Source organism: Arthrobacter sp. NicSoilB8 (assembly GCF_019977355.1).
Classification (GTDB): Bacteria; Actinomycetota; Actinomycetes; order Actinomycetales; family Micrococcaceae; genus Arthrobacter.
This window is the reverse complement of sequence record NZ_AP024655.1, coordinates 1,082,668-1,198,010: the sequence shown is the minus strand read 5'-3', so window position 1 is coordinate 1,198,010 and position 115,343 is coordinate 1,082,668. Positions and strand designations below refer to the sequence as shown.

At 64.7% G+C, this 115,343-nt stretch carries 97 protein-coding genes, 2 tRNA genes, 3 rRNA genes and 2 pseudogenes (2 of these 104 only partly in view); 55 read left to right on the top strand and 49 right to left on the bottom strand.

Going from position 1 to position 115,343, the window contains the following annotated elements; translation table 11 throughout:
* Positions 1–1,293, bottom strand: partial view of a phenylacetate--CoA ligase family protein gene (locus tag LDO15_RS05405; protein WP_223984789.1) — the 5' portion only. The gene continues 129 nt to the left of window position 1, outside the view; only the first 1,293 of its 1,422 coding nucleotides appear in the window; it begins with the start codon at positions 1,291–1,293; the stop codon falls past the left edge of the window.
* A gap of 297 nt (positions 1,294–1,590) precedes the next feature.
* On the opposite strand from LDO15_RS05405, the gene LDO15_RS05400 reads away from it, so the two are divergent.
* From LDO15_RS05400 to LDO15_RS05380, 5 genes are all read left to right on the top strand, one after another.
* Positions 1,591–3,027, top strand: coding sequence for a flotillin family protein (locus tag LDO15_RS05400; protein WP_223984786.1), 1,437 nt, complete (start codon positions 1,591–1,593; stop codon positions 3,025–3,027).
* Between the two features lie 65 nt (positions 3,028–3,092).
* Complete coding sequence (locus LDO15_RS05395) at positions 3,093–3,332, top strand: hypothetical protein (RefSeq protein ID WP_223987098.1); 240 nt, start codon at positions 3,093–3,095, stop codon at positions 3,330–3,332.
* Positions 3,333–3,761: 429 nt separating this feature from the next.
* Positions 3,762–4,940, top strand: a complete 1,179-nt coding sequence (locus tag LDO15_RS05390; protein WP_223984783.1) for a glycosyltransferase family 1 protein — start codon at positions 3,762–3,764, stop codon at positions 4,938–4,940.
* Between the two features lie 263 nt (positions 4,941–5,203).
* Positions 5,204–7,405 (top strand): EAL domain-containing protein, encoded by a 2,202-nt coding sequence (locus tag LDO15_RS05385; protein WP_263428375.1) that lies wholly within the window; start codon positions 5,204–5,206, stop codon positions 7,403–7,405.
* A 207-nt stretch (positions 7,406–7,612) separates the two neighbouring features.
* On the top strand, positions 7,613–9,544 hold the full coding sequence (locus LDO15_RS05380) for a bifunctional diguanylate cyclase/phosphodiesterase (RefSeq protein WP_223984777.1): 1,932 nt from the start codon (positions 7,613–7,615) through the stop codon (positions 9,542–9,544).
* A 211-nt stretch (positions 9,545–9,755) separates the two neighbouring features.
* On the opposite strand, the gene LDO15_RS05375 is transcribed toward LDO15_RS05380, so the two are convergent.
* The 11 genes from LDO15_RS05375 to LDO15_RS05325 form a co-directional block, all read right to left on the bottom strand.
* Positions 9,756–10,055 (bottom strand): excalibur calcium-binding domain-containing protein, encoded by a 300-nt coding sequence (locus LDO15_RS05375; RefSeq protein ID WP_223984775.1) that lies wholly within the window; start codon positions 10,053–10,055, stop codon positions 9,756–9,758.
* Between the two features lie 158 nt (positions 10,056–10,213).
* Complete coding sequence (locus LDO15_RS05370; RefSeq protein ID WP_223984773.1) at positions 10,214–11,062, bottom strand: SDR family NAD(P)-dependent oxidoreductase; 849 nt, start codon at positions 11,060–11,062, stop codon at positions 10,214–10,216.
* Positions 11,063–11,282: 220 nt separating this feature from the next.
* A 5S ribosomal RNA gene (gene rrf / locus LDO15_RS05365) occupies positions 11,283–11,399 on the bottom strand.
* Positions 11,400–11,617: 218 nt separating this feature from the next.
* Positions 11,618–14,763, bottom strand: a 23S ribosomal RNA gene (locus tag LDO15_RS05360).
* A 555-nt stretch (positions 14,764–15,318) separates the two neighbouring features.
* A 16S ribosomal RNA gene (locus LDO15_RS05355) occupies positions 15,319–16,845 on the bottom strand.
* Together the 16S, 23S and 5S rRNA genes form the textbook arrangement of a ribosomal RNA operon.
* A gap of 615 nt (positions 16,846–17,460) precedes the next feature.
* On the bottom strand, positions 17,461–17,637 hold the full coding sequence (locus tag LDO15_RS05350; RefSeq protein WP_223984770.1) for a hypothetical protein: 177 nt from the start codon (positions 17,635–17,637) through the stop codon (positions 17,461–17,463).
* Between the two features lie 142 nt (positions 17,638–17,779).
* A complete protein-coding gene (gene atzF / locus LDO15_RS05345; protein WP_223984767.1) occupies positions 17,780–19,690 on the bottom strand; it encodes an allophanate hydrolase in 1,911 nt (636 codons plus the stop codon).
* A complete protein-coding gene (gene uca, locus LDO15_RS05340; protein WP_223984764.1) occupies positions 19,687–23,556 on the bottom strand; it encodes an urea carboxylase in 3,870 nt (1,289 codons plus the stop codon). The genes atzF and uca overlap by 4 nt, the downstream gene beginning before the upstream one ends.
* Entirely contained in the window at positions 23,553–24,248 is a 696-nt protein-coding gene (locus tag LDO15_RS05335) for an urea amidolyase associated protein UAAP2 (protein ID WP_223984761.1), read from the bottom strand. The genes uca and LDO15_RS05335 overlap by 4 nt, the downstream gene beginning before the upstream one ends.
* Positions 24,245–25,126, bottom strand: coding sequence for an urea amidolyase associated protein UAAP1 (locus LDO15_RS05330; protein ID WP_223984758.1), 882 nt, complete (start codon positions 25,124–25,126; stop codon positions 24,245–24,247). The genes LDO15_RS05335 and LDO15_RS05330 overlap by 4 nt, the downstream gene beginning before the upstream one ends.
* A gap of 55 nt (positions 25,127–25,181) precedes the next feature.
* A complete protein-coding gene (locus LDO15_RS05325) occupies positions 25,182–26,699 on the bottom strand; it encodes an amino acid permease (protein ID WP_223984756.1) in 1,518 nt (505 codons plus the stop codon).
* A 254-nt stretch (positions 26,700–26,953) separates the two neighbouring features.
* On the opposite strand from LDO15_RS05325, the gene LDO15_RS05320 reads away from it, so the two are divergent.
* The 5 genes from LDO15_RS05320 to LDO15_RS05300 all read left to right on the top strand — a co-directional run bounded on the left by LDO15_RS05320 (position 26,954) and on the right by LDO15_RS05300 (position 30,408).
* Positions 26,954–27,631, top strand: coding sequence for a TetR/AcrR family transcriptional regulator (locus LDO15_RS05320; RefSeq protein ID WP_223984754.1), 678 nt, complete (start codon positions 26,954–26,956; stop codon positions 27,629–27,631).
* A gap of 235 nt (positions 27,632–27,866) precedes the next feature.
* On the top strand, positions 27,867–29,072 hold the full coding sequence (locus LDO15_RS05315; protein WP_223984752.1) for a glycosyltransferase: 1,206 nt from the start codon (positions 27,867–27,869) through the stop codon (positions 29,070–29,072).
* Positions 29,073–29,189: 117 nt separating this feature from the next.
* Positions 29,190–29,537 (top strand): DUF6176 family protein, encoded by a 348-nt coding sequence (locus LDO15_RS05310; protein WP_223984750.1) that lies wholly within the window; start codon positions 29,190–29,192, stop codon positions 29,535–29,537.
* 110 nt (positions 29,538–29,647) lie between these two features.
* Positions 29,648–30,013, top strand: a complete 366-nt coding sequence (locus LDO15_RS05305; RefSeq protein ID WP_223984747.1) for a type II toxin-antitoxin system Phd/YefM family antitoxin — start codon at positions 29,648–29,650, stop codon at positions 30,011–30,013.
* Between the two features lie 8 nt (positions 30,014–30,021).
* Positions 30,022–30,408 (top strand): type II toxin-antitoxin system VapC family toxin, encoded by a 387-nt coding sequence (locus tag LDO15_RS05300; RefSeq protein ID WP_223984744.1) that lies wholly within the window; start codon positions 30,022–30,024, stop codon positions 30,406–30,408.
* A gap of 6 nt (positions 30,409–30,414) precedes the next feature.
* Here the strand turns inward: LDO15_RS05300 and LDO15_RS05295 are convergent, their stop codons facing one another.
* A complete protein-coding gene (locus tag LDO15_RS05295; RefSeq protein WP_223984742.1) occupies positions 30,415–30,882 on the bottom strand; it encodes a hypothetical protein in 468 nt (155 codons plus the stop codon).
* Positions 30,883–31,282: 400 nt separating this feature from the next.
* On the opposite strand from LDO15_RS05295, the gene LDO15_RS05290 reads away from it, so the two are divergent.
* Positions 31,283–31,720 carry a VOC family protein gene (locus LDO15_RS05290; protein WP_223984739.1) on the top strand — a complete coding sequence of 146 codons (438 nt, stop codon included), beginning with the start codon at positions 31,283–31,285 and terminating at the stop codon, positions 31,718–31,720.
* Between the two features lie 276 nt (positions 31,721–31,996).
* On the opposite strand, the gene LDO15_RS05285 is transcribed toward LDO15_RS05290, so the two are convergent.
* Positions 31,997–32,170 (bottom strand): hypothetical protein, encoded by a 174-nt coding sequence (locus tag LDO15_RS05285; protein WP_223984737.1) that lies wholly within the window; start codon positions 32,168–32,170, stop codon positions 31,997–31,999.
* A 295-nt stretch (positions 32,171–32,465) separates the two neighbouring features.
* Here LDO15_RS05285 and LDO15_RS05280 point away from each other — a divergent pair, with 295 nt between their 5' ends.
* Both LDO15_RS05280 and LDO15_RS05275 read left to right on the top strand, forming a co-directional pair.
* Positions 32,466–32,648: a PspC domain-containing protein gene (locus tag LDO15_RS05280; protein WP_120955306.1), complete on the top strand. Its 183-nt coding sequence runs from the start codon at positions 32,466–32,468 to the stop codon at positions 32,646–32,648.
* Between the two features lie 195 nt (positions 32,649–32,843).
* Positions 32,844–33,320 carry a hypothetical protein gene (locus tag LDO15_RS05275; protein ID WP_223984734.1) on the top strand — a complete coding sequence of 159 codons (477 nt, stop codon included), beginning with the start codon at positions 32,844–32,846 and terminating at the stop codon, positions 33,318–33,320.
* Between the two features lie 58 nt (positions 33,321–33,378).
* Here LDO15_RS05275 and LDO15_RS05270 read toward each other — a convergent pair whose 3' ends face one another.
* Complete coding sequence (locus LDO15_RS05270; protein ID WP_223984731.1) at positions 33,379–33,906, bottom strand: SRPBCC domain-containing protein; 528 nt, start codon at positions 33,904–33,906, stop codon at positions 33,379–33,381.
* Positions 33,907–34,015: 109 nt separating this feature from the next.
* On the opposite strand from LDO15_RS05270, the gene LDO15_RS05265 reads away from it, so the two are divergent.
* The 3 genes from LDO15_RS05265 to LDO15_RS05255 all read left to right on the top strand — a co-directional run bounded on the left by LDO15_RS05265 (position 34,016) and on the right by LDO15_RS05255 (position 36,679).
* Positions 34,016–34,492 carry a helix-turn-helix domain-containing protein gene (locus LDO15_RS05265; RefSeq protein WP_223984729.1) on the top strand — a complete coding sequence of 159 codons (477 nt, stop codon included), beginning with the start codon at positions 34,016–34,018 and terminating at the stop codon, positions 34,490–34,492.
* Positions 34,493–34,647: 155 nt separating this feature from the next.
* Positions 34,648–36,357, top strand: a complete 1,710-nt coding sequence (locus LDO15_RS05260; RefSeq protein ID WP_223984726.1) for a BTAD domain-containing putative transcriptional regulator — start codon at positions 34,648–34,650, stop codon at positions 36,355–36,357.
* 16 nt (positions 36,358–36,373) lie between these two features.
* On the top strand, positions 36,374–36,679 hold the full coding sequence (locus LDO15_RS05255) for a DUF1905 domain-containing protein (protein ID WP_223984725.1): 306 nt from the start codon (positions 36,374–36,376) through the stop codon (positions 36,677–36,679).
* Between the two features lie 96 nt (positions 36,680–36,775).
* Here LDO15_RS05255 and LDO15_RS05250 read toward each other — a convergent pair whose 3' ends face one another.
* A complete protein-coding gene (locus LDO15_RS05250; protein WP_011690916.1) occupies positions 36,776–36,979 on the bottom strand; it encodes a cold-shock protein in 204 nt (67 codons plus the stop codon).
* A gap of 649 nt (positions 36,980–37,628) precedes the next feature.
* Here LDO15_RS05250 and LDO15_RS05245 point away from each other — a divergent pair.
* Positions 37,629–37,823, top strand: a complete 195-nt coding sequence (locus LDO15_RS05245; protein WP_223984724.1) for a hypothetical protein — start codon at positions 37,629–37,631, stop codon at positions 37,821–37,823.
* Between the two features lie 170 nt (positions 37,824–37,993).
* A complete protein-coding gene (locus tag LDO15_RS05240; RefSeq protein WP_223984723.1) occupies positions 37,994–38,386 on the top strand; it encodes a TfoX/Sxy family protein in 393 nt (130 codons plus the stop codon).
* Here LDO15_RS05240 and LDO15_RS05235 read toward each other — a convergent pair.
* Positions 38,383–39,183, bottom strand: a complete 801-nt coding sequence (locus tag LDO15_RS05235; protein WP_223984722.1) for a hypothetical protein — start codon at positions 39,181–39,183, stop codon at positions 38,383–38,385. The two genes, LDO15_RS05240 and LDO15_RS05235, sit on opposite strands and share 4 nt — an antisense overlap.
* Before the next feature lie 165 nt (positions 39,184–39,348).
* On the opposite strand from LDO15_RS05235, the gene LDO15_RS05230 reads away from it, so the two are divergent.
* Complete coding sequence (locus LDO15_RS05230; RefSeq protein ID WP_223984721.1) at positions 39,349–39,930, top strand: HNH endonuclease signature motif containing protein; 582 nt, start codon at positions 39,349–39,351, stop codon at positions 39,928–39,930.
* A gap of 1,365 nt (positions 39,931–41,295) precedes the next feature.
* On the opposite strand, the gene LDO15_RS05225 is transcribed toward LDO15_RS05230, so the two are convergent.
* The gene (locus LDO15_RS05225; RefSeq protein ID WP_223984720.1) at positions 41,296–42,063 is read right to left on the bottom strand and encodes a hypothetical protein; all 768 of its coding nucleotides are present in this window, start codon (positions 42,061–42,063) and stop codon (positions 41,296–41,298) included.
* Positions 42,064–42,299: 236 nt separating this feature from the next.
* On the opposite strand from LDO15_RS05225, the gene LDO15_RS05220 reads away from it, so the two are divergent.
* Complete coding sequence (locus tag LDO15_RS05220) at positions 42,300–43,076, top strand: GntR family transcriptional regulator (protein ID WP_223984719.1); 777 nt, start codon at positions 42,300–42,302, stop codon at positions 43,074–43,076.
* Between the two features lie 2 nt (positions 43,077–43,078).
* On the opposite strand, the gene LDO15_RS05215 is transcribed toward LDO15_RS05220, so the two are convergent.
* The 3 genes and pseudogenes from LDO15_RS05215 to LDO15_RS05205 all read right to left on the bottom strand — a co-directional run bounded on the left by LDO15_RS05215 (position 43,079) and on the right by LDO15_RS05205 (position 45,304).
* On the bottom strand, positions 43,079–44,320 hold the full coding sequence (locus LDO15_RS05215) for a S8 family serine peptidase (RefSeq protein WP_223984717.1): 1,242 nt from the start codon (positions 44,318–44,320) through the stop codon (positions 43,079–43,081).
* Positions 44,321–44,469: 149 nt separating this feature from the next.
* Positions 44,470–44,826: pseudogene (locus LDO15_RS05210) on the bottom strand (nucleoside hydrolase); the annotation flags it as partial.
* Positions 44,827–45,127: 301 nt separating this feature from the next.
* A complete protein-coding gene (locus LDO15_RS05205) occupies positions 45,128–45,304 on the bottom strand; it encodes a hypothetical protein (protein ID WP_223984715.1) in 177 nt (58 codons plus the stop codon).
* A 71-nt stretch (positions 45,305–45,375) separates the two neighbouring features.
* On the opposite strand from LDO15_RS05205, the gene LDO15_RS05200 reads away from it, so the two are divergent.
* Complete coding sequence (locus LDO15_RS05200) at positions 45,376–46,737, top strand: DUF2252 domain-containing protein (protein ID WP_223984714.1); 1,362 nt, start codon at positions 45,376–45,378, stop codon at positions 46,735–46,737.
* A gap of 108 nt (positions 46,738–46,845) precedes the next feature.
* On the opposite strand, the gene LDO15_RS05195 is transcribed toward LDO15_RS05200, so the two are convergent.
* Positions 46,846–47,118, bottom strand: coding sequence for a DNA gyrase subunit A (locus LDO15_RS05195; protein ID WP_223984713.1), 273 nt, complete (start codon positions 47,116–47,118; stop codon positions 46,846–46,848).
* 224 nt (positions 47,119–47,342) lie between these two features.
* Here LDO15_RS05195 and LDO15_RS05190 point away from each other — a divergent pair, with 224 nt between their 5' ends.
* Positions 47,343–47,906, top strand: coding sequence for a dihydrofolate reductase family protein (locus tag LDO15_RS05190; RefSeq protein WP_223984712.1), 564 nt, complete (start codon positions 47,343–47,345; stop codon positions 47,904–47,906).
* Between the two features lie 219 nt (positions 47,907–48,125).
* Here the strand turns inward: LDO15_RS05190 and LDO15_RS05185 are convergent, their stop codons facing one another.
* Both LDO15_RS05185 and LDO15_RS05180 read right to left on the bottom strand, forming a co-directional pair.
* Positions 48,126–49,145: a nucleoside hydrolase gene (locus LDO15_RS05185; RefSeq protein WP_223984711.1), complete on the bottom strand. Its 1,020-nt coding sequence runs from the start codon at positions 49,143–49,145 to the stop codon at positions 48,126–48,128.
* 32 nt (positions 49,146–49,177) lie between these two features.
* Positions 49,178–50,614: an MFS transporter gene (locus LDO15_RS05180; RefSeq protein ID WP_223984709.1), complete on the bottom strand. Its 1,437-nt coding sequence runs from the start codon at positions 50,612–50,614 to the stop codon at positions 49,178–49,180.
* A 141-nt stretch (positions 50,615–50,755) separates the two neighbouring features.
* On the opposite strand from LDO15_RS05180, the gene LDO15_RS05175 reads away from it, so the two are divergent.
* The 3 genes from LDO15_RS05175 (at position 50,756) to LDO15_RS05165 (ending at position 53,501) form a co-directional block, all read left to right on the top strand.
* Complete coding sequence (locus LDO15_RS05175) at positions 50,756–51,628, top strand: ribokinase (protein WP_223984707.1); 873 nt, start codon at positions 50,756–50,758, stop codon at positions 51,626–51,628.
* Positions 51,625–52,119: a GNAT family N-acetyltransferase gene (locus LDO15_RS05170; protein ID WP_223984705.1), complete on the top strand. Its 495-nt coding sequence runs from the start codon at positions 51,625–51,627 to the stop codon at positions 52,117–52,119. The genes LDO15_RS05175 and LDO15_RS05170 overlap by 4 nt, the downstream gene beginning before the upstream one ends.
* Positions 52,120–52,214: 95 nt before the next feature.
* Positions 52,215–53,501: an NAD(P)/FAD-dependent oxidoreductase gene (locus LDO15_RS05165; protein ID WP_223984703.1), complete on the top strand. Its 1,287-nt coding sequence runs from the start codon at positions 52,215–52,217 to the stop codon at positions 53,499–53,501.
* Between the two features lie 20 nt (positions 53,502–53,521).
* Here the strand turns inward: LDO15_RS05165 and LDO15_RS05160 are convergent, their stop codons facing one another.
* Positions 53,522–54,289: a hypothetical protein gene (locus LDO15_RS05160; protein WP_223984701.1), complete on the bottom strand. Its 768-nt coding sequence runs from the start codon at positions 54,287–54,289 to the stop codon at positions 53,522–53,524.
* 654 nt (positions 54,290–54,943) lie between these two features.
* The gene (locus LDO15_RS05155; RefSeq protein ID WP_223984699.1) at positions 54,944–55,123 is read right to left on the bottom strand and encodes a hypothetical protein; all 180 of its coding nucleotides are present in this window, start codon (positions 55,121–55,123) and stop codon (positions 54,944–54,946) included.
* Positions 55,124–55,195: 72 nt separating this feature from the next.
* On the opposite strand from LDO15_RS05155, the gene LDO15_RS05150 reads away from it, so the two are divergent.
* Together LDO15_RS05150 and LDO15_RS05145 are read left to right on the top strand one after the other, a co-directional pair.
* Positions 55,196–56,995: an ATP-binding domain-containing protein gene (locus LDO15_RS05150; protein WP_223984697.1), complete on the top strand. Its 1,800-nt coding sequence runs from the start codon at positions 55,196–55,198 to the stop codon at positions 56,993–56,995.
* Positions 56,988–57,674: a DUF2290 domain-containing protein gene (locus LDO15_RS05145; protein WP_223984696.1), complete on the top strand. Its 687-nt coding sequence runs from the start codon at positions 56,988–56,990 to the stop codon at positions 57,672–57,674. The genes LDO15_RS05150 and LDO15_RS05145 overlap by 8 nt, the downstream gene beginning before the upstream one ends.
* A 395-nt stretch (positions 57,675–58,069) precedes the next feature.
* On the opposite strand, the gene LDO15_RS05140 is transcribed toward LDO15_RS05145, so the two are convergent.
* Positions 58,070–58,555: a GNAT family N-acetyltransferase gene (locus LDO15_RS05140; RefSeq protein ID WP_223984695.1), complete on the bottom strand. Its 486-nt coding sequence runs from the start codon at positions 58,553–58,555 to the stop codon at positions 58,070–58,072.
* Between the two features lie 764 nt (positions 58,556–59,319).
* Positions 59,320–61,236 (bottom strand): DUF4209 domain-containing protein, encoded by a 1,917-nt coding sequence (locus LDO15_RS05135; RefSeq protein ID WP_223984693.1) that lies wholly within the window; start codon positions 61,234–61,236, stop codon positions 59,320–59,322.
* Positions 61,237–62,106: 870 nt separating this feature from the next.
* Between LDO15_RS05135 and LDO15_RS05130 the strand changes: the two genes are divergently transcribed.
* The 3 genes from LDO15_RS05130 to LDO15_RS05115 all read left to right on the top strand — a co-directional run bounded on the left by LDO15_RS05130 (position 62,107) and on the right by LDO15_RS05115 (position 65,721).
* A protein-coding gene (locus LDO15_RS05130) for an IS3 family transposase (protein WP_223979232.1) occupies positions 62,107–63,251 on the top strand; the annotation gives its coding sequence in 2 pieces (ribosomal slippage) (positions 62,107–62,380 and positions 62,380–63,251; 1,146 coding nt in all).
* 586 nt (positions 63,252–63,837) lie between these two features.
* Complete coding sequence (locus LDO15_RS05120) at positions 63,838–64,488, top strand: helicase associated domain-containing protein (protein WP_223984689.1); 651 nt, start codon at positions 63,838–63,840, stop codon at positions 64,486–64,488.
* Positions 64,489–65,331: 843 nt separating this feature from the next.
* Positions 65,332–65,721 (top strand): hypothetical protein, encoded by a 390-nt coding sequence (locus LDO15_RS05115; RefSeq protein WP_223984687.1) that lies wholly within the window; start codon positions 65,332–65,334, stop codon positions 65,719–65,721.
* A gap of 114 nt (positions 65,722–65,835) precedes the next feature.
* Here the strand turns inward: LDO15_RS05115 and LDO15_RS05110 are convergent, their stop codons facing one another.
* The 5 genes from LDO15_RS05110 to LDO15_RS05090 form a co-directional block, all read right to left on the bottom strand.
* The gene (locus LDO15_RS05110) at positions 65,836–66,105 is read right to left on the bottom strand and encodes a hypothetical protein (protein WP_223984684.1); all 270 of its coding nucleotides are present in this window, start codon (positions 66,103–66,105) and stop codon (positions 65,836–65,838) included.
* Between the two features lie 976 nt (positions 66,106–67,081).
* The gene (locus tag LDO15_RS05105) at positions 67,082–67,333 is read right to left on the bottom strand and encodes a hypothetical protein (protein WP_223984681.1); all 252 of its coding nucleotides are present in this window, start codon (positions 67,331–67,333) and stop codon (positions 67,082–67,084) included.
* A gap of 36 nt (positions 67,334–67,369) precedes the next feature.
* Positions 67,370–67,624 (bottom strand): helix-turn-helix domain-containing protein, encoded by a 255-nt coding sequence (locus LDO15_RS05100; protein ID WP_223984678.1) that lies wholly within the window; start codon positions 67,622–67,624, stop codon positions 67,370–67,372.
* 142 nt (positions 67,625–67,766) lie between these two features.
* Positions 67,767–68,096 carry a hypothetical protein gene (locus LDO15_RS05095; protein WP_223984675.1) on the bottom strand — a complete coding sequence of 110 codons (330 nt, stop codon included), beginning with the start codon at positions 68,094–68,096 and terminating at the stop codon, positions 67,767–67,769.
* Positions 68,097–69,083: 987 nt separating this feature from the next.
* Positions 69,084–69,497, bottom strand: a complete 414-nt coding sequence (locus LDO15_RS05090; protein ID WP_223984673.1) for a hypothetical protein — start codon at positions 69,495–69,497, stop codon at positions 69,084–69,086.
* A gap of 332 nt (positions 69,498–69,829) precedes the next feature.
* Here LDO15_RS05090 and LDO15_RS05085 point away from each other — a divergent pair, with 332 nt between their 5' ends.
* From LDO15_RS05085 to LDO15_RS05060, 6 genes are all read left to right on the top strand, one after another.
* Positions 69,830–70,042: a hypothetical protein gene (locus LDO15_RS05085; protein WP_223984670.1), complete on the top strand. Its 213-nt coding sequence runs from the start codon at positions 69,830–69,832 to the stop codon at positions 70,040–70,042.
* A gap of 95 nt (positions 70,043–70,137) precedes the next feature.
* Positions 70,138–70,653, top strand: a complete 516-nt coding sequence (locus tag LDO15_RS05080; RefSeq protein WP_223984667.1) for a hypothetical protein — start codon at positions 70,138–70,140, stop codon at positions 70,651–70,653.
* An 895-nt stretch (positions 70,654–71,548) separates the two neighbouring features.
* Positions 71,549–75,058 (top strand): helicase-related protein, encoded by a 3,510-nt coding sequence (locus LDO15_RS05075; RefSeq protein ID WP_223984664.1) that lies wholly within the window; start codon positions 71,549–71,551, stop codon positions 75,056–75,058.
* A 90-nt stretch (positions 75,059–75,148) separates the two neighbouring features.
* Positions 75,149–77,971 carry a DUF1156 domain-containing protein gene (locus LDO15_RS05070; protein ID WP_223984662.1) on the top strand — a complete coding sequence of 941 codons (2,823 nt, stop codon included), beginning with the start codon at positions 75,149–75,151 and terminating at the stop codon, positions 77,969–77,971.
* A 1-nt stretch (position 77,972) separates the two neighbouring features.
* Positions 77,973–81,392 carry a Swt1 family HEPN domain-containing protein gene (locus LDO15_RS05065; protein ID WP_223984660.1) on the top strand — a complete coding sequence of 1,140 codons (3,420 nt, stop codon included), beginning with the start codon at positions 77,973–77,975 and terminating at the stop codon, positions 81,390–81,392.
* Between the two features lie 393 nt (positions 81,393–81,785).
* Positions 81,786–82,157 (top strand): hypothetical protein, encoded by a 372-nt coding sequence (locus LDO15_RS05060; RefSeq protein WP_223984657.1) that lies wholly within the window; start codon positions 81,786–81,788, stop codon positions 82,155–82,157.
* A 789-nt stretch (positions 82,158–82,946) separates the two neighbouring features.
* On the opposite strand, the gene LDO15_RS05055 is transcribed toward LDO15_RS05060, so the two are convergent.
* Both LDO15_RS05055 and LDO15_RS05050 read right to left on the bottom strand, forming a co-directional pair.
* Entirely contained in the window at positions 82,947–83,606 is a 660-nt protein-coding gene (locus tag LDO15_RS05055; protein WP_223984653.1) for a hypothetical protein, read from the bottom strand.
* A 63-nt stretch (positions 83,607–83,669) separates the two neighbouring features.
* Positions 83,670–86,825: a DEAD/DEAH box helicase gene (locus tag LDO15_RS05050; RefSeq protein ID WP_223984652.1), complete on the bottom strand. Its 3,156-nt coding sequence runs from the start codon at positions 86,823–86,825 to the stop codon at positions 83,670–83,672.
* A gap of 74 nt (positions 86,826–86,899) precedes the next feature.
* On the opposite strand from LDO15_RS05050, the gene LDO15_RS05045 reads away from it, so the two are divergent.
* A complete protein-coding gene (locus tag LDO15_RS05045) occupies positions 86,900–87,898 on the top strand; it encodes a hypothetical protein (RefSeq protein WP_223984651.1) in 999 nt (332 codons plus the stop codon).
* A gap of 52 nt (positions 87,899–87,950) precedes the next feature.
* Here the strand turns inward: LDO15_RS05045 and LDO15_RS05040 are convergent, their stop codons facing one another.
* Positions 87,951–89,042 carry an endonuclease NucS domain-containing protein gene (locus tag LDO15_RS05040; protein ID WP_223984650.1) on the bottom strand — a complete coding sequence of 364 codons (1,092 nt, stop codon included), beginning with the start codon at positions 89,040–89,042 and terminating at the stop codon, positions 87,951–87,953.
* Between the two features lie 250 nt (positions 89,043–89,292).
* Here LDO15_RS05040 and LDO15_RS05035 point away from each other — a divergent pair, with 250 nt between their 5' ends.
* The 6 genes from LDO15_RS05035 (at position 89,293) to LDO15_RS05005 (ending at position 96,069) form a co-directional block, all read left to right on the top strand.
* The gene (locus LDO15_RS05035) at positions 89,293–90,300 is read left to right on the top strand and encodes a substrate-binding domain-containing protein (RefSeq protein ID WP_223984649.1); all 1,008 of its coding nucleotides are present in this window, start codon (positions 89,293–89,295) and stop codon (positions 90,298–90,300) included.
* A 137-nt stretch (positions 90,301–90,437) separates the two neighbouring features.
* The gene (locus LDO15_RS05030; RefSeq protein WP_223984648.1) at positions 90,438–91,757 is read left to right on the top strand and encodes an ABC transporter substrate-binding protein; all 1,320 of its coding nucleotides are present in this window, start codon (positions 90,438–90,440) and stop codon (positions 91,755–91,757) included.
* 79 nt (positions 91,758–91,836) lie between these two features.
* A complete protein-coding gene (locus tag LDO15_RS05025; protein ID WP_223984646.1) occupies positions 91,837–92,874 on the top strand; it encodes a sugar ABC transporter permease in 1,038 nt (345 codons plus the stop codon).
* The gene (locus LDO15_RS05020) at positions 92,871–93,809 is read left to right on the top strand and encodes a carbohydrate ABC transporter permease (protein WP_223984643.1); all 939 of its coding nucleotides are present in this window, start codon (positions 92,871–92,873) and stop codon (positions 93,807–93,809) included. Before LDO15_RS05025 ends, LDO15_RS05020 begins: the two co-directional genes overlap by 4 nt.
* Positions 93,806–95,506, top strand: a complete 1,701-nt coding sequence (locus tag LDO15_RS05015) for an alpha-amylase family glycosyl hydrolase (RefSeq protein ID WP_223984640.1) — start codon at positions 93,806–93,808, stop codon at positions 95,504–95,506. Before LDO15_RS05020 ends, LDO15_RS05015 begins: the two co-directional genes overlap by 4 nt.
* Positions 95,507–95,847: 341 nt before the next feature.
* Positions 95,848–96,069 carry a hypothetical protein gene (locus tag LDO15_RS05005; protein WP_223984637.1) on the top strand — a complete coding sequence of 74 codons (222 nt, stop codon included), beginning with the start codon at positions 95,848–95,850 and terminating at the stop codon, positions 96,067–96,069.
* 76 nt (positions 96,070–96,145) lie between these two features.
* Here LDO15_RS05005 and LDO15_RS05000 read toward each other — a convergent pair whose 3' ends face one another.
* On the bottom strand, positions 96,146–97,558 hold the full coding sequence (locus LDO15_RS05000; protein ID WP_223984634.1) for an amino acid permease: 1,413 nt from the start codon (positions 97,556–97,558) through the stop codon (positions 96,146–96,148).
* A 43-nt stretch (positions 97,559–97,601) separates the two neighbouring features.
* Positions 97,602–98,699 (bottom strand): histidinol-phosphate transaminase, encoded by a 1,098-nt coding sequence (gene hisC, locus LDO15_RS04995; RefSeq protein WP_223984632.1) that lies wholly within the window; start codon positions 98,697–98,699, stop codon positions 97,602–97,604.
* A gap of 93 nt (positions 98,700–98,792) precedes the next feature.
* Between hisC and LDO15_RS04990 the strand changes: the two genes are divergently transcribed.
* On the top strand, positions 98,793–99,296 hold the full coding sequence (locus LDO15_RS04990; RefSeq protein ID WP_223984630.1) for an Lrp/AsnC family transcriptional regulator: 504 nt from the start codon (positions 98,793–98,795) through the stop codon (positions 99,294–99,296).
* 120 nt (positions 99,297–99,416) lie between these two features.
* Complete coding sequence (locus tag LDO15_RS04985) at positions 99,417–101,090, top strand: thiamine pyrophosphate-binding protein (protein WP_223984628.1); 1,674 nt, start codon at positions 99,417–99,419, stop codon at positions 101,088–101,090.
* A gap of 363 nt (positions 101,091–101,453) precedes the next feature.
* Here LDO15_RS04985 and LDO15_RS04980 read toward each other — a convergent pair whose 3' ends face one another.
* Positions 101,454–101,603 carry a hypothetical protein gene (locus LDO15_RS04980; RefSeq protein ID WP_223984626.1) on the bottom strand — a complete coding sequence of 50 codons (150 nt, stop codon included), beginning with the start codon at positions 101,601–101,603 and terminating at the stop codon, positions 101,454–101,456.
* A 434-nt stretch (positions 101,604–102,037) separates the two neighbouring features.
* Between LDO15_RS04980 and LDO15_RS04975 the strand changes: the two genes are divergently transcribed.
* A complete protein-coding gene (locus LDO15_RS04975) occupies positions 102,038–103,270 on the top strand; it encodes an IS110 family transposase (RefSeq protein ID WP_223984624.1) in 1,233 nt (410 codons plus the stop codon).
* Between the two features lie 548 nt (positions 103,271–103,818).
* Here LDO15_RS04975 and LDO15_RS04970 read toward each other — a convergent pair.
* The 5 genes from LDO15_RS04970 to LDO15_RS04950 all read right to left on the bottom strand — a co-directional run bounded on the left by LDO15_RS04970 (position 103,819) and on the right by LDO15_RS04950 (position 106,040).
* Positions 103,819–103,891, bottom strand: a tRNA-Lys gene (locus LDO15_RS04970).
* A gap of 275 nt (positions 103,892–104,166) precedes the next feature.
* Positions 104,167–104,487: a hypothetical protein gene (locus tag LDO15_RS04965; RefSeq protein ID WP_223984622.1), complete on the bottom strand. Its 321-nt coding sequence runs from the start codon at positions 104,485–104,487 to the stop codon at positions 104,167–104,169.
* Between the two features lie 56 nt (positions 104,488–104,543).
* Positions 104,544–104,921 (bottom strand): hypothetical protein, encoded by a 378-nt coding sequence (locus LDO15_RS04960; RefSeq protein WP_223984617.1) that lies wholly within the window; start codon positions 104,919–104,921, stop codon positions 104,544–104,546.
* Positions 104,922–104,972: 51 nt separating this feature from the next.
* Positions 104,973–105,185: a hypothetical protein gene (locus LDO15_RS04955; RefSeq protein WP_223984614.1), complete on the bottom strand. Its 213-nt coding sequence runs from the start codon at positions 105,183–105,185 to the stop codon at positions 104,973–104,975.
* Between the two features lie 429 nt (positions 105,186–105,614).
* Positions 105,615–106,040 (bottom strand): Hsp20 family protein, encoded by a 426-nt coding sequence (locus LDO15_RS04950; protein ID WP_223984611.1) that lies wholly within the window; start codon positions 106,038–106,040, stop codon positions 105,615–105,617.
* 173 nt (positions 106,041–106,213) lie between these two features.
* Here LDO15_RS04950 and LDO15_RS04945 point away from each other — a divergent pair.
* The 7 genes and pseudogenes from LDO15_RS04945 to LDO15_RS04915 form a co-directional block, all read left to right on the top strand.
* A pseudogene (locus tag LDO15_RS04945) lies at positions 106,214–106,318 on the top strand (Hsp20/alpha crystallin family protein); the annotation flags it as partial.
* 578 nt (positions 106,319–106,896) lie between these two features.
* Positions 106,897–107,151, top strand: a complete 255-nt coding sequence (locus LDO15_RS04940) for a PRC-barrel domain-containing protein (protein ID WP_223984609.1) — start codon at positions 106,897–106,899, stop codon at positions 107,149–107,151.
* A gap of 415 nt (positions 107,152–107,566) precedes the next feature.
* Positions 107,567–107,836 (top strand): DUF3040 domain-containing protein, encoded by a 270-nt coding sequence (locus LDO15_RS04935; RefSeq protein WP_223984607.1) that lies wholly within the window; start codon positions 107,567–107,569, stop codon positions 107,834–107,836.
* A 255-nt stretch (positions 107,837–108,091) separates the two neighbouring features.
* On the top strand, positions 108,092–108,454 hold the full coding sequence (locus LDO15_RS04930; RefSeq protein ID WP_223984605.1) for an SPW repeat protein: 363 nt from the start codon (positions 108,092–108,094) through the stop codon (positions 108,452–108,454).
* 283 nt (positions 108,455–108,737) lie between these two features.
* Positions 108,738–109,388 carry a DUF1345 domain-containing protein gene (locus LDO15_RS04925; protein ID WP_223984603.1) on the top strand — a complete coding sequence of 217 codons (651 nt, stop codon included), beginning with the start codon at positions 108,738–108,740 and terminating at the stop codon, positions 109,386–109,388.
* Positions 109,389–109,658: 270 nt separating this feature from the next.
* Complete coding sequence (locus LDO15_RS04920; protein ID WP_223984601.1) at positions 109,659–110,000, top strand: hypothetical protein; 342 nt, start codon at positions 109,659–109,661, stop codon at positions 109,998–110,000.
* 12 nt (positions 110,001–110,012) lie between these two features.
* On the top strand, positions 110,013–110,393 hold the full coding sequence (locus LDO15_RS04915; RefSeq protein WP_223984598.1) for an ANTAR domain-containing protein: 381 nt from the start codon (positions 110,013–110,015) through the stop codon (positions 110,391–110,393).
* A 75-nt stretch (positions 110,394–110,468) separates the two neighbouring features.
* Here the strand turns inward: LDO15_RS04915 and LDO15_RS04910 are convergent, their stop codons facing one another.
* The 3 genes from LDO15_RS04910 to LDO15_RS04900 all read right to left on the bottom strand — a co-directional run bounded on the left by LDO15_RS04910 (position 110,469) and on the right by LDO15_RS04900 (position 112,648).
* Positions 110,469–111,719, bottom strand: coding sequence for a transposase family protein (locus tag LDO15_RS04910; RefSeq protein ID WP_223979217.1), 1,251 nt, complete (start codon positions 111,717–111,719; stop codon positions 110,469–110,471).
* Positions 111,720–111,924: 205 nt separating this feature from the next.
* Positions 111,925–112,012: transfer RNA gene (locus LDO15_RS04905), tRNA-OTHER, on the bottom strand.
* A gap of 303 nt (positions 112,013–112,315) precedes the next feature.
* Positions 112,316–112,648: a hypothetical protein gene (locus LDO15_RS04900; RefSeq protein ID WP_223984596.1), complete on the bottom strand. Its 333-nt coding sequence runs from the start codon at positions 112,646–112,648 to the stop codon at positions 112,316–112,318.
* Positions 112,649–112,993: 345 nt separating this feature from the next.
* Here LDO15_RS04900 and LDO15_RS04895 point away from each other — a divergent pair, with 345 nt between their 5' ends.
* Positions 112,994–113,479 carry an Hsp20/alpha crystallin family protein gene (locus tag LDO15_RS04895; protein ID WP_223984595.1) on the top strand — a complete coding sequence of 162 codons (486 nt, stop codon included), beginning with the start codon at positions 112,994–112,996 and terminating at the stop codon, positions 113,477–113,479.
* Positions 113,480–113,916: 437 nt separating this feature from the next.
* Here the strand turns inward: LDO15_RS04895 and LDO15_RS04890 are convergent, their stop codons facing one another.
* Entirely contained in the window at positions 113,917–114,378 is a 462-nt protein-coding gene (locus tag LDO15_RS04890; RefSeq protein ID WP_223984594.1) for a DapH/DapD/GlmU-related protein, read from the bottom strand.
* 164 nt (positions 114,379–114,542) lie between these two features.
* Positions 114,543–115,220, bottom strand: a complete 678-nt coding sequence (locus LDO15_RS04885) for a cupin domain-containing protein (protein WP_223984593.1) — start codon at positions 115,218–115,220, stop codon at positions 114,543–114,545.
* 106 nt (positions 115,221–115,326) lie between these two features.
* On the opposite strand from LDO15_RS04885, the gene LDO15_RS04880 reads away from it, so the two are divergent.
* Positions 115,327–115,343, top strand: the 5' portion of a protein-coding gene (locus LDO15_RS04880; protein WP_223984592.1) for a hypothetical protein. It continues 2,674 nt past the right edge of the window; 17 of the gene's 2,691 nt are visible here — the first part of the coding sequence; its start codon is at positions 115,327–115,329; its stop codon lies beyond the right edge, outside the window.

Genomic DNA, 115,343 nt, shown 5'->3' with positions numbered 1-115,343 from the left:
CCGCACGTCCGCCGCCGCGGCTTCCGGTCCCAGTTCGAGCCGCACGGTGAGCGACCCCGGCCCGGTCCGGATCGCCTGGAACCGGCGGACGCCGGCGGTTTCCTCGATCACCGTACCCAGCGCCAGCGGCAACACCGTCACCACTCCCCCGGCCGCGCCGGCGGCCGCGAACGTCACCACGTCGCCGCTGCGCCCCTCGACCCGCAGCGCCGCAAAGACGCTGCCGCAAGCGCACGGGCCGGGAACCGTCTGCACGCGGTCGCCGAGGTTGTAGCGGATGAGGGGCTGGACCCGGTTGGCCAGGTTGGTGACCAGCACCGTGGCGGAGAGTTGTCCGGCCGGGACGGGCTGGTAGTTCCCGTCCACGGGCTCCACGATGTACCAGTCCGCGTTGACGTGGAACAGCCCCTCACTGCACCGGCTGGTCAGGGCCAGGGCCTCCGAGGCAAGATACCGCTCAGTGGCACGGCAGCCCAGGGCGGACTCGATGTCCGCCGCGCCCTTCGCCGTCAAGCTTTCCCCGGACGCGATTGCCAGGACTGGGTGGATCCTGAGCCGTCCCGCCTTCTGTTCGGCGGCCAGTTGCAGCATGGCGCTCGGATAGCCGTAGAGCATGGTCGGCTGGAAGTCGTTGAGTTCCGCCACGAGTTCCGTCAGCGGGCGGAGAACGGAAAAAACGCGGACCCGGCGGGCGATGTGCGCACTGCGGCGCCGCGCGTTTTCCGTCAGCACGACGCCGGCAAAGTGGTCCCCGGCCGCGATCAGCGCCGCGGCCCGCAGCCCCCGGCGCAGGAAGGCCCGGGCCTCTGCAGCCGTCACCAGGGTCCGCCGTTCGCGGATCCGGGCGAGGAGGTTCGCCACCAGCCACGCGTTCCGGTCCTGGACCAGGACCGCCGGTTCCCCGGTGGATCCCGACGTCGTCATGACGAGGTACTTCCCGCGGTAGAAGCCGCCGATGCGCGAGGGGTCGCCGAGGAGCTCTTCCTTCAGGCCGGCGAGCGTGACGTGGGGGTCGGTCACCCAGTCATCGAAGTTTTCCATGAGTTCGCGCTTGCCCACTGGAGGCAGCTCCCGCAGGTTCGTGACCAGATCCGTGCCGGTGCCCGTGACTGTGTCCGGCACGTCCCGGTACAGCCGGCGGTAGAAGGGCGAGGCGGACCGCGCGTATTCGACCAGCACGGCGAGCCGGTCCCGCTGCCGGCGGGCGATCGCGTCCTGGCCGGCCCGCTCGGCCCGCCAGATGTCCCACGCGGTCCCGGCCAACTGCATCATCCCGCGAGGAGAGCTGTGCATCACCCATCACCCTTTCGCGGGTGCGGCGGCCCGGCCCCGCTCTTTCGACGCCTGCGCGCTCTCTCCACGCTGGCACGGCAGCGGCCGGCCCGACAGGGGCTTTCGTCACCGGGGGACCTCAGGTGCACGCCGGGATCGCCGATTTGCTGGACTTCCCGGCAGCGAGGACCCCAGACTGTGTACAACGGCTGGCTGGGCGGCGCCGCAATTCGTGCCGCCGGGCCGGCCGGGGACTACCAGCAGCAACGTTTGGGGCTTTGCGTTAGACCTTTTCCACCGCCGTGAAGGGACCTGGTTATGCCGGACTTGTCAGCTTTCTACCCGCTCATTTCGATCATCGTGGGGGCGGCCGTCGTCGTCGGCGTCATCTGGGTGGCAACAAAACTGATGTGGAAGGTGGCTGAACCGAACGAGGCCCTCATCATCTCCGGGCTGACCCGCGGCACGCTGGAGACCCGGGAGGGAATGGACTTCAAGATCGTCACGGGCAAGGGCGCCCTGGTGCTGCCCGGCCTCCAGACCGTGCGGGCGTTGTCCCTGACGCTGAATGAAACCGAACTCAAGGTTTCCTGCGTGACCTCCCAGGGCATCCAGGTGATCGTTGAAGGCGTGGTCATCTACAAGATCGGGGACGCCCCGCCGTTCATTGCCAATGCCGCCCGGCGGTTTCTGGGCCAGCAGCCCAAGATGGAGAGCCAGGTGTACAACGTCTTCGAGGGCCACCTCCGCTCGATCATCGGCAGTATGACGGTGGAGGAGATCATCCGCGAGCGGGACAAGCTGGCTTCCCTGGTCCGCAGCGCCAGCGGCGTCGAAATGGAGAAGCTTGGGCTGGTGGTCGATTCGCTGCAGATCAAGGATCTCCAGGATCCCACGGGCTACATCCAGAACATCGCCATGCCGCACATTGCCCTGGTCAAGATGGAGGCCCGCATCGCGGAGGCCACCCGGAACCGCGAGGCGGCAGAAAAGGAGGCGGAAGCCGAGGCCTTGATCGCGGACGCCCGGAGCGTGTCCGCGATCCGGCAGTCCGAGGCGCAGGCCAATGCCGAGCGCGCCAAGGCGAACGCGGCCCAGGCCGGCCCGCTGGCCGACGCGACGGCACGCCAGCAGGTGGTGGTCCAGGAAACCGAGGTGGCCAAGCTCGAGGCCGACCGGGAGGAGCAGAAGCTGCAAACCACCGTCCGCAAACCCGCCGACGCGCGGGCCTATGCCAAGCGCACCGACGCCGAGGGCCAGAAATCCGCGGACATCAGCGCCGCCGAGGCGCTGGCCCGGCGCACGGAGCTCGAAGCCCAGGTCAACGCCCGCAGGACCGAGCTGCAGGCGCAGGCGAATGCGAACGCGGCAGCGGCGGCGGCCGGGGCCACCAGGGTGACCGGCGAGGCCGAGGCTGCCGCCACGAAGGCGCGCGGCGACGCCGCCGCCTCCGCCATCAAGGCCAAGGCACTGGCCGAGGCAGAGGGCATCAAGGCCCGTGCCGAGGCGCTCGCAACCAATCAGGACGCCGTCATCTCCCAGCAGCTCGCCGAGAACATGCCGGCCATCGTCGCGGCGGCGGCCGAGCCGTTTGCGCACGTCGGCCAAATGACCGTCCTCAACGGCGGAGAAGGGGTCAACCAGATGATCGGCGGGATTATGGCACAGGTGGGCAACTACCTCCCGGCGCTCTCCAACGCGCTCAAGGACGGCAGGGACGCCGCCAAACGGAACCCGAAAACTCCGGATGCGTAGGGCTGCCGTGCGAGCCGAAGTCCCGGGATCCTGATTAACTGGGGTTCTGATGTACTGGGGTTGTGATGCATAAGGATGTTGACCGGAGCCTGACCGGAAAGATCGGGCGCGTCACCGGACGGATCGGCCCGGGAACCATCGGCGAGGTCATGCTCCCCGTCCGCGGCGGAACCAGCGCGTTCCATGCGCACCCGTTCGACAAGAGCAGCGTCTTCGCCGTGGGCGAGAAGGTCCTGGTCATCTATTTCGAACCGCCCCAGACCGTGTTCGTGGACGAACTCCCCGACGTGCTCAAGGACGATTGACCCCCTCTGGACGCTACGGGGCGACGGGCGTATTCTGAAGTCCCGTCGCCTCTGGAGGTATTTCAGATGGAAGGCAATATGCGCGAGCGTGGCCCGGCAGTGAGGTTACCGATGGTTTCCGGCATGCTGGCCCGCCTCCCGGTCGGCAATTGGCCCGATCCGCTGTAGCCCGTCCTTTCGTCATGCCGTCCGGCACCGCCATTCCGTCGGGGTGCGCCTTGGACTCATGGCACCAATCGTTCACGCCCTCCTAGAGGCCTCCCGCCCAACTGCGCCCGGCCTGACCCGGTCCGTGTGCGCCCTCCTGACCCGGTCCGCGTGTGCCCCCTAAAGCCGCCAGCCTGACAGCGCCCGCCTGTTAACCCACTCTTCCCCTGACGGCCACGCCCGCTCCCCCGGACCGCAAACCGCCGCACGCACCGTGGAGGAGTGAGGATCGCAATCGTCGCCGAATCATTCCTGCCGCTCATGAACGGGGTCACCCACTCCATCCTGCGCGTGCTGGAGCATCTGCAGGAGCGCGGGGACGAGGTCCTCGTGATCGCGCCGTCCACGCAGGACACGGATGTCCCGGACGAGGTCTCCGGCGCCCACGTCCACCGGCTCCCCTCGGTCCCGCTGGCCGGCTATGCGAATGTGCGGGTGGCGTTGGGCGGTGTGTATCGGGTCAAGCGAATCCTTGCCGACTACGCGCCCGACGTCGTCCACCTCGCGTCCCCGTTCGTGCTCGGCTGGCGGGCGGCGCAGGCCGCCCACCAGCTCGGCATCCCCACGGTCGCCATCTACCAGACCGAGGTCCCCGGCTACGCGGCGCGGTACGGCGTCCCGTTCTTGGAGAACTGGGCCTGGAACCGGGTGGAACAGATCCATCTGCTGGCCTCGCGCACCCTCGTCCCCTCCACCTTCGCGCTCAACCAGCTCCGCGGCCGCGGCATTCCGCGCGTGGACATGTGGCGGCGCGGCGTGGATACCCGGCGGTTCAACCCGGACAAGCGCGACGCCGGCTGGCGGGCCTCCGTGGCGCCCGGCGGCGAGCGCCTGATCGGCTACGTGGGCCGGCTGGCGGCCGAGAAGCAGGTGGAGGATCTGGCGGTCCTGGCGGATGTTCCGGGGACCCGGCTCGTGATCGTCGGCGACGGTCCGCAGCGGCCGGCCCTGGAAGCTGCCCTGCCGGAGGCGGTTTTCACGGGGTTCCTCGGCGGCGCCGACCTCGCCCGGGCGGTGGCGTCCTTCGATCTCTTCGTGCACCCCGGCGAGTTCGAAACCTTCTGCCAGACCATCCAGGAGGCCATGGCGTCCGGGGTTCCGGTGGTGGCCACGGGCCGCGGCGGCCCGCTGGACCTCGTGGAGAATTCGCGGACCGGCTGGCTGTACGAGCCCGGCGACCTCGCCGCGCTCCGGGCCCGCGTGATGGACCTGATGGGCGACGACGCCAAGCGCCGCGCGTTCGCAGCGGCCGCGCACGCCTCGGTCCAGGGCCGGACGTGGTCCGTCCTCGGCGCCGAACTCGTGGGCCATTACAAGGCCGTGACCCGGGAACCTCCCGTTGGCCGGTCCCTTCTCGCTCCCGCTGCCCTCGCGCCAACGGCCGCCAAGCAGGAATTCTAGGCACCGTGGGTGACGGCGCCCGCGGGTGATGGCGCAGCGGGGTGTTCGTTCTCCCCCGGGCCCGGAGACGCCCCGCCCTCGTATTGACACCCACGGCAGCCCCGGGAAGCCTATGATTTCCCGATGGAAGGGTTTTACATGGTTGCTTGGACTCAGGTTCGCCCGGCGGCAGTCGGGTGACGGCGCCGTCGTCGTACCCGGAGGAAACCTCGGGAGCGGTTCCCGGCTACGGGGAGCTGGTGGAATCCAGCCCCGATGCCTTGATGGTGGTGGCCGAGGACGGCACCATCACCATGGTCAACACCGCCGCGGAGCGCATGTTCGGCTACTCCCGCGGGGAGCTCGTGGGCTCGGACCACCGCATGCTTCTGGCCGAGGGATTCCGGGACGGACTTCAGCGGCTGTTCTTCAGCCTCCGCCGCGAGGCCCACGGCGGTGCCGGCGCCGGTGCCGTTGCCCAGGACGTTGCCGCCAACGCCGACCTTGTTCCCGTGGAGGCCTACGGCCTGCGGGCGGACGGCACTGAGTTCCCGGCCGAAGTGGCCGGATCCGTCCTGGTTACCGCTGAAGGGACCGCGAGCATGATCGCCGCCGTCCGGGACACGTCGCACCGGCCGGAGAGCGACGACAGCCTCCGCGAAGCCATGTCGCTGCTGACCGCGACACTCGAATCCACCGCCGACGGCATCCTGGTGGTCAGCAGCGCGGGCGAGATCGCCGGCGTCAACAACCAGTTCGTCTCCATGTGGGGCATCCCGCGGGAGTTGCTGGCCACCCGGGACGACGAAGCCGTCATGGCCTTCGTCCTGGACCAACTGCAGGATCCGGCCCAGTTCGTCGGGAAGGTCGTTGCCCTCTACGCCGATCCCGCTGCGGAAAGCCACGACGTCCTGAATTTCCGGGACGGCAGGACGATCGAACGCTACTCCCGCCCGCAGAAGGTCGCGGACCAGGTGGTCGGACGCGTGTGGAGCTTCCGCGATGTGACCGCGGCCAAGGTCGCCCAGGACCGCATCACCCGGGCGATGGCGGACCTCGCCGAGCAGTCTGCCCAGCTCACGGCGCTGGCGTTCCGGGACGGGCTGACCGGGCTGTCCAACCGCCAGCACTTCAACGACCGCCTCGCCGGCGCCCTCGCGGGCCCGCTCGTCACCGCCGTCGACGTCCTGCTCCTGGACCTGGACGACTTCAAGGAAGTCAACGACATCCTGGGCCACCATGCCGGGGACCAGATGCTCATTGAGGTCGGCCGGCGGCTGCGCACATGCGTCCGGCCGGACGACGTCGTGGCCCGGCTGGGCGGCGACGAATTCGTGGTGCTCCTGGTCGGCTCGCAGGAGCCCGGGGCCATCGCCGCCAGGATCGTCGACTCGCTGCGCGTTCCGGTGTGGATCGACGGCACCATGCTGCGGCCCAGCCTGAGCCTGGGGCTCGCCTCGATCGGCGGGAACACCGAGAACATCGGGAACACCGGGAACACCGGGGCCACCGACGGGGCCGGCGAGTCCGCGACGGGCGGGGCCGCCGAAGCAGGCGGGACCGCGGTGGACGCCTCCGAACTCCTGCGCCGCGCCGACGTCGCGATGTATGCCGCCAAGGCCGCCGGCAAGAACCGGTACATGCGCTTCCGGCCCGAGATGATGAAGGCTCTCGTGGACCGCAACGACCTCGAGGCCGGCCTGCGCCTGGCCGTGGACAACGGGCAGATCGCCGTGCACTACCAGCCGATCGTATCCGCGGGCCGAGGGACGGTGACCAAGGTCGAGGCCCTGGCCCGCTGGGTGCGTGAGGGTACGCTCGTTCCGCCCAAACAGTTCATTCCGGCCGCCGAACGCAGCGGCCTCATCGTCGAGATCGGCACCGAGGTTCTGCTGCGCGGCTGCACCGAGCTCAAGCCCTGGCTGCTGGAGGACCGCTCCCGGTCGCTGGCCGTGAACGTCTCCGGTGTCCAGCTGCAGCACGGGGACTTCGCGGAGCTGGTCCTGGCAGTGACGGAATCCTGCGGCGTGGACCCGCACCAGCTCGTCGTGGAGGTCACGGAGAGCGTCTTCTTCGAGGACGACTGCCACGTGATCCAGCAGCTCGTGAGCCTGCGCAGGGCCGGCGTCCGCGTGGCGCTGGATGATTTCGGCACCGGCTTCTCGTCCCTCGGGCGCCTCCAGGGCCTGCCGGTGGACACGCTGAAGATCGACCAGTCGTTCGTGTCCATGATCCACGACGGCACCGAACAGCTGCCTATCCTAAATGCCATGATCAGCATGGCCCACGGGCTGGGGCTGACGGTCACAGCCGAAGGCGTGGAATCGGCCGCGCAGGCCGGCTACCTGATGAACCTGGACTGCGATTCCTTGCAGGGCTTCCTGTTTTCGGGGCCCCAGCCGCAGGCCGAGCTCCGGCCGGCACTGGATCAGGCGGCCCGCGCCATCACGGCGCTGCGGGGCGCACGGGTGCCCGGCAGCCGGTGACCGGTGGCCCGCAAAGTCCCCGGCCCGGGCCCCCGGGCGCGCTTCCTTATGGACACGGCTGCATGGACGCGGCTGCGACGCCCCGCGGGGCCTCCGCTTCTCCCGTCCGGGGAGCCCGCACCGCATATGATGCACTCAGCGCAGTGCGCCTTGTTCTCCGCAGGGTGCCCGCTATCCGCATCCGTCGCCTGGGGGGCTGTCAACATCGTGGAAGCCGGTTTCGCACAACACCTGCTCGAATACAGCCCCGACGCCCTGCTGCTGGTCGGCCCGGACGGATCCATTTCCTTCCTTAACGCGGCCGCGGAGCGGCTCTTCGGCTACCCCCGGGCGCAGCTCCTGGGCGCTGACCACAACCTGCTCCTGGCTGAGGCCTCCCGCGAGGTTTTCCACGGCGTCCTGGCCGGGCTCGGCGCGTCCGCGGGCTCCCGTACTACGTTCGCCGGATCGGGCCGCCGGGCCGACGGCACCGACCTCCCGGTCGAAATCACCTGCTCGCTTGTCCCGGCCCCGGCAGGAGCGGCCGACGCCGGCACGTCCGTGGCCCTCTCGGTCCGCGGCGCCGGCCACCGGAACGCGGATGCGAACGTAAATGCTAACGCAAATGCGAATGCACAGCCCGATGCGCAACGGCATGCAGACCACCCCGGCGACCGGCAGGTCCGGCCTTCGGGTGCCGGTCCCGACGCCGGGGCTCACCCCGGCGGTAGCGCCGGCCGTTCCCTCAGCGGCGACTTTCTTCGCCGTCGTGCCCCGGGTTTTACGGGAGTTGCGGGTGCGCCGGGCGCCGCGGGTGCGCCCGGTGCCGCTCCCGCGGCGTTCGCCGGGCACGACGACGAGCTCAAGGCCGGGTCCCTCCGCGATCCCCTGACGGCGCTGCCCAACGGTCCCTTCTTCAATGAGCGGCTGGCCGCGGCCCTGCGCCGCCCGGATCCGGTGGACATCCTGCTGCTGGACATCGACGACTTCGGGCATCTCAATGGCGTGCTGGGTCGCGCTGCGGCCGATGGGCTGTTGGTGGAGGTGGCGAGCAGGCTGCGCAACTGCGTCCGCCCGCATGACACCGTGGCCCGGCTCGGCGGCGACGAATTCGCGGTGCTGCTGACCGAGTGCCTCAACGCGGACGCCGTGGCCACGCGGATCGCCCAGGCGCTCTACGCGCCCCTGCGGGTCGGCGGCTCCATGGTCCGGCCCGGCGTGAGCATGGGCCTGGCGTCGAAGTCGGCGCAGACCCTGGACGGGGCGGAACTGCTGCGGCAGGCCGACGCCGCCATGACCGCGGCGAAGGCTGCCGGGAAGAACAACTGGCAGCGGTTCCGGCCGGAGATGCTCAACACCCAGGCCCACAAGGCCGACGGCGAGACCGGCCTCCGGCGCGCCGTCGAGCTCGGCCAGATTTCGGTGCACTACCAGCCCGTGGTGTCGCCGGGCATCGGCTCGGTGATGCAGTTCGAGGCATTCGCCCGGTGGGAGCGGCACGGCCGGCCCGTCCCGCCCAACCAGTTCCTGCCTGTCGCGGAACAGAGCGGCCTCATCCGCGAGATCGGCGACGAAGTCCTACGCCGCACTTGCGCCGAGATCCGGCCGTGGCTCGCCCGCGACGCCGCGTACGGCGTTGCCGTCAATGTCTCGGGACTGCAGTTCCAGCACCGGGACTTCGCCGCGGACGTGCTCGCTATTGCGGCGTCCACCGGCGTGGAGCCGCGCCAGCTCACGCTGGAACTGACGGAAAGCGTGTTCTTCGACGCGTCCTCGGATGTGCTGACCCAGTTGCGACAGCTGCGGGAGGCCGGGGTCCGGATTGCCATGGACGACTTCGGCACCGGGTATTCGACGCTCGGCCGGCTCCGGGAGCTGCCCCTGGACGGGGTCAAGATCGACCGCACCCTTGTGGCCATGATCAGGACCGGCCAGGAACAGCTCCCGTTCTTCGCCACCATGATCAACGCCGCACATGCCCTTGGCCTGGGGGTCACGGCGGAAGGCGTCGAGACCCCGGCGCAGGCCAAGTACCTGATGGAGCGCGGCTGTGACTCCCTGCAGGGCTACCTTTTCGCGAAGCCGGCCCCGGCCAGCGACCTCGCCGGAACCATGGAGAGCGCCCTGGCCGCCCTGGACAAGGTCGACGTCGGGCGGTAGCGGCTTGGCCGGCGCGGTAGCAGGCTTCGCCACGTCGCGACCACTGCCTCCGTGCCCCTGCTGTCGGGGCGTCGCCGGGGCCGACGCATCGACGCCGCCGAACTCCACCATTGGGCGCAAACGGCCGCTAAGCAGCGTGGCTTAGCGGCCGTTCGTGGCACTTCATTTCATGTACCGCCCTGGAAGTCCGGGGCCAGCCCGGCTTCCGGGCCTAGCGCTTTTCGCAGGCGATGCCGTCGTTGTCACGGTCGAGGTCGTACTCGCCCCAGTGCCGCGCACCGCCGTCGTTGTAGCTGTACACGGTGCTGTTGACGCGGAAGGTCGTGACCGGCGTTCCGCTGGTCTTGTCCCGCGCCCCGGCACGGCCGACGCCGTGCGGGTAGACCTTGTTGAGCTCCGTGCAGTTCTTGTACGATTTCGGCGCGGGCGCGGCGGATGCCGGCACGGCCGTGGCGCTCAGGACGACGGCGGCACCCGCCAGTGATGCAATGACAATTTTCTTCAGGCGCACGTTTAAGAGCACTCCCCCAGGTAGAAGCCCTCAGCCGCGTATCGGAGAGGGGCAGGAGAATGCTAACCCACGATTACGCCGCAGGCGGGCAAGCTCAGGCGGTCAGGCTGACGGTGCCGGTGGGGCTGACGGGGCCGATGGGGTGCAGCCCGGGTGATTTATTGCCGGTGGTCCAGCTTGTCGAGGTCCTGGGCCACCATCGCCTCGCTGCGCTGCCACAGCGCCTTGGCCAGGCCGGCGTCGTAGGCCTGCTTGTTGGCCTTGGAGAGCGTCCGCTTGGCGTAGTACGTGCCGGAGATCCAGTCATGGCCCGGGGTGGCGTTGGCGAGCCACACGAGGGTGTCCGCGCCTTGGTCGGGGGTGAGCATAAAGCGCTTGAGGAACGACTTGTAGGCCAGACGCATGGGGCTCGTGGAGTCGGCCGCGAAGTTGGTGGCGACGCCGCCGGGGTGGAAGGCTGCCGTCGAGATCCCCTCGGCGTTGTAGCGGGTGTGGAGCTCGGTGGTGAAGAGGATGTTGGCGAGCTTGGCGTTGCCGTAGGCGCGGTTGGTGGAGTAGCTCCGGGCCGCGTCGAGGTCGTCGATGTCCAGCCTGCCGAAGAGTGAATTCGCCACGCTCGAAGTGTTGATGACCGTGGCCTGGCTGGCGGTGAGCACGTCAATGAGCTGGGTGGTGAGCAGGAACGGGGCCAGATGGTTGACCTGGAAGGTCTTCTCGTGGCCGTCCACGGTGAGCTCGCGGGGACCCATGATGCCGCCGGCGTTGTTCGCCAGGACGTCGATCCGCGGGTACTTCTCCTTCAGCTGCGCGGCCAGGCTGCGCACCTGGGCGAGCTCGGCGAAGTCACTGACGAAGAAGTCGGCGCCGATTTCATTCGCGATCGCCTCGGTCTTCTGCGCGGAACGCCCGACGACGACCACCTGTTCCCCCTGACGGGCGAACGTCCGTGCGGCGGAGGCACCGATGCCGTCGCTGGCTCCGGTGATGACGATAGTGCGCTCGGGCATGCAAGTGTCCTTAGAACGAAACGTTGGGCTGATCTTTTTGGAATCCAGCCCCGTCGCATTCTAACGAGCCTAACCGGGAGAACGTTCCGACGAAGCCGGTGCTTCGCCCGGAATCTGCTGGGAGTTTCCGGGATCAATATTGCACACGAGGCCAAACAGCAAAGATCGTTAAATGCGGGAGGACCCCCAACGTGGTTGGGGGTCCTCGACCTTAATGATGTTCCGGCGGTGACCTACTCTCCCACACCCTCCCGGGTGCAGTACCATCGGCGCTGTGGGTCTTAGCTTCCGGGTTCGGAATGGGACCGGGCGTTTCCCCCACGCTATGACCGCCGTAACCCTTGCTCCGCCGCTTCGACCCTGTGGGGGTGTGGCGGGGAAATCTTGTGGTTACAACACGCTGCATGTTGTGCAGTTGTGGTGTTATTTAGTTGTTGGTTCTCAAGCAACGGGTTTGTTGGTTGGGAACCACATAGTGGACGCAAGCAGTCTTGTTTCTTTGTACCCTCTCCCGTGGTGCGAACCCCTTTTGAAACGGGTTCGCGGGAGGGGTGTGTGGTGTAAGTTATCGGCCTATTAGTACCGGTCAGCTTCACGAGTCGTTAGTCCTCGCTTCCACATCCGGCCTATCAACCCAGTGGTCTGGCTGGGGGCCTCTCACACACAAGGTGTATGGAAATCTCATCTCGAAGCGAGCTTCCCGCTTAGATGCTTTCAGCGGTTATCCCATCCGAACGTAGCTAATCAGCGGTGCACTTGGCAGTACAACTGACACACCAGAGGTTCGTCCGTCCCGGTCCTCTCGTACTAAGGACAGCCCTTCTCAAATTTCCTGCGCGCGCAGCGGATAGGGACCGAACTGTCTCACGACGTTCTAAACCCAGCTCGCGTACCGCTTTAATGGGCGAACAGCCCAACCCTTGGGACCTACTCCAGCCCCAGGATGCGACGAGCCGACATCGAGGTGCCAAACCATGCCGTCGATATGGACTCTTGGGCAAGATCAGCCTGTTATCCCCGAGGTACCTTTTATCCGTTGAGCGACGGCCATTCCACAATGTACCGCCGGATCACTAGTCCCGACTTTCGTCCCTGCTCGAGATGTCTCTCTCACAGTCAAGCTCCCTTGTGCACTTACACTCGACACCTGATTGCCAACCAGGCTGAGGGAACCTTTGGGCGCCTCCGTTACTTTTTAGGAGGCAACCGCCCCAGTTAAACTACCCATCAGGCACTGTCCCTGACCCGGATTACGGGCCGAAGTTAGATGTCCAAAGTGACCAGAGTGGTATTTCAACGATGACTCCACCCGAACTGGCGTCCGGGCTTCAACGTCTCCCACCTATCCTACACAAGCCACTCCGAACACCAATACCAAACTATAGTAAAGGTCTCGGGGTCTTTCCGTCCTGCTGCGCGTAACGAGCATCTTTACTCGTACTGCAATTTCGCCGAGTTTATGGTTGAGACAGCGGGGAAGTCGTTACTCCATTCGTGCAGGTCGGAACTTACCCGACAAGGAATTTCGCTACCTTAGGATGGTTATAGTTACCACCGCCGTTTACTGGGGCTTAAATTCTCAGCTTCGCCTTGCGGCTAACCGGTCCTCTTAACCTTCCAGCACCGGGCAGGAGTCAGTCCGTATACATCGTCTTGCGACTTCGCACGGACCTGTGTTTTTAGTAAACAGTCGCTTCCCCCTGGTCTCTGCGGCCCCGATCCCCTCCCACCAGCAAGTGGTGTTCAAGGTTGGGGCCCCCCTTCTCCCGAAGTTACGGGGGCATTTTGCCGAGTTCCTTAACCATAATTCTCTCGATCGCCTTAGTATTCTCTACCTGATCACCTGTGTCGGTTTGGGGTACGGGCGGCTAAAACCTCGCGTCGATGCTTTTCTCGGCAGCATAGGATCACCGAATCCCCCCCTACGGGGGTCCCGTCAGATCTCAGGCATCATGAACGGCGGATTTGCCTACCGTTCGCCCTACATCCTTAGACCGGGACAACCATCGCCCGGCTCGGCTACCTTCCTGCGTCACACCTGTTAATACGCTTGCCTCCCAGGATCAGGTCCCGCGCTCCACCAAAACCCTTCCGTCCCGAAGGACGGTCAGGCAGGTTTCGGGCGGTTAGTATCCCCTGTTCAGCATGGGCGGTTTTTCGCCGGTACGGGAATATCAACCCGTTGTCCATCGACTACGCCTGTCGGCCTCGCCTTAGGTCCCGACTTACCCAGGGCAGATTAGCTTGACCCTGGAACCCTTGATCATTCGGCGGACGGGTTTCTCACCCGTCTTTCGCTACTCATGCCTGCATTCTCACTCGTGTAGGCTCCACCGCTGGTTTACACCGCGACTTCACCGCCCACACGACGCTCCCCTACCACTCCAGACGCCTGAACCAACCCCACAAGGGAGCGGCTTGGCTACTATCTGAAATCCACAACTTCGGCGGTGTACTTGAGCCCCGCTACATTGTCGGCGCGGAATCACTTGACCAGTGAGCTATTACGCACTCTTTTAAGGATGGCTGCTTCTAAGCCAACCTCCTGGTTGTCTTCGCAACTCCACATCCTTTCCCACTTAGCACACGCTTAGGGGCCTTAGTTGGTGGTCTGGGCTGTTTCCCTCTCGACTATGAAGCTTATCCCCCACAGTCTCACTGCTGCGCTCTCACTTACCGGCATTCGGAGTTTGGCTGACGTCAGTAACCTTGTAGGGCCCATTAGCCATCCAGTAGCTCTACCTCCGGTAAGAAACACGCAACGCTGCACCTAAATGCATTTCGGGGAGAACCAGCTATCACGAAGTTTGATTGGCCTTTCACCCCTACCCACAGCTCATCCCCTCCATTTTCAACTGAAGTGGGTTCGGTCCTCCACGACGTCTTACCGTCGCTTCAACCTGGCCATGGGTAGATCACTTCGCTTCGGGTCTAGATCACGCCACTGCAACGCCCTATTCAGACTCGCTTTCGCTACGGCTTCCCCACACGGGTTAACCTCGCGACGTAACACTAACTCGCAGGCTCATTCTTCAAAAGGCACGCCGTCACCACAACACAGCAAGCTGCGATGGCTCCGACGGATTGTAAGCACACGGTTTCAGGTACTGTTTCACTCCCCTCCCGGGGTACTTTTCACCTTTCCCTCACGGTACTGGTCCGCTATCGGTCATTAGGGAGTATTTAGGCTTATCAGGTGGTCCTGACAGATTCGCACGGGATTTCTCGGGCCCCGTGCTACTTGGGATACTCTCCAGGCGGTGCACAACATTTCGGTTACGGGGCTCACACCCTCTACGGCCGGCCTTTCAAGACCGTTCACCTATGCCTGCACTCTCACCTCACCAGCCCGGCAGAGCTGGAACGGACAGTCCCACAACCCCGACCATGCAACGCCCGCCGGCTATCACACATGGAACGGTTTAGCCTGATCCGCGTTCGCTCGCCACTACTAACGGAATCACTATTGTTTTCTCTTCCTGCGGGTACTGAGATGTTTCACTTCCCCGCGTTCCCTCCACGCACCCTATGTGTTCAGATGCGGGTCACCAGGCAGCTCGCGCCCCTGGCGGGGTTTCCCCATTCGGACACCCTGGGATCACAGTCCGGTTATCGACTCCCCCAGGCTTATCGCAGATTCCTACGTCCTTCTTCGGCTCCTAATGCCAAGGCATCCACCGTGTGCTCTTAAAAACTTGACCACAAAAGATCAAGGAGTAATTTTCGAGAGAACCACAGAAACCACCCCCACACCCCAAAGGATGCAAGGACAGATCCAGGTTCATATTCTTGGAAATTGCTTCTTATAAAAGATGCTCGCGTCCACTATGTAGTTCTCAAACAACAACCCCGTACCACACACCCCACACACCGGCCCTCCCACCAAAGGAAGAACCACCATGCATGCTCGGTGCAGCCAGGAAACCAGAAACAAACCAGCCCCACACCCCGCAAGCCCGCGCACCCCCCACAAAAAAGGGGAACCACGCGGCCCGCAGGCCGTGGTCCTGTTGCCTCAGGACCCAACAGTGTGCCAAACACTAAACCGCTGATCACCCACCCGCACCGTTCCAGGACCTCCCGCCCCGAGGGGTGAGTGTCCGTACTGGGTGCCGGCGAAGAACCGGCGGCCGCTATTTGCTGATATTCCACCCGTGAGCACCCGCCGCAGAACTAGCGTCTGCGCAACGGGCGTACTCCTGACAACCCCTCCACACCCGCATACACGGGGCAAGGTGACTGTAGGCGCTCCTTAGAAAGGAGGTGATCCAGCCGCACCTTCCGGTACGGCTACCTTGTTACGACTTAGTCCCAATCGCCAGTCCCACCTTCGACAGCTCCCTCCCACAAGGGGTTAGGCCACCGGCTTCGGGTGTTACCAACTTTCGTGACTTGACGGGCGGTGTGTACAAGGCCCGGGAACGTATTCACCGCAGCGTTGCTGATCTGCGATTACTAGCGACTCCGACTTCATGGGGTCGAGTTGCAGACCCCAATCCGAACTGAGACCGGCTTTTTGGGATTAGCTCCACCTCACAGTATCGCAACCCTTTGTACCGGCCATTGTAGCATGCGTGAAGCCCAAGACATAAGGGGCATGATGATTTGACGTCGTCCCCACCTTCCTCCGAGTTGACCCCGGCAGTCTCCCATGAGTCCCCGCCATTACGCGCTGGCAACATGGAACGAGGGTTGCGCTCGTTGCGGGACTTAACCCAACATCTCACGACACGAGCTGACGACAACCATGCACCACCTGTGAACCGGCCCCAAAGGGGAAGGACTGTTTCCAGCCCGGTCCGGCCCATGTCAAGCCTTGGTAAGGTTCTTCGCGTTGCATCGAATTAATCCGCATGCTCCGCCGCTTGTGCGGGCCCCCGTCAATTCCTTTGAGTTTTAGCCTTGCGGCCGTACTCCCCAGGCGGGGCACTTAATGCGTTAGCTACGGCGCGGAAAACGTGGAATGTCCCCCACACCTAGTGCCCAACGTTTACGGCATGGACTACCAGGGTATCTAATCCTGTTCGCTCCCCATGCTTTCGCTCCTCAGCGTCAGTTAATGCCCAGAGACCTGCCTTCGCCATCGGTGTTCCTCCTGATATCTGCGCATTTCACCGCTACACCAGGAATTCCAGTCTCCCCTACATCACTCTAGTCTGCCCGTACCCACCGCAGATCCGGAGTTGAGCCCCGGACTTTCACGGCAGACGCGACAAACCGCCTACGAGCTCTTTACGCCCAATAATTCCGGATAACGCTTGCGCCCTACGTATTACCGCGGCTGCTGGCACGTAGTTAGCCGGCGCTTCTTCTGCAGGTACCGTCACTTTCGCTTCTTCCCTACTGAAAGAGGTTTACAACCCGAAGGCCGTCATCCCTCACGCGGCGTCGCTGCATCAGGCTTGCGCCCATTGTGCAATATTCCCCACTGCTGCCTCCCGTAGGAGTCTGGGCCGTGTCTCAGTCCCAGTGTGGCCGGTCACCCTCTCAGGCCGGCTACCCGTCGTCGCCTTGGTGAGCCATTACCTCACCAACAAGCTGATAGGCCGCGAGTCCATCCAAAACCACAATAAAGCTTTCCACCCCCCACCATGCGATGAGGAGTCATATCCGGTATTAGACCCAGTTTCCCAGGCTTATCCCAGAGTTAAGGGCAGGTTACTCACGTGTTACTCACCCGTTCGCCACTAATCCCCGGTGCAAGCACCGGATCATCGTTCGACTTGCATGTGTTAAGCACGCCGCCAGCGTTCATCCTGAGCCAGGATCAAACTCTCCGTTGAAGAAAAACAGACACACCATGCGCCCCCGGGAAAACGGGAAACACACAATGCACAAAATTTGAAACCAGCCAAAAACACCAGACCACACCACGGGGTGGCGCAACCTGGCACATTCAACCAATTCAATACAATAAATTGGTATCAACAAACTTGGCACACTATTGAGTTCTCAAACAACAGACACACCCGGCACCACCACAACCACACGGTCAAGGATCGCTCCGGAGCAACTTTTCAAACTTACCCGATCTCGGGAGTGTTTGCAAATTCGCATTTCTGCGATTTACATTCTCTCAAGAAGGTCCCCACCCTTATTTGGCTCGCTAATCTGCGAACCATTTTCAGGCTGTTTAGAAGGGGGTCGGTCGCTTTCTTTCCGCATCAGCGGCGGCGACTCGAATTACTTTACACGCCGGGATGACCAGGCACAAATCGGCCCTCCGAGGGGCCCCTTGGCGTCATATTCCCCGGATCGGCGCGGAATCTGACCTCGTCCCGGACCTTCCGCAGCGCCCCGCAGGCAAACGTAGTTCCTGTGGGCTGCATCACCCAATCAGGACAGGACGCTCCGTACGCGTCTGGTACACCCTGTCTGGTACACCGTTTGCCCACCCATCATTCCCCTGCAGCGTCGGGATCAGGCGCTGCCGCAGTTGGGGCATACGTGAGATCGCCCGGGAGCAGCCAGCAATACTGCAGTTCCGAGTCCCTGGCCGTAGCTGACACGCCTCCCCCGGGCCGCGGGACCACCGTGGAGTGGATCACGGCCCACCATGTCTTGACGTTCAGCATTGCCGTTCCTTTCGATCGTTGCTCCGCCGCGATGGGGACCGGAGGCCCCGGGCCAGTCGGCCAGGTAGCTTTCCTCGCCTCCCCGGGCTCCCCCGGTTCGGCCGGCTCGTCGATAGGCAGGCCGGGAAGCCGGGTTGCGTAGCTACTTCCGAGTGGTGCCTGCCTGCATTCCTCGTGTGAACCCGGTCAGAAGCACGTCACCGAGGGTGCCGCGGGACTCCTGCCTGTGGGAGTCCTGCCCACGTGATCCCCCGGCATGCGCTTCCTGGTCCGGATCCGCCTGCCCGGCCGGGGACGCGGCCAACGCAGCCAGCCAGTCACCGTACCGGGTGATGTCCGTGCCTGTCGTGGCGGCGACAGCGTCGCAGGCAAAGCCGACGGCGGTGGATCCGTCGCTGAGGCGCACCGAGCCAAGGAGCATCGGCTCCGGCAAGGCCGCCAGGAACTGCCCCAGAGCCGCTTGGGAGAGAAGCCACTGCTCGGCCACTAGTTCCGCCCCATCCTCCGATCGGTACACCCCCGGTTTGGGCGGCTGGGTGTCCAGTGCGACCATGCGGTAACGGGCCGCCGTTCGGACGTGCCCGTCCCAGGAGGCTCCCAGGGATTCGAGTTGGTGCGCCAGCGGCTGGCCCTTGCGGTGCGCCCCCACCACAACCAAAGGCACCGAGGGCGCGCCGGCCCGGACGGGCCACGGCTCTCCCAAGGGCAACGGCCTGGAAGGAGCGGCCCCGGCCGCGAACAGCTCCGGCGCCGGCGGCGCGGTTTCAATCCTGCGGGCGATGTCGGCCACCACAGCATCATCGAACGTGCGCCCTACAACGGTGAGCCCGAACTGGGACCCCTCCACCTCTCCTGCGGGGACGGCAACGGCACAGAGGTCGAACAGGTTGCAGAAGTTCGTGTAGGTGCCCATGCGCGAGTTCACGCCGACGGGGTCCGCCGCGACATCCGCCAGGGTCGGGTGGAACGGCGCGGTGGGGACCACCAACGCGTCGAACCCCTCCAGCAGCGCCATCGCCCGGTCCTTCAGTCCGTCCAGCCGGGCGGTGTCCGCAACATACGTGTGTGCCGGCACCTGGCCGGCACGGCGGACGATCCCGGCGACCGTCGGGTCCAGCCCCGCAGGATTTTCCAAGCTGTCGCCCGCGGCGTCTACGAATGCCCCGACGGCCGCGTAGCGCTCGGCGACCAGTCCGCCGTCGTACAGCAACCGCGCGGCCTGCAGGAACACGTCGAACTCGATCGGCTCCGCGTCCACGCCCGCGGCCTGAAGCCTGGCGATCTGGCGGCCGAATTCGGCCGCCCACGCCTGCGGAAGCTCAGGAAGGCTGGACGGATAGGCGACGCGCGGCCGGCTGGGCGCCGCGAGCCGGACATCGGCGGGCCACGGGCGCGCCCCGCCGGCCATCGTCCCCATGGCCAGCTCCGCCGTGCCCAGGTCCCGCGCGAATATGGTCACGGCGTCCCAGGAACGGCACGCCGGCACTACCCCGGCGGTGGACACTACGTTCAGGGTGGCCTTGATGCCAACGATGCCCTGCAGCCCGGCCGGGACACGCCCCGATCCGGCGGTGTCCGTGCCGATGGCAATGTCCACCAGCCCCAGGGCCACGGCCACGGCGGAGCCGGAGCTGGAGCCGCCGGAGATACGGTCCGGGCGGCGCGCATCGCGGACCGTGCCGTGCGGGCTGCGGGTTCCCACGAGCCCGGTGGCAAACTGGTCCAGGTTAGTGGCCCCCACAACCACCGCGCCCGCCGCCCGCAGCCGGTCCACCGCCTCCGCGTCCCGTTCCGGTGTGTAAGCGAAGCCGGGGCACGCCGCCGTGGTGTCGATCCCTGCCACGTCGACGTTGTTCTTCACGGCCAGAAGCAGCCCGGCCAGGGGAAGGTCCGTACCCGCGGCCACCGCGTCATCAACAGCCGCTGCCTCGGCCAGGAGTTCGTCCGCGCCCCGCACAGCGATCCAGATTTCCGGCCGGCCGGAGGTTTCGATGGCGGCCAGCGCCGCCCGCACCCGGGCGGTTGCGCTCTGTCCTGCAGTCGTCGTGCTCATGCGGTGGCCTCTTCCAGTTCCTTGGTGTCCAGTTCTGTGTTGTCCCGTTCTGTGTTGTCCAGGTCCGTGATCCGTTCCTCCGCGGGCGGGTGCGCGGTGGAGCTTTCCACGGGCAGCCCGAGGACCACCAGGGCTTCGCCGCCCACCACTTGGGACCCGGCCGCCGGCAGCACCTGCTGGACCACGCCGTCGCACGGGGCGGTCAGCACGGTCTCCATCTTCATCGCCTCCAGGGACACGAGTGGCTGGCCTTTCACCACGTGCTCCCCCGCCGTGACGTCTACTTTCCACACGCTGGCGGCGAAGGGTGCGGCCACCAGGGTGGCGCCGTCGGGCACCACCAGTTCTTCGGGGTCCGGGACGACGGCGGCGGCGGCATCTGCGCGGTCAAACTCGCCCGCGTCGGCCCAGGCCTGACGTTCGACGGCGAAAGCCGCCGCCTGCTGCTTGCGGAACACCGCGATGGACTCGCTGTTCCGGGCCAGGAAGTCCTCATGTTCGGCAAGCGAGAAGGTGCCGTCTTCGATGTCGACGCCGCGTCCCCGGCCTGCGGCCATGTCCGCCCGCAGGTCCAGGAGCTCTTCCGGGCTGACGGGATACCAGGAGATGCGGTCGAAGAACCGCAGGAGCCAGGGTGAGCCCGGTTCGAACGGCGCGGAATCGGCGTAGCGGGACCACACCTGGGTGGTCCGGCCCACGAATTGGTAGCCGCCGGGGCCTTCCATGCCGTAGATGCACATGTAGGCCCCGCCGATTCCCACGGCGTTTTCCGGCGTCCAGGTCCGGGCCGGGTTGTACTTGGTGGTGACCAGGCGGTGGCGGGGATCCAGGGGTGTGGCCACCGGGGCACCCACGTACACGTCACCCAGGCCCAGGACCAGATATTCGGCGTCGAAGACGGTGTCGAAGACATCGTTCACGGACTCCAGGCCGTTGATGCGCCGGATGAACTCGATATTCCACGGGCACCAGGGAGCGTCATCCCGGACGCCGGCCATGTAGCGCTGGATCGCTTCGCGGGTGGCCGGATCATCCCAGGACAGGGGCAGGCGGACGGTGCGGCTGGGCACCACCAGCTCCGAACTGGCCGGCAGGGCGGCTTCGATTTCCCGCACCAGGGCCAGGAGACGCGGCGCCGGAAGCACCGTCGGATCGATTTTGACCTGCAGGGACCGGATCCCGGGCGTGAGGTCCACGATCCCCGGCATGCGAAGCTCCTGGATGTGCTGGTGCAAGGCGTGCACGCGGGCCCTCAGACTGAGGTCCAGCACCATGTCGCCGTATTCCACCAGCAGGTTGTCATCGCCGGAGCGCCGGTAGGTGACCGCGGGCCGGCCGGGACCTTCCGGCACCCGGCCCAGCACGCCGTCGTCGCCGTCTCCCCGGCGGATGCCGGCAGCGGGAGTCAGGGCGACGGCGGACGGCGGGGCGGCTTCGGAGTTCGGGCAGGCGGGGGCACCGCCGGGGGAACGGGACCAGCCGGCGTCGCCCGGCAGCACCAGCTGCCGGCCTGGTCCCAGATCCCCGGCCGACGGCGCCTGGCGGGCTTCCACCGGCACGAAGCGGACGGTGTCGCCGGGACGGAGCTGGCCCAGCTTCCAGCGGTCGGCCGTCACCACGGTCACGGGGCAGACGAAGCCGCCCAGGCTGGGGCCGTCCGGACCGAGCAGGATGGGGGTGTCGCCGGTGAAGTCCAGGGCGCCCACCGAATAGGCGGTGTCGTGGATGTTCGAGGGGTGCAGTCCCGCCTCGCCGCCGTCGCTGCGCGCCCACCGCGGTTTGGGGCCGACGAGGCGGACGCCGGTGCGGGCGGAGTTGAAGTGCACTTCGTAGCTCGCGGCGTAGAGCTCCTCGATGTCCTCGCGCTGGAAGAACTCGGGAGCGCCATGCGGGCCCTCCACTACCGTCAGCTCCCATGCGGACGTCAGGGCGGGCCTGCTGTCCAACGGAACGGGACCGGCCTTGCCCGGAGCTGCCGTCAGGGCTGCCGCAGGCTGGGGGGCCGGCGTCGAATCTGTGACCGTCTCCGGGGCCGCGGCGCGGAGCACATCCCCGGACCGGAGGACGCGGCCTCCGTGGCCGCCGAACCGGCCCAGGGTGAAGGTGGACGCACTGCCCAGATACTGCGGCACGTCAAGCCCGCCCTGGAACAGGATGTAGCCCCGGAGGCCTGAGCCTTCGGCCGTGCCGACGTCGAGCGTGCCTCCCGCGGGTACCGTCACCGGTTCCCAGGCCGACACGTCGGTGCCGTCCACGGTAACCGCCACGTCCGCGCCGGTGACGCACACGGTAGTGCTGTGGGTGAAGTGCAGGCTGGGGCCGGTCATAGTGAACTCGAGCCCGGGGGCGCCTTCAGGGTTGCCAAGGGCCTGGTTGCCGAGCCGGAAGGACAGGTCGTCCATCGGGCCGCTGGGCGGTACGCCCACCTGCCACAACCCGACGCGTCCGGGCCAGTCCTGGACGGAGGTCTGCAGGCCGGGCCGCTCCACGGTGATCCGGGGTTCCGGATCCCCCAGGTCATGCAGGGTGCCGGTGGAGTGGGCCGCGTCGCGGACCACATCCAGGGCCGTCACGGCCCGGAGCATCCCGAGGTTGGTCTCGATGCCATCGATCCGGGTGGCCTTCAGCGCGGCGCCGAGCCGGTCGAAGGCCTGGTTCCGGTCCGTGCCGGTGGTGATGATCTTGGCCAGGAGCGGATCGTAGTTGGTGGAGACCTCGCTGCCTGTTTCCACCCAGGCGTCCACGCGCACGCCGTCAGCTCCGGGGTAGGCGGCGTTGGTGACCGTTCCGGAACTTGGCTGGAAGTTGCGGGCCGGGTCCTCGGCGTAGAGCCGGGCCTCGACGGCGTAGCCGGAGATGGGGATGCTGTCCGGGCGTCCGGCCAGCACGCCGGCGGCCTCGGTCCCGCCCTGGGCCAGGCGGAGCATCCACTCCACGAGGTCGACGCCGGTGACGGCTTCCGTGACGGGGTGCTCGACCTGGAGCCGGGCGTTGACCTCGAGGAAGGACGCCTCCTGGCGGACCGGGTCATAGACGAACTCGACCGTCCCCGCCGAGCGGTAGTCCAGCGATCCGCACAGGGCCCGGGAGCTGCGGTGCAGTTCGTCCCGGAGTGCTCCGGGCAGGTCCGGTGCGGGCGCCTCCTCGAGCACTTTCTGGTGGCGGCGCTGCAGCGAGCAGTCCCGGTCGCCCAGGCTCACCACCCGGCCGTTGCCGTCACCGAAGATCTGCACTTCCACGTGCCGGGCATGCTCCACGTAGCGCTCCGCGAAAACGCCGGCGGTGCTGAAGCTCGCGCCGGCGAGGCGGGCCACGCGGGGGTAGCTCTCGGTGAGCTCGGCCTCGGTGCGGCACACGGTCATCCCGATGCCGCCGCCACCGCCCGTGGCCTTGAGCATGAGCGGGAATCCGATGTCCCGGGCGGCAAGCACGGCGGCGTCGACGTCCGCGAGCAGGCCGGATCCGGCGATCATGGGCACGCCGGCGGCCCGGGCGGCATCCCGTGCGGTGTGTTTGGTGCCGAAGATCCGGAGCTGCTCCGGGGTGGGTCCCACGAACACCAGCCCGGCGGCCTCCACGGCCTCCGCGAAGCCGGCGTCCTCCGAGAGGAACCCGTAGCCGGGGTGGATGGCGCCGGCACCGGTGGCCGCGGCCGCCGCCAGGATGGCCTCGACCTTGAGGTAGGAGTCCTTGGCCGGGGCGGGGCCCAGGAGCACGGCCTCATCGGCCAGCCTGACGTGGCGGGCGCCCCGGTCGGCCTCCGAATACACGGCCACGGTGCGCAACCCGATCTTCCGGGCGGATTCGATGATGCGGCAGGCGATTTCGCCGCGGTTGGCGATCAGCAGGGTGTCGAAGCGGTTCACAGGGCGGCCTCCGGGCGGGTGACGATCATGCGGACGGGCGTGGGGTTGAAGCCGTTGCACGGATTGTTGATCTGCGGGCAGTTCGAGACCAGCACCAGGGTGTCCACCTCGGCCCGGAGGGCCACCCGCTTGCCCGGGGCGGACAGGCCGTCCACGATGCCGAGGGCGCCGTCCGGGTCCACCGGGACATTCATGAACCAGTTGATATTGGAGACCAGGTCACGCTTCCCCAGCCCCCAGCGGGACCCCTCGATCAGGAAGTTCTCCACGCAGGCGTGCTGTTCGCGGGTGTGCTGCCCGTAGCGCAGCGTGTTGGATTCCTGCGAGCAGGCCCCGCCGATGGTGTCGTGCACGCCCACCTCGTCCGCCACCACGGTCATGAGCGGCAGGCCGGCGTCGGAGCGAAGCACGGAACCGGTGGTCAGCACGATGGAGCGCTGAGCGGCGACTGTAACGGCGGCGGAGTAGCGCACCTCGGTGTCGTCTGCCGCGTACAGCAAACAGTCCACCGCCTGGTTGCCGTCAAGGTCCACGATGGTCAGGACGTCTCCGGCGGCCACGACGCCGGACCAGGGTCCGCGCGCTTCGACGCATTCGTCGAGGATGACGGCGCCGGCCGCGAGCGCTGTCCGGCTGGCAGGGACGCTCGCGGTGGCGGCCGGGGGTGTCAGGGTTTGAGTGGCGGTGTTCATCGGGCGGTCCTTGCCGTGAGGTCGTGTTCGGTGTTGTTCAGGGCCTGCCGGTGTTCGGGGGTCAGCGGCCCGGTCAGGTGCCCCTGCTCGAGCAGGCCGAGGTCGTCCGGCGCGTGCCAGGCGACGACGTCGACGGCGGTTCCGGTGAAGTCTGGCCGCGGATCCAGCGGGTGGGCGGTATTCGCCAGCAGCACCACGGCGTCCATCTGCAGGAGGATCTCGACGGCGGCTCCGGCGCCGGCGGACCCGGTGAACCGGATGCCGCCCTCCGGGTCAACCCGGATGCCCTTGAAGAGCGAGAGCGACGGCGCCACATCCCGTGCGCCCAGTCCCTGCTTCAGCGCGGCCAGGGTCAGCAGTTCCCGCCCGGCGGGCGAGCTGCTGTGGACCGTCCCGGCGCCGTAGCGGGCAGTGTTCCCGGCCAGTGTGGTGGTGCCGGTCAGGGCATCGTGGCGGGCGGACGTGTCGGCCACGATCGTGCCCATCAGCCGGCCGGCGTCGGAGAGCAGCGGGTGGCCCGCCGTGGGGTATGCCTGCCACGGTACCTTGACCGTGTCCGCCACATTGAGCCGTTCATGCAGGGCCCCGCTCCGGTAGATCAGGACGTGGACGCAGGCGTCGCCGTCGGTGTCCGTGAGCCGGATCCGGGTGCCGCGGGCCAGCGGCAGCGCGGTGTAGCGGCCGAACGCCACGGATTCGGCCCAGCTCAGGCGTTCCCTGGCGGCCTCGGGCAGGCCCGCGGAGTACCGCGCCGGGGCGGCGCCGGCCGGGACGTGCCGCATGGTGTCAGCCGTGCGGCCGTGCTGCTCGCGGGCGTGCGCCCGGGCTCCGGCGGTGGTGGCGGTCGCGGGGGCTGGTGTTTCAGTCGTCTGTGTCATGTCAATCCTGGGGTGGCGTGGAGGTGCACGGGCTGCGGGTCAGGCGGGCGTGGAGTCAGGCGTCGCTGCGGGCGGCAGACCGGGCGCTGGCGCGCCGGATCCAGAGGCCGAGGAGGAGCACGATGCCCACCATCAGCGGGGCAGAGTAGAGGAGGATGCCGTTGTCGCCGGAGGGGTCGTAGACCTCGGGCCTCGGCCAGGCGAGGTTGACCACCATGACGCCGCCGTAGAGCACCGCGAGGATGTTGACGGGCAGGCCCCAGCGGCCCAGGGAGAACAGCCCTGCCGGCATGGTCTGGCCCACGCGGTCCCAGTCGCCGCGGAGGCGGTTGAGGAGCTGCGGCACCGTGACCAGGAGGTAGGCCACGTACACCATGACGATGCAGACGCTGCAGAGCGTGGTGAAGAGTGCGGCGTTGCCGACGTTGATGGCCAGCACGCCCACGGCCAGTGCGCCGATGGCGATGGAAGGCCACATTGGGGTCCCGCGGGTCGGGTGGACGGAGGAGAGCAGGGCCGAGGCGGGGAGTTTGCCGTCCCGCGCCATCGAGAACACGAGACGCGACCCGGCTGTCTGGATGGCCAGGGTGCAGACGAAGATGGCCACGGCCACATCCACCAGGAGCACTTTGCCCCAGAAGGTGCCCAGGACGGCGGTCAGCACGTACGGAAGGCCCTCGGTGGCGAGCCGGCCGTCGTCGAGGCTGGGCGCTGCCATCAGCGCCGTGATGATCATCAGCGCCCCGCCGATGCCGGAGATGATCAGGGCCGAAAGGATGGTCCGGGGCGCCGTCTGCCGCGGGGACTTGGTCTCCTCGGAGAGCTCACCGGCCGAGTTGAAGCCCACCATGACGTAGGCGGCCATCAGGCCCGAGACCATGAATGCGCCCAAGGCTCCGAGGTCGGATCCGGCCAGGACGGTGGTGTCCATCACGACGTCGGGCCCGCGCTGGGCGGCAGTGATGAGCGCCAGGATCACGGCGGCGACGCCGACGATTTCGCAGGTCACGCCCACCGAGTTCACGTGGGACATGAGCTTGACGCCCAGGGAGTTGATCACGGTGGTGATCACCAGCAGGATGGCGCCGAGGACGACGGCGTTCGCGGCGCCGGTGGTGGTGTTCAGCGCAGGGTCGCCTCCCACCAGCTGGAATCCTTCCCAGAGCTGGGGCAGCACCACCTGCATGGCGATGGCCGCGGCGGCGGCGGTGACCACCTGTGCCAGGGCCATGAACCAGCCGGCGAACCAGCCCACCGTTTCACCGCCGACGCGCCGGGCCCACTGGTAGACCGCCCCGGAGAGCGGGTAGCGTGCCGCGAGCTCCGCGAAGTTCAGGGCCACCAGCAGCTGGCCGATCAGCACCACCGGCCAGGTCCAGAAGAACGCCGGGCCGGCAAAGGAATAGCCGAACGCGAAGAGCTGGAAGATGGTGGTCAGGATGGAAACGAAGGAGAAGCCTGCCGCGAAGGAAGCATAGCGGCCCAGCTTGCGGTGCAGGGAGGGCTCGTAGCCAAGCGACGTAAGGTCTGCGTCATCCGTCTGCGCGGATGAGGGGAGAACTGTGGATGTCATCGAAAATCTCCGGGGCTGGAACGGCGTTGGGGTTGATGCGTTCGGTTGATGCGTTCGGTTGATGCGTTCCGGCAAATGCAGCACTGGGCCCAACACTGCGGAATACCGGTCACTTGATAGTTTTCCAGCCGGACGTCCCGAACTCGTTTCGCCTGTGTAAAAGGTGGATAGCCGGAATATTTCCGTGGTGTTTCCCGGATCTCACCGGGCTGCGGACGCGGCCGCGCGGGCCCGTCAGGTGCAAGAATGATGCCGTGACAACAACCGGCCCCGGGCGCCCCCGCAAGCAGCAACCCTCCCGCCCCGGGGCTACGGCGCGGGACGAGATCCTCGACGCCGCGGCCGAACTTTTCACCACCCAGGGGTACGCCAACACCTCAACCCGCGCCATCGCCGAGGCCGTGGGGATCCGCCAGTCATCGCTTTACCACCACTTCAGCCACAAGGACGACATCCTTGAAGTTCTCCTGGCAGGCACGGTGGCCAGCGGCCTCGCCTTTGCCCGCGCGGTGTGCGCCGGGGATGACGGCGACCGCAGCCCCGTGGCCGCGGCGGCGCGGCTGCACGCCGTCGCCCTCTATGACGGAACCCAGCTGTGCAACGCCAGGTGGAACCTCGGCGTGCTCTACAACCTGCCGGAGGCGCGCAGCGCGCGGTTCCACAGCTTCATGGCTGACCGGACGGAGCTCCGGGGACTGTACCAGCGCCTCGGCGCGGAACTGCCCGAGAACGGGTGGACCGCCGCCGGCCAGAACGGGGATCTGGTGTTTCGTCTGGTGGAATCCCTGGTCAACCTCCGCGCCGACGGGCTGAACACGCCGGACTCCCCGCAGCAGGCCGCCGACGCCGGTATCGTGCTGTGCGGCTTGGCGGGCAGCCTTGCCGAAGTCCGGGCCCAGAGTGCGGCGCTCGTCGCTCGGAGGAATCCCTAGCAGCCTCCGTTCGGGCGAGGCGGGGGCGCCGCCGCAATTTGGCCCTGTCCCGGCCGCGCCCGAAGGACTAACATGCAGCAGTACCGGTGCGATGACGGCCGGTGTTGCTGTTTCTTGCTGGACTTCACGGGATTGCCGTCTGAGCGCCGGTCTTTTCGTGATGACCGGGCTGGTTGGGGTCTGGACAGTCGGGCCTCGCATAGGCACGGGCGGCTGACGACTTGAGGGGGACGTGATGCCGAGTTTCCTCTTCGCCACGCTCGACGCCGGCGGCAACCTGGCGCCGGCCCTGGGCATCGCCCGCGAGCTGCTGCGGCAAGGACACCGGGTCCGCTTCCTCGGGCACGCCACTCAGGCGGCGGCGGTGGAAGCCGCCGGCGCCGAATTCCTCCCCTACCGCTGTGCGGCCACGCTGGATCCGGCCGTTCCCGCCCCGGCGCACCGGCAGTTCGCGGCGATGCTGAACGTGTTCAGCGACTCCGGCATCGGCCGGGACCTCGTGGAGGAGGCACGGCGGGAGCCGCCGGACGTCGTCGTCGTCGATTGCCTGCTCCTGGGCGCGATCGAAGCAGCGGCGAAGGCCGGGCTGCCGCAAGTTGTGTTGGTGCACAGCTTCTTCGCGTACTTCGACGGCCCGTTCCGGCATGGTCCCATGGGCGCCGCGCTCTCGCTCAAGCGGCTGCCGCCGCGCCGCGTGCTGGGGCGGGCGGACCGGGTGCTGGTCTGCGCGGATCCGCTGCTGGATCCGGCCGGATCCTGGGACCGCGTCTCCTGGGAGAGCGACCCGGACCGGGTGGTGTGGTCCGGGGCCGTGGTGGACGACGTCGTACCGGCCACTGCCGCAGGGGCGCCCGGAACTGCCGCCGCGCTTCCCGACGGCGGCTCGCCGCTGGCCGAGCTTCCCGACGGCGGGACGCCGCCGCGGGTCCTGGCGAGCCTGAGCACCACGGCGTTTCCCGGGCAGCAGGAAGTGCTGCAGAAGATCCTGGACGCGGCGTCCGGATTGCCCGTGGAGCTGATTGTGACCACGGGCCCCGCGGTGGATCCCGCGAGCCTGTCCGCGCCGGCGAACGCCTCGGTGCGCCGCTACGTGGACCACAGCGAGATCATGCCGGGCTGCAGCGCGGTCATCTGCCACGGCGGGCACTCCACCTCCATGCGCGCGCTGGCCCTCGGACTTCCGGTCATGGTCCTGCCGATGCACCCGATGATGGACCAGCACATGGTCGGCAAGGCCATCAGCAATGCGGGGGCCGGCGTGCTCCTGAGCCGCAAGTCGTCGCCGGACCAGATCGGCGCCGCGCTTACGGCTCTCCTGGCATCGGAGAGCCAGCGGAAGGCCGCAGCGTTTATCGGCGCCCGCCTCCGCAGTGCCGGCGGTGCCCGGACGGGCGCTCAGGTCCTCGCCGACCTGGCCGGTCTCGTCAGCGTGGCCGGGTGAGCTTGCCGTTTGGCCTTGGCGCAGCCTCTGTCCCGGCGTCGGCGGCAGGACTAAGATTCCAGCTGCACCGATGGGATTGCCACCGTGCGGAAACTGTTGCGTGGAAGGACATCTGTCATGGAATGCATAACGTGGTTCGCGCCGATCCTGCCCGGGAAACTGGAGGAGTGGAAGGCCCTGGACGCCGAGATGGCCGGGGCCCGCGCCGACGACCACAAACGCTCGCGCGAGCGCATGGGCATCACCCGGGAGGTCGCCAGCCTCATGCAGACCCCGCAGGGGGACTTCGTCTGCCTGTTCCATGAGGCCGAGGACCTGGCCAAGGCGTTCGGAACGCTCGCGACCTCGGACGATCCCTACGACGTGTGGTTCCGCGAGCAGCTCGTGAAGCTCCACGGCCTGACGTCCGAGATGCTGCAGGGTCCTCCCCCGGCCCAGCTGACGTTCGATTACAAGGCAGGCTGATCGGCGGCGGCCGACCATTGCGCCATGCGCCGGGCTGGCCTCGGGCTGGCCCAGCAGAGCGACTGCCCGGCCGTGGAATGCAGCCGCGGCGCGTGGAGTACCGCTGTTTCGTGCACTCGCAGGTGCACCATTTCGTCGCTTCATCGCCCCCTAACGTCCTGCCCTTCCCGGGCGACAAGCGCGTTGCTACGATTGCTACGGAGGCTGGCATGACAACAATTCCGCACCGCGAACTTCGCAACCAGAGCAGCAAAATTCTTGAGCGCGTGAAAAACGGCGAAACCATTGAGGTGACCAACAACGGGGAAGTCGCCGCGGTTCTCATCCCTCCGTCCTCCTCCCCGTTCGAGCGGCTGCTTTTGGCAGGGCAGATCCGGCGGGCCGCCCCGGGTGCCGTTGATTTTCAGTCGCTGCCGCGGGTCGGTGCAGCATCCACGACCGCGGAAATACTGGGCGACGTTCGCGGCGACCGTTGATCCTCTACGTGGACACGTCGGCCGCCCTCAAACTCGTGGTGGAGGAACCGGAATCGCCCGCCCTGGCAAAGTACCTCGAGGCCGCCGTGTCCCGCGGCGACAAGCTGGCGGCCTCCATGCTCCTGTACACGGAGCTTCACTGCGCCGCCAACCGGCGGGGACTTCCCGGCGGGCTGGTTAATTCCGTGCTGAGTGGAATCAATCTGGCGGACGTGGCGCGCTCGGACTTGATGTACGCGGCCGCCTTGCCTGGCCGGCTGCGCAGCGCTGATGCCATTCACTTGGCGGCGGCTATCCGGCTCCAGGCCGATGTCGTAGTCGCCTACGACGCCGAGCTGCTGGCCGCCGCCGTCGACGCCGGCCTCAGCGTCTTCTCCCCCGGAGTCCCGGGCTGAACGCACTCACTGCGTCGGCAGGGCCTCGACGAAAGGCACCTGGGTCGCGTATTGCTGATAGAGCTTGACGGCCTCGTCGATCTCTATATGGCCGAAGTTCAACGCGACCTGCAGCCCCTCCAGCTGGGCGCTGGCAGTCTCGGCCGCGCTCACCCGGTCCGCCAGCGAATGGGACGTGGCAAAATTCGTGGCCAGCGCCGCGGCTATGGAGCAGATCACCGCCAGCAGGCACAGTCCGCGCCACACCAGCGAGTCGTCGCTCAGGTTGAAGAGTTCGGCCACCGCGTTGGTGAACCCTGTACCCCCGACGGCGGGGCCGGCGGTGAACGCCGCGGCCAGCGCGCTGCCCACGATGCTGATGTTGGCCAGCCGGGTGCGCCGGGGCCGTTCCCGGCCGAGATAGGAGCGGATGGCCTGCTGTTTCTCGTCGATCCGGGAGGACAGCTTCTGCCGTGTATCGGATGTTTCGTCCATGATCTGGTACCAGCTTCCCTCGCCGATCGTGTCCGCACGCCCGGAGAGTGAGACCCGCCTTCCAGCGGCCCGCCGGCTGCCCCGGATTCCTCCAGCCGGGGCGGAAGCTCCCCGCCCCGTTGCCGCTCTCCTCCCGAAACGCGCACACGTTTAGGATGCTCCCGCGCCGCTGCGGGTGTCTAGATGACGTAGTGGTCAGTCGGCACACCCTCACGTCTGCAGGGTTGGCGGGTCCCGCCCTGCGGAACCGGCGGCCCGGCGCGTTTTTCTCGTAGGAGGTGAACTCGATTTCGCAGCCGATGCTGAGGTCGTCCCCTGCGTGCCTGGCCGGACGGGGGCTGCTTCGGCCTGGTTCCGGGACCGCTGGAGCTATCCGGCCCGGCTCGGTAGCATGCAACGCATGGCCATCAAACTTGAGAACGTCGGCATCGCCGTCCGCGACCTCGAAGCAGCAATCGCCTTTTTCACCGACCTCGGGCTCACCGTCATCGGCCGTGACACGGTCAGCGGCGAGTGGACCGATACCGCCGTCGGACTTGACGGAAACCACGCCAACATCGCGATGCTCCAGACCCCGGACGGTCATGGTCGACTCGAGCTTTTCGAATACATCCATCCCGAAGCGATCGAGTCGAACCCGACTCGTCCCAACGAGATTGGCATGCACCGCGTGGCCTTCTCGGTAGACGACATCGATAAGGCCCTCGAGATAGCTGCGAAGCACGGATGCCATCCGCTACGCGGTGTGGCGACCTATAAGGACGTCTATAAACTCACCTACCTCCGCGGCCCCAGCGGAATCATCGTGATGCTCGCCGAGGAACTGAAGAAAGGCTGACCCCCGAAGCGGCCCGATTGGCCTGCGTTGGTTACGAACGCGAGGGCTTACTTCGCAGTCATCAGGAGATCGCCGGTGAGCGTTGCGACATGATCCTCTACGCTGCCATCCGGGAGACCAAAGCCTGCTGAGGGATGCGCCTGCGGGCGGCCGACTCCTTTTCCGAAGCGCTGAACTCCACAAGGAAACCGCACGACGCCGGGCCTGCGCCACTCCCAACGCTGGAAGCGGCGGTCAGGCCCGTGCGGATATTGGCGTCCGGCTGCTGGAGTCCGGTCAGCGCAGGGACCGCAGCGACGCGTACGGTTCGCTGGGGAGGTTACCCGCCGTCCAGGAGCGGGTGGACCGCTCGAGCGGGGTGTGGCCACGGCCGTCGCGGGCGACCGCGACGATGGTGGCGACGGCTGCATAGACCATGAATCCTACGAGCAGGATGGCGGCAAATTCCATTTGAAGGCACCTCGGGCGATTGAAGAAGCGGGTTGTTGGGGCGAGTGATGAAGTTCCTGGTCGGGGCCGGATTCCGGGGTGATCGGTGCGGTGCGAGCTGCGGTTGTTGTTTAGGTTTCCGGTCCCTTTAAGAGGACATGTCCAGTTTCCGCGGCCACCGTGTGAGCCAGCGTGTGAGCGGTGGGACCCTCAACGTCAAAGGTTGGACGCCGACGCCGCAGCCCGGCTCCGCAGTCCCGCTGAGCTGTTCAGCTCGGCTGTTCCGCTGGCGTGGCCGCACTGCTACCTTGGCTGGATGGAACGATCTCTGATGAGGCCAAGGAACCGCAAGATCCTCGCGGGAGTCTGCGCAGCCATTGCCCAACGCTTCGGCATCTCCGTGACCCTGGTCCGCCTCGGCTTCGTGTTCTTCGGCTTCTTCGGCGTCGGCGAGCTGGTCTACATCGCGTTGTGGATCCTCATCCCCAAGGCAAAATAACGGCCACTCGTCAGGACAGCCCGCCGCGGACACCAGTACGACGGCGAGCGTCCGGCAGCGGCCGGCCTCCCGCCGTCGTGCCGGACTACGAGCAGTTCCATTCCTGGTTTGCGCAGGTTTCCTGCGGTCACGACGGCGGCCCGTGGCCCGGTCTTCGAGGCGGGAGCCCTTGACGGGCACTGGCATACTGACGCCATGGCAATCGGAATGACACGGGGTGGAACGGTGCTGCGGGACGGTGCCGCGGCCGTCCTGCTTGTCGCTGCCCAGCTGGCGGGCTTCTGGTTCCACTCAGCCGGCATTTACCAGGGCACCGCGAACGTTCCGCTCGCCGAATTTCCGGAGGATGTGGACGTCTTCTACGTTCTGACCTTCGCTCCCACCATCATCGGGCTCAAATACCTGGCCTACGACTTCGCGGTGAGGGAGTTTACCAAGACCTACAGGACTCCCGCGCTGCTTCTCTGCTTCTTCGTCGGCTATGCGGCCGCGTTGGCCATCGACGTGGCGTGCCTGTTTTCGGCGTCGAGGCCAATAGCCGACGCCGGGCTTGCCGTCCTGGGCGCGGTTTTCCAAACGCCGTTGGTCCTCTTCGCATGTGCGACCGTCATCGCCGCGACGGTCCTCTTGAAGGACAGGCCTCCTCAAACCGGGGCTGCGCAGGCCCCGTGAACGTGCACGGCGCTCACCTATCCGGCGCCGAATGATGCGGCCGGGCCTCTGGTTCGCGTCAGCTTGCGTTGTTGTTCGCGGCCCTGGCTGCCGCGGCCACCTGGTGGTGCAGCTCTGCATGATCGGCTGCGGTGAGCGCCTCGTCGCCATCGAATGAGTACGGCTGGCCTACGCCGGTTTCGATGAGCGCCTTGAGGCTACCGTTCACGAACATGCCCCACGCGTTCGAACACACGTCGTAGCACTCGTCCTCGGGCTCGAGGCCCTCGTGGGTGAAGGTGACCCGCGTTCCGCCATCGGCCTCCTGGATGTCGAACCGGACGGTCGTGCCATTCCACTCCTGCTTATCTGCGGTGAAATCGAGGTAGCTGCCCGTGACGAGCCACGCGATGCGTCGTGCCGGTTCGATGTCGGTGACCCGGAATCCGCTGTAGTGCAGCCCCGGGACGACGTAGACGAACTCGTCGCCGACTGCGGTGGTCGAGCCGGTGATCCGCCCCCACCACGCGGGGACGTTGTTGATCGCATCGAACGCCTTTTGCGGCGTGGCATCCACGGTGATCGTTGTCGTGTAGTTCGCGGTCATTTTTCTGCTCCTTTGCCTGCCTCCCTCGGCGGAGAGGGCTTCTGAACTTGCGTGATGCAAGTGAGTGTAGGCCGGGTGACTTGCATCACGCAAGTGGTAGAGTCGAGCCATGCTAGGGAAGTCTTACGACACGCAGGTGTGCTCGATCGCGCGATCACTCGAGCTCGTCGGCGAGCGGTGGAGTCTGCTCATCATCCGCGACGCCCTGTTCGCCGGGGTGACGCGCTTCGGCGACTTCCAGCACAACCTCGGGATCGCGACAAACGTGCTCACGTCCCGGCTGGATTCGTTCGTCACCAGCGGCATCATGGAGCGCGCAGGTTCCGCCGACTACATCCTCACGGCCAAGGGCCGCGCACTCGCGGTCGCGCTCATCGCGCTCACCGAGTGGGGCGACACCTGGGCGTCCCCTATCGAACCGCCGATCCTGTACCGGCACGCCGTCTGCGGTGACGGCGCGGTGCACGCGGTCGCAACATGCGAGGCGTGCGGCATTGTGCCCGCGGAGGAGGTCGCGATCCGCCTCGGCCCCGGCATGCCTGCCGATTATCCCTCCACGCGACGCGGAGGAACCCGCGCGAACTGATCGGGCGCGCGGCCTGCGAAGCCCCTGCACCGCCGCCACTCCCCCGGCGTAGCATGACTCATATGGCCGACACATGGATTCGGCTCCTCGGTCCGCCCAGGATCGAGTCCGCTGGCACCCCACCCCGGCAGCCCAGGGGCCGCAAGGCTTGGGCTGTGCTGGCCTACCTCGCGCTGCAACCGGACGGCACCGGCCGCGCCCGGACGGCGGCCCTGCTGTTCCCCGACGCCGAGGACCCCCTCGGTGCCCTGCGCTGGAACCTCTCCGAGCTGCGGCGGACCCTCGGCACGGACTCGGTCGGCGGCGATCCGCTGCGGCTCGCAATGCCGGCCGGATGGCACTGCGACGTCCTCGCGGTCCTGCACCCCGCCGGCGACGCCGACCCCCGCGCGTTCGATGGCCAGCTCCTGGAGGGCCTGTCCTTCGCGGACTGCCCCGTGTTCGAGTCGTGGCTGGAGGACCAGCGGCACCGGCTCGAGAACTGCGTGCTGGCGCTGCTCTACGAGGCGTCGCTCGGTGCGCTGTCGGCGGGAAGGGCGGACGACGCCGTCGACCTCGCCACCCGCGCGCTGCGCCTGGACCCGTTCAACGCCGACTGCCACGCCGTGCTGATCAAGGCCCTGCTCTCCCTGGGCGAGTACCGGCGGGCGCGGGAGCAGGCGGACAAGTGCCGGGACCTTTACCGCCGGGAGCTCGGGCTCGGGCTGCCCGCGGAGGTGCGCCGGGCGCTGGCGGACGCGGACCCCGCGGCCGAGCCGGGGATGCCGGCCAGTGCGGCCACGGTGCGGTCCTACCTCGACGCCGCCGGGGCGTCGCTCTCGGCGGGTTCGGTGGACCGCGGGCTGGAGCAGCTGCGGCTCGCCGTCGGGCTCGCCCAGCGCACCGATGATCATCATCTGCTCGCCGAATCCCTGGTCACGCTGTCCGGGGCCATGATCCACCAGGCCGGCGGCCGGGGAGCCGAGGTGGCCGATCTCCTGCACCGCGCGCTGTCCGCGGAAGGGCCCGACGGCGTCTCCCGGACTGCCGCTACCGCCTTCCGCGAGCTGGGCTACTTGTCCGTGCAGCGCGGCGTTCCGGACCGCGCGGCCGGCTGGCTGGACCGGGCGACGCGCGCGGCGCAGGGAATCCCGGACGAGCAGGCACGGATCCTGGCGATCCAGGGCATGCTGGCCTCGGACACCGCACACTATGGGGACGCGGTGACGGCCTTCACCGAATCCGGGAGGCTGGCCCGGGAGGTCGGGAACCGGCGGCAGCAGGCGTTCAGCGAGGCCCTGCTGGGTCGAGTGCACCTGCTGCGGGGGGACCTGGAGCTGGCGGCCGCCTGTCTGGACCGGGCCCTGGACTGGGTGGCGGGGGAACACTGGACGGCGTTCGAGCCGTTCGTCGCCGGAGTCCGGGGCGAAACCTACCTCGCCGCGGGCCGGCTGGACGCCGCGGCGGACCTGATCGACCGGTCCTGGGTCATGGCCGAGCTCGCCGGCGACCACTGCTACATGGCTCTGGCGGCAGGCGCCGAAGCCCGGCTGTTCCTGGCGCACGGCGACCTCGCCGCCGCAGAGCACTGGATCAACCGCGGCCTGGAACCCACGCCGTGGTACCTCTGGTATTCGGCCCGGCTGCTCGATGTTGCCGCGGAAGTCGCCATCGCCACCGGATCCCCGCGTGCTGCCGAGTTCGTCGAGCGCCTGGCCGCGCTGGCCAGCCGCAGCGGGATGCGGGAGTTCGTGGTCCGGGCGCAGTCCCACCGCGCGGTCCTCGGCGACGAGGCTGCCGCCCAGACCGTGCCGTGGCTGGCCCGGGAGATCGACAATCCCGCGCTGGCCGCCTTCCTGGACCGGCGCCACGGCGTCTCGCTGTGATCCGGTTGGTTGGCACGTGACGGCGTCGTACTCGTTCCGTGGCGAGCTGTGGCACTATCCCGAGGAATCCGGGTGGCATTTCATTACGCTGCCCACGGAGCTGGCCGAAGAGCTCCGGGACGACGCCGCCCCGTTCGCCAAGGCCTTCGGTTCGGTCAAGGTGACCGCTTCGATCGCCGGGCAGCGGTGGTCCACCTCGCTTTTCCCGGACACCAAGAGCGGCTCGTACCTCCTGCCGGTGAAGAAGGCCATCAGGACGGCGGCGGGCCTGCGCGCCGGAGACGAGGTCGACGTCGAACTCGATCTGGAATTCGGCAGCTGAGCGGGTCCGACACAGCACAGGTGGGTTAAACAAAAGCAGGGCCCGTCCGAAGACGGGCCCTGCTAGAAACCTAACGGTTCCGGGTATCTAAGGAAATTAGATAGCCTGGATGTTGGTGGCCTGGGGACCCTTGGGGCCCTGCTCGGTTTCGAAGGAGACCTTCTGGTTCTCTTCGAGGGAGCGGAAGCCGGAGGAGTTGATCGCAGAGTAGTGTGCGAAAACGTCCTGTGAGGAGTCATCGGGGGAAATGAAGCCGAAGCCCTTTTCAGCGTTAAACCATTTGACGGTACCAGTAGCCATTATTTTTGTCCTTCGTGAAGGTGGAGGAACTGTCCCGACTTTCGGGTCCTCCTGTTTGGGGTGCTCAAAACCGCTGCTTCAGAAGAACATGGGCTTTCGACCATGCGTACTGCCTGAACTACGAACTGCATAAACACAACAACAGGATCAACTGTACAGGAGTTTCCGGACGCAAATTACCACCGGCTAACGGGCGTCCACATGCCCACACCGAAGGCCTCGGCTACCCATCGTGCTGATCGGCATCTGGCCAGCCGCCAGGAAGTCATTCACCACGGTTGTCGGCTCCCGCTTCTCCCGCTGGCGATGCTCCATGCCGGCGTGGGGCGAAGGCGCGTTCCAGACGGGAAGCTGCGGCCGCGTACTGGGTGGCGCTGCGCACCGGATCCGTACCGCCGCGCGCGGCGGGGACGAGTCCGCCGGAGGGCGTATCCGAACCCTTCCGCAATGGGCCGCATTGAAGTTAATCTGGGTCATGGGAATGTTGCTTGGGATCGTCATCCTCCTGATGCTCTGGGTCGGCGTGTGCCTGGCCTGCATAATTCTCCCCATCGTTGCCCTCGCCAGGTATAGCCGGAGACGGCCGCGGCCACTGGCCGCGGGGTCGGGGTGGCCGCCGCGGCGAGCGGCATACGCCCCGCCCGCTGCCGTGAGGCTTGCACCCAAGACCAGACCGACCCGCCAGCAGATCGAAGCGGCCGGTCCCGTGGTGGAGCCTAAGTGGACCGGGACCTACAGGTGGCGCGTCGGCCAGGACAAGAAAGCCTGGGACCGCGACTTCAAGGAAGCCGAGCAACTGGCAGAGGCCAGGCTTGCCCCGCCGGGCCGGGGGTCTACATTTTGAATGACACGGCTGCGCCCTGATCCGGCGGGTAAGGTGTTCCGCCCCAGGGCTTGGGCCTTGTGACCGGCGGCAGTAGAGCCAGCGTCTGCAGGCCCCCGCCTGTCCCGTGCCCGGCCGCAGGCATATCCTGCAGGAAGACCAGTCCGCGACCTGTTACCGGAGGAAGATCCATGGAAATGCCGAAAGCGTCCGACGCCGACAAGGAGCACTTCCGCTCGGTGCTCCCGGACCATCCCGAGGTGGTCGTCAAGCCAATGTTTGGGAACCTTGGGGCGTTCGTGCACGGCAACATGTTCGCCGGCTTGTTCGGTCCCACCATTGGAGTGAAGCTGGCCGAGGCAGATAAAGAGGCGCTTGAAAGCACCGAGCGGACCGTTCCGTTCGGGCCGCCGGAGCGCCCCATGGGCGGCTATACGGGCTTGCCGGAATTCTGGAACGCCGAGGGCGACGGCGATGAGGCGCGGGCCAAGGCCTGGGTGGAGAAAGCATTCGAGTACGTGGCCGGGCTGCCGCCCAAGGAGCCGAAGGTTTCTAAGCCCCGGCCCAAGAAGTTGCAAGGCTAGGGCAGGACGACATTCACGAGTTCTGACCGGCTGCCGGTCTCCAGGTCCTCGGTAAGGGCCAGCGCACCGATCTGGGGGCAGTGATACTTGTACTCCCGGGAGTTCTTTTCAAGCGGCGTCCAGTCGTAGACCTTGACGCAGTCGGTGTACGTGCCTGATTTGGTGGAGACGGTCTCGCCGGTAGCTACGGTGTCCCGCATGTCTTCCGCGTGACCGGGGTAGAATTCCTGCCGGTAGGAATCGCCGACGCGCTGGTCGGCCTTCATCCAGATGCCGGCTTTTGCCCCGTCTTTTCCATGGAGAAAGCTGCCGGAGTGGCTTACCAACATTCCATTTGAGTAGTTGTTCACGTCCTCGCCGAAGTACCAGACGTCCCCGTTTTTGTGTTGCGCCAGGTAATCCCGGGTTTCCTCTACCAATTGCCCGTTCTTGTACTCCTTATCCAGATAGACCACCGTCTCCACACCCTCTATGGTCTTGGTCTCTGGCAGGATTTCGATCTCGATCCTCTCGGTGACTCTTCCTTGTTCGGTGGTCTCGTAAGTCAGTTTTTTGCCGACCGGGAGGGCGAAGTATTTGTTGGTGATTTCAGTAGTGAAATCGGCGGGGATGATCTGCGGGTTGTACTCGGTGGCCCTACTCCCTTTTGTCTTGTCGAAGACAAATAATGTCGTCCCACCAACAACCAGCAACAGGACGATCACCCCAAAGAAGGTTTTGGTTCGCCGATTCATGACCTTTCCCACTCCTTCTGAGTAGAAATTCCTGTCGGGGGTCAAAGCGCCGTTGCTGCCCATGCCCCTAGGAAAAAGGTAGCGGTCCGGACTGAACCGGAACACCCTCGACGAAGACCACGCTTGGAGAGGCACCACCTCCCGCAGTGCCAGCGAAGGTACGATCTGTCTCAGCGAGCGGGACGCCGCCCGGCTTTATTTGGCCGGAGTCTTTATGGGGGAGACCAAATGCTTGAATTGAAACGCATCTACTGGACGCGCCAATTACTCCGGTTGGCCATGGCCGCGTTGACGGTGTGGATCCTCGCCGCTGCCATCCTGTCGCTCGTGGCGCGTTCCGGGTACGCAACTGCGGTACGAGCACCCACGACCGTCACAGCCGTCTTTACAGGGATGTTCGAGGGCGTGCTGGCGGCCGTCACGCTTCCAGGCGTCCTCGCCGTCGTCCTGACCATTTGCGCGTCGGTCCTCCGCGCACGGGACGTCAAGCGCCGCGATCCGGTCCGGCGCTTCAGCCGCCAGCAGCGCCGCGAAGGCATGTCGCGGGCAGACGGCCAGTGCGAGATGGAGGCGGCCTTCCGCAGCCGCTGTGCCCGTCCGGCGGAACACGGTGACCATTTCTACCCGTGGTCCAAGGGCGGATCCACCAGCCTGCGGAACTTCGTCGCCGCGTGCAGCAGGTGCAACCGCGCGAAAGGCGCGCAGATCCCGTCGCCCGGCCAGCAGGAAAGACTGGAACGACGACGGCGGACGTACGTAACGCTCGAAGATGCGGTTGCCGTCGGCGAACGGCAGCCGCTCCCGAACTGAAACGAAATCCGGCTCCGCAGTGGGTCAACACCCTGGCGATCGGGGCCGGGCAGGCCGGGCTGACCACCAGCTACGGGCGAACCAAGAGCGAAATGCAGAGCTATTGCAGTTGACACAAATTAATGGCGTAAATGACAGATTTTGTTGAGTAGAGAAGTCTATATCGAACGCGAGTTCCAGTGCTAAGGTCGGCGAGAACTTTCATCTGAATCTGATTTGTGGGGGCACAAATGAATACACGCTTTGAGCGCAAAGATGTTCGATTTCTGGACGGAATGACTTGCCACTCGACCGACGGCAATCGGCTTTCACGAGTTTCTGGTCGGCTAGCAAAGACCGCAGTCATGGCGAGCGCTGCTCTCCTGGCGCTGACAGCGTGTGGAGGCCAAGCTGTGGCCTCACTATCGACGGCGTCAGCTTCTAGTTCCGCTACGCCAACAGCGTCAGACACAACTACTGCACCCGCAACAATCTCCTGCACCACGGAAGATTCAAGTGAAACCCACCAGCAAACTGTCTTTATCTGCACGAAGGCTGACGACGGAAAGCTGCTGTGGATGGAGCAATCAGCATCAAAACGGGCAAAGGATGCTCGGGCAGCGGCCGCCTCGCTCGCCCTCAAAGCCGCTGCCGCCAAGGCGGCTTCTGATGCAGCCGCCAAAGAAGCGGAAGCCAAGGCTGCGCAGGAACAAGCCGCGGCGGAAGCCGCACGCCAAGAGGCTGCAGCCGCGGAAACCGCCCGCCAACAGGCTGCAGCCGCTGAAGCCGCACAACAGCAGGCTGCAGCCGCGGCGGCTGCCGCAGCCAAAGTTCAAACCCCCGTTCGGCCGGTTGTCCCAGCAGCTCCCTCTGGATGCGATAGCAACTATTCAGGTGCATGCGTACCGATCGCTTCAGACGTGGACTGCGCCGGCGGGAGTGGCAACGGTCCAGCGTACGTGCGAGGACCAGTGACCGTCGTCGGAAGTGACATCTACGGCTTGGACCGCAACGGTGACGGTGTTGGCTGCGAATAGCGCGATCAACTCCATACAGCACGTAACCCGTCCGTGATCCTCCACCGGCATGGGGATAGCTGCCTTGCGGGGCCTCAAGATGCCAGGCAGTTGCGGGGAACGGTGGCAGCGCTGATGACGGCGACCTGAAACGACGCCGCGGACATATCCTGCCAACAAGGCCAGCCCTGCACATTGGCTACGGGAGAAGAACTCTGGAGACCCCGACGGCCGCCCGACATGCGGATCCGCAAAGCATCAACACCCTGGTGGTCGGGGCCGCGATGCCGAATAAATTGCACAGCACATCGCCGAGAATAATGCACCGAACATCGCCGCCCGGTGAATGCGACATTCGAGAGAGGGGCGGCTATCCCGCGCAGGGCCCGTCGAAGTCCACGGGCACGGCGAGGCCGGCCGAGCTGAACCATTCCCTGGCCAATGCCTGGACCGCGGGCATCGCGAGTCGCTCGGCAACAAGGTCCGGCGGCCCGTCGAACACGGACTTCCCCTCCTCCGCGAGGTCCCCGGTGCCGCTGCCGGCGAGGAGCAAGAAAAGGGCGGGCTGGTCCAGGAAGGGAAGCTTCCCGCCGTCGCCGTCGGTCAGCACGCCCCAGCGCGAGGTGAACAGCGAAAACTCCTCCGGACGATCCCCGTGGTCCGCCACGAGCGGGCAGGCCTCGCCGTCGAGCCGGATCCGCCGGTAGTTGGGCTCCGTGTCGTCGAGGGCCATCAGTTGGACATCGTCCAGCCACGAAAGCCAGACCGCTGTGCACTCCCCCATCAGCGGATACGGGGCGGCGGCGATGTAGCCGGCCTTGCTCACGTGGGCGGAGTGGCCAACGGCGATGTTGTGGAGCTGGCCCCGGACCAGCGGCAGGACCGCGCTGACGGGCTGGTGGTAGCTGGCGAATTTCCGCCGCATCACGTCGGCGCTTGAATTCGAGCCGATGGAGACCACCAGGGAACGGGCTTCCAGCGGTGCCGCGCTGGCTTGCGCGAGGGCTTCATCCAGCCCGGCTGAAGGCTCCATGGGCCGGAATTCATTGCCGTCCATGACACCCGAGGCCGCGGGCGGATCCCACGGATACAGCAGCGGATCGAGATGGCCGGCGCCGCCGGCCCCGCTCAGTCCCATGGGCTCGGCCGGGTGACGCCGTCGGCATCGTGCTGGAGACTCATCAGGGGGCCCGCTTTCGTGGTCGGTACTTCCAGTGTCCCGCACTTTGGGGAAAGCGAACCTTCGGAGCTTTAGGAGCCGGCCACCCCCGCCGCTTCGGTTCGAGGCCTTTCCCGCGAGTGGGCCTTGTCCAACAAACACGTCACACCCCGCGGTACGCTGAGATCCCCGAACAAACGCAAGCGAGGCAAAACGTGCACGAGGACGCCGTCCGGTTCCTGTCCCAGCCGGTGGAGGCCCAGCCCGGCTCGCCCCTCCGGGTGGCCGTGTACTCCCGGATCGCCGAGGCCATCCGCAACAGCCTGCTCACCCCCGGCTCGATGCTCCCCACAGAGACGGAGCTCGGCGCGGACATGAAGGTCAGCCGCACCGTGGTCCGCGAGGCCCTGATGCTGCTCGAGGAGGACGGCCTCATTAGGGCCCGCCGGGGCGTCGGCCGGTTCGTCGCCGACACCCTCCCCCGCATCGGCATTGAACGCATCCGGCCCTTCGAGGAAGTCCTCGGCGGCCCCGGCCGGCAAGTGGAAATCAAACGCATCCAGGTGGTGCGGCAGCCGGCCTCCGAATTCGCGGCCCCGGGCGTCGGGATCGAGCCCGGCGAGGACTGCTGGTTGTGGGAATCCGTCCTGATCAGGGACGGCGAGCCCATCGCCCAACTGCAGGAAAACATCTCCGCCCTTCCCGTCCGGTTCGCCGGCGGTGCCGCCGCGCCGCTGGAAATTAACGACGACGGCGGCACCACCCTGCTTGCCGCCCTCACCAAGGCGGCGGGTAGGGGCCTCGGCCCGGGCGAGTGCCAGATCAGCCTGAGCCAGGTGGGTCCGAGCCGCGCGAAGCTGCTGGACCTGCGCGCCCCGGACCCGGTCCTTGTGCTCACGCAGTACGTCAAACACGCGAACCGGCCCTTCTACCTGGCCAAATGCCTCATCGCGGACCGGGCCGGACACCTCTCGGTGATGCAGTCGCTCTAGCCTTAGCGAACGGCTTTGTCTGCATTCACGCGGCCGTTCGCCCAGAAGGTGCCGGTGCCGGAAATCTTGTCGGCGGTCGATTCGACGTTTGCACGCACTGACGTGTTCGTCGCACCGGGGTGGGAGCTCCAGGCAAGCGCGGCCGTTGCGGCGACGACGGCGGAGGACATGGAGGTCCCGTTGCCGACGTCGTAACCGAAGGAGCGGTTGTTCTGTGTTCCGAGGACAAAGGGGTGGTTGGGGAAGGTTGAGTAGACATTGACGCCGGGTGCTGCGATGTCCACCCAGCTGGCCCCGTAGGTGGAGAACGATGCCTTGGCGTCGGCGTTGTCGGTGGCGGCGACGGCAATGACGTTGAGGTACGCGCCGGGGTAGATCTTGCTCTGGTTGCCTCCGTTGCCTGCTGCGGCAACGAGCACCACGCCCTTGCTCCAGGCGTTGTTGATGGCCGTCTCGAGGGTGCGTGACGCCCGCACTCCCAGGCTCATGTTGATCACCTTCGCACCGTTCGTGACAGCCCAGTCGATGCCGTTGGCAAGGCTCGAGCTGGATCCGACACCGCTGTCGTTGAGCACCTTGCCGGCCAGGACCGAGCAGCCCGGGCACACGCCGGCGACACCGATCGTGTTGTTGGCGCTGGCGCCGACGAGGCCGGCCACGTGGGTACCGTGGCCGTAATTGTCTTCGTTGGTTGCCGCAGTGCTGAAGTTGGCCCGCAGTGCAACCTTCGGGTTGATGTCGGGGTTGTCGCTGGCAACACCGGAATCGAGAACAGCAACCTTGATGCCGCTCCCGGTGGTGACGGTCCAGGCTTCGACGGCGTCCACATCGGCGTCCGGGGTGGACCCGGCCACGGTCAGCGTGCCGGCCGTGTTCGTAAACGATTGGCCCGTGTTCTGCAGGGCGTACTGGCGGGGGAAATACTGGTCATCCGTCGCGGCAGTGACCGTCTCGTCCGGCTCGGCGTATTCGACGGCCGGGTTGCGGCTCAGAGCGTCGATGAGTTGGGATTCCTTGCCGGCCGGGACATTGACCACGTGAGCGCCGGTGCTGCCGACACCCGGGCCTTCACTGAGGCCATGCTGGCGTAGGACGTCCGCTGCCGCCCCGTTATCGCGGAACTTGACGAGGATCTGACCCGTGATCTGCTGCGGCTCCGTTGCCGCGTTGCCCGGGACAGCTGCGGTGACCGCACCAAGAGCCAGGACCACCGCTCCGAAGCCGGCTATAACAAGTTTTTTCATACGGAGCATCTTGTCCCGAATCTGCACCGGCCGGAAGCGTCTGCCGGAAAATTACCCTTGCGGGTCATGTGCACAGATGCCGCCCTTGGGTCGCGCCACGGGCGGCATCTGTCCACAAACACGCGGCGGCCGGGATTCAGGCCGGCAGTTCAGGCCGGTGACGGGACGGCGGAGGCGAGCCGCGCCGTCGGACTTTCGGAACTTTCAGAAAATGACAGCAGCACCTCCACCAGGTGCGGCGCGAAGTCGCGGTCGAGCTCCAGCACGACCCGGCAGCGGGGGCCGGGCTGCTCCGGGTAGTCCATGTACCGCCCGCGGAGGTCGCAGATGGTCTGGCCGCGTCCCGGCCCGGATGTGGTGTCGACGTCGACTGTCACCACCGGCGCCACCGCCGCGCTGACGCCGCCCACGGCGAGGGCCGCGGCGAGGGGGTCGTGCATCGCCGAGCAGGCCCGGCCGAACTGGCTCTCGTAGAACCGGAAGTAGTAGCCCAGCATCTCCCCCAGCGGGCCCGCCGTGGCGTCGGCCGGTTCGTAGCCGACACCCTGCCCCGCATCGGCATCGAGCGGATCCGCCCCTTCGAGGAAGTCCTGGGCGGCCCCGAACAACACATCGAGATCAAACGCATCCAACGGCAGCGGCAGCCGGCCTCCGAGTTCGTGGCCCCGGCGTGGGCGTGGAGCGCGGCGCCGATTGCTGGCTGTGGGAGTCGGTCCTGATCCGCGACGGCGAAGCCATCGCCCACCTGCAGGAAACATCTCCGCGCTCCCGGTCAGCCTGGGCAGCAGTTCCGCTGCGCCGGCGCCGCTAGAGATGGAAGACGACGACGGCACCCTGCTCGCCAGCCTCAATAGCCGCTTCGGTAGGGTACTGGGTCCCGGCGAATGCCAGACCAGCCTCAGCCAGGTGGGGCCGAGCCGCGCCAAGCTGCTCGACCTGCGCGCCCCGGATCCGGTGCTCGTGCTGACGCAGTACGTCAAGCACGCTCGCGTGCACTATTTGTGGCGTCTCGTTGGCCTGTTGCGGAACCGGGTGCGGGCGTCCAAAATGACCTCATGCCTGACGAGTCCTCCTCCGCACCGGTTCGCGAAGAGCTGCAGTTGAGCCGTGCCGATGCGTATGCCCGCGGCCGCCAACTGCGCCGGACCACGCCGCGTAGTGCACTGGCCGAGCGGAGCACGGCACAGCGTGACGCCGTCGCTCATATCCGCGAACAGAACGAAGACCGCAATCAGGAACTGGTGCCCCTGCGCATGGAGCGCATGCTCGAGAACCCCTTCGCGTTCTACCGAGGGACGGCCGGGCTGATGGCCATGGACCTCGCCCGCGACCCGCACTCGGGGATCGTGGTCGCGGCATGCGGTGACGCGCACATCAGCAACTTCGGCTTCTATGCCTCCCCGGAACGCAAACTCGTCTTCGACCTCAATGACTTCGACGAGGCCGGCGCAGCCCCGTGGGACTGGGACCTCAAACGGCTCGTCACGAGCGTGGTGGTCGGCGGAATGCACGCCGAGTACACGGAACGCGAGGTGCGCAAGGCAGCACAAGGGACCGTAGGGGCGTATCGCAGCGCACTGACGACGATGTTGGAACGAAACCCGTACGAGCGCTACTACATGCATAGCAACATCAAATTCGCCCGCAGCCTCCTGAGCGCGGACGCCCAGAAGGTGCTGCACCACGCGATCAGGGCGGCCAGGAAGCGCACCAACCAGCGGGCCGTGCGTCGCACGACGCAGATAGACCACGACGGTCGCCTGCGTTTCGTTGAACGGCCTCCGGCAATGACGACTGCGCCCGTGCAGAACACCGACGTGGTACCGCGCCTGTTCGCCGAATACCGCCGCACGGTCAGTCTCGACGTCCGCACCGTTCTGGCCCAGTACACCCCCACCGATCTGGCCCGCCGTGTGGTCGGCGTCGGGAGCGTCGGGACCCGTTGCTTCCTGCAGTTGCTGCAGTCCCCCGATGGGGATGCGCTGCTGCTCCAGGTGAAGGAGGCCGGGCAGTCAGTGTTGCAACGTTACGGCGGCATCCCGCAGCCCAGCAGCGCGCAGGATGTGGCAGAGCATGGTCAGGGTACCCGCGTGGTCCAGCTCCAACGGGTGCTGCAGGCAGTGTCGGATCCGTTCCTAGGGCATCTGCAGAACGACGAACGCGACTACTACGTGCGCCAGTTCCATGACATGAAGGGATCGATCGACCTGGCGGGACTCGACTTTGTCCCGTTCTTCGACTACGTCCGCACGTGCGCACTCCTGCTCGCACGCGCCCACGCGCAAAGCCCCGCGGCAGGCCAGATCCTCGGTTACCTGGGGCAATCGGAGGCCGCCACCGAAGCTGTTGTCGACTGGTCGTTCAGCTACGCCCGGCAATCGCTGCTCGACTATGAGGCCCTTCGCGCTGCGCCCTGACCGTCAGGTGCAAGCTCCAAGTCGTGCAAGGCCGGCACAACGGTGAGCAGCTGGTTCCTAGTAACGTCGCGCTGAGGGAACCAGTAATCGAGCGAGAGCACGAAGTCCTCAGCGGGCATCAGGCAACTTTGATCTGAGTTCTTCTACACGGGAAGCGAGGGCCTGACGCTGGTCGCGGGTGAGTCTTCTAGCCTGCAGGTCGAGGACTGCCCGGCTGGGCAACTCTCCCACACCCAACAGCTGACCCACCCGACGCCTTGCTTCGTCCACGTCCTCTGAATCCTCAATTATCTGGAAGACCTCGTCACGCCGATCCATCGCCTGCATCAGGGCATCGAGGATCATCAGTTCTTGCCGTGTCTGCCGCTCATCCTCGTCCATGCGGTGATTCTTGCACGACGGAAGTCATTGGGGCATTGCGTCCAGTGGGGGATCCTTCACCAGACAGCTCAGTTGAATCGAGGACCGAAGGCTATGGCATCCAGATCATTGCCGTTACGGTGGGCTTTGAGGGACAGGACGCTGCTGATCATGTGCGGGACGACGGAGGTTACCGCGCCGTGCTGGTCCATAAGCTGGAGACCGACTGACGGAAGGCTGGCGCCATGCGGAAACTGATCTACGGCATGAACCTGACCCTGGACGGCTACATCGCCGCGGCCGGCGACGACATCGGCTGGGGCGGGCCGAGCGACGAACTCTTCCAGTGGTGGCTCGAGCAGGAGCTGGCGAGCGGCCTGACGCTGTACGGGCGCAAGCTGTGGGAGACCATGAGCTCCTACTGGCCGACCGGCGACCAGCAGTCCAACGCCACCCCGGCGGAGATCGAATTCGCGCGGAACTGGCGGGACACGCCGAAGGTCGTGTTCTCCTCGACGATCGACACGGTCGACTGGAACACCCGCCTGGTCACCGGCGACGCGGTCGCCGAGATCACCCGGCTCAAGGCCGGGGACGGCGGGCCGATGAGCGTCGGCGGCGCAACGCTCGCCGGGGCGGCCATGCGGGCCGGGCTGATCGACGAATACGCGCTGGTCACCCATCCGGTCCTGGTGGGCGGCGGCACGCCGTTCTTCACCGCGCTGGACAATTGGGTGAATCTGAATCTGGTGGAGACGCGGACGTTTCCCGGCGGCGTGGTCCTGACCAGGTACGAGACGAGGCGCTGAGCGCGATTCCTCCGCGCGGTCGGGGACGTACATCCGCCACCAGCCGCCCCATGGCGGTGGCCAGCAGATAGTCCGGAAGGTGCTTGCGCACCGCCCCGGCGACCAGCTCTGCCCGTGGCGTGGGGTCGCTGGACCCGTCTGGCGTTCTTGGACAGATAATGCGGCTTGGGTCATTCCAAGCGTGCATTATCTGTCCAAGAGCCCGGAGCGGGAACGGACTCAGACCGGTGACGGAACCGCGGAGGCGAGCGCCGCCGTCGTACGTTCAGAACTTTCGGAAGATGACAGCAACGTCTCCACCAGGTGCGGCGCGAAGTCATCCTCAAGCGAAAGGACCACCCGGCAGCGGGCACCGGGCTGCTCGGGGTAGTCCATGTAGCGCCCGCGGAGGTCGCAGATGGTCTGCCCGCGGCCGGGTCCGGACGTGGTGTCGACGTCGACCGTCACCACCGGCGCCAACGCCGCGCTGACGCCGCCCACCGCGAGGGCCGCGGCGAGGGGGTCGTGCATCGCCGAGCAGGCCCGGCCGAACTGGCTCTCGTAGAAGCGGAAGTAGTAGCCCAGCATCTCCCCCAGCGCCCGCGGCACAGCACCGGAAGAGGCGAGCAGTTCCTGCCGGTGGCTTTCCTCGAGCACATTGGACATGGTGACGTCCAGCGGCACCAGGGTCACGTCCCAGCCGGCGGCGAACACCTCCGCGGCGGCTTCGGGGTCGTTGGCGATGTTGGCCTCGGCCACGGCGGTGACGTTCCCGGGCGCGAACGCGGCGCCGCCCATGATGGTGATGTCCTGCACCAGCGCGGGCAGCCCCGGGTCCAGGCGGAGCGCTGCGGCGATGTTGGTGAGCGGTCCGATGGCCAGGATGCGCAGCGTGCCGGGGTGTTCGTGGGCAAGCCGGACCAGCATCTCGGCGGCAGACTCGGCCGCCAGCCCGGCAGCCGCCGTCGTAAGCGTGACCTCGCCGATCCCGTTGGCGCCGTGCACCCACGGAGCTCCGCCGCCGAATGAACCGGCCTGGGGGTCGTGCGCGCCGAGGGCGACGGGGACGTGGGCGTGCCCGGCGAGCTCGAGCAGGTCCAGGGTGTTCCGGGCGCCGACGGCGGCACTGACGTTGCCGCTGACGGTGCCGATCCCCCGGAGGTCCGCGTGCGGGGAGGCGAGCAGGTAGGCCAGGGCGAGGGCGTCGTCGATGCCGGTGTCGCAGTCGAGGTAGAACGGGTGGCTGGTGGGCGTGGTCATGGTTCTTCTTTCAGTTGGTGCTGGTGTGGAGGTCAGAGCTTTTCGCCCTTGGGGGCGGCGACGAAGAGGCTGACGAGGAAGGCGGCCGCGGTGATGGCGACCGAAATCCAGAGGGCGGTGGCGTAGCCGGCGGAGGTGGCCTGGGCGGCGAACGGTGCCACGAGCACGACGCCGAGGCTCGCGCCGATGCCGAAGGAGGCGCCGTTGATGCCGGGCAGGGCGGCGGGTGCTTCCTTGGGTGAGAGCAGGACGGAGAGTCCGTTGATGGCGGTGAGGAAGAGGCCGTTGTAGAAGATGCCGAGGGCCGCGATGGCGATCAGGACGGCGATCTGGTTGTCGGAGAACGTAGCCGCGGCGATGGCGCAGGCCAGGCTCAGCCCGGTTCCGGCCCGGAGGGTTTTGATCCAGCCGCGGCGGTCGGCGAGCCAGCCGGCCAGGGGTGCAGCGAAGACGCCGATCAGCGCGGCGGGGGTCAGGAACAGCAGCGCCGACAGGGAGGCGCTGAGCCCGAAGCCGTGGTGGACGTCCTGGGTGAGCAGCACCACGGTGAAGTTGATGATGGCGAAGATGCCGGCGAGGGTCAGGACGGTGGTGGCGATGACGGGCCAGACCTGGCGGGAGCGCAGGTGGTGGACGGCGATGAGCGGGTGGTTCCGCATTTTCTCGATCATCCAGAAGGCGGCGAAGGACACGACGGTTCCGGCGAGCAGCGCCAGTGCGCTGGGCGCAGTCCAGCCCGCGGCCGAGCCGTCGGAGACGAAGTAAGTGATGAAGACCAGGAACAGGGACAGCGATCCGGCGCCCCACCAGTCCATCGCACCGCGGACACCCTGGGGGCGTCCCTTCGGGACGGTTTTGATGATGCAGGCAGCGGCGATGGCCGTCAGGACGAGGACTACGACGAAGATGGACCGGAAGCCGAGGGTTTCGGCCATGAGGCCGCCGACGTAGCCGTCCGCGCCGCCCACTCCCCCGTTGATGGCGGCGATGATGCCCACGGAGGTGCCGAAGACGCGGGCCTGCAGGTTTTCGCTCAGGACGATGTAGGCCAGCGCGAAGACCGCGCTGGAGACTCCCTGCAGGAACCTGCCGGCGATGAGGAGCGGCAGGGTGGGGGCGGCGATGCAGAGAATGGTTCCCGCGCCCATGATGCCGAGGACCAGGAGCAGGGCGGCGCGGCGGCCGATGAAGTCGCTCCAGCGTCCGATGACGGGCCCGGCGATGGCGCCGGCGAGGAAGAACATGGACTGGACGGGGGCCACGCTGTCGGGTCCCTGGCCGAAGGAGGCCGCGATCTGGGGCAGCGCCGGGGTGACCATGCTGGCGTTGAGCTGGAAGGACAGCACGCCGAGCAGCAGGGTGGAGATCAGCAGGGCGGCGCGGCGGCCGCCGAGTTTTGTGGGGTCCTCGCCCTTCGGGTTTCCGACGGCGGCGGGCGGCGAGGTGGCGACTGTTGCCGGGGTGTTCACATCAAACTCCTTTGTTCTGCAGGCGGATCCTGCCTTTAGGATGTGAGTTGTTATACAACCATGTCTGACACGCAAGTACAACCATGCCGTACACTATTTCCTAATCCAGCCGCCTCTGGCTCGACCTGATAGGACTTCTTCATGAGCACTCGACTTCCTGCCGTCACCGTCGTCGGCAGCATCAACCTGGACATCATCGCCACCACGGACCGGCTGCCCACCGCCGGCGAGACCATGGGCGGCGGTGTCCTTCAGCAGCAGCCCGGCGGCAAGGGCGCCAACCAGGCCATTGCCGCCGCCCGGCTGGGCGGGAGCGCCCGGATGATCGGCGCCGTGGGCGACGACGCCCAGGGCCGTCTGATGGTCGAGTCCCTGTCCGGCGCGGGAGTGGACACCGCCGATGTGGCAGTGCTCGACGGCGGCGCGACCGGTACGGCGCTGATCGTGGTGGACCGTGACGGCGAAAACCAGATCGTGGTCTGCCCGGGGGCCAACTCAGGGTTCTCACTGGAGGGTATGGCCTTCGGCCCGGACGAGACGGTGCTGTGCCAGCTCGAGGTCGGCCTGCCCGTGGTGCAGGAAGCCGCTCGGCGCTCCGCCGGGATCTTCGTCCTGAACGCCGCACCGGCCATGGACCTGCCGGCCGAGCTGCTGGAGCGGTGCGACCTGGTGATCGTCAACGAGAGCGAGTACCAGCTGATTCCGGCCCTGGCCGACGCAAAGCTGGTGGCGGTGACGTACGGAAAGGACGGATCGGCGATGCTCGAGCGCGGGCGACGGTTGGCAGAGGCCCCCGCTTCGGCCGTGACGGTCGCGAACACCATCGGTGCGGGCGACGCGTTTTGCGCGGCTCTGGTTCTGGCGCTGCGGGCTGGGCTGGACTACTCGACGGCGCTGGCTGTGGCCAATGCCGTGGGGGCCGATGCGGTGGGCGACCCCTCGTCCCAGCCGGCGCTGGCTCCGCTGGAGACGTACATTGCCCGGGTTGCAGAAACCGGGGTTGCTTGCCGGTGAACCTGAAATTCAGACCTGCCGGGCCGGCCGACTATCCAGCGGTCCGGAGGATCACCCGGGACGCGTACCTCCGCCCCGGTCATTTCTCCGGCGGGCACCCGTACATGAGCGTGCTGGAGAACGTGGAACACCGGGCGGAGCATGCCGAGGCGTGGGTGGCCGAAGCCTCGGGCGCGGTGATCGCGGCGGTGACGCTGACCTTCGCGGGGCAGCCCTACAGCGAGATCGCCCGCGACAATGAGCTGGAGTTCCGGATGCTCGCTGTTGATCCGGCTGTTCAAGGCAACGGGGTGGGACGCGCCGTTGTCCGCCGGATCCTCGACCATGCGCAGTCATTGCCGGATATCAGCGGAATCAGCATCACGAGTGCGACGTTCATGGAACGGGCCCATGGTCTCTACGAATCCCTGGGCTTCCAGAGGGTTCCGGCCGGCGATTGGTACGTGCCCGGCGAGGATGTGCTTCTCTGGGTGTTCCGGCTGGAGGTGTAAAGAAGCCTCCCCGGGAAGCTGCTGTACGCGGCGACGATGCGGGCATATCCTGCCAACAAAGCCAGCTCTGCACATATGGCTACGGGAGAAGAACCATGGAGACCCCGACGGCCGCGCGACGTGCGGCTCCGCAAAGCGTCAACACCCTTATCATCGGGGCCGGGCAGGCTGGCCTGGCCACGAGCTACTGGCTAAGCCGGGCCGGCGTCGAACATCAGTTGCTGGAACGGCGCGACACGCTGGGCGGGGCGTGGCAGGACCGCTGGGACGCGTTTTGCCTGAACACGCCGAACTTCTCGCTCGCGCTGCCCGGCATGCCGTATGACGGCCCCGCCCCGGAAGCATTCATGCCGCGGGATGACCTCATCAGCCATTTCCGGCACTATGCGGAGCTCATCGGCGCTCCTGTCCGGACGGGTGCGGACGTCACGCGTATCGCGCCCGCGGATGGCGGGGGCTTCACCGTGGCCACCACCCGGGGCGGCTGGTGGGCCCGGAATGTGGTGCTCGCTACCGGCGGCTACCAGGAGCCGAAAATCCCCGCACTGTCGGCGCAACTGCCTGGCCACATCCTGCAACTTCACACCGACAGCTACCGCAACCCGGGCCAGTTGCCCGACGGGGCCGTGCTCATCGTTGGCACCGGCCAGTCCGGCGGCCAGATCGCCGAGGAACTGCTCGCCGTCGGCCGCGAAATCCACCTGGCGGTGTCCACCTGCCCGGAAGCACCGCGCCGGTACCGCGGCCAGGACCTCCTCTACTGGATGATGCAGCTTGCACAATTCGGCCCCGACTACGGACTGAACGGCCTCACCGTCGGGCAGCTGCCCTCCCCCGCGGCGAGGTTCGCCTGCAACCCGCTGGTGTCCGGCGCCGACGGCGGCCACGACATCCACTTGCGGGACCTCGGCCGGCGCGGCGTCCGGCTGCACGGCCATTTGGAAGCAGCCGACGACGGCGACCTCGTCTTCAGTGATGACCTTCCGGAACGCCTGGGCCTGGTGGAGGCGGCGTTCTACCAGCGGATGAAGCCGATGTTCGACAGCTATATTGCCGCCACCGGCATGTCGGCACCGGAGCCGGAGCCGCCGCGCAAGGACGACTGGCTTCCCTCGGAGCCGGCGCGGCTGAACCTCGAGGCCGCCAACGTCACGTCGGTCCTCTGGGCCACGGGCTACCGGCTGGATTTCAGCATCTTGGAAATCCCGGTGCTGGACGAATGGAACTACCCCCGGCACCACCGCGGCGTCACCGAACACCCGGGCCTGTACGCCGTCGGGCTGCCGTGGCTGACCGGGCACGGCTCGTCCATCGTGGCGGGCGTGGGCCGCGATGCCGAGTACATTGCGCAGCACATTGCGGGGAACATCGCGGGCCGGTGAAGGAGACGTTCCAGACGTGGCTACCCGGCGCAAGGCCCGTCGAAGTCCACTGGAGCGGCGAGGCCGGCCGAGCTGAACCATTCCCTGGCCCAGGCCTGGACCGCGGGAGTTGCGAGTTGCTCGACAACCAGCTCCGGCGGCCCCTCGAACACGGACTTCCCCTCCGCCAGGAGGTCCCCGGTGCCGCTGCCGGCGAGGAGCCCGAAGAGCGCAGGCTGGTCGAGGAAGGGAAGCTTCCCGCCGTCGCCGTCGGTCAGCACGCCCCAGCGCGAAGTGAACAGCGAAAACTCCTCCGGAGGTTCCCCGTGGTCCGCTTCGAGCGGGCAGGCGTCGCCGTCCAGCAGGATCCGCCGGTAGTTGGGCTCCGTTTTGTCGAGGGCCATCAGCTGGACCTCGTCCAGCCACGACAGCCAGACCGCTGTGCACTCTTCCATCAGCGGATACGGGGCGGCGGCGATGTAGCCGGCCTTGCTCACGTGGGCGGAGTGGCCAACGGCGACGTTGTGGAGCTGCCCCCGGACCAGCGGCAGGACCGCGCTGACAGGCTGGTGGTAGTTGGCGAATTTCCGCCGCATCACGTCGGCGCTTGAATTCGAACCGATGGAGACCACCAGGGAACGGGCCTCCAGCGGTGCCGCACCCGCTTGCAGGAGGGCCTCATCCAGTCCCGCTGAAAGCCCAAGGGGCCGGAACCCATTACCGTCCATGACACCGGAGGCCACGGGCGGGTCCCACGGATACAGCAGCGGATCGAGATGGCCGGCGCCGCCGGCACTGATCAGACACATGGACTCAGCCGGATGAAGCCGGCTCAAGCCGTCGGCATCCTGCTGGAGACTCATCAAGGTGGCCCGCTTTCATGGCTCGGGACTTCCATTGTCCCGTACTTTTGGGGAAGTGGACCCGAACGTGGGTTCAAATCCCACCGTCACCGCGGATGAGAAAGGCCCTTCTTCCATTGTAAACAAAGGGAAGCAGGGCCTTTTGCTTATCTGGAAGAGTCCAGCGGTAACAGAATTTTCACGGTGGCTTGGTGACGCGGCCGCCTGCTTCCCCATCGTCGCCGGGATCTGGCGGGCCGGCCCTCGGAATACGCCCGTAGTGACCGGTACGCAACTTCAACCCACCCCGTCCGGATTCCGCAAGGAAAGATCATCTATGACGTGGCGGGGTCCTCCTGCAAGACCGGCTCCCGCTGGTATGCCTTCGCCGCCACTCATGCCACGCGAGTATCCTCGGCCCCCGGGGTACGCGGAGATATCAGGCAACCTTGCTCCGGCCGAAACCGGTTCCGGCCGGAACATCGATATCCACTGTAATCTCAGACTATGTCTCAGGAGTCACTCCCCAATGTGGTCAGCCGCGGTACGAATGGAAAGCCCGCAGCGAGCGAAGCGTTGGCACGGTTTTTCGAATCCGAAACTGCTCCCGCAGGCGGCCATCTAACCATCGGCTACCCAGTTACGACGGTGTCTGAGGACAGGGGTCCTCTTGATGCCGTTTACGTGTCCCCGCGCACTGGAGTCGTAGCGTTCGACATAGTCGAAGGTGCCGACCTTGGCGACTACCAGACTCGTCAGGATGACGTCTACACCCGTCTCGAAGTCCGACTCAAATCTCATCCGTCACTTGTAGATCGACGCCGGCTAAAGGTGCAGGTCCACACCCTGACGTTCGCGCCAGGGATGTCCAGAGTGCCTGAGGATCTTGAGTACCCAGTCGCCAACGCCGCAACCATCCACGAGGCCCTTTCCCGCATGGTCAGCGCGGACTTTGAACCGGAGATTCATGAGCGCGCCCTTTCGGCACTCCAGAGCATGTCTAGCATTCGTCGCTCCGGCGCTGTCCGGCCTGTCCGTCGCGAGGACTCCCGCGGAGCCATACTAAAGCGCTTGGAAGACTCAATTGCCACTCTGGACGCCCAGCAGAGTCATGCGGTCATCGAGACGGCAGAGGACGTGCAACGGATCAGAGGACTGGCGGGTTCCGGCAAGACGGTCGTTTTGGCCCTCAAAGCGGCATACCTGCACGCCCAGCACCCCGATTGGCGGATCGCGGTGACCTTCAACACGAGGTCTCTACGGGACCAGTTCCGGCGATTCATAAACAATTTCACAATAGACCAGACAGGCGACGAACCGGACTGGTCCATGGTGGACATAATCCAAGCGTGGGGAGCTTCCGGCGGCGGCAATCGTGAAGGGCTGTATCACCGGTTTTGCGTCGAGAACGGAGCCACATACTACGATTTCGGTTCGGGTAAGGGCATGTATGGAGCACAGGACGCATTAGGAGGAGTCTGCGAACTGGCCCTAGGCGAAGCCGAAAGTTCCAAGCCGCTATACGACGCGATCCTCGTTGATGAAGCCCAAGATCTCCCGCCTGCCTTCCTGCGGATGTGTTACGAGATGCTGGGTGAGAAGAAGCGACTGGTCTATGCCTACGACGAATTGCAAACCCTTAACGGCGCAGGCCTTCCCCCGGCGGAGGAAATATTTGGCAGCACAAGCGCAGGGCGCCCGCGCGTGGACTTCGGGGGCGCGGAAGGCGGGCGACGCGACATCATTCTGGAGAAGTGCTACCGCAACTCCAGGCCTGTTTTGGTAACCGCACATGCCCTGGGTTTCGGCATCTACAAGGATCCCTCTCCTCCTGCGACCACGGGCATCGTCCAGATCTTTGAGCAGAAGGATCTTTGGACAGATGTTGGTTACCGGGTGAGAGAGGGCACACTCGGGGACGGTCAACACGTCAGACTTGAGCGTGACGCCGAATCTAGCCCCCGCTTCTTAGAAGAGCACTCGTCTCCCGGGGACCTTCTGACTTTCAGAGTTTTCGACACTGTCAATGAACAGAATGAATGGATTGCAAATGAGATTGAACAAAATCTCAATCAAGATGAACTAGTTGCCAACGACATTATCGTAATCAATCCAAACCCTCTCACGACTCGAAATAACCTTGGTCCCGTGCGTCGCGCGCTAATGGAACGGAGCATTCAGAGCCACCTCGCCGGCGTAGATGTTGGCGCAGACATCTTCTTCAGACAAGACGAACGAAGCGTAACTTTCACCGGGATCTATCGCGCTAAAGGCAACGAAGCTGCAATGATCTACGTCGCGAATGCGCACGAAAACTTTTCCACGAAGCAGAACCAGGCACGTACGCGTAACCGCCTTTTCACCGCCATCACCCGAAGCAAAGGTTGGGTACGAGTCACCGGCGTTGGACCCGAGATGCAGGACCTTCTAGATGAATACAAGAAAATCGAAGCTTCGGGCTTCACTTTGGACTTTGTGTACCCGACCGAGGACGAGCGTAAGACGATGCAGATTCTGCACAGGGAGGTGCCACCCGAGGTGGAGAAGCGGCTTCGCGGGCACGGATCTTCGCTGGAAAGGCTCGTAGAAGACCTGGAGTCCGGCTCGTTCTATCCGCAGGATCTCGATCCAGCAACGTTGGCGCGGCTTGAGGCACTTCTACGTCATGAGTAAGCGGAAACCTGCTGTCGAACTCCTCAAGAAGGAAATAGAGGACGTGACGGTCTTTTTGGTGGGTAAGGGACTTGTGGACGACCAGAACTTGGTTGCGCGCCGCCCGGGCATGAACGGCTACGTTGCCTTGGAGGCTAACTACTGGGCGGATGCGCCTCGAATGCAGGAGAAGATTCCGTATTCCGAGCTCTATGCTCGACTAGCGGAGTCTCGCGCCTACGACCTAAAGTTTCTCGACGGGGCATTCGTGCAGTTTAGGTTCCTATTTAGGGATGCAGACACTCTCGCGAAGAGCGAGTTGCGTTTTCTCCCCTCACCGACGCTCGTCACGTTCCAGGAAGACCCAGAGCTGTATCTTCACGATGAGCCGTACGGAGATGTGATCGACAAACGCGCGGTGACTGTTCCATTGCGATTCGACTACGACGACTCAGAAGACGTCGTGAAGGAAGTCTTGCACCCCGTCAGCCACTTAACACTCGGCCAATATCCCAACTGCCGGATCGCAGCCTCAGCGGCCATCACGCCCTACCACTTCATCGAGTTTGTTCTCCGGAGCTTTTACCGCGGGAAGACGACGCTGCCGACTGATGGCTTGCCTGCCGCTCGGGCTGTAATGCCGCAAACCATCACGGACGGCGAGCGAGCCCTCGTCCACATCTCATTGCCATGCAACTGAAGCAATCACACACATTAGCGGCTCAGATGGGATTGCAGGAATCGTGTGATCCAAGACCCTGCTACGCGATCTGTCTTCCGAACCTTGATTGCTGAATCCGCAACTAAGCCGCGGCCCGTTGAGCGGCCCAGCGACGGCCTTGTCCGTTGAGCTCGACGCGATCCTCCACCACGACCGGGTCCGCGAGTGCGAACCCTTCCTGCAGTCACGTTCAGCTCAAAAGGTCTCCCGCCAGGAAAGGAGACCTGACGACCCCGGCTCACCAGCCTGGCAAGTTCGTCCGGACCGGAGCTTTTCAGGTGGGTTCCGACTGGCACGCCGACAGCGAAAATCACTCAAGGTCTGATGGCGATAGTGCAACAGACGCAATACAGGCTCGCCCCAGACCCTTCTACCTATATCTTCTTTGCTAGCAGGTACTTGGGAAATCCATCTACAGGCTCGGGAAGGTAGTAGCCGTTCTTGGCATAAAAGATTCGCAACTTCTCCTCGAGTCCTGGTGCAGAGGAGTCGGGGTTCAGCACGATCAGAGTATTCCCATAAGTCCTGGCTTCCTCCTCGAATCCAGCTAGGAGCGCGCTTCCGACGCCGCGCAGTGACCGGCCCTCCAAACTGACAAATACTTCCTTGATGTACGAGCAACGCCGTCCCTCCGGACTATTCGCGTACTCGGCCAAGTGCTTCCAGATCTCCGGTTGCTCGTGGCGCCCCTCCAGCCACCCCAGCGTCTTCCCATTCGCAATCGCTACCCATTCTGGGTCCCGCTGAGTTCGCCGGCCAGTCCGCATCCTGTAACTCTCATCTGGTCTCCAGCCCTCAATGAGATCCGCAACGGAAGCTGTATCGGCCGCGGTGGCGCACCTTATCAGCATGAGATACATACTCGCACCTCATTTCTCTCGGCATTTCCAGACGCTCCTGCCTCAATGACTCTGCTGCCTGAAGACGCACCCGCGCCAGCAGGACCCCTGCTACTGTGGCTCGTGGATGCCGACTCACCGACGCCAGTTCATCTTTCCGCCGAATCGGGGCCTTGCCAACCTCGCCGCCTGGGGGGAAGTCCGCCGTCGATTGAGAGAAGATGGCACTAGGGGTTAAGACGCTCAACATAACGGTCATTATGTTGTGAGTCTGCTTCGCATCGAGGGCGGGGCGGCCAGGAACACATAGGTCATAGTTGCCCCGCGCACGTCCCGGAGTTGAAGCGGAGCTTCACCACGTTCCGTCACCAAACAACCCCTTGTCGAAGACTAACGGGCTTTGACTCGCCTACCGCCAGACTGAAGGCGGGGACGTAACCGGGCTGCCTCCCGGACAACCACCGCAGGCTACAACCCTGAGCCGCAGGTTCGTACTCGCGTTCAACCGTCACGCCGCGGTTGCTCGATATACCGCGCGACGATGGAGTCCCTCTTCTCGCTGCCGCAGAAGAACCACGTGAGGCGCCGGCGGACTACCCGGAGGAAATCTGGGTCGCAACCGTGCGTTGGATCAAGAGGACCTGTCTTTTCCCTTGCAGCCAGGCCGGGCTCGTCTGACTGACCCCAGTCGCACACGAGTTGACCACTTCCCCGCTTACACCCCAGTGTGCCTAGCGCACTTGGCATCCTCCGGCCCGGCAGCCCCGACAACCGACTTGCTTGTCTTAACGCGAACCTTCCGTCGAGGTCCCCGGCGCGGCATCTTCTGCGGTCTCTGTTGTCGGATCGGTGTCCGCTCCGCGGGCCGCCATCACGGAGTCTTCGTCAGGCTTCGCAGCCTGCGTCCGCGCGCTGTTCATACTCTTGGTGACCGGCCACGTCACGAGTCGCAGGCAGAACCACCACATGTACAGCGCCGAGTAGCTCCACGCCGAGTTGTCGTCAAGAAGGCCGTGCGCAACGTTGTTGCGCAGGTTCGGGCCGCCTTGGACGACCAGCATCGCCTTCATCTCCATGACCATCCCCGCACCGAAGATTTTCTCAGTATCGGTCATGTCAAGAAGCGCGTTCAAACTCTTCTCGCTCTCCACGCCGAGTTCATCGACGAACAGCGTATCCACGTTGTGCCGCTTCAACATGACCCGCACGACCTGTTCCAATTGAGGTATCAGAACAGAGACCGCAGCACCGTAGTTGCCGCCCAAGCCGAGCGCCAGCCCGTCGCCCCACAACGTCTCGTGCCCCTCCGGCACCGTAGGCGACTCCATGCACAGCGACACCATGTATTGCCGACTGAACCGGTGCTCGGTCGTCAAAACCTCCTGTGCAGGCTGGATGACGCCCTTTCCGACCATCTGGGAGTGAAAGAACACCGTGCGGACCATATTGGCCCAAATCGCGTTCTCGTCGTCCTGACCCGAAGACCCTGGACTGGCGGCAACCTTCCGGAAGTCGGAGGAAAACGTCGAGGACGCGAAGATGTGGCTGATGGTGCCTTCCAGCATCTTGGCGGCGTTCTCTCGCGTACTGGATTCGTCCATGGGCGGTGCAAGCATCGCGAAAGCAGCGAGCGCGTCGAACTTGTCCGTGTGACCCGAGACTTGCGACCGCGCATAGGACACGGCATCTGTCAGATCGACTGGGTCCGACTCAATGCGCATCATCTGCTCCATCGACGACTCCCGGCTATCACGTAGCCGGCCGCGGAGTTCGTCAAGGAGCTCGACGAGACCGTTCTCAACGCGATAGGAGCGCGGGATGGTTCGCAGGACCGCAATCGCCTTCTCCACGAAGTGGCCTTCGACGAGCACACCCTCCTTCGAGTCCGCCTGGATGCGCGCATCCGCCTCTTCGATGTAGGTCCGCGCTACGCGCTCAGTCGCAGCGTTCGCCGCCGCCACATCCGAACCACCCAGCCACGCGAGCGCCTCACGCTCCAGATGACGTGACAGGCGAGGGTTTATCGATGAGGCCTGTGCCGCAAGCCCGAATAGCGCCTCGCGCACCTCAACGCGCCCGGCCGCGTCGACCCGGCAATGCCGACGTAACGTCTCCGCGAACCCCACGGTCCTGAAGTTGTCCGACACCTCGCCGGCCAAGATCTGAGCCTTGAGCGCGTCCGACATTTCCTGTATTCGGGCGCGGCCGTCCGGTCCGCGCCGCATTGCAAGCTCGAACGCCCGAACCCACGCGTCCTTGCCCACCCTGAACCACGCATCGCCTGTTAGCGGCGCCGCCCGGTACGCGTCGATGGCTCGGTCCAGCATCGCGACATTAGACCGGTCCCCGTAGAACCATGCGACGTCAGCAACCCGAGCCCGCAAATCGTCACGCTTTATCAGCGGAGCGATACGGGCCAGCAACGCCACCTGGTCCTCATCTAAGTCCGCCGGCACTAACGTTCGCTTACCACCGAACTGCATCGCGGGTGTAAACGGCTCCAACCAATCATCGGTATTCAACATCGCCGACGAGACCGTCGCCAGCGCCTGCAGGACCAGCTCCTGAAGCCCGATGACCGCCGGATCCGCAGCCGCCCGGTCGAGATGCGCCGACAACAACTCTGGCAGTTCATACGGGCCATCCAGCGGTGCCGCGGTCAGCACACCCTCCCACCAAAGCGGGTCAATCTCGTCGCTCATCGGCTCCATCGCCGCTCGTCCCCCTTCGCGTCTCCGGGCGGTGCCAATGTTTCGCCCCTCAAATCGGTTGCCGATGGAACCGATTTGCGGATCCCTTCGAGCACAGTCGCTCACCCTGTGCCCGCTCCGGGCACGAGACACGTCGTTTACGCATCAATAGGCGGCGGGGTCGGAGGTCAGGCCCTCCGAAACAGCCGATCAAGCCCATCCTATTGCAGTTAGTGCGCATCGTTCCCCGCATCGACGGCTTATCAGCTGGTGGCCCAATTACTCCGAGGCGACGCCGACGGCTTATTCCAGTTCTGGAAGCTCCATCTGGGCGAGCCTCGTGACGGCTTCGGGGGTCACGCGGCCCCGTTCCTTGTCCAGGGCCACTCGGAGCTGCGCGGCCAGAATGTTGCGGCGCACGTGGATAGCCAGTTTCCTCCGGCACGCCGGGATCTGCCCGGAGCTTTCCGTCCGGCGTTCTCAGCGTAACGAAGGGTGACGGCAACCGCGGCGGTGTCAGCTTCGCCAGTCGTACTACCGCCTCCGACGTCTGACGCCTCTGAACCTCGTCCATGGTAATCCGAAGCTGGGCCGCCCGTATTCCCCGCCGAATCCGGAGGATGGATTCTTCCTTGGACGCTTTACCTTATTCATTGTGAGCGGACACTTCCTTGCCCCTCTCAGTCCGTTGCATTCATCATCTCCGAGAGGTCCAGAACAGCCAAGGGCTTAGCGTGGCCCAGGCGAACGATGCACCCGCTCCTGAAAATCCGTCTAGACGGGAGCCGGTGGTCAGGGGTCGCCGATAGGTGATGGGGACTGCCCCCGGTTTTGTTGACTCCTGACTTGTGAGGATTCAGTCCTTGCAGCAAGGATGTTCACATGCCCAAGCCTTTCCCCGCTGAGTTCCGCCGTGACGTGGTCGCCGTGGCACGCAAGCACGAAGCCCCGATCTCACAGATCGCTAAAGACTTCGGGATTTCCGAAGCGACCCTGCACAACTGGCTCAAGAAAGCCGACGTCGAGGACGGCGTCCGCCCCGGAGTGACGGAGAAGGAAGCGGCAGAACTCAGGGATGCCAGGAAGCGGATCCGGCTGCTGGAGCAGGAGAACGAGATTCTGCGCCGGGCAGCGGCCTTCTTCGCCCGGGAGCTGCCCCCAAAATGAAGTTTCCGCTGGTCCTTGACCTTGCCGCGGACGGAATTCCCGTCGCGGTGGCCTGCCGGGTGCTGGGTTTCTCCAAACAGGCCTTCTACGAATGGAAGAGAAGTCCCGTCTCCGAGCGCGACTGGTCAGATGCCCACCTGATCAACGCGGCGGTGGACGTCCACCGGGACGATCCGGGGTTCGGGTACCGGTTTATCGCCGACGAGCTCGAAGACCAGGGTTTCAGCGCCGGAGAGAACCGGGTCGCACGGCTGTGCAGCAGCCAGCGGATCTGGTCTGTCTTCGCCAAGAAGCGCGGCCTGACCCGCAAGGCCGGCCCGCCCGTGCACGATGACCACGTCCGGCGGGACTTCACAGCAACGGCACCGGATCGGCTGTGGCTCACGGACATCACCGAGCACCGGACCGACGAGGGCAAGCTCTACCTGTGCGCCATCAAAGACGTCTACTCCAACCGGATCGTGGGTTACTCCATCGATTCCCGGATGAAGGCGTCCCTGGCAGTCTCGGCCCTGCACAACGCAATAGCGCTCCGGGAGCCGGAGGGAACCGTGATCCATAGTGACCGCGGCTCCCAATTCCGCTCAAACGCCTTCGTGCGGACGTTGAAGGGCAACCGGCTCACAGGATCGATGGGACGGGTCGGCGCGTGCGCCGATAACGCCGCCATGGAATCCTTCTTCTCGCTCCTGCAGAAGAACGTGCTGGACAGCCAGCGATGGTCCACAAGGGCGGACCTGCGCCTGGCCATCGTGACGTGGATCGAGAAAACGTACCACCGGAAACGCCGCCAGCGGCGCCTCGGACGGCTAACACCGGTCGAGTTTGAGACAATCAATAGCGGCCTCAAAGCCGCCTAGCGACACCAAACCCCGAGAGTCAACGAATTCCGGGGCAGTCCCGTGTCACCAAGAAGCGAAGACTGCTGATGCCCACGGCCGCCGAACAAGCTGACCGTCCTGACCCCTGAGCAGAAACGCGAACTCACCATGGACGTTATGGCCAGCTGGGCCCTGGATGGTCTACATCCCGCCCGTCAGACCGTGGAGAACATCAATGCGTACTTGCGCAGCGAAGTCACGAAGGACGAATACTTGCGGAAGCTGAGGGGGTCGTGATCCCGAAGGCCGCAACGGCGCCGGAACGCCCCCGAATCGAATCGCCTTCGTGATGGTGCGCTGTCAGGACCCACGGCTGTCGCGCGCTCATGGGTACGCAATATCGTCTCGCCCAACTGGCTGACGCAGGCCGGGAGCCTATTCGAAAAGGCACTCGACGGACCCTCCTTTATACAGCTTTATATTTTCTATGTTCTTTATGTAAGCCCCCGCCGATGCTCTCGCGACTCCCGAAATGCATCACGTCCAGGCGCTGTCCGGCGATTTTCGGTCGTACATCTTTCGGCGCATCGTTTCGAGCCGGCACTGTGGCAGGATATCTCCCATCATGGACAAGCGATTGCGGCGCGCCCCTGACGCAGAGTGGGTGTTGATGTACCGGCTCGGGCTGAGCCGGAAACGCATCGCTGAGCTGGTGCGTGCCGAACCCTCCGCTGTCGGTTACCACCTCGTTGTCGCGCGACGCCGGGATCCGCAGCTAGAAGCCGCCCATCTGGCCGCCGCCACTGCCGGATCTGCCCCCTCCCCTGCGGCTCTCGCCCGCATGGAAGAGATCATCATGTGGGTTGCGTCCGAGGACCGTTTCCCCCGTGACCGCTCAATGGACAAGTCCGAACGGTCAATGGCCAGGTGGTTCTCCGACCGACGGCGCGAGGTAGACCAAGGCACCCTACACGCCACCTACGGCGAAGGCCTTGCACGGGTCCCCGGATGGGACAGGGACCCCAGGGCGGCGGCCGAGGAAGCCAGGTGGCACAAACTACTCGCCCAGCTCGTGCAGTTCCGAGCCGAAGGCAACGATTGGCCCCGCCACAAGAAATGCGATTCTGAGCGGGAACACACCTTGGGCGTGTGGTTGCATGCCCAGCGACAGAAGCGCCGCCTTGGCGAGCTCGAATCCGTGAAGATCAAGCTCCTGGACGATGCAATTCCAGGCTGGAAGACGGGACGGACTCGCGGGCGACCGCCCCGCAGATAAACAATGCTCCACTCCGGCACGCTTCCGCCCATCTCGCGGAATAGCTGCTCAATGGCTTCCTTGGACGTTGCCGCGGCCAGCCTTTTTTCCAAGCTGTCGTCAGTTTGGCCGGATAGCTGGACGACCGACAGCACTCCTGCAGCGTCCCTGATGACAATCGCAGCTCGGCGGAAATCCCCGTCGTGCTCTCGGACGTACCGGGCCAAGGCGGCCCACTTTGGTGCTGTGTCCGCCAAGGAGTGGTTGTGGGGGTCCACCATGTCAATGGCTACCCCGTCATCACCGTCATCGTGGAAGAACAGGAAGTCCGGGTAGAGGTTCTTGGACACTTCGGAGTCCAGATAGTGCACCGACAGCGCGTGGCTGCCGCCCACTGGGTTCCGGTACCAGCCCAACAATGTGCCCGAAGACTGCTCGGCTTCGAGCACGCTCTCGTCCCATCCGGTGAAGGTGTCCGGGTACAGCTTGGTGTCGGGCAGCGCGTAGCGGTGCCCCGCATACAACGGGAGCTCTTCGACCAGGCCGTTTCCTTGTTGAGGGTCTCCGTTTTCTTGGAGATCATCTCGGGCATACCTAGGTTGCTGGTCGATGCGGAACCGATGGGGGCGAAGATGGTTTCAAATTCCTGGCGCTGCGTCGGCTTCAGGCGTGCGACCGAGCCGGCGGTGTTGCGCCGCCAGGATTCCACACGGGAACCGCACTGGGCCTCCAGCGCGTCCCGGCAAACGCGCTCAAATCACGGCTCTTTACCTCCGCAGCAAGCATGAAGTAAGCAGGGTTGAGAAACAGGAAGCCGCTACACGCACCAACAGGATCAACCACATCCGAAAAACCGTGTTCGGCATGTCTGACAACCCCGGCCCGCAAGACGTCATCTCCTACCGTGACGCCCAGGACAGGATTGCGAACCTCGGAACGAATGACGAAGCGAAAGCAGTGCAACTGTTCGACAGCGGCCAGCTCTCAGGGGACAACATCCTTGCCGCCGCAGTCGTGAGCCGTGCACTCGAAGCCGACTGGGCCAACGTCGCCAACTCCTACATCGAAGCGCACCCGTACTATGGCGCAATGGTTGAAGAACTCTGGTACCTCAACCAACACAGCCTGGAGAACGAAAACAACCTTGGTAAGGCATTCGAAAACTCCCTAGCCTTCCACCTCGAAAAGCCGTCCGAACTCGGGATGTACAACCTCCACTCCCAGATCCAGACCCTCGCCGACTCGGACAAGTGAGGCAACCTGCTTAAGCCTTGAGTGCCCCTAGGCCGAGTATCGATCCTCAGCTTTTGGGGCACTACAGGCTCGACTGTAACGCCCAAACGCGGAATTAGGAAGACTCCCCGGCGTTCAAGCGTTCGGCTCTACGGGCTTCTCGCTTTCGAGCTCTTCTTCGATACGCCTCAATTCGTCAAAAGCCGCTTTGCGCTCCTGCCAAGCGACGATGTCCTCCTCAATAGACGCCTCGTTTCTCATCCATGCGCTGTGAACCTTGTCCCAGTTACGCATCGTCTCGCCATACTTCTCCGCGGCAAGTACGCGGCGATCGAGGAGACCGTCATTTTCATTAGTCATTCGAAAAGAACGCCACACATTTAGCATCATCCACAGCCCGCTCATGGCGGGCCTTTTTTGTACCCAAATCAACCTGAAAGAGCCACCCTGGCTATCGAAACCGACCGGACCAACCAATAAGAAGGACAACTGGCCGTGCCCCAGACTTTGCAGAACGGCATTCCGGTGCCACGAACTCGGGCCCGTACGACCTGACCGGCGACCTCGCCCCCGCGTTCCTGAAAGCCAACGCGTTATACCTGCCGCTGGCTCGACCCAGCGGGACGCACTGACCGGAAAGTTCCCGGGCATGGTCGTCTGCCGCCTCGATGTGACTGGCCTGCCCTTGGAGATTTGGGACGGCAGGATCTGGCACCGGTACTCGCGCTCGTACGCGAATGCTGCTGGCACGACCAACATTGGTGCTGTTGGCGCGTCCGCTTTGACTGGTCCGCATGCTCAGGCGTTCCCCGCGGGCAGGTTCACCCTTGCACCGGTAGTCATCTTAGCTACCGACCAGACCCGGCTAATCGCAGTCGCCGCCAACGTCACTACGACCGGGTTCGACCTGTACGTCCAAACCGTCACGGCTGGAGCATCCGGCAACGGACACATCCGCTGGACAGCGGAACAGATGACACCTACGACGGCAGCAGGCTAGGACACCAGAAAAGCAGGCGGCTCCTGCATGATTGCGTCTGGCCCACGGTCAAACGTTGTGCCCGCAGCTACATAAATACGGCTACGGGCACAACAGGTCGGAGCTAGTCCAAACGCAAGGAGTTCAAGGCCTCATCCAAGGTCCTGTACAAGGGCGCCAAGATATTTCTGGGGCTACCGAGGCGCAGTATTCCCGACTCGGACTCTGAATACCGAGTCAAGAACGCCAGAGGCGCATCGTCGTCAAGGATCTGAATGCGGTCAGGACCATCAGGTGTAAGGCGAAGGTCGCGACCGCGATACTGGAATTCGAGGGGAGAACGCTGGACCTCACGGAATAGATGATCGCCAAGGTTAATAGTCATGCACTCAAGCTACCGCGCTAGAAGTTGAGTTCGCCGTCCTGAGAAACCAGCAATTCCGTGTGCACATCCTTGGGCTTTGTTTTGTTTGCGGCATCTTCCTTTGCCATTTCGGCGAGACGAGCTGTCGCGGCGTTCTTAGCGGTCACTTTGTTCGCCAGTTCCTCGCCACTGATTGTCCCTTCGGCGCGTAGAAGCGCCTCAGAATCAAACTCGCGCAGGATGTTTTCGTTTTGGGTTCGCTCTGCTTCACGTTCTTCTGCATTGTTCATGTGGTTCATCCTGTCAGAACAACCCCATCGCTATGACTAAGAGCCGACTTCCTCGTCAGCTAGCAGCTCTCCCGCAGTGATCTTTTCAGCGGTTACCCGGTACGCACGCTCGACGTAGTCCTCAAGGTCCTTTGCAGCTACACGCCACATCCCGCGGCCCCCGATCTGCAACGCACGTAACTCACCCGTCTTCAGCAACTGGCGAACAGTCGGCGCACCCACAGCCAACTCCTCAGCTACCTGGTCAATCGTCAAGAACCTCGGGCGCTTCGGCGCAATATCATCAGTCACCCGACAACCATAACCACAACGCGCAGCGCCACCCTCAGGCGTGTCTTACTCGGCCCGACTTTTGCCTGGATGTTGCGGTGCGGCCCCTTCGGAGAAAGAAATATCCCACCTCGCCCGTCCGGGCGTGGTGGGATGCTCATGCTCAGGCCTCGGCCGGATCCGACGTGGGCGCCGCTGCCGGTTGCGCCGGAACGCTGACCCGCTCGGTCTCGACAACAGCCGGAACGGGCAACGCATCAATCTTCGAAAGTGCACGATGTGCACCCATGCACATCTGGATAAGGCCGGTCAACGCGAAGACGCTACCCAAGAGTCCTAGTACGACTGCCCCGCCGTTGCTACTGGAGGAGTAAATGCTTCGTGTCATTGCGCTCGTAATCGACACGGACATCGCCATGGCATTCATGAATCCGCCGACAACAAACAAAACGAAGCCCGTCACGAAGATGAAAGCCGATGATTTGAACTCCACTGAGTTCCCCCTTTATTTGATTGAAAGTGCAAGGAAAAGAGTACAGCTCAACATGCATACACCCTCGCCATCGAGTCGCCAGGACCCCGCCTGAATTGCGGTTGCTATTGGAGGCTTGCAGGACCGTGGATGAGTTGGAAGTCCTCAGAACGGCCATTTTGGAGGGCGACTTGATCACTCAGGGCAGCACGGGCCAGCCTGTTGTGTCCCGTGTGTACGACGAAATCCGTAAGCATCGGGATTCCTTGGCAAAGACGATTAGCGCTCTTGGTTTGCCGGCAGAGGATGATTCGAAGCCGTTGACTGTGGCTCAGATCAGGGCTCAGAAGGCGAATGACAGCCGGTGGGCGGCTCATCGTAGCGCGGTTGCGACTCATGGCTAGGAGGCGCGTTGCAGGGCCCGTAGTGGTCCCTCTTGAGGCCGACCCTTACCTGATCGTGCAGCAGTCTTTCGATTCGCCGCGAGGCAAGGTCCGGGCATGGTTCAAAGGCGGTGTTTGTTACCGCGCGCGGATAGCTGGCACCACGTCGGGCGGGGGCGAAGGTCCGGCAATTTGGGCGGCTGTCCTGGACGGCAGCTTTCGGCCGGACGACTTCGGAAAACACAACCGCTAGACCCCGCCCGTTGCCTATTTGTTGTGCTGCTTCAATGCAGCGGCTCAAATAAGCGTTGCTATGCATGGCACCGCACACAGGAGCGAGAAAATTGTCGGAGTTATCAGGGACTGAGAGCAGACCGCCGCAGAAACCCCCTGAACAAAGCGGTTCCGAACTCAGGAACAAATCGGCCGCCAAAGTAGGGCGGCACAACACCAATCGCGAAACCTAGGGCAAGGAGCGCGATACCATTGCGAGTCAAAAACCGTATACGGGATTCATTTTCAGGACCTTTTGCGGATGAACAATACTCATATGCGTAGAACTCAGGTCATGGCGTCATGGGCTCGGTCAGATAACCATGCTGGCGGGGGTTCCGGCGTCGCCATGTCAGTCGAAACGGACCTCCGCAGCCATACGTGTGAGGTTTTCATAGCGGGCGGCTTCGGCTGCCGCTTCCGCGTCGCGCTGACGCTGAAGTTCATTTTCAGCGTCCGCTGCTTTCCTGGCCTCTTTTTCCAAGGCTGTTAGCTGGCTTGAGACGAGAGAGGCGCCCTCTGCGATTGTTTCGACAGTTGTGTCAAGGAGTTCCAGCGTGTTCCCGTATATGCGCCCCTGGGGGAAGAACTTCTCGACGGCTTTTTTCTCGAATACCGACCCGTTCCTGCTCAACTCAATGCGAACCGTGTACGTCGTCGTTCGCGGGGAGGCGGCCTCGGTCGCGGGTGGATAAACCTTCACAGCCTTCAGAGGGATGCTGTGATCGTAGTCCTCCGTAGGCGGGCCGGGCTGTTGTGCGTTCATTCGTTCAATCCTTTGTCCGTGCGTTGCTTGGCTGAGTCCTAGGTTAGTATGCCCAGCCAACACTCTCGCGCATCCACCTCAGCTCATTGTCGCGCCCTGCCCGTAACCTCGGAGACGTGGTGAAGATAGATGTGGGCGCCGTGCAAAGGATGCTGGAGGGCGCGAGAGTTGGACGCCGGTATATTCGGGCCATGGCATCTTTCACGCACGGCGGCCAAACGTACGAGTATCTGAAACCGGATACAGGGCACGCGCCGGAAGACGCTAAGTCATGGACTTATGGTGCTTAACCCAGGGCGCTTGCAACTGTTCCCCTAGCTGACGGCGCCACGGTGACTGTTTACGCGGTGGCGGAGCGCTGGAACCCCTCGCACATTTTTTCATGGGCGGACGACGGCAGGCACCCGCATTGGGCGTGGATACCCGCCGGCAACGTGGAGCGCGTAAACGACTCCGAATGGGACATCCGGGAATACCACCGCTGCCCCGAAAACCTGCGCAGCATCCAATGGGGCGACCGCCCGCCCGGGTTCATCCCCGCTTAGGCCAGCATCAACCGCTTCTGTCGGAGCTGCAATGTACGGTGACGCCGTAGCGCTATAGCGATCTGCCCGGCGCCTGACTTGGGGTAAGGAAACCAATGACGAAGAAGATAGTCGATGCAATCAACGAACACCTGACCGCAGCTAACCACTATTGGCCTAGATCGGCTTTCAACCATGCCGAGGGCCAGGCCGTCTACCTGGAGCGGTGGCTGGCGCGTTGCATTGGCGACGCCACGGTTGAGCACTGCGTTGCAACGGTTGATGAAACCGAGGCGACTATTAGCTATTCCGCCCTTGTCCTCACGGCTGAAATGGTGATTGTGGGTGCTTTGAGCGCAGCGCGGGAGCGGGGATTTCAGAGGCTGCCTGATGGAGTGGTTCACATGGTCCCACGCACCGCAATACAAGGTCTGGCAGTGCATCATGTTGAATACTTCGGCTATGCAGAGGACACCTCCGCGAGCAAGGAATACGTGTCCTTCACTGCGACATTTGGAGGCATGCCGCCTGCCTACGTGTCGCTTCCGAGCAAGGGTGTCACCAACGACGGCCGCACGGGTCGCATGTTTGACTCTTTGGCCGCCGACCTACTGGCCGCCGGCAAGCACTAGCCGAGAGCCGAGGCAGATGGACTTCCCGGATTCCTGCTCAATAGAAAACCCCGCCGGTCATTGCGACTGGCGGGGTTTCTTTTGTGTCCCGCGTAGCCTTGTTCCATGCAATCAAGAGATACCGAAGCACCCAGACGCCGAGGAACCCTTTTGCTGATTGGTAGCAACCCACCTACAACTGATGGGCACCGCACTCTGGCACGCGCCGAACAGGCCAGGGGCCTTCTGCAGTTTGAATATTGTCAGATGGCCAATCTATTCAGCCTCCCAACGCATCGGACGGGTGGGATTGCCGTAGCCGGAGTTTCGTCTGAAGGTTGGCTGGAAGCTCGGCCCTCCCTTAATCGGGCCCTCGACGAAGCCTCAGCGGTGCTGTTGGCGTATGGGGTCAGCAAACCCACAGGCACTGCCGCGGAGCATCATCTCGCTCAGGTGAAGTGGCTGGAGGACCAGATAACTAATCGAGGGCTGGCGGTTTGGTGGGTCGGCGGAGCCCCCCGTCATCCCTCGCGATGGCAGCGACACACTTATCGTGCTTATCCCGGGCTGGCTTTCCCCCTCGCCTTGGCAGCGGCCCTCCAGATGCGCACTCCGTCAGAGGCCTAGTGTCGGACGGGACCCAAATGGTTCGCCTGCACGATGATGTTCGTCGCGCAGAGAGGCTGGGGAATCGTCGCTGGTGCCGAACTGACTTCTCTGTCGATAGCTGCGTCTAGGTCTCTGTCGACTCGGCATGGTTCGGAGGGGCTTCCCTCTACGCTCTTCCCTTCATCAGGGAGCGCCGCGAACTCGGCCCCTCGGATGTTCTGCAGTCTTTGTTGCGAGGCGATGTCCGAGTTGTCGAATAGATTATTCGTGACGCCGATTCACCTTACACGGCGCTGGAGGAGGAGCCATGCTAGCCGACGAAGTGCAACCAGGCATCCGTGTCACTGGTTTGGGATCTAGGCCCGCTACTGTTGTCTCGGCGGCTCGGATCGGCGCCGACGCGGTTCAAGTCACCGTCCGGCATGAAGATGGCGCGCTCGATGAGCAGATCCTTTTTGCGGAGGACCTCGCCCGACTTCAGGCCCAAGCCACTCCCCACAGGTGGACGTTCGACGCCGACGGTGCTGAGTTCCGACTGGCTGCTGAAGCCCTGCGGATGAAGTACGTTGGGCTGTCGGACCCGATGCTCGCGGTAGAGACGAGCGCGGTCGACCCTTTACCCCACCAAATCCGAGCCGTGTACGGCACACTTCTCGACCAGCCGGGGCCGCTGCGTTTCCTACTCGCGGATGACCCCGGTGCCGGCAAGACGATTATGGCCGGCCTGTACCTCAAAGAACTCTTGCTACGCGGAGATGTACAGCGGTGCCTAATCGTCGCGCCCGGCGGCCTCGTGGATCAGTGGCAAACCGAGCTCGCAGAGAAGTTTGGACTCGAGCTAACTATCCTGACCCGTTCGCTGGCTGCGGCGGACCTTGAAGGCGATCCATTCCGTAAAAACCCCTTACTGATCGCACGCATGGACCAGCTTGCCCGCGACGAGGAGTGGCTCGAAGCCTTGGGAAGGTCCGAATGGGACCTGGTGATCGTTGATGAAGCTCACCGTATGGCTGCCCGCTGGTACGGAAACGAGCTGACGCGCACCCGTCGTTACGAACTAGGAGAGGCTCTCGGGAAGGTGACGCGGCACCTCTTGCTCATGACAGCGACTCCGCACGCGGGCAACGAGGCAAACTTCCAGGCATTCCTAGCCCTCCTGGACCCTGACCGATTTGCCGGCCAGTACCGTCCGGGCGTGCATTCAACAGACACCTCTGGTTTGATGCGCCGCATGATCAAGGAGGACCTGCTCACCTTCGAAGGGAAGCCCTTGTTTCCCGAACGATTCGCCGAGACGGTCGAATACACGCTCTCCCCCCTTGAACTCAAACTGTACGATGAGGTCTCCGAGTACGTCCGCACGGAGATGAACCGTGCCGACGGACTGGATGAAGGCACCGGCCGCCGCCGCACCGTTGGCTTCGCTCTGACCGTCCTCCAGCGTCGCCTTGCCTCCAGCCCTGAGGCGATCTACCAAAGCATCCGCCGCAGGTCAGCGCGGCTGCGCTCACATCGTGATCGAATTCTGAACGTTCCCTTCTTCCCTGAGTTCTCGGTCGAGAGGGCTCTCGCGGATGACGAGTTTGTTCCCGACGAAGACTTCTCGCCTGAAGAACTGGAGCACATCGAAGAAGAAGTCCTCGACGCCGCGACTGCGGCACGCACGGCCTCAGAGCTCGATGCGGAGCTCAATTCGCTCGCCAGGCTCGAAGAGATTGCCGAGGAGGTCCGCACGTCGGGAGAGGATCGCAAGTGGACTGAGCTGCGTACACTCGTGCTTGAAGCCCGCGACGACGGGTTCAGGAGCAGCATTGGAATTCCCCACAAACTGATCGTTTTCACTGAACACCGGGATACGCTCGTCTACCTGCGTGACCGCGTACGCACGCTGCTCGGCGACGATGACGCTGTTGTCGTCATCGAGGGGGCGACCCCTCATGCAGAACGCAGGAACATCCGCGCGCGGTTCTCCAACGATCCACGATGCCACATTCTTGTTGCTACGGATGCTGCCGGAGAGGGACTGAACCTACAGGCAGCACACCTTATGGTGAACTACGACCTGCCGTGGAATCCAAACCGGATCGAACAACGTTTCGGACGCATCCACCGCATTGGGCAGAGGGAAGTCTGCCGTTTGTGGAATCTTGTGGCTGCCCAGACGCGCGAAGGCCAAGTGTTCCGGCGTCTTCTGGACAAGATCGAAGAGCAGCGCCGAGCTTACGGTGGCAAAGTCTTCGACGTCCTTGGTGAGAACGCCTTCGCCGATACGCCACTGCGGGAGCTGCTCGTCCAGGCGATTCGTTACGGGGAGCGTCCGGAAGTACGCGCTCGGCTTGACCTTGTCATCGATTCGTCGGTGGCAGATGGTCTGGAAGACCTCATGCGCGAGCGAGCTCTGGCAACTCCCGAGATCAGCCTCGAGGAGCTAGCGAACCTTCGCAAGCAGATGGACGAAGCTCGCGCCCGCCGCCTTCAGCCACACTTCGTTCAGGTCTTCGTCCTCGAAGCCTTGCGCGCATTCGGGGGGCGTGTCTCCGCACGTGAACGGGATCGGTACGAGATCACCCACGTCCCAGCATTCTTGCGCACGAGCACACGACCCGTCGCGCCGCGCTACTCGCGGATCACCTTTGAGCCCGACGCAATCGAGGTCACAGAGCGACCAACCGCTGAACTGGTCGCCCCTGGTCACCCCCTCATGGACGCTCTTGTGGAAGCCGTTTTGGAAAGGTTCGGCAATGCCTTGGTCTGCGGCGCCACTTTGATCGACGCATCCAATGCCCCTTCCAGTCCGCGACTCGTAGTTCAACTGCTTGAAGAGCTCGTCGATGGCAATGGCAGCCCTGTGAGCCGCCGCTTTGACTACGTAGAAGTGCTGCCGGACGGTAGCACGGGCCCCGCCAGCACCGCGCCTTACCTGGACATGCAAATTGTGGAGAACGGCACAGCTGCAGCGGTGTCGATCCGTTCCTACCGTGAGTCGATCCTGTCCCAACAATGGTCCAGCCACGGAGCCGAAGAGCTCGCACAGCGGTGGGCCATTAGCGAGGGTCTGCCCAGTCATCGGGCGGAGGTCACCGCTCGAGTCCAACCGTCCATCGAACGCACTCGCAGGCTCGTTCGACAGCGACTACTAGCCCAGATGAACCACTGGTACGCAGAAGCCTCCCGGCTGTCCGAAGAACAGGCCGCCGGGAGGCGGATCCGTCTCTCCCCGGCCACGGCCCGACAACGGGCGCAGGAACTTGAGGTGCGCCTCGATCGCCGTCTCGCAGAATTGAACCTTGAGGAGCAAGTGCTGGTCCGCCCGCCCAGGGTTGTGAGCGCGGCACTTGTCCTTCCCCTCAGCACCATTGAGCTTTCGCCGCCTGGGCCGAATGAAGGGGCGGCGCAAACCGATGAGGCCTTGGGTAGAGCGCTCGACACCTCACTCACCGAGCGTCGAGCCGTCGACGCTGTCCTCGCTGCCGAGCGAAGCCTTGGCCGTCTCCCCATCGAGATGGCCCACAACAACAAGGGATTCGACATTAAATCCATAACTCCCGAGGGCTCGACGATCTTCATCGAAGTCAAGGGCCGTGTGCTGGGCGCAGAGGATTTTACCGTCACTTTCAGTGAGGTGATCACGGGCAAGAACACACATCCCCAGTACCGGCTTGCACTGGTGGCAGTCGATACCAGCAGTCTCGACGGTTCTGCCGACGAGATCCGTTACGTAGTTGACCCGTTCCGCGACCTCATTCTCGACGAATACACAAACGATCTACGGCGGCCTTGGAAGAGAGAATGGGATCGCGGGGTGGCACCGCACTAGCGCGCCTCCTCTCGCCGAGGATCCGACCGGTTTTCCGACGCTGCGCGCTTCTATGCGGTCGTTATCAACAACTACCCATATATTTGACAGGTGAACTTCTCCCTGCCCGCGTCCGCAAACAAAGCACCCATCCGCAAGCTCATTGAGGTTTCGATGCCGCTGGAGAAGGTGAACGAAGCGCTCAAGGCGGAAAAAGACAGGAAGGTAGGCAAGCCCCAGCAGATCCACCATTGGTGGGCGCGACGACCCATAACCGCCGCCCGGGCCGTCCTTTTCGCACAACTCGTGGACGACCCCTCCTCTCATCCCGAGCTGTTTAGTACGGATGAAGAGATCGCGGTCGAGCGTCGCCGACTCCATAAGCTCCTAGTTCGCCTTGTACAGTGGGATTCCACGTATGACGAGGCAATCCTCGATGAGGCCCGCTTGGAGATACGCCGATGGACTGGCGGCGCTCCGCCAGCTATCTTGGATCCGTTTGCCGGCGGTGGCGCGATTCCGTTGGAGGCCCAACGACTTGGGCTACATGCCCACGCCAGCGATCTTAACCCGGTCCCTGTGCTGATCAACAAGGCGCTAATCGAACTACCACCAATTTTCTCAGGATCGTCGCCGGTTTTCCCGGGCGCCGCCGAGTCGACGCTCGGCGGCTGGCCGCGGGCCCTGGGACTCGCTGAGGATGTGCGCCGCTATGGCGCGCTGCTTCGCGATCGAGCGACGCAGCGCATCGGGCATCTGTACCCGCCCGCTAAGTTGCCGTCAGGCGAAACGGCAACAGCAATTGCCTGGATTTGGGTTCGGCTCGTTACATGCTGGAATCCAGCGTGCGGAATACAGATGCCACTCACCAGTACATGGTGGCTGAGCAAGAAGAAGGGCAAGGAAGCCTTCGTCATTCCGGCCATCATTGATGACCCCAGTGCGCCCGGTGGCAGACGGGTCACCTTTAGCATTGGCCACGACCCTAAGTCGGCCCCACCACGGGTCACAGAAGGCACAGTTGGCCAATCCGGTGCCACCTGCATAGCCTGCGGGACGGCCGTTGAACTCAAGCACATTCGTTCAGAGGGCAAGGCCAAGCGCCTTGGCACACAACTCATGGCCGTGGTCGCGCAAGGAAATCGCAAGCGCATCTATTTACCACCTACCTTGGAACACACAGAGCATTCGAATGTGCCGCGGCCGACCGACGGCCCAGCCGGGGACCTTCCAACCGCGGCTCTCGGATTCCGCGTTCAGGGTTACGGAATGTCCGAGTGGACGGACATTTTCACTGATCGGCAGTTGCTAGCACTCACGACCCTCAGCGACTTGGTAAGGGAGATACGTTCGCAGGTCGTCAAAGACGCCCTTGCTGCAGATCTCGACGCCGGCGAGCGACTTTCGGACGGTGGTTCGGGGGCCGAGGCCTACGCCGACGTCGTTGCTACCTATCTGGGCCTGGCCCTGTCTAGACTCGCTGATTGGTCCAATTCTCTCTGCCGATGGGAGAGCAACGGGCAAGTATCTCAGCAGAGTTATGGCCGCCAGTCCGTTACCTGGACTTGGGACTTTTCCGAGGCAAACACCCTGGCATCAAGCAGCGGTTCGTTTGACGCAGCGATTAAAGCCGTTGCGCGAGCCCTGGAATTGAGCCGCGCTTCTGGCCCCGCCACAGTCACCCAAGCAGATGCAGCTCAGCGAAGCTACGACAACCTCGTCATCGCTACTGATCCGCCGTACTACGACAACATCGGATACGCGGATCTTTCGGATCTTTTTTACATCTGGCTCAGAAAGACTCTCCGCGATGTCCATCCCTCGTTGTTTTCCACCATGCTCGTTCCCAAGGCTGAAGAATTGGTGGCCGAGCCCTTCCGGCACGGAGGAGGCGAAAACGCTGAGCGGTTCTTTGAAGAAGGATTTCAAAGAGTCTTTGGCCATGCACGGGCTTCTGCGTCGGCCGACTACCCGATAACCGTCTTCTATGCTTTCAAGCAAGCCGAGCTTGAGAAGGAAGGAGTGGCAAGTACCGGTTGGTCTACCTTCCTTGAAGGACTAGTGCGGCAGGGCTGGACCATTACCGCAACATGGCCCGTGCGCTCCGAAATGGAGTCGCGCATGCGAGGACAAAGCGCCAACGCTCTAGCTTCATCAATCGTCCTTGCCCTGCGGCCTCGGGAAATCAGCGCCCCAGCAACTGATCGGTCAGGTTTTCTCGCCGCGCTGCATCGGGAGCTCGAACACGCTTTGCCCGAGATCCGCCAGGGGTCAATTGCACCGGCAGACCTCCGTCAAACCGTGCTCGGTCCAGGGATGGCTGTCTTCTCACGGTACAGCCGAGTACTCGAGGACGATGGCACGCACGTATCGGTCAAGACGGCGCTGGCGTTGATCAACCAGACGTTTGACGCAATCGAGAGCGAGCAAGACACGGACCTCGATCCTGACACTCGCTTCTGCCTCGACTGGTTCAAATCGTACGGATGGTCAACCCGTCCATACGGCGATGCCGAGTCACTATCAGTCCCTCTCGGCCTTTCCGTCGCTGGCATTGCGCGCGGTGGTGTGATCTTGTCGGGAGGCGGCAAGGTTTCGCTCGTCAAACCGCAGGACCTCGATGCGAAATGGAACCCTGCAACTGACGACAGACTTTCCCTATGGGAAGTCACCTGTCACCTCGCCCGAGTCTACGCGGCGGAGGGCCGCGAGGCGGCAGCCCGACTTATGGCCAGCGCTGGACCGAAGGTCAACATCGACGCAGTGAACCGATTGGCCACCCGCCTGTACGAGCTAATGGAGTCGAAAGACGCTGGTACAGCAAGCCTATTCAATGGCCTCGGCGGCGCATGGGCGGATGTTTCACAGACAGCCAGGAGCATCCGGCCGCCAGCAATCCAAGACACCTTCAACTTCGATGAGGACGAGGACTGAGATGGCACTGACTAATAATGAGAAGGTGGGTCGTGGTTTCGCCTTGCTCGCCGACGGCCTCCGCGGCTGGGTCGACGAGCGTATGCAGAAGTCCATGCCGTCAACCCACAAGGCCTGGGTCGATGTAATTGCTGCGCGGGACGCACAGAAGTATGGCAAGATCCCAACGCACTCGCTCGACGACCCACGTTTCCTTCTGCGAGTTATTACTGAAGATTGGCGCGTCTTCGCCAATGACCTCAACCGTGTGGAGAGCGCATTCGCGACGGAGCTCCGGAAGGCAGGGAACGACTGGGCCCACGGCGAAAAGTTCGATAGTGACGACACCGGTCGAACGCTCGATACCATCGAGCGCCTACTCGAGGCAGTGGGTGCTGCCGAGCAGGCCAAGAAGGCAGGCGAGCTGCACTACGAACATCAGCGCGACGTATTTGAGAAGCAGACCCGCAATCGCGTCCTGAGGGCCACAAACACCGTGAATGTCCCAGGTGCAGTGGCTGGGACGGCGATAAAGCCTTGGCGGGAAGTCATCACTCCACACCCCGACGTGATGAAGGGGCAGTTCAGTGCCGCGGAGTTTGCTGCAGACCTGTATGCCGTCGCCAATGACCTGAGCACCTCACCCGAATACACCAACCCCTGCGAGTTCTTCGCCCGCACGTACTTAACGTCAGGTCTGGAGGATCTGCTCGAACGTGCCCTGCGCCGGCTGTCGGGTGACGCCAGTGCCAGCCCAGTTGTGAACCTGCAAACACAGTTCGGCGGGGGCAAGACGCACTCGATGCTCGCGCTGTATCACCTATTCTCCGGCGTCGAAACCACCTCGCTCCCCCAAGGCGTTCAAGATCTGGTCTACTCCACCCTCGGAAGTAACGGCGGCGACCCACTCGCTTCACTAGATGTGAAGCGGATAACGCTTGTAGGCACGAGGTTCTCTCCAGGCCAGCCCAGCGTCAAGGATGACGGGACACAGGTGCGCACGCTGTGGGGCGAGCTCGCATGGCAGCTCGGTGGCCGCTCCGCTTTCGAGCGGGTAGCCAACGCTGACGCAAACGCGGCCGACCCGGGGGAAGCCTTGGACTCAATCATTCGCGATGCCGTCACCTCCGGAACGAAGGTCTTGATTTTGATCGACGAGTGGGTCGCCTACGCCCGCCAACTCGTCGGACGTGACGATCTGCCTGGCGGATCGTTCTCAGTCCAGCACACATTTGCCCAGCATCTGACCGAAATGGCCAAGACCACCCCCGGTGTCATGCTTGTCGTCTCCGTCCCGGCGTCTGACAGCCTAGACGACGGCGGAGGCGGCTCGGCCCTTGAGGTCGGCGGACCCAACGGGCACGTGGCTCTGGAAACTCTGCAGCAGGTCATCGGCCGCAACGGTGACGACTGGCGGCCAGCGAACAACATCGAGTCGTTCGAGATCGTCCGCCGACGCCTCTTCCAAGAGCCCGATGCCGCGGCCCTGGCCGACATAGCGGCTGTGGCTAAGCAGTACGTGAAGTATTACCAGGAAAATACTGGCTTCTTCCCGCGAGAGACCACCTCCGGAGAATATGAGGCACGATTCAGGGCCGCTTACCCAATCCACCCGGAGCTTTTCGACAGACTCTATGAGGACTGGTCGGCGCTTCCGAAGTTCCAGCGCACACGTGGTGTCCTACGATTGATGAGCGTCGTGATCAATGCTCTGTGGAACGTCGGCGACACCGCCCCGCTGATCGCGCCAGGATCAGTGCCAGTAAATGACACGCAGGTGTTCAGCGAGATCACCAAGTACCTAGATGACAACTGGAAACCTATCGTGGACAAGGATGTGGACGGGGAAGGGTCGACGCCTGTGTTTATCGATAAGGAGCGCCCTTCTTTCGGAGCCCGCGCGCTCACCCGCCGCATCGCGCGGACAGTATTCATTGCAACGGTGCCGACTCTCCGCGCTGCCCATCGCGGAGTCGACGCTCAGCACCTGCGTCTCGGCGCTGCCGTGCCTGGTGACGTTATGAGTCACATGGGCGACGCCCGCGAACTCCTGGGACAGCGAGCGACATACTTCTACGAGGACGGCGACCGGTACTGGTACGACGTGGCCGCCTCAGTTTCTCGCGTGGCGACCGACCGATCGCAAGGTTACCGCGAAGCCGACGTGCACGCCGAGATCGCAGACCGGCTCGTCGCCGAGTCGCGGAAGAACAAGGGTGCCTTTGCTGGTATCCACGCCGCGCCCACCGATACCGGCGACGTTCCCGACTCCGACGCCCTCCGACTCGTCCTGTTGCATCCACGATTCCAGTGGACCAAAGAGGCATCGGCTGCTGGACAATTCGCCGAGCAATTGCTGACCCAAGTCGGATCATCTCAGCGACAGCGGCGAAACATGATAATCCTGGTGGCACCCGACCGCGGCCGGTATCCCGAACTCGAGGGTGTGGTCAGGGAGTACAAGGCATGGAAGTCAATCGCCAGTGAGGCCGATCAGCTCGAGCTAAGCCCACAGCAGCGCAATCAGGCCGTAACTCGTGCTAATCAGCTCAACGACGCCGTCGACGTTCGTCTGCGGGCGACATACACTGCCGCTTTGGTGCCCAACGCAGTCCCTGGCGAAGCGCCACGGATAGATTTCGTTCGCATCGGCGACATGGGCGGCACGCTTGCAGAACGAGTTACCTCGACCCTAAAGACAGGTGGTAAGGTCACCGAAATTCTGGGTACCCAGCTGGTTCGGATGGCCCTCGATGGTCCACTTTCGAGCGCATGGGCAAGTGGTCACGTTCGTTTCGGCGATTTGTGGAACTGGTTCGCTCAGCACCCCTACCTCAAACGCCTGAAGGACCGCTCCGTCCTAGAGAAGGCCGTCTTGGGCGCAGCCGATGTGCTGCTCTGGCAGAACGACGCCTTCGCTCTCGCCGACGCGTTTGACGACGCCACCGAGAGATACATCGCCCTCTGGCTACCGCAGGAGAAGCCCGAGAAGGTGTATCTTACCGACGACACTCTTCTCGTAAAACCCGAGCATGCCGCTCAGCAGCGAGCCAAAGAATCCCAAAGCGCCGGTGAATGTATCGACGGAACCGCCGATGGGATCGGCAAGAGCCAAACGCCTGTCCCAAACCAGACCAATGGTGGCTCGACGACCGCCCCTCCTGGGACCGGAGGCGCTACCATGACGCCGCCCCCGACAAAGCCGACACAACGACGATTCTTCGGTGTAAAGACCCTAAACTCTGAGAAGTATGCAGCTGACTTTTCGAAGGTGCAGCAGGAGGTGCTAGCGCACCTTGATGCGGTTGAGGGAGTCCAACTAGAGGTACGCATCGAAATCACCGCTATGGCCCCCGCGGGCTTCTCAGAGCAACAAGTGCGCACAGTACGCGAGAACGCGACGCAGCTCAGGTTCGACCAGCAGGGCTTCGAGGAGGCCTGAGCGCCGTCGCAACCGGCCAATAGTCCCAAGCGCTTTGGGCTATTGGCCAGGAGAGCTGCGATTGTGACCGGCCAGTTTCCCTCCCGGAAAGGACAAATTCTGCATTCAACCGCCCCTTGACCCCCTAGCGTGTCGACCAATGTCCCGTTTCTTCGGAAACCGAAGACCGTCCCCGCTACTTTCCGCCGTCGTAACAAACCCCGTAAGTCCGTGAAGTCATGGCGTCCGTTCCCTATGCCAAAAGTCCCGCCGTATTCGGGGCGTACGAAGACAATTTTCGTACGGTTCGGGAACGGACAATGGATACGCGCGCCGGTCTGGACCGCCACACAGGACCTCGCCCGCCAGCTGGACGCACTGCGTGCCGCAGGAGTCGACCCTGAACACGTCCCCATGGACAAGAAGTCGGGGGCGACCACGGACCGTGTACGCATAGCAAAGCCGTCACCGCCGGAGAGACCATACGTCCTGGAGAACAAGCGCACAGCCGGTGTCGTGCATCCGCATCGAGGCGTGCTCACGAGCTCTTATGTGGCGTGCCGTCACGGTCGCGACGTCTTGAAGCCGGACGTCACTAATCCGTGGCAGTCCCTTTTCAGGGTGGCTGCAGACTCGGTCGCCGCACAGACAGAGCACGAAACTGATGAGTTCGCTCCGCACTGGATCTACCGGGGAAAGCACAAGATCGAGCGGCGGCTTCTAGACCACCCGTTGAGCCGCGACGTGCCCAGAACCAAGCAGATGCTTGCCGGGCTTGCGAAATAGCGGCTGACGCGGGGCCAGGCCCGGCAGGATGATTTGTTAGGGCTGATCAGGGACGGAGCCGAGATCAAGCCGCTGTATTTGCGGCCGTGAGGCCAGGACAGAGCTCAGCGCCGCTTCCCAGTGCCTTGTGAAGTGCCAAGCCTTACCTTGCGCCAACCGCCGTCGGTTTCGATGTCCTGGCGAGGGGCGTCTTGAAAAAGCGACCAGTGATCTTCATCTTTAATACGGTTTTTGGGAAGAGTGAACGCGCCGGTTGCCTTCTTACTGGGAAGCATCTCAGGGCGTCCCTTGACTCCCGTGACCGCCCGTTCTGATGGCTTTATTGGAAACGCCTGGCGGGGCACCGACTTGGGACTCTTCTTCCGGGCTATGGCCTTACCTCGAGTCCTCTGGCCGCCCTTCGCCGCCGCATTCGCTGATAGGTCGACGGCCGTCTTGCCCACGCCTATGCACAAATCGCCTCTCCCGTTTGCGTGCTTTGTGACCCTGCCGGCAAGGGGCCGGGCCGCCAGGGTTTTCCGGCAGGCCGGACACTGCCACCCTGCGTCTTTCGAACGAGCACCAGACGCCATCGATTCCCCTGTGGACGTTGGAAATCCAAATATCGTTCAACTTACAACACCGCAGCCAAAGACTCACTATTGGGTCTTCAGGCCGTGGATGAGTGGCTGCCGGCGGGCTCAGGGGCCCGCCTCGACCTAGACGCCGACGGCGTCGCCTCTATCGTCTGGGACGCCCCTACAGGCAAGTCGACGTATCCTTACAACTTTTCAATTACTAGGCGCGTCGTCATAACTCTTTATTTACCAGGCGCGTCGTCGCCAGACGTTGAGTCGGACGCTTCCTCAAAACTAGCCTCACGTTGTCCTGCCTGCCCGCGCGTAGGTCGCGTTTCCTCTGCCGAACGTCGACCTCCATGGAGTCCTCCACGGAGTCCTCCACGATGCGAATATCCTCATCGGAAGGCGCAGCGGTGGTTAATAGGCGCCCCGCACCATGGAGTTTGAGACCGGCAGCGATATGGGGCCGCATTGTGTTTCGAGGCACGCCAGCCTCCCGTGACAACAGGGATCTATATATTTGTCCATTGCCCTGCATATTGGAAGGCTCCTGAGCGGCGCGGCCCCAGATTCGAGCTAGCTTCACCCTCGCCCGCTGGTGTGCCACTTTCTGGGCGCGATAAGGATCCAATCCACCCATTGGCCCGTCCATGTCTTCGCCGGAGTTGATGAACTCGAGCAACGCGGCCGCAGTCTCCGGGGTCTCAGGTGCGATCCCGGCCGATTCTTGGTTGTCGGACTGTTGACTAAGTGTCCGGAGAATATCCAATTCATCGGCCAGCGCCCTGAACCGACGCGTCAGCTCAGCCAACAACGCTTCGTCTGACAAATGCCCTGCTGGGCTCGGTCCGTATTGTTCTTCGGTTTCGCTTCGCTGATCCGCACCCATCTGCGCACCTTAAACTAAGCCTGCCGCCGATGCGTGGGAACACACACCGCGTAGCCCTTTTCGCTACTGGGCCACCGCAGCAGCCGTTGCAAACACATCCGCCGGCATCGGCCGATGCAACTTCCAGGTGACCGCGATCGGTTTCTCCCCCTTGTGCTGGACGTAGTCCAGTTGCCCGAGGCAGGAGTAGGGCATGGTCAGCCCGGTTTCGTCTTTCTCGGTCGCTCGGGTGAACAAGAGAATCAATGATCCATGAGACGCTCTATCCAAGTAGCGGAGAGCTACTGGGCTATGGGCAGGCGTAGCGTTCTGCGATTCCCAGTGGAACAGCTCCGGACTGATGGCATAGTCCCTGTACATGGTCGTGGCCGAGTGCTTCTTGATGTCCTTGTTCAGGGTGACGAAGAAGGCGTCCGTGGACGTCGCCGGACACCAGGCCACGCCCTCGCGGTGCTGGACGTTCTTGCCGAGCTCCAGCGAACCGTACTGCAGCGCGGCCAGGATCTCCTCGCGCCGGTAGGTGGCGTGCGAGAGCAGCGGAACATGCTGCAGCCCCGCGCCGAGGCCCTTGGCGGCGTGCTTTGACGCGGCTGCGCCGAGCTTCACGAGCTGGCGGATCTCGCTGCAGACAAACTGGTAGCCGCGCAGATAGTCCAGGCCGGCGTCGTACGACTGGAAGCCGCCGCCGTCGTCCCAAAGCGTGTAGAACAGCATGCGGGCGAAGGTCTGCTCGCGCATGCCGAGGTCTGCGTAGCGGGGAGCGTCGGCGCCGACGAGCATCGAGTAGGCATCGGCGCGTTCTGGATCGTCTACATGGATCAGACGCGCCACCCGGCTGAGGAGCTTTTTTTCGTCGGCGTCCGAGAGCTCTTGAATCCTCCCCGTGATGACTGCCTCCAGCGGAGAGAACCCCTCGATCAAACCGGCCGTGCGCAAGTACCCGGTCCACGAGTCCTTCGTGGACCGGTAAATCGACTTCACGTCGTTCCCGGACCGCTCGAGATACGCATGCAGCTCGGTCTCCGCGTAGGAGGCGATGTCTCGGACAAGCTGCGCCCGGTTGAACCGCAGCTGCGCCTTGATGTTGTCCAGCACCACCTTCTGCGCCACTCGGTCCAGCACTATCTGCGAGCCCGACGGCAGGTACGGGAACTCGTCCTCGACCGCCTTTTCCAGTTCCTTGCGCCCGTAGCCGGTCAGCGCCCGGTAGCGCAGATCGAAGCGGAACTCACGGCGCTGCTGGCCGATGAAGTCCATGACAGTCAGCACGGCCTTGCCCTCGGCTCGGCGAAGCCCGCGCCCCAGCTGCTGGAGGAAGATTGTGGCGCTCTGTGTGGGCCGGAGCATCAGGATGGTGTCCACCTGCGGCAGGTCCAGGCCTTCGTTGAAGAGGTCGACGGCGAAAATGCAGTTGATCTCCCGGGCACGGAGCCGCTCCAGCGCCGCCGCGCGGTCGGCGTCGTCGGTTCCGCCGTCGACGGCAACAGAGGCGATGCCGGCGCGGTTGAACACCTCGGCCATGTAGTGGGCGTGCTGGACCGAGACGCAGAAGCCGATGGCCCTCATCTGCTCGGTGCTAGTGACCTTGTCGGTGAGTTCGCGGATCACTTTGGCGGCGCGGGCGTCATTGCCGGTGTAAAGGTTGTTCAGCTGAGCGGTGTCGTAGTTGCCGCGCTTCCATTCCAGCTGGCTGAGGTCGACGTCGTCGGAGACGCCGAAGTAGTGGAACGGCACCAGCAAATCGGCGTCCAGGGCGTCCCAGAGGCGCAGTTCACTGGCGGTCCGGCCATCGAAGAACTGCTTGGCGACGTCGACCCCGTCGCCGCGTTCCGGCGTCGCAGTCAGTCCGAGGAGCTGCTGCGGCTGCAGGTAGTCCAGCAGCCGACGGTATGTGGGTGCCATGGCATGGTGGAATTCATCGATGACGACGACGTCGAAGAAGTCCGGTGCCAGCTGTTCAATGCCCAGCGATGATAGCGACTGGACGGAGGCGAATATGTGCTTCCACTGCCCGGGTTTGTGTTCCCCGACGTAGAGTTCGCCGAAGGCGCCGTCCTGCATGACGTCACGGTAGGTGCGCATGGCCTGTTTTAGGATTTCCTGGCGGTGGGCGACAAAGAGCAGCTTCAGATTACGGCCGGCCGCCTCACACAGGCGCTTGTAGTCCAGGGCTGCGATGACGGTCTTCCCCGTACCTGTCGCTGCGACCACGAGGTTGTGGTCGAAACCCTTGAGCCGCTCGGCCTCCAGGTCTTCAAGCATCTCCTCCTGATGGAGGAACGGCTGGACCTCGAGCCCGGTGGCTGCCCCGGGGATTGCCGTCCGCCGGCCGCCGTTGCGTTCCAGGGCGGCATCCAACTTTTCGCCGTCGCGTTCCGGATCGTAGCTCTGGAAGGCGCGCTGCGCCCAGTAACTGTCGAAGGTGACCTCGAACTTGTTCAGCAGAGCCGGCGTGCCGACAGAGCTGAGCCGGACGTTCCATTCGAGGCCATCGAGGAGAGCCGCTTGGCTGAGGTTCGAGCTGCCGACATATGCGGTATCAAATCCTGAGTCGCGGCGGAACAGCCAGGCCTTGGCGTGCAGTCGCGTCGCCTGGGTTTCATAGCTGATCTTCACCTCGGCCCCGTACCGGGTCACGAGCTCGTCGATGGCGCGGCGTTCTGTGGCGCCCATGTAAGTCGTGGTGATGACGCGGAGTTTGGCGCCGCGCTCCTTGAGTTCCTCAAGCGCCGGATGGAGCAGGCGGAGGCCTGTCCAGCGGACGAAAGCGCAGAGCAGATCCACCGTGTTGGCGGACTCAATTTCGGTCCTCAGCTCGGCCGCGAGATTCGGATCGTCCTTGCTGTTCGTGAGCAGGGCCGAGTCGCTTAGCTTGGTGGTGGGGCGGCGCAAGTTGCGGCGTTTGAGCGTGTCTGGGAGGTGGAGGGACTGAAGCTGGGTGGGGCCTTCAGCGATGCGATCGCTGTGCTGCAGCTCTTGGAGGAGCCTGTTTGTGAGGGCCACTCTTTCCGTGGGTTTGGCTGCCGCAAGGGCTTGGCGGACGGCGTCGGCGACGTGGCGGGAAAGGATATCCGGAGTGTTCTCGTCTTCGATTTCTGCGAAGACTGGTTGAAGTTCTGCCGCTCGGTCTAGTCGCCCGGCAAGTAGGTCGGTGCTGAGCAATTCGTACAAGCCCTCAGGCAGCTGGTCCGCTGCCACGCCCCCAATTAAATTAGTCACTGCGCCAGGGTATTTGGTGTCAGCGACAAATACGAACAATGTCTGGCGTCCGGGGTGTCATTTAGGATTGGCCCATGGCGATCTCGGTGCAGGAGCTGTTCGGTCTTTGTGATCCCACGACCACCGGCACAGTGAAGTGGAAACAGCCCGTACCACTTGATGTCCCTGGAATCTATATCGTCTCGACAACAGCAGACGAGGCGGACGGCATCGGTTCGCATCCGGAATACGAGGCGGACTTCGCGGCAATCGCTCGACTGCTAAAGCTCTGCCCTGACATTCGAGTGGATGGTCGCTTGGCGAATGAGAGCCAAGTTGCTGCGCGCCTGGGGGACTTATGGGTGCCCAACGCCTCGGTGCTCTACGTTGGGCTAGCCAGTACGTCGCTGCGGGGCAGAGTTGGCTCGTACTACACAACTAAACTGGGCAAGACCTCTCCACATTCAGGAGGATGGTGGCTCAAAACGTTCCTGCATTTGGATGACTGCCATGTGCACTTCGCAGCCTGCAACAATGTCGACAAACAAGAACAGTCCTTAATCAAGGCATTTTCCAAAAGTCTATCCCCTAGCCAAAAGGCGCAGCTCTTTGATCCCGAGCGGGTCGCACCGTTCGCAAATATGGAGGTTCGCCGCGGGGTATACAAACATCATGGATTATCCAATTACAAAGTTTCCACAGCAAGATCAAAGGGCAATACAACCGGCTCCAGCCGTCAGAAGGTTCTTTCTGATGTTTCTAGAGACCCCACCGGCCAACTTTACGATCCAAGCACCGAGCCTTTGCGGCCCATCCCGCCAGCAACACAGACTACTTTATTCTCACAAGTCATGAGTGAGAAGGACCGAAATCGTAGCTACCTGCGAATTCCCGCCGCCGCAAAGTGTGGATTCCCTGAGACAGTCACCCAGGTACTTTTGACCTTTCAGGGCCGAACGCAGTGGGTCGGCTGGAATCCCAACGGGAGTCGATCCGGGCGCCTCAGCATGGACGTCCGAATAATGCGGCAAATTGTCGTTGTGGGGCAACGTGTGCCGATCACAGTCAGTGATAACCGTTACAGCATCCTCTAGCGACAACTCCGACTATCGGTCGCCCGCCCAACTCTAATAACCCGGCGCCCGTCTATTGGCGTGCAGCCAACCCAAAGCGTCTCGACAACTCGTCTATCGTGAACTGGTTCCTTAGTTTGCAGGCACTGTTCTGGTTGGCGAACATTCCTTCTCGCCAGTATGCATCCTCGATGAGCACGGTGTCGGTCCATTTGATGGGAACCACGTATTCTGCCGTGTCCACACCTTCGCCCGCGTCCGGATGCGCGTACAAGCCCTCGAGACTAAGTGAGCGGAAGGGCCGTGTTTCCCCCTGTATTTGCAATTCAGCAGAGTCAGCTGGCATGGCCTTGCCCGCGACGGTGCCGACGCCCACATACCCCTTTTTTGGAACATGGACAAAAACGCGTGCCCCCAAGGGAAGGCTCTTCAGGGTCCTTGAGTACCAGTCTGCGCCACCCGCGGAGACGAATCCATATGTTGACGCGTCCGCCCACGAGCGCGACGCACCATCGGTTCCGAATGCTACGTACCAATCCTGGCCATTCCAGGCAGCCCGTGTGGAACCCTTGGTTCCGACTCCTGCAGGCACTGGAGTGTCCTCGTCAATCAGCCATGTCCGCGCCAGGTACTCGTGGCCTTCGTCGACAAAATACCGAAAGATCATGGCGTTGATCGGTACGCCGTGGGACCGATTGAGATATGACACGATCCGCTGGGTACTGGGATCCAGGTCGCTGGCCACAATGGTCATATTGTGACTCGAATTTAGCTCGTCAGGAACCGGAGCCCCGTCAAAACGACTGGCAAACTCCTCGTCGAAGTTCTTCCCGGGATGCCCGCTTTCAAATATGCTCCGAACTTCCTCGTTGCCGAGGCCTTCCACCCATGAGGCGTAATCGAGTGTTTGGGCAACAACTTCCCGGGGGGTTCGGTCTCTCTTTAGCTCCAAGATGTGGAGCGTTCCTTCCGAATCCACACCCAGAATATCTATGAACTTCCCATATCCCGTAGGTACCTGACTCCCGATTAGCAGCAGTTTTGCTTCGAGGATCTCCGGATCTTGAAGAATGAGGCTTTCTAGCTTCGATTCCAGCGGCATTGCTGTCATCGGAATTCTCCGCGGAACGTCATCAACCCGCCAAAGACCAAGCTCTACAGCCATCGGATACCCCAGTCTGAAAGAAGCAGCCCAGTGCTGCCACATCAGGTACCCTACCGCCACGGGGATGACGGCCCCCAACTTCCCGACTTCCCGGACTTCGCCGCCCCTCGTTTACGAAACGCAACACGATCCCGCACCCACCCCTTACTGTTGAAACTGCATCGAACGAAACCGTTTACGTAAACCGTTTGCGTAGCCCGTCGCCATGACGGGTTACGAACCCCAGCAAACACCTCAGGGAGGAGGAACAGTGGTCACCATCCGCGATGTCGCCAAGCACGCCGGCGTCTCCCCGGCCACCGTTTCCCGGGTTGTCAACGGGCTGGTGGGCTACTCAGACGAGACGCGGGAACGCGTCGAAACTGCGGTCAAGAGCCTCAGCTACGAGACGGACTACCTCGCCCGGGGCCTGAAGACCCGGCAAACGTCCGTTATCGGGCTGCTCGCCCCCATGGTCTCCGACGCCCTGGCCTCCCAGGTCATGCAGGGCGTGGAGGAGGAAGCCCAGGAACGCGGCTACGCCGTGATGCTCGGCCGCACCGGCGCCAAGTCCGCCTACATCGCGGGCTACCTTCGGACCCTGCGCACCTACCGGGCCGCCGGCGTCATCCTCATCTCCGCGGTGATCACGCCGGAGACCAGGCAGCTGCTGGGGCCCAACGTCCCCATCATCTCTGTCGCCATCAGCGACAAGTCGGGCTCCCCCAGTGTGGCCATCGACGACGAGCAGGCAGCATACGACGCGACCCGTCACCTGCTGCGGCTCGGCCACCGGTGCATCGGCCTCCTGACCGGGGATCCGGCGTCGGTCTATGTTGCCCAGCCCCGCAAACGCGGGTATCTGCGCGCCATGACCGAAGCGAACTGCACGCCCATCACTGCGACCGGCAGCTTCTTCTACGAAAGCGGCGCCGCCGGCGCGGACGCATTGTTGCAGCAGGCCCCCGGCCTCACCGCGATCTTCGCGATGAGCGACGAGATGGGCGCCGCCGTCGTCAATGAACTGCAGCGGCGCGGGCTCCGGGTGCCGGAGGATGTCTCCGTCCTGGGCTTCGACAATACCTCCACCTCCCTGCACGTGAACCCACCCCTGAGCACAATGGCCCAGCCGCTCGAGGACATGGGGCGGATGGCCGTGAAAAAGCTGCTCCGCTCCCGCGACCTGGGGCCGAAGATCATGCCGCACCGGCTGATCGAGCGCGGCTCCACCGCGCCGCCCAACTCAACACCGGCCGGCACCCCAGCACCCACCAGCTAGCCAAAACCCCGAAACACCACTACCCACGGCGACAGCCGGCACTCCCCCGTGCCATCAGGCTACCCGCCGCGATTCCGCATGCACCAAACCACCCGCACCAATCCCACCCGCACAACCCACGAAACAAGGAGCAACACATGAGGCAGCGCCGCCGCACCTGGCAGACTCTTCTCGCCACCACCGCATCCCTGACCGTCGCCGCCGTCGCCCTCACCGGCTGCGGCGGGACCGCCACGGACGCGAAGAGCGCCCCGAAGGCCGCCGCGTCCTTCGAGGGCAAGGGCCCCATCAACTACGTCTCCAACCGCGACGCTTCCGGCGCCGCGAACAAGAGCATCGAGGAATGGAACGCCGCCCATCCGGAGGAGAAGGTCACGTTCATCGAACTGCCGGACTCCGCGGACCAGCAGCGCCAGCAGCTCATCCAGAACGCCCAGATCAAGTCGGATACCTTCAGCGTGCTGAACCTGGACGTCGTCTGGACCTCCGAGTTCGCCGCCAACAAGTGGATCATGCCGCTGCCCGCGGACGCGATCCCCACGGACAAGATGATCCCCGCCACCGTCAACGCCGCGACGTACCGGGACTCCCTGGTCGGCGCCCCGTATTACACCGACGGCGCGCTGTTCTACTTCCGCTCGGACCTGCTCAAGGCCGCCGGCATCGCCGCCCCGCCCAAGACCTGGGACGAGATGAAGACCGCCTGCAAGGCCATCCTGGCCCTCCCCCAGGCCGCGGGCATGTCCTGCTACGCCGGCCAGTTCGACAAGAACGAGGCCCTCACGGTCAACTTCTCCGAGGCCGTGGCCTCCGCCGGCGGCACCGTGGTGGACGCCGAGGGCAAGCCCACCGTCAACACCCCCGAGGCCAAGAAGGGCCTGAACCTGCTGGTGGACGGCTTCAAGGAAGGCCTCTTCCCCTCCGACGCCATCACCTACCTCGAAGAGCAGGGCCGCCGCGCGTTCCAGGACGGCAAGCTGGTCTTCCTGCGCAACTGGCCCTTCCTGCACGCCTCCCTGAGCGCCACGGACGGCTCCAGCAAGGTGGCCGGCAAGTTCGGCATCACCTCCATCCCGGGCACCGACGGCCCCGGCGTCTCCACCCTCGGCGGCCGCAGCCTCGCCATCTCGCCCTTCACCGCCAACAAGGCCACCGCCCTGGAATTCATCAAGTTCTTCACCAGCGAAAGGCAGGCCAAGAAGCGCCTCGCCCTGTCCTCCCGCGCCCCGGCGTACGCCTCCCTTTACGCGGACCCCGCCGTCGTCGCCAAGCGCCCGTTCTTCCCCACCCTGCTGACCTCGCTGAACAACGCCCAGCCCCGCCCCAAGGTGGTTCAGTACGGCGCCACCACCAAGGCGATCCAGGAAGAGGCGTACGCGGCCATCACCGGCAAGAAGGACACGGACACGGCCCTGAACGACATGCAGGCCAAGCTCACCGAGCTCTCCGCCAAGTAATTCCGCCCCATAGCAACAGCCGGGCCTGCCGGTTCATCCCGGCCGGCCCGGCAGCTGCAACCCCAGTGAGGTTCCCAGAATGACGACGACGACAGCCCCGCCCGCCGGCGCGCAGACCGGCACGCCCCAACCAGCCAGCCCGCGCAAACGCGGCAACTGCGGCACCCGCACTCCCGGCGAAGGCCGCATGGCCGCGCTGCTGCTCTCCCCCACCATCCTGGTCCTGGCCCTGGTGATCGTGTACCCGTTGCTCGCCGCGGTGCACCAGTCCCTGTTCCGCGCCGAATCCGGGCTGGACGCGGACGGCTTCGTGGCCGACGTCGAATCCTTCGTGGGCCTGGCCAACTACGCCGACCTCTTCGTGGGCGAAACCGGGCGGCGCTTCCTCAACGCGCTCGGCAACACCACCTTCTTCACCGTCACCACGGTGTTCCTCGAGACCGTCCTGGGCCTGTGCCTGGCCCTCGCCATGAACCGGGCCTTCCGCGGCCGGTCCTTCCTGCGCGCCAGCATCCTGGTCCCCTGGGCCGTGCCCACCGCCGTCTCCGGCCTGCTGTGGCGCTGGATCTTCCAGTCCGACGGCATTGCCAACACCCTGCTGGGCAGCGAAATCCTCTGGACCGCCGAGGGTAACGCCTCTCGCGCGGCCATCATCATCGCCGAGGTCTGGAAGACCGCCCCGTTCATCGGCCTCCTGGTCCTCGCCGGCATGCAGGTCATCCCCGGCGAAGTCTACGAAGCCGCCAAGATCGACGGCGCCGGCTGGTGGCGCCAGCTCGGCTCCATCACCCTCCCGCTGGTCAAGCCCACATTGCTGGTCGCCGTGCTGTTCCGCATGCTCGACGCCCTGCGCATGTTCGACCTTCCCTTTGTGCTGATCGGCCCCGGCAAGGAATCCGTGGAAACCCTCTCCATGCTGGCCTGGGATGAATCAAACCAGCTCCGCTACGGCTCCGCCTCCGCGTTCGCGATCATGCTCTTCCTCTACGTCGCCGTCGTCGCGATCGTGTTCGTGAAGGTGCTCGGCGCCGACGTCACCGGTGCCAAAGAACTGAAGCTGATCTCGAAGAAGTCCCGCACCAAGGCAACCACCCAGAAGGCCGAGGCCACCCGATGACCATCTCCGACCTCCGCAACGCCGCCACCTCCTCTGGTGCACCGATCGCCTCCGGCGCCGTCGCGCCCGACGCAAGCACCGCCGTCGGCCATTCCGGAAAACCGAAAACCCAGCGCACCTGGCGCTCCTACTCGGTGTATCTGGGCCTGGCGCTGATCTTCGCCTACTGCCTGGCGCCCTTCTACTGGATGCTGGTCTCCAGCCTCCGCCGCACCGCCGACATTTTCGACAACACCCTGCTGCCGGCTCCGTTCTCGCTGGAGAACTACGCCAAGGTGTTCGACGGCTCCACCATGTTCGGACAGGCCCTGCTGAACTCCCTGATCGTGGCCGGCACTACCACGGCGTTCGCGCTGCTCCTCGGCGTCTTCGCCGCCTACGCGATCTCCCGGCTGAACTTCCGCTTCAAGTCGGTGATCCTGGGCGTGATCATCGCGACGTCGATGTTCCCCGGCATCTCCGTGGTGGTGCCGCTGCTGCGCCTCTTCACGGACCTCGGCTGGATCAACACGTACCAGGCGATGATCGTCCCCAGCCTGTCCTTCGCGATCCCGCTGGCGGTCTGGAACCTCACCACGTTCATGAAGGCCCTGCCGTTCGACCTCGAGGAAGCCGCGATGATCGACGGCTGCACCAAGTGGCAGGCGTTCCGCCGGGTGCTGCTGCCGCTCGCCGCGCCGGGCGTCTTCACCACCGCGATCCTGACCTTCATCCACAGTTGGAACGAATTCATCATCGCGCTGTCCATGATCAACGACCCCAAAATCCAGACCGCCACCGTGGCGATCTCCAAGTTCACCGGCGCCACCGAATTCCAGGCGCCCTTCGGCGAGCAGATGGCCGCCGGCGTGATCGTCACCGTACCGTTGGTCATTATGGTGCTGATCTTCCAGCGGCGGATCGTCGAAGGCCTCACCGCGGGCGCGAGCAAATGATCTCTCTGTCTGGACCTGTGGAGGGGACCGCTCTTGCGCCGGCCGCCGACTGGTGGCAGTCCGCCGTCATCTACGAGGTCTACCCGCGCTCCTTCGCCGACGGCGACGGCGACGGCGTGGGCGACCTCGCCGGGCTCATCGCCCGGCTGCCCTACATCGCGTCCCTCGGCGTCGACGGCATCTGGATGACCCCGTTCCAGCCCTCCCCGCAGGTGGACCAGGGCTACGACGTGACCGACTACTGCGGCGTGGACCCGCTGTTCGGCACCATGGAACAGTTCGATGTTCTGCTTTCCAACGCGCACGCGCTGGGCCTGCGGATCCTGCTCGACGTCGTCCCCAACCACTGCTCCTCGGAGCACCCGCTGTTCCAGGCGGCCCTCGGGGCCGGCCCGGGCTCGCCGGAGCGGGACATGTTCCACTTTGTGCCGGGTCCACTGGGCATGTCCGACGACGGCGGCGTCGGCATTGCGTCTGACGCCGCGGACGCGGACGGCTCAGCTGCCGACGATTCAACCAACGACATGCCGCCGAACAACTGGCAGAGCGTGTTCGGCGGCCGGGCCTGGAGCCGCGCGAGTCCGGGTTCGGCGACGGACAAGGACTGGTACCTGCACCTGTTCTCGGCCGGGCAGCCGGACTGGAACTGGCGCAATCCCGCCGTCGGCGATTACTTCGACGGCGTGCTGCGCTTCTGGTTCGACAAAGGTGTGGACGGGCTGCGGATCGACGTGGCGCATGCACTGTTCAAGGCCGACGGGCTGCCGGACTCGCCCTCCACGGGCGGGGTGGTGGACGGGCTGCGGTCCAACCCGCAGGTCTCGGACCAGGAGGACGTCCACGAGGTCTACCGCCGCTGGCGCACTCTCGCCGAGAAGTATGAGCCGCACCGCCTGCTGGTGGGCGAGGTCAACCTGGAACCGGCCCGTGCCGCCCGCTACACCCGCGCGGACGAGATGCAGCAGGCCTTCGCGTTCGCGTTCGTAAAGGTCGGCTGGGACCCGGAAGCGTGGGCCGCCGTCGGGAACGAGCTCGAAGCCGCCCGGCAGCTCCACGGCGCCGCCCCCACGTGGGCGCTGGAAAACCACGACATCGTCCGCTCCGTCACGAGGTTCGGCGGCGGCGAACTCGGCAGTACGCGGGCGCGGGCGGCCCTGGTGGCATTGCTCGGACTGCCCGGTGCCGCGTACCTCTACCAGGGCCAGGAGCTCGGCTTGCCGGAGGTCGACGTTCCGGTGGAGGCCCGGGTGGATCCGATGTGGGCCCGCGGCGGCGTCTGCCGCGACGGCGCCCGCGTCCCGCTGCCGTGGACCAAGGACGCGGCGTTGAACCACGGCTTCTCGCTGGGTGAACCCGCCGCGGATCCGTGGCTCCCCGTCCCCACGGGCTGGGGAACCCATGCGATCGAACTGCAGCAGCAAGACCCGCAGTCCGCCCTGAACCTCACCAAGGCGGCGCTGGAGCTGCGCCGGCAGCTGTGGAAAAACGAGGTCTTCACCGCGGACGACGGCGGCAGCTGGCGGGTCGAGGCCGGGAACCTGCTGATCTGCGAACGCAACGCGCACTTCCTCGTCGCCGTCGCCATGGGAACGGAACCCGTGCGGCTGCCCTCCGGTACCGTACTGCTCAGCGCCGCGCCGCTGGCCGAGGACGGCTGGCTGCAGCCGAACAACGCCGCGTGGATGCTGCGCGGCTGAGGGTGCTGCGCCACTGCCCGGCACTAAGCCACTTGTAGTCCTAATTACGGGAGCTGACCGTCTGGGCGATGGCGTCGGTGTATGGAGCACTGACGTTCCTGACTACGCCTTGGCACGATAGTCGTTCAGGAACTTTTCTCTGGAAATGTTGTCGCCGGCGAGCAACGGTAACGTGCAGATCTTCGTGACCGCATCATGTGCAGAGTTCGCATGTATGGTACACATTCCGGGCAGCCCGGACATTGTTCAGACACACTGCAGTGGTACCGGGGCACGCTTCGTTATCCGGCGCTAACGGGATTAAACTGAGGGCATTAAACCCCTTCGAGGACTGGTTGCCCGTGGAGACGATATTCTTCCTGGTCGTAATTCTCATCGTTGTGTGGATCCTGCTCGGCCTCTTGCTGAGACTCAAGAAGAGAACCCGCCGCAAGGGCTCCAATTACTATGTGCCCACCTTCAAGGCCAGCTTCGACTCATGGGAGAGTAAATGGACCATGGACCGAAAGTTGCAGGAGCGGTGGGATAAGGCACGGTGGCAGCAGGAGTTTAACCGTCCGTAGAGACGAAGGGCGCGCCCGGCCAGGCCGGACGCGCCCTTCCGATGCCCTGAGCCGAGAAGCGGTTCAGGCGGCTGGTTCAGTCGACGAGCACCGGCTGCTTGGCACTATCCGCAGATTCCACAACCGGCGCAACCTTCCCGTTCCGGTGGTGAAGCCAGTTCGCCACCGCCAGGAGCGCCACGAGGGCGAAAGTACTCAGGAGTTGGGGACGGGAATCCTCACCGATGAATCCCACCGTGAAGATCGCTCCGAGGATGACCAGACCAAACACCGTGAGCCAGGGGAAGCCCGGCATCCGCAGGGGAAGCTCCGTCCCCTCGCGGTCGGCGCGTAGGCGCAGCGCGAGCTGGGCGAGGAGCGCGGAGGTCCACACCAGCAGGCAGGTCGAACCCACGATGTTGAGCAGGACGGGAAGGACCTTCTCGGGGAAAGCCAACTCCAGCACAACCGTGACAACACCGAAGGCAACGCTGGCCAGGACCGCGACAACCGGAACCCGGGCCTTGGACACGGAAGCGAGCAGACGTGGCGCTTCGCCGCGCTCGGCAAGGGAGAACGCCATCCGGGAGGCACCGTAAAGGTTGGCGTTGAGGGCGGAGAGCAGTGCCGCTACGGCCACCAGGGTGATGGCGGTGGCCGCGCCGGGCATGCCGGCGGCGTCCAGCACAGCGGCGAACGGGCTCTTCAGCCCCGCCGAGCCCACAGGAACCACCGCCGCGATCACAAAGATCGCACCGATGTAGAAGACCAGGATGCGCCACAGCACCGTCCGGACTGCCTTCTTCACACTGCGGGCCGGCTCCGCGGTTTCAGCTGCCGCCACGGAGACGATCTCGGTGCCGCCGAACGCGAATGCCACCACGAACAGGGCTGTGGCAATCCCGGCAAAACCGCTGGGTGCGAAGCCGGCCCCGGTGAAGTTGGACAGGCCCGGCGACTGGACGCCCGGCAGCCAGCCGAAGAGCAGGGCAGCGCCCACCAGGAGGAACCCGACGATTGCCGCCACCTTGAGCAGGGCGAACCAGAACTCGAACTCGCCGAAGTTCTTCACACTGGTGAGGTTCACGGCGGTGAGCACCACGATGAACACGAAGGCCATCAGCCACACCGGCAGGGCCGGGAAGATCGTGGCTAGCAGGCCTGCCGCACCCAGCGCTTCGGCCGCGATGACCACCACGAGCTGCAGCCACCAGAGCCAGCCCACCGTGGCACCTGCCACCGGCCCGTAGGCCTTGGCGGTGTAGACGGAGAAGGCGCCGCTGTCCGGGTTGGCGGCGGCCATTTCGCCGAGGGCCCACATCACCAGGATGATGAGGGTGCCGGCCACGAGGTAGGAGATCAGCACGGCTGGGCCCGCGGCCTGGATGCCTGCGCCGGAGCCGATAAAGAGGCCCGCGCCGATGGCGCTGCCGAGCCCCATCATGGTGAGCTGGCGGGGTTTAAGGGCCGCGCCGAGGGCGCGGGCAGACGTCTTTGTCTGTTGTTCCATGGGGATTCCTCTGGTTGTAGGCGGAACGGGGGTCAGTGAGTGTTCAGGCAGCGTGGGCTGCCAGGAGCCCGAGCACGCGGTCGTTGGAGGCGGGATCGGCAACGGTGATCCGCACGCCGTCGCCCTGGTACGCCCGAACCATGATGCCGGCGGCGTCAAACGCGTCCACCAGCCTCGCCCGGAGGCGTTCGTCCGCGCGGATCCACAGGAAATTGCCCTGGCTCGGCTGCAGCTTCCAGCCCTGGGCTTCCAGCTGCGCGGCCATCCGTGCACGCTCCTGCCTGACGGCGGCCACCCGCGCTTCCATCTCCTCCCCGGCGTCCAGCGATGCGATGGCCGCCCTCTGGGCCAGCGCGCTCACCGAGAAGGGAAGGGCAGTCCGGCGCAGTCCCTCGGCGATGTCCGGCGCCGCCACGGCGTATCCCACGCGCAGGCCGGCGAGCCCGTAGGCCTTCGAGAAGGTGCGCAGGATGCACACGTTCGGGTACTGGCGGTAGAGCGCCAGGGAATCGGGGCCGCTGCCCGCTTCGGCGTATTCCACATAGGCCTCGTCGATCACCACGAGGATGTCGGAGCGGACGGCCTGCAGGAAGGCCTCGACGCGGTCGTGGCTGATCGGCACGCCGGTCGGATTGTTGGGGGTGCAGAGCAGGATGACCTTCGTGCGGGCAGTGACGGCCGCGGCCATGGCGTCAAGGTCGTGGCCCTCAGCGCCGTCCAGCGGGATGCGGACCGGCCGGGCGCCTGCAAGCTCAACCAGGATGGGGTAGGCCTCGAACGACCGCCACGCGAAGATCACTTCATCCCCGGCGTCGCAAAACCCTGTAATGATCTGCTGGAGGACGCCGACGCTGCCGGGTCCCGCCGCCACCTCTCCGGCCGTGACGCCGAGGTGGCGGGCAATCCGATCGCGGAGTTCGACGGCGGCACTGTCAGGGTAGCGGTTCATCGTACCGGCCGCCGCGGCCACCGCAGCGGCGGCAGCGGGCAGTGGACTGTAGTGGCTTTCGTTGCTGGCGAGGGCTGCAATGTCCGCGCCGGTGCCGCGCCGGCCAGGGACGTAGGGCGGGAGGCCGGCCACCGCGCCACGAAGGGTGGGGAGCGCGGTGTCCGGTGCGGTTAGGAGCTGATCACGGGTCATGAGGACTGATCATTATTGTGACTCCGCCCACAATGCAAGATACGCTCAACCCATTGGGACTTCTGCTCAACTTCTTCTGTCTGTGGTGAAAATATGACCATCCCGAACCCCCGCGCCCTGGATTCCCTCGACGGCAGGATCATCCTGGCCCTCGACAAGGATCCGGAAGCCAGCGCCCTGGCACTCTCGCGGACGCTCGGCGTCGCACGGAACACGGTCCACGCCCGGCTGGCGCGGCTCGAGCGCAGCGGAGCCCTCCGCTCCTTCAGCCGGAGGCTGGATCCCGCCGCGCTGGGCTATGACCTCATGGCCTTCCTCTCGCTGTCCATCAGCCAGACGCGGACAGGTGCAGTGGAAGACGGGCTCGCCGCGATCCCGGAGGTCATCGAAGTGCACGCCACCACTGGAGATGCGGATCTCATGGCCAAGGTGGTGGCGCGCAGTACGGCCGACCTCTACCGCATCACCAACCAGATCCTGGAAATCGAGGGGATCCAACGGACCAGCACCGCCATTTCCGTACTGGAACTCATGCCGCCCCGCTACGACGGCCTCCTGAGCCGGCTCTCCGAGCAGGAATCCCGCCCCTCCGCCTAAGTTGGGGTGACGCAGGCCACAAGTGGGCATATTTTCAGTTAGCACCCCCACTTCCTGCCAAGAATCCCAATCAAATCCGCCTCTCTTGCCTATCTGTGAACCAGCCCACATGATTCCTGCATGACTTCACTTACCGTCTCCGGTCGCGTGGCGCAGGTTCTCAGCAGCTACCTCAGCGATGTCTTCGGCGTCATGGGCAACGGAAACGTCTACTTCCTGGACGCCGCGGAAAAGCTGGGCCTCCGCTTCTCCGCCGTCCGCCATGAGGGCGCCGCCATCGCCGCGGCCGACGCCTACTACCGGACGTCAGGACGTCTCGCAGCGGGCACCACCACCTATGGCCCCGGCTACACCAACGCACTCACCGCCCTCGCAGAGGCCGTCCAGGCACAAGTCCCCGTCGTGCTGGTCACCGGGGACGCTCCGAGCAGCGGCGCCCGGCCCTGGGACGTGGACCAGGCGGCAATCGCCGCAGGACTCGGCGCGGCCACCTTCACCGTCACCCGCGACGCCGCGGGCTCCATCACGCAGCAGGCGGTGGAATACGCACTCACCAAGCGGACCGCCGTCGTGATTGCCATACCCTACGACCTCGCGGCCCTCGAGGCTGCGGACGAGGAACTTCCGGCGCCGCTGGCACCGGCGGTGAGTGTCGACGTCGACGGCGGCCTTGGGCAGGTAGCCCGGCTGCTCGCCGGGGCGAAGCGGCCGCTGATCCTCGCCGGCCGCGGTGCGCATCTCGCGGGCGCTGCCCCGGAGCTCCGGGAACTCGCCGACCGTCTGGGCGCCCTGACCGCCGGAACCGCCCTGGCGCTCAACCTCCTCCAGGGCGAGGGATACCTCGGCGTCGCGGGCGGCTTCGGCACGGACACCGCGGCAGGGCTCATGGGTGAGGCTGATGTGGTCCTCGTGGCCGGGGCAAGCCTGAGCCCCTTCACCATGCGGTTCGGGCACCTGCTCGGCCCGGACAGCACCGTCATCCAGATCGACACCGCCCTGCAGCCGACGCACCCCCGGGTGGACACCTTCGTCAGCGCGGACGCGAAGTCTGCTGCGGGACACCTCCTGGGGTTGCTGGACGGCACGGCCTCGCCGGACGCCCGCCGCGCAGAAGCCTGGCGCGCGGAAGCCCGCAAGCGCCTGTCGGAGGGACCGGGCCACCAGGCAGGCTCATCGGAGACGCCGGACGGCCGGCTGGACCCGCGCGCCCTTGCCACAGCATTGGATGCCGTGCTGCCGGAGCGCCGCACGGTGGTCCAGGACGGCGGGCACTTCCTCGGTTGGGCCCCCATGTACTGGAACATTCCGCGGCCGCAGGACCTGGTCATGGTGGGCACGGCCTTCCAGACCATCGGGCTGGGCCTTGCCAGCGCCGTCGGGGCAGCTCGCGCGGTGGAGGACGGCCGCACCCTGGTGCTGGCCTCCGGCGACGGCGGTTTCCTGATGGGCCTGTCCGACCTCGAATCGCTGATCGGGGCGGCCAGCAGCGCCGTCATCGTGATCTACAACGATGCCGCCTACGGCGCCGAAATCCACCAGTACGGCTCCCAGGGCCTGACCGAAAGGCCCATGCTGATCCCCGAGGTGGACTTCAGCGGCATCGCCCGCGCGCTCGGTGCCGAGTCCGCGATCATCCGCTCGCTGGCGGACCTTTCCGCGCTCCAGGACTGGATCGACGCCGGCGCCAAGGGAACCTTTGTGGCCGACTGCCGGATCACGTCGAGTGTCCGGGCCCCGTGGCTGAGCGAGTGGATGCAGGCCTCGCAGGCCGCGAAGGCGCCGGTGGCGGGCTAAGGACTTCACAGGTCCACCACCTAACATGTGCACATGAAGGCTGCCCGGGACGCACCATACTGACGCCCGGCCTCATCGCCCTGCCGACCTATATTTTGGCCACCAAGCCCCGAAGACCTGCCCCAATTTGTCCTCGTCGGCATCGGCTGCATTGCGGTCGCGATGACGGGCGGGCACTACATTACCGTCCACTCGAGCGTGCCGGTGATGCCGAATATCGGGCTAGCTGCTTTCACGGCGGGGGTGCGGGGAGAAGACTCCCGAGAGTTCTGCCATGGGCTCGCGCCTACGCGGGCACCGGGCTTCGTCAGCTGGCTCCTCGCCGCACCGGGACCGGCGGGGCGTCGGCACGGGGAATGTGGGTCAGGTGGTCAGTGGCGGCCCGATGATCTCGATGTTGTGGCGTGCAGCGATCGCGGTTAGTGCCTGGCCGTCGATGGGTTCGGGTTCCGGCAGTTCCCTGCGCGCTGCCGGCGCTCCTAATTCGTAGTTAAGCAGCTCTCGCGGGGTCATTTCGGTTGGCTTGCCGGGGGCTGTGTTCAGGTTCTGCGGCACAAGCCGCTGCTGCGACGCCTACGGCGCTCTTGGGTCCTTGAACCCTCGACGCAGAGCGGCGCGTAACGGTGCAGATTGACGCCGCAGGACCCCCGGACTGGCCGGCAGATGCCCTCGGGTTCTGCCGGCCAGGTTCCGCTGCCCGCGTGGCAACGGAACCCCCGACTGCTGGCGTGGTACTTGGTTTCTCGTGGTGGCGTGCAGGCTGCGGGATGACCCCTTCCTTCTCCGGGAGCCGTGGAGCTCTTGGTCAGACCGGGGCACCCGAAGTGGACTCGTTTCACGAACGGCTGGTGAGATGGCAGACCTTCGAGTCTTGGAATTAGGGCGCCGCGTGATCCGAACTGGCACACCCCGGGAACAGAACACACCTTGACTGCGAGGAGTACAGATTGGACCTTTACTGCGGGATCGACTGGGCCGAAGGCCACCATGACATTGCCATCATCGACAGCGCCGGCGAGCTGCTGGCCAAACGCAGGATCACTGACGATGCGGCCGGCTACCGGGACCTGATGGAACTGCTCGCCGAACACGGAGACACACCTCAAAACCCTGTTCCGGTGGCGATCGAAACCAGCCAGGGCCTGCTCGTCGCGGCCCTGCGCGCCGGCACTCGGAGCATTTACGCGGTCAATCCGCTCTCGGCCGCACGCTATCGCGACAGGCACGGGGTCTCGAAGAAGAAGTCCGACCCGGGGGATGCCTTGGTGCTGGCGAACATCCTTCGCACCGACGCCCACGCACACCGCCCCCTCCCGGCCGACACCGAGCACGCCAGGGCGATCACCGTCCTGGCCCGCGCCCAGCAGGACGCTGTCTGGGCACGCCAGCAGACCGCCAACCAGCTCCGCTCCGTGCTGCGCCAGTTCTACCCGGCGCTCCTACAGGCCGGCGCGGTCTGGCAGAACGGCCTTACCCGCCCCGAAACCAGGGAACTGCTGCGCATGGCCCCCACCCCGGGCGCCGCGGCACGGCTCAGCACCGCCCGGATCGAAACCGCCCTGCGCCGGGCGGGACGCACCCGCGGCATCGCCGCCCAGGCTCAGCGGATCAAAACCATCCTTCGGGGTGATCATGCCCGACAGCCCCAGGCCGTCGAGGACGCCATGGGCCAGCAGGCCGCCGGACTGCTCCTCCTCCTCGACGCCGCCTGCCAGGCCGTTGACCGGCTGAGCATCGCGGTCGAGGAGGCCTTCCTGACTCACCCCGACGCCCAGATCCTGCTCAGCTTCCCCGGGATCGGCACACAGCTCGGTGCCCGGATCCTGGCTGAGATCGGAGACGACAGGAACCGCTTCTCCGACGCCCGCGCCCTAAAGGCCTACGCCGGCTCCGCGCCCATCACCAGAGCCTCGGGCAAGAAGAAGTTCGTCGGCCGCAGATTCGTCAAGAACGACCGCCTTAACACCGCCGGCTACATGTGGGCCCTGTCCGCGCTTACCGGATCCCCGGGCGCCAGAGCCCACTACCAGCGCCGCCGAGACGCCGGGGACTGGCACGCAGCAGCCCAGCGCAACCTCTTCAACCGCCTCCTCGGCCAACTTCACCACTGCCTCACCACACGCACCCGATTCGATGAAGCTACAGCCTTCACCCCGCGGGCCGCAGACCCCGCAGCCTGACTTCTAAAGACAGGTGAGATGGGTTGCGCAGCCGACATGGTGCCGGTGGACTCCTGAGATTTCCTCGGTCGGCGAGCCCTGGACCGGCTGCCTCCGGTGCAGGGTGCTGCGTCACCCGTCCCTCGCGCAGCGCAGGAGACCGGCAAGCGGCGGCCCAACGGAATCACTTCAACCGTTTCCCGGGCCAGCCCCAACCAGTGCCTCCGGACCCGGAAGCACTTCGAGGAAGCCAGAGTCTTCTTGACCAGGTCGGCATGGCCTGCTTTGCCGAAGTCTCTTCCTACGGCGTGATTCCGCGCATTCCCCCGTCCGCTGCCGGGACACGGCGCAGGCCTCAGGCTGCCGGCTTTGCCATGGGACTGTCAGGCTCCCGGGGTCCTCTTCACATTGCTCCGGACAGGCCGTCTGTGGCCTCACGGGCCAACACGGTGGGTGGACTGCCGGTGCCGGCGTTGGGCGCCGATGGAGGAATATGCTCTGATCCGTCAGGGAGGGCGGAGTCCATCCCACGCCAGCAGTGGGTCCCATGTTGTGTGCCATCGCGGCTGTGCACCCGGTGGGATTCGAACCCACGACCCGAGGATTAAAAGTCCACTGCTCTGCCGGCTGAGCTACGGGTGCGGAGCGGGCCCGGGGTCAGGGGTCGGTCGCTGCGGCCCCTGCGCCGCGGCGGTACGGCGGGGAGGCGATTGTTCCGTGCCCAGCGGGCCAGACCGGACACAAGGAGGGCTGTCAGGCGTCCCGCGCCGGCTGCGAGGAGGACGACGCTGAACAGCGCGATCCCGGCCATGAACAGCAGGAGCCCCAGAGGAAGACGAGGTTCAGCGCGACGGTCGACGCATCAGCCATCTGAACCTCCCGGCCTCAGCATGTCCTGCTCTTGTGGGGTGCTGTCCTCATTGGTCGTGGATGCTGTCAATGAGTTCCTTCAGGGTTTCCCAGTAGCTTTGGGCCCGGTACGGGGTGACGGGTGCTTTGCCGTGGGCTTCGCGGGCGGCGCCTGCGATGGCGATGGCTTCGGCGAAGAGTTCGGCTGTGATGGCCGGTACCCGTTCCGGTTCCAGGCTGAGGGTGTGTTTGACGAGTTCGCGCGAGTGCTGTTCGGTATCCCCGCCCGGTTCCAGGTGCAGGCCGTTGCTTTCCAGATGTGCAGAGGCTGCGTCGAAGCCGCGGTCCGCGTAGGGGCCGAAGCCGTCGTCCATGTAGCGGATAGACATTCTGGTCCTCTCCTCCAACAGAGTATGTGCACTGGTAGGCGGGCCGGCCCTTGAGTCTAGGGCCGGGTTCCGTAGATGAATTCCTTCGCGTGGTCGACGGCCTTTCTGAACGCGTCGTTGCGCAGGGTGATTTGCTCCTCCGTGTCCGTCGTGGCCGGTTCGATGTAGGCGGTCAGGCCGGGGTGCAGCACCCAGATGTCTCCGGCGGGCGGGAGGTAGAACACGCCGAAGGAACGGTGTGTCGGGTCCTCGGCCCAGATCGGGACCACGGCGACGGCGGCGCCGGTGTCCGGGTTAATCCACTGGGCCCGGGGCAGGGGTTGTTCGTGGACTTCGGGGTCCAGGAACGGTGCCGTTCCCTTGCCCCAGCGTTGTTCGAAGCGTTCGTAGAACGCCGGCATCAGATGGGCCTCGTACGGGCGCCAGGCACTCATGGCGGTTACCCCTTTCCGGGTCGGGGGGCAGCGGGCGGGAGCGGGGTCGGGTCAGAACCGGAACCACCACAGGACCTGTGGTCCCGGGGCCAGCGTGCCCGGTGTGGTGGGGCTTTCCCACCGCAGCGGTCCGATGATCAGCTCAGGCCCACAAGGCACGGCGTCCCGGTGCGGTGGCGCGGGCTCCGGCGGCGCCGTCTTGGGCCGTTGCCGGTCGTAGGCGGCCCGCCTTGCCGGGTTGCCGAGAACGGCGTAGGCATCCATGATCTCCTGCAGCTCCTGCCGTTCTTGCGTCCTTGCATCAGGACCGGCGGGCACGGCGCCGGTGGCGCGCGCGTGTCGGGATGACGGGTCCGCACCAGGGCCCGGTAGGCGCGGCCGATGTCGCGGGCCGTCGCCGCGCGGCCCAGGTGGAGAACCTCGTAGGGGTCCTGTCTCAGCTCTTTCATGATCCGGCTCCCCTCTGCTGTCCTGTTCCGGTCCTCGGCCGGGGCCCCGGGGAGCGGTCTAGGGGGCGCACAGGTGTGGGGTGGTCCCCGGTCAGGGGCCGGGGACCACCGGAGCGGGTGGCACCGTCGGGCCGCTTTTCGCTGCGCAACTGGCGCGGTGGCGTGGCTGCTCTGCATCGCCCTCTACTCACCGGCGGCCGGTCCCGGTGCTCCCGATCCTGCCTGACCTTCCCCGGGGAGCGGGTCAGGCGTTGATGGCCTGTTGCTCGTTCTTCTCGGAGGTGATCTCGATGCGGCGCGGCTTGGCCTTCTCGGCCACGGGGATCCGCAGCGTCAGGACCCCGGCGTCGTAGCTGGCCTTGACCGCATCGGTATCGAGGGCCTCACCGAGGATGAGCTGGCGGCTGAACACACCACGGGGACGTTCGGCGGCGATCAGCTCGGTATTTTCACCCGCGGGGTCCTTGCGCTCGGCCTTCACCGTCAGGACGTTGCGTTCGATGTCGATGTCCACCGAATCCACGGCGACTCCGGGCAGGTCGAAGGCGACGACGAATTCTTCGCCCTCCTGCCACGCATCCATGGGCATGGCCGCCGGCCGGGCCGTGGTGCCAAGAACCTGCTGGGCGAGCCGGTCGAGCTCGCGGAACGGGTCGGTACGCATCAGCATGGTCTTCACTCCTTGCAGTCAGTTTCTGTCATTCCGCCTCAGCCAATAATCTATGGTGGCTGATATAGATTTTTTATAGCATCGGTGTGACCTTGATGCAAGGGGTTTTTGGGTTTTTGAGGAGGATCGGCATGGAACAGGACGCGGCGCAAGGAGGACAAGGAAGATAGGGCAAGGACAGTTACCGGTCCGGGTTCCGCTACGGCTCGTTCTTCCGCTCCCTGCCGCTGCCCCTGGATGTGAAAGAGGAAGACATCGCGGCCGGTTACAAGGACGGGTCCTGGAAGCCCATACACTTCTGCAGCGCCCTGGCCGAATCCGAGAGGACCAACCTCCCCGTCACCCGCGGCGGTCACGGGCCCGACGCATCGCGGCGCGGGGTCGCGGCTTGACCCAGGGAAGCGGGTTTTCCGTCCTTGCGGGACCCCTGCGTTGACTATTCCGGCAGCGCACGAATCATCCTTTTCAGGCTTCTGACCCTGTGGGATCATGCCTGCATGGGCGAAAATAGTGAACCGCGCATGGAATTTGCCGGCACGCCGCGTGCTCGGAAGAAGGCAATGGACCGGGGAGTTGACGTCTACGGGAACCCGATCACGGACCGGCTTCGGATTATTGGTCAGAGGCGACGGGAAGCCGAAGAGAAACTCGACCGCCACCTGCAGGACGCGCGCGCCAGACGCTGAGGGCGCGCTCTAACCGGGTCTTCGCTTCCATGCCCAGTCGCTGGGAAAAACGGTCAGATCTCCGGGGATGCAGCCCAGAGCACCGCGTTCCGGTGCAGTCTTGCGGGGAGGGGGTGCGGATAGTGAGCGATGATGAGCGGCCGGTCGCATACACGGCTGTGGACAGGGGCATGCCGGTTTTCCTGAGATCCGGACAGCGGCTCGGCACGGTCCAGCAGGTTCTCGAGGACCCCAAGGGCGGCATATTCCTCGGCATTGCTGTCGCGACAAGGCACGGGTCGAAATTTGTCGCACGGGACCGCATCGAACGGATGACGACGACCAAGATCGAGTGCGCCCTCACAGCTGACGAGGCCAGCGCTCTGCCGGACGCGCCCGTAAAGGGCAGGCGGCCATTCCGCACCATCAACAAGAAAGGCCGTTAACGGTAAGTATGCCCCTGAAGCCGGGTTGTCCTGTGACGGGCGCGTCCTCCGGGCCGCCCCCTGGCACCCGTGCCGATTCTTTGCAGACACCCGCGTCCGCAAGCAGGCAGGTCAACCCTGGACCTCCGGCGGTGGCGGGCTCTTAGCGATCTCGCATCCCGTTCCGAGCGCATCAGCCCCACTTCAGGCATTCCTTATCGTACTGTCGGCCGCCAATTTCCCAAGTGGTCCCGGAGAACTTTCTGGTTACCCCGGCGGTGGGACTGCCCGCGAGCAAGGTTGCCTTTGACCCTGCGCCGCCAGAGGCGCCGGCGGTATGGAACCCGGCGGGTTGCTGACCGATAATGAGAGCAAGCAAGCGCGTTGGTGGCTTGCTTCTTCGGTGGCTGAAGGCCGAGGGAAGGAAGGGTTTGCCGTGCCGCTGTCGGACTATGAGCGCAGGCGCCTGCGGGAACTCGAGGCCGACCTGGCGGCGGATGACCCGGCCCTGGCCCGGAGACTTGCTGCCGGCACGTCGTACCGGCTGCGGCTTCGCTGGTCCGCCGGCATTGTGCTGGCACTGGCGGGCTTCGGACTGATGGTTCTGGGGTTTTCCGCGCAGCTTGCCGGTATCGGCTCCCTGGGACTTCTGGTGATGGTCGGCGGCGGCCTCGCGCACGCCTGGCGCTGGATTCTGGATTCTTGAAAAGGAGGCCCGGGATGATGATCGGAAGTTACACAGTTCCGGGGCGTTGCGAGAGGGCGCGGCAGGGAAGCACTGACGCGTGGTTGTTGTTAACACCTGTGCCGGTCCGGTCGTGGGAGCGGAGGGTCGATAAGTCTGAAACTCATCACCGCCGGGCCGGCGGCGGAACCCCGCGGGGATTCCGCCGCCGTTAGAAACAATGTCCCCGGGGTCCGGCCCGGGCCCGGGGAAGTCCACATCACAGAGGTGGTTTCGATGAAGAAATGGACGCGATGGCAGGATTGGGTCACGGTCGTGGCCGGGCTCTACGCTGCCCTCTCCGTCATCTGGACCAAGCCAGCCGGTTCCTCGACTGCCTTGATGCTCCTGTTTGGCGTCTTGCTGATCATCAGCGGCGTCATCAATCTGGCCATGCCCGGAACGCCGGCCATGGAGTGGGTCCAGGCGGCCTTTGGCGCCCTGTTGTTCCTTTCTCCGTGGTTGGGTTCCTATGCCATGCAAACCGGTGCCGCCTGGACCTCCTGGATCACCGGCCTGGTGGCGCTCGTTGTCACCGCGACGGCGATCAAGCCCAGCACCGAGGAGTACCGGCATCATCGGGTCAGCCCTTCGCACTAGGCTGCGGGAACATCGAATGCGGTAACTGAAGGGCGGTAACCGGCGACCGGCGGGGGCCATGACGGCACCCGCCGGTCGCTCGCGGGTCCGGCCCGCTGGCCGCGCCGATGGCCGTCGCTCCGGCCGGGAAGGAAACCCTGCAGCGCTCCGAACAGATCATCCCCCTGTATGCGGCGGGGCTATGCCGTTGGGCAAAGCATTCCAAACCCGTGGTGCCGGGTTCCTGGGCCTGCGGCCATGAAAAAGGCACGCATCGGTGAGCTTCTGATGCCATGATCAGCTGGTGAGTATTCGCAGCTTCAGCGCCGAAGCCCACAGCACCAGGCTCCGGCTGGTCATCATGGCGGTCGGCGGACTCGCCGTGGCCGTCGCGGTAGGTCTTCTCGGTTCCTGGGCGTATGCCCCGGCCCTGGGTTGGGCGGCTTCGTCGCTGATCTACCTGGTCGCGGTGTGGTCGGTCATCTGGCCCCTTGATGCTTCCGAGACGTCGGCGCATGCGCTCCGGGAGGATCCGGGCCGGATTGCCTCCGATTTGCTCGTCTTGGGCGCCACGATCGCCAGCTTCGGAGGCGTAGCACTCATCCTGCTGGAGGCGGGCTCCTCGGAGGGCGGAAGGAAAGCGGTCATCATCGCGCTGGCCCTCACGGGCCTCGGCCTCTCCTGGTTGCTGGTCCACACACTCTTCACACTGCGCTACGCCACGCTGTACTACCTGGAGAACGATGGAGTCGACTTCAACAAGGGGAAACCGCCCCGGTACGCGGACTTCGCCTACCTGTCCTTCACCATCGGTATGACGTTCCAGGTCTCGGACACCGACCTGACCACGGACGCTATCCGGTACGCGGCGCTGCGCCAGGCGCTCATCTCGTACGTGCTGGGAACCATTGTGTTGGCCACGACCATCAATCTCGTCGCCGGCCTCGTCCGCTGACGTTCACCCCGCAGTACACCGAAGCACTTGGCCACGTGACGGGTCCCGCAGGAGTAAGAACCTGTCCGAACCCCCGGTCCCGGGCAGACCAGAGCCACGCGCAGGAGGATGAGACCGGTCAGATGGTTCGGCGGCCTACGGCGAACCCGCGAGACCCTGTTCCGCAGGCCCCTGGCGCCGGTCCGGGGCGATACTGGACAAGTGCTTTTGAGGCTATAGGTTCTACACGTTTCCCTCCGTGAGTCGTATCGTCGGAGGTGAGGAGCTGGGATGGAAACTGATGAACTGTGGCTCCGCGGGGTCATCGCTGAGGAACTCCAGGATCTGCTGCTGGAGAGCGCAGATGTAGCGGACTTCCTCCAGGAGCTGTCCTGGTATGCCTCTGATATCTTCTCCGGGCCGGAACACCCGGTCCTCTGTTCTGTCACGGTGGTGCGGCCGAAGAAGCCGGCCTTGGTGGCGGCGAGCGGCCCGGAGGCGTTCGCGATGGACCAGGTTCAGATTGATACGGGAGAGGGGCCGTGTCCGGCGGCCATCAGGGAACACCGGACGGTCTATGCCCGGGATCTGGGCCGTGACGGGAGATGGCCGCGCTCTCAGCGCCCGCCGTGAACAGGGTCGGTTATGGGCATCCCGTTGCGGCTGGAAGACCAGGCGCTGGCGGCTTTGAGGTTCTATGCCGAGGCCCCGGCGGCGTTTGGCGCGGGTGAGATCGTGCAGGCGGAAAATTTTGCCCGCCAGGCATCGAAGGCGGTCCGGCTCGCCCTTCGGATCGGCCACCTCCACGATTCCCGGGATGATCTGACCGCCGCGATGGCCTCCCGGACCGTCATCGACATCGCCATCGGGGCGATCATGGCGCAGAACAGGTGCTCTCCGGAAAAAGCGTTTGAGTTCCTCAAAGACGCCTCCAACGCCCGCAACATCAAGCTCCGGGACGTCGCGAAATCCGTGGTCGCCTCCATCGCCGGAACCGCGGATGTTCAGACCCGCTTCATCGGTTAACTCCCTGCCTGCCATCGGGCCTGACTGTGGCGGGAAATTACAGTGACGGCCACGGGGACTGCCTGTTGCCTCACGTCAATAGGTCCGGGAGGGTTGATTCGTTGCCTCACGTGAAAAGGTCCGGTTCAGGGGCGGGTTGAACGAGGTGTTGACTTTGTAGTTGCGGGGTGCGGCTTTGGCTTGGGCGAGGGTTTCGAGTTCACCTGTCAGTCCCAGGATCTGCCGGGACAACACCGCGGGTTTTAGGCGTTTGAACTGGGCGTTCATGGTGATGACGGGGCGTTTGCGGGTGTCCGGGTGGCGGGCGGCGCGCTGGTGCGGGGTGAGCGCGGCATCATGTTTCTTGATGACTTTCGCGCCGTGGCGTTCCTTGGACACCAGCTTCTGCTGCGGGAGCAGATAGTTCGTGAACAGCCCGTCAAGCTCCCAGATCTCGTTGAGCTTCTCCAGTTCCGCGGCGGTGTCATAGCGGTAGTAGCCGACCAGCTCCCGGACCCTGGCCCAGTTCTTTTGTTCCACGTGGGCGCCATCGTTCTTGTTCCCCGGACGGGACCGGGTAAAGGTGATCCGGTGCTCCTGGCAGTAGGCGAAGAGGTAGTCGTTGATGAATTCGGTGCCGTTGTCCGAGTCGATCCCCACGATCGGGAACGGGAACCGTGCCAGCGCGTACTTCAGGGCCGCGAACACCCATTTCTGCGCCTTGTTCGGCACGGACCGGTTCACGGTCCATCCCGTGGCGATATCCGTGACCGTCAGCGTGAAGCAGAACTGCCCGGAGGCCACCCCGCCCTCGTGCCCCACCAGGTCGATCTCCACGAACCCGGGCACCGCATCGTCCCAGTCCGCCCAGGTCCGGACCGGGATCTGGGACTTCAGCAGCGATCCGGGCTTGGTGTGGGAACGGCCCCGCAGCACCAGCTTCTTCCGTTCCGGGGCCAGTCGGCGGTCAATCGTTGCCGCGCTCATCCGCATCAGCAGCTCCGCCTCCTCATCCGAGAGCATCAGTTCCCCGTCCCGGCGCAGCAACGGCACCAGCACCGGCAGCATCGGGGCCAGACGTTTGCCGGCCGGAGCGCGCAGCACCGCCCAGCACACCACCAGAGCCTCGACGACCCGCGGACCATACACCGGCGGCCTCGGCTCCCGGGCCCGCACCGGCCGCAGCTGAAGCGCCTGCCGCAGGGCCCGGCGCGCATAGTCCCGGTTCCAGCCCGTGAGCTCCACCAGCTCATCGAGGATCCGGACCTTCTCCGGCCGGCCGGCCCGGGCATACGCCCTGGCCTTGATCACCGTGACAGCCTTCCGCTGGCTCATCGTCAGTCCCATCCCTCAAGGATGTCCACGGCCCCGTCGTTCCCGGACCTTTTCAGATGAGGCAACGTACCCGGCTCCACGGACCTTTTCCATGAGTCAACGCGGACTGTTGCATTTTGAGCGCTCTGCGGATAGACAGGGGCGTGGCGGCTCGGGCGTGGCGTTGGAACTCGCCCGGGCCGCCGTTTGACCGGGGCGCGAAGGGGCGGCAGCGGCGTGGTGCACCCGGTGGGATTCGAACCCGCGACCCAAGGGTTAAAAGTCAGATTAAAAGTCCACTGCTCTGCCAGCTGAGCTACGGGTGCGGTGACCGGCGTCCGGGTTAGGCGATACGCCGCGCAGGCGGGGGTGCTGATGGCCATGCACCGGCAGCCCGGGCCTCGGGGCTTGGATCCTCGCGACAGGTTCCTCCTCGGTGGTGCGTTGTTGGAGTTCTTGCGTGATCAGCGTGAGGAGTTCGCGGGCGGTGTCGGACCCGACGAGTTCCACACACCGGGTAAGGGCGGCCCGGAGCCTGAGGAGCTCGGCGGAGGGAACGAGCGGCCACCGCCGGAACGTGCCGAAGATCGAAGGCGAGCGGCGCCCGGGCTCCGGCTTTCGGCAGGTCATCACGCCGCTGCTCCCTGCATCCGGGCGGTCCGGCGTGAGCGTCTCAGGTGGGCCTTGGCGGGCCGGTTATCCACCGGGTGAGGCGCGTCAGGTCTCAGGACCCGGGTGCCGGCCGGCCCCGAGGATTCAAGGAGCCAAGCGGAGGCGGGGTCCATGCGGGAAAGCTTTCGCAGGTCCAAGACGAGGGTAAGATCCTGGGCGAGGGACGCCGCGCGGCGTGCCACAGGCGCCAGTGCCTGGACATTTTGGAAGGTAAGGTTCCCGGTGGGGGTGACGGTCACGGTGCCGGAATCGATGTCCACGGCGACGGTTACATCCAGTTTGCTGGTCATAGACACTATCTCTCTACGAATCAGGGGTGGCCGGCTGCCTGGCCTCTCCCAGCATACTGAGCCTTAGTCGGCGGCGTCACATCGGCGTCTACATGCTGGCGTGGGCGGCCTGCCGTCCGGCTGCCCGCGGTCGAGGGCAGCCGGCCCGCCAGCCCTACAGCAGGGCCGAAGGGCAGCGGCAGGTCATGCCGGTCATCTTAGGATGCGGGAGGTCCGCGGCCTTTGCCGTGTGAACGACGGGCCGCAGCGTGGGTCTTTAGCCCCTGCCCGGACCCGGCTGACGGGCATCTACTGAGGTATCAGCCCGTTCCGGGCAACTCTCCGCGCTCGACGAAAGGTACCGTCATGTCTGATCTGCTCAGGTGGTCCCCGTTCCAGACCAACCGCTGGCTGGATACATTCCGAACTAACCCCTTTGGCCTTCTCCGCCGGACCCCCTCTGAACTGATGGACGCCATGGACCGGATGTTCCAGGAGGACAACCAGCCGATGCCGATCCGTGTCGAGGAGTTTGTTGACGGCGACACGCTCGTTGTCCGGGCCGAAGCGCCGGGCCTGGATCCGGACAAGGACATCGACGTCTCTGTCGTTGACGGCGCCCTCCAGATCCGTGCCGAGCGCAAAGAAGAAAAAGAAGAAAAGGGCAAGGACAGTTACCGGTCCGAGTTCCGCTACGGTTCCTTCTTCCGATCCCTGCCGCTGCCCCGGGACGTGAAGGAGGAAGACATCAAGGTCAGCTACAAGGACGGGGTTCTGGAAGTCCGAACACCCCTGCCCCAGAGCGCCCTGGCCGAGTCCAAGAGGACGAAGCTCCCCATCACCCGCGGCTAACAGCGCGCCGGGCGCCCCATAGCACCAGCCCCGGGACGAACTTTCCCGCACTGCGGGCTCAGTGCGACGGTATTACCAGCCGGCAGGACCCGTCCTTTTCATCCTGGTGACCCCCGTGGGATCATGCCTGTTTGGGCGAAACCGGTGAACCGCGCCATGAATTTCCCGCCGCCCCGCGGCCCCGACGGAGCGCACCGGGCCGGGGCCCTGACGGCTACGGAAATCCGATCACGGAGCAACTTCGCAATGTTGGCCAGGGGCGACGGGAATCCGAAGGAACTCATCAGTCACCTCAAGGACGCACGCACAACCTACTGAACCCGCCGGCCCGAATCAGCCCCGTGGCGGGGACCGGGTCGGGCGCCCCCCATGGTAAACCAGACTCGATTGCTGCCGCTCTCGACCTTCAACGCGGGGGCAGGTCCCGGCCAGTACCTTCAGGCCGCCATCCGGGTGGCAGAGTCCTGGGCATTCCGCTTGCAGACCAAGGCACTCCTGGAGGCCCTGGCGTCGGCAATCCGAGTGCCCTCCGGCACGTTGCTGTCCGCGGGCAGCCGCACGCCACGGCCAATGCGCGCTCCCGCTCCGATGCGTGAGTGCCGGGCGATGTGGACCCGGCTGCCTAGGACGCTCGCCGGGCCAACATAGACGTCATCCCCAATGAAGACATGGTCGCCCACGACTGCCTCGCGGTCTATCCAGCCTCCGCGGCCAATACGGCAGCCGGACCCCACTCGAGCGCCGGCCTCGACGTATGTGGTTGCACCGATGAAAGAATCCTCTTCCGCCCGGGCGCCCGGGCCGATCAGACCGCCGCCGTTCGGGTGCCGGTGGTAACTAGTAACCTTGCCGGAATCGTCTTCGACGGTCTCGATGTTTCGTCCGGTGTTTCTTCTCATTCCATTCCTTTCTGGCGCCCACTCGACGCCACAAAAAAATTAACGCCGCTCATTCGGGTTTGATTCCAGCGGCCGAGGAGGCCTCGTGCATGGCGCACCACCCCAAGAGTCTTCCGGCTCCGAACCCGCCTGAAGGAACCAACAAACGCTCTCCACTTGACGTCTTAGCACCGTGAGATGTCTGCCTCGGCGGCGAAGGTTTCGAAGCCGGCGGGCACAGTGATCACGAGACTGCGGAAGGGCTCTTCCGGCCCGGCGAGAAATGTGTGGGTGGAACCTTGGGGAAGAAAGACGAAATCGCCCTTTTGCACGGTGAAGCGCTCCCCGTCACTCTCGAATAGAGCCGAGCCCGAAATAATGTAGAAGGATTCATCCTCAACCAGATGCCGGTGCATCGGCGGCGCGTAGCCAGCCGGATGCAGAATTTCCACAATGGTCAGCCGCTGCTTCGTCTCCGGGCCGCCTGCCTTGACCATCACCAGTGCATTCGTGAACCACAGAGCGGTCCCCTCATCGGCTGCAAGTTTGTACGCCTTGCCCTGTACGACGGTGGCCGGCGCGGTCGTATCATCAAACCTGTCCATGACGCTCCTCAGCTTGGCAGTGCCTGCAATGCTACTCAGGATCCCGATCCGATCAATGCCGTGCATTAGGACCTTGACCGTCCCCCCGCACACGACGATCCCAGCGCCCTTGAGCACGCCGCAGCGACGCATTTCCACGAGGACAGCGCACATCGCGCTGCCGACGTCGTGGTTTCCCCGTTCATCGCCCAATTGAGCCGGAACCTTGCGGTCCCAGGCGCGGGGCCGACGTCGCGGCCGGGCCACCACGAACAGCATTGACACGCCTCGCAATCCGGCGCTAACTAGTCGGTACCGTGAGGGGCGGCCGCTGGACGAAGAAACGGTCTTGGTTCGACGTCGGAAGTCTCGGAGGGGGCCTGGAATGTCTTCCACATCTGA

Excerpts from the sequence above, each read along its gene's own strand:
- LDO15_RS05400 (WP_223984786.1), top strand. The coding sequence starts at position 1,591 with ATGCCGGACTTGTCAGCTTTCTACCCGCTCATTTCGATCATCGTGGGG.
- LDO15_RS05395 (WP_223987098.1), top strand. The coding sequence starts at position 3,093 with ATGCATAAGGATGTTGACCGGAGCCTGACCGGAAAGATCGGGCGCGTC.
- LDO15_RS05385 (WP_263428375.1), top strand. The coding sequence starts at position 5,204 with ATGGTGGTGGCCGAGGACGGCACCATCACCATGGTCAACACCGCCGCG.
- LDO15_RS05370 (WP_223984773.1), bottom strand. The coding sequence starts at position 11,062 with ATGCCCGAGCGCACTATCGTCATCACCGGAGCCAGCGACGGCATCGGT.
- LDO15_RS05350 (WP_223984770.1), bottom strand. The coding sequence starts at position 17,637 with ATGCTGAACGTCAAGACATGGTGGGCCGTGATCCACTCCACGGTGGTC.
- atzF (WP_223984767.1), bottom strand. The coding sequence starts at position 19,690 with ATGAGCACGACGACTGCAGGACAGAGCGCAACCGCCCGGGTGCGGGCG.
- LDO15_RS05335 (WP_223984761.1), bottom strand. The coding sequence starts at position 24,248 with ATGAACACCGCCACTCAAACCCTGACACCCCCGGCCGCCACCGCGAGC.
- LDO15_RS05330 (WP_223984758.1), bottom strand. The coding sequence starts at position 25,126 with ATGACACAGACGACTGAAACACCAGCCCCCGCGACCGCCACCACCGCC.
- LDO15_RS05325 (WP_223984756.1), bottom strand. The coding sequence starts at position 26,699 with ATGACATCCACAGTTCTCCCCTCATCCGCGCAGACGGATGACGCAGAC.
- LDO15_RS05315 (WP_223984752.1), top strand. The coding sequence starts at position 27,867 with ATGCCGAGTTTCCTCTTCGCCACGCTCGACGCCGGCGGCAACCTGGCG.
- LDO15_RS05310 (WP_223984750.1), top strand. The coding sequence starts at position 29,190 with ATGGAATGCATAACGTGGTTCGCGCCGATCCTGCCCGGGAAACTGGAG.
- LDO15_RS05295 (WP_223984742.1), bottom strand. The coding sequence starts at position 30,882 with ATGGACGAAACATCCGATACACGGCAGAAGCTGTCCTCCCGGATCGAC.
- LDO15_RS05290 (WP_223984739.1), top strand. The coding sequence starts at position 31,283 with ATGGCCATCAAACTTGAGAACGTCGGCATCGCCGTCCGCGACCTCGAA.
- LDO15_RS05285 (WP_223984737.1), bottom strand. The coding sequence starts at position 32,170 with ATGGAATTTGCCGCCATCCTGCTCGTAGGATTCATGGTCTATGCAGCC.
- LDO15_RS05280 (WP_120955306.1), top strand. The coding sequence starts at position 32,466 with ATGGAACGATCTCTGATGAGGCCAAGGAACCGCAAGATCCTCGCGGGA.
- LDO15_RS05275 (WP_223984734.1), top strand. The coding sequence starts at position 32,844 with ATGGCAATCGGAATGACACGGGGTGGAACGGTGCTGCGGGACGGTGCC.
- LDO15_RS05270 (WP_223984731.1), bottom strand. The coding sequence starts at position 33,906 with ATGACCGCGAACTACACGACAACGATCACCGTGGATGCCACGCCGCAA.
- LDO15_RS05265 (WP_223984729.1), top strand. The coding sequence starts at position 34,016 with ATGCTAGGGAAGTCTTACGACACGCAGGTGTGCTCGATCGCGCGATCA.
- LDO15_RS05250 (WP_011690916.1), bottom strand. The coding sequence starts at position 36,979 with ATGGCTACTGGTACCGTCAAATGGTTTAACGCTGAAAAGGGCTTCGGC.
- LDO15_RS05240 (WP_223984723.1), top strand. The coding sequence starts at position 37,994 with ATGGAAATGCCGAAAGCGTCCGACGCCGACAAGGAGCACTTCCGCTCG.
- LDO15_RS05235 (WP_223984722.1), bottom strand. The coding sequence starts at position 39,183 with ATGGGCAGCAACGGCGCTTTGACCCCCGACAGGAATTTCTACTCAGAA.
- LDO15_RS05230 (WP_223984721.1), top strand. The coding sequence starts at position 39,349 with ATGCTTGAATTGAAACGCATCTACTGGACGCGCCAATTACTCCGGTTG.
- LDO15_RS05225 (WP_223984720.1), bottom strand. The coding sequence starts at position 42,063 with ATGGGACTGAGCGGGGCCGGCGGCGCCGGCCATCTCGATCCGCTGCTG.
- LDO15_RS05215 (WP_223984717.1), bottom strand. The coding sequence starts at position 44,320 with ATGAAAAAACTTGTTATAGCCGGCTTCGGAGCGGTGGTCCTGGCTCTT.
- LDO15_RS05200 (WP_223984714.1), top strand. The coding sequence starts at position 45,376 with ATGCCTGACGAGTCCTCCTCCGCACCGGTTCGCGAAGAGCTGCAGTTG.
- LDO15_RS05195 (WP_223984713.1), bottom strand. The coding sequence starts at position 47,118 with ATGGACGAGGATGAGCGGCAGACACGGCAAGAACTGATGATCCTCGAT.
- LDO15_RS05190 (WP_223984712.1), top strand. The coding sequence starts at position 47,343 with ATGCGGAAACTGATCTACGGCATGAACCTGACCCTGGACGGCTACATC.
- LDO15_RS05185 (WP_223984711.1), bottom strand. The coding sequence starts at position 49,145 with ATGACCACGCCCACCAGCCACCCGTTCTACCTCGACTGCGACACCGGC.
- LDO15_RS05175 (WP_223984707.1), top strand. The coding sequence starts at position 50,756 with ATGAGCACTCGACTTCCTGCCGTCACCGTCGTCGGCAGCATCAACCTG.
- LDO15_RS05165 (WP_223984703.1), top strand. The coding sequence starts at position 52,215 with ATGGAGACCCCGACGGCCGCGCGACGTGCGGCTCCGCAAAGCGTCAAC.
- LDO15_RS05160 (WP_223984701.1), bottom strand. The coding sequence starts at position 54,289 with ATGTGTCTGATCAGTGCCGGCGGCGCCGGCCATCTCGATCCGCTGCTG.
- LDO15_RS05155 (WP_223984699.1), bottom strand. The coding sequence starts at position 55,123 with ATGAGATTTGAGTCGGACTTCGAGACGGGTGTAGACGTCATCCTGACG.
- LDO15_RS05145 (WP_223984696.1), top strand. The coding sequence starts at position 56,988 with ATGAGTAAGCGGAAACCTGCTGTCGAACTCCTCAAGAAGGAAATAGAG.
- LDO15_RS05140 (WP_223984695.1), bottom strand. The coding sequence starts at position 58,555 with ATGTATCTCATGCTGATAAGGTGCGCCACCGCGGCCGATACAGCTTCC.
- LDO15_RS05135 (WP_223984693.1), bottom strand. The coding sequence starts at position 61,236 with ATGAGCGACGAGATTGACCCGCTTTGGTGGGAGGGTGTGCTGACCGCG.
- LDO15_RS05120 (WP_223984689.1), top strand. The coding sequence starts at position 63,838 with ATGGACAAGCGATTGCGGCGCGCCCCTGACGCAGAGTGGGTGTTGATG.
- LDO15_RS05115 (WP_223984687.1), top strand. The coding sequence starts at position 65,332 with ATGTCTGACAACCCCGGCCCGCAAGACGTCATCTCCTACCGTGACGCC.
- LDO15_RS05110 (WP_223984684.1), bottom strand. The coding sequence starts at position 66,105 with ATGAGCGGGCTGTGGATGATGCTAAATGTGTGGCGTTCTTTTCGAATG.
- LDO15_RS05105 (WP_223984681.1), bottom strand. The coding sequence starts at position 67,333 with ATGAACAATGCAGAAGAACGTGAAGCAGAGCGAACCCAAAACGAAAAC.
- LDO15_RS05090 (WP_223984673.1), bottom strand. The coding sequence starts at position 69,497 with ATGAACGCACAACAGCCCGGCCCGCCTACGGAGGACTACGATCACAGC.
- LDO15_RS05080 (WP_223984667.1), top strand. The coding sequence starts at position 70,138 with ATGACGAAGAAGATAGTCGATGCAATCAACGAACACCTGACCGCAGCT.
- LDO15_RS05075 (WP_223984664.1), top strand. The coding sequence starts at position 71,549 with ATGCTAGCCGACGAAGTGCAACCAGGCATCCGTGTCACTGGTTTGGGA.
- LDO15_RS05065 (WP_223984660.1), top strand. The coding sequence starts at position 77,973 with ATGGCACTGACTAATAATGAGAAGGTGGGTCGTGGTTTCGCCTTGCTC.
- LDO15_RS05060 (WP_223984657.1), top strand. The coding sequence starts at position 81,786 with ATGGACAAGAAGTCGGGGGCGACCACGGACCGTGTACGCATAGCAAAG.
- LDO15_RS05055 (WP_223984653.1), bottom strand. The coding sequence starts at position 83,606 with ATGGGTGCGGATCAGCGAAGCGAAACCGAAGAACAATACGGACCGAGC.
- LDO15_RS05045 (WP_223984651.1), top strand. The coding sequence starts at position 86,900 with ATGGCGATCTCGGTGCAGGAGCTGTTCGGTCTTTGTGATCCCACGACC.
- LDO15_RS05040 (WP_223984650.1), bottom strand. The coding sequence starts at position 89,042 with ATGGCTGTAGAGCTTGGTCTTTGGCGGGTTGATGACGTTCCGCGGAGA.
- LDO15_RS05030 (WP_223984648.1), top strand. The coding sequence starts at position 90,438 with ATGAGGCAGCGCCGCCGCACCTGGCAGACTCTTCTCGCCACCACCGCA.
- LDO15_RS05025 (WP_223984646.1), top strand. The coding sequence starts at position 91,837 with ATGACGACGACGACAGCCCCGCCCGCCGGCGCGCAGACCGGCACGCCC.
- LDO15_RS05020 (WP_223984643.1), top strand. The coding sequence starts at position 92,871 with ATGACCATCTCCGACCTCCGCAACGCCGCCACCTCCTCTGGTGCACCG.
- LDO15_RS05015 (WP_223984640.1), top strand. The coding sequence starts at position 93,806 with ATGATCTCTCTGTCTGGACCTGTGGAGGGGACCGCTCTTGCGCCGGCC.
- LDO15_RS05000 (WP_223984634.1), bottom strand. The coding sequence starts at position 97,558 with ATGGAACAACAGACAAAGACGTCTGCCCGCGCCCTCGGCGCGGCCCTT.
- hisC (WP_223984632.1), bottom strand. The coding sequence starts at position 98,699 with ATGACCCGTGATCAGCTCCTAACCGCACCGGACACCGCGCTCCCCACC.
- LDO15_RS04990 (WP_223984630.1), top strand. The coding sequence starts at position 98,793 with ATGACCATCCCGAACCCCCGCGCCCTGGATTCCCTCGACGGCAGGATC.
- LDO15_RS04985 (WP_223984628.1), top strand. The coding sequence starts at position 99,417 with ATGACTTCACTTACCGTCTCCGGTCGCGTGGCGCAGGTTCTCAGCAGC.
- LDO15_RS04980 (WP_223984626.1), bottom strand. The coding sequence starts at position 101,603 with ATGACCCCGCGAGAGCTGCTTAACTACGAATTAGGAGCGCCGGCAGCG.
- LDO15_RS04965 (WP_223984622.1), bottom strand. The coding sequence starts at position 104,487 with ATGTCTATCCGCTACATGGACGACGGCTTCGGCCCCTACGCGGACCGC.
- LDO15_RS04960 (WP_223984617.1), bottom strand. The coding sequence starts at position 104,921 with ATGAGTGCCTGGCGCCCGTACGAGGCCCATCTGATGCCGGCGTTCTAC.
- LDO15_RS04955 (WP_223984614.1), bottom strand. The coding sequence starts at position 105,185 with ATGGATGCCTACGCCGTTCTCGGCAACCCGGCAAGGCGGGCCGCCTAC.
- LDO15_RS04950 (WP_223984611.1), bottom strand. The coding sequence starts at position 106,040 with ATGCTGATGCGTACCGACCCGTTCCGCGAGCTCGACCGGCTCGCCCAG.
- LDO15_RS04940 (WP_223984609.1), top strand. The coding sequence starts at position 106,897 with ATGCCGGTTTTCCTGAGATCCGGACAGCGGCTCGGCACGGTCCAGCAG.
- LDO15_RS04930 (WP_223984605.1), top strand. The coding sequence starts at position 108,092 with ATGAAGAAATGGACGCGATGGCAGGATTGGGTCACGGTCGTGGCCGGG.
- LDO15_RS04920 (WP_223984601.1), top strand. The coding sequence starts at position 109,659 with ATGGAAACTGATGAACTGTGGCTCCGCGGGGTCATCGCTGAGGAACTC.
- LDO15_RS04915 (WP_223984598.1), top strand. The coding sequence starts at position 110,013 with ATGGGCATCCCGTTGCGGCTGGAAGACCAGGCGCTGGCGGCTTTGAGG.
- LDO15_RS04910 (WP_223979217.1), bottom strand. The coding sequence starts at position 111,719 with ATGGGACTGACGATGAGCCAGCGGAAGGCTGTCACGGTGATCAAGGCC.
- LDO15_RS04900 (WP_223984596.1), bottom strand. The coding sequence starts at position 112,648 with ATGACCAGCAAACTGGATGTAACCGTCGCCGTGGACATCGATTCCGGC.
- LDO15_RS04895 (WP_223984595.1), top strand. The coding sequence starts at position 112,994 with ATGTCTGATCTGCTCAGGTGGTCCCCGTTCCAGACCAACCGCTGGCTG.
- LDO15_RS04890 (WP_223984594.1), bottom strand. The coding sequence starts at position 114,378 with ATGAGAAGAAACACCGGACGAAACATCGAGACCGTCGAAGACGATTCC.
- LDO15_RS04885 (WP_223984593.1), bottom strand. The coding sequence starts at position 115,220 with ATGCTGTTCGTGGTGGCCCGGCCGCGACGTCGGCCCCGCGCCTGGGAC.